This is a genomic window from Pseudomonas sp. 910_21 (genome assembly GCF_052850735.1).
In genome coordinates, this window is record NZ_VXCY01000011.1 from 57,672 (window position 1) to 172,137 (window position 114,466).

At 62.8% G+C, this 114,466-nt stretch carries 101 protein-coding genes and 2 pseudogenes (1 of these 103 running past the window's edge); 48 read left to right on the plus strand and 55 right to left on the minus strand.

All coding sequences use genetic code 11. The annotated features are described in order from the left end of the window. The first annotated feature begins 93 nt into the window (after positions 1-93). Positions 94-753 (plus strand): HAD family hydrolase, encoded by a 660-nt coding sequence (locus FW796_RS28580; RefSeq protein WP_446440464.1) that lies wholly within the window; start codon positions 94-96, stop codon positions 751-753. Here the strand turns inward: FW796_RS28580 and FW796_RS28585 are convergent. Then, a complete protein-coding gene (locus tag FW796_RS28585; RefSeq protein ID WP_446440465.1) occupies positions 748-1,179 on the minus strand; it encodes a hypothetical protein in 432 nt (143 codons plus the stop codon). The genes FW796_RS28580 and FW796_RS28585 overlap by 6 nt on opposite strands. 14 nt (positions 1,180-1,193) lie before the next feature. Beyond that, the gene (locus FW796_RS28590) at positions 1,194-1,646 is read right to left on the minus strand and encodes a DUF6896 domain-containing protein (protein WP_446440466.1); all 453 of its coding nucleotides are present in this window, start codon (positions 1,644-1,646) and stop codon (positions 1,194-1,196) included. Between FW796_RS28590 and FW796_RS28595 the strand changes: the two genes are divergently transcribed. The 4 genes from FW796_RS28595 (at position 1,645) to FW796_RS28610 (ending at position 4,494) form a co-directional block, all read left to right on the plus strand. Further along, positions 1,645-1,776 (plus strand): hypothetical protein, encoded by a 132-nt coding sequence (locus tag FW796_RS28595; RefSeq protein ID WP_446440467.1) that lies wholly within the window; start codon positions 1,645-1,647, stop codon positions 1,774-1,776. The two genes, FW796_RS28590 and FW796_RS28595, sit on opposite strands and share 2 nt — an antisense overlap. A 2-nt stretch (positions 1,777-1,778) precedes the next feature. After that, positions 1,779-2,201 (plus strand): hypothetical protein, encoded by a 423-nt coding sequence (locus FW796_RS28600; RefSeq protein WP_446440468.1) that lies wholly within the window; start codon positions 1,779-1,781, stop codon positions 2,199-2,201. Between the two features lie 77 nt (positions 2,202-2,278). After that, on the plus strand, positions 2,279-2,875 hold the full coding sequence (locus FW796_RS28605; RefSeq protein WP_446440469.1) for a hypothetical protein: 597 nt from the start codon (positions 2,279-2,281) through the stop codon (positions 2,873-2,875). Between the two features lie 317 nt (positions 2,876-3,192). Then, positions 3,193-4,494 carry an amidase gene (locus tag FW796_RS28610; protein WP_346634259.1) on the plus strand — a complete coding sequence of 434 codons (1,302 nt, stop codon included), beginning with the start codon at positions 3,193-3,195 and terminating at the stop codon, positions 4,492-4,494. Between the two features lie 146 nt (positions 4,495-4,640). Here FW796_RS28610 and FW796_RS28615 read toward each other — a convergent pair whose 3' ends face one another. Beyond that, positions 4,641-5,054 carry a hypothetical protein gene (locus FW796_RS28615; RefSeq protein WP_346634260.1) on the minus strand — a complete coding sequence of 138 codons (414 nt, stop codon included), beginning with the start codon at positions 5,052-5,054 and terminating at the stop codon, positions 4,641-4,643. 787 nt (positions 5,055-5,841) lie between these two features. Here FW796_RS28615 and FW796_RS28620 point away from each other — a divergent pair. Both FW796_RS28620 and FW796_RS28625 read left to right on the plus strand, forming a co-directional pair. Beyond that, on the plus strand, positions 5,842-6,405 hold the full coding sequence (locus FW796_RS28620) for a hypothetical protein (protein WP_446440470.1): 564 nt from the start codon (positions 5,842-5,844) through the stop codon (positions 6,403-6,405). Positions 6,406-6,429: 24 nt separating this feature from the next. Continuing rightward, positions 6,430-6,807: a hypothetical protein gene (locus tag FW796_RS28625; protein ID WP_110653312.1), complete on the plus strand. Its 378-nt coding sequence runs from the start codon at positions 6,430-6,432 to the stop codon at positions 6,805-6,807. Positions 6,808-7,220: 413 nt separating this feature from the next. Here FW796_RS28625 and FW796_RS28630 read toward each other — a convergent pair whose 3' ends face one another. The 6 genes from FW796_RS28630 to FW796_RS28655 all read right to left on the minus strand — a co-directional run bounded on the left by FW796_RS28630 (position 7,221) and on the right by FW796_RS28655 (position 12,793). Further along, positions 7,221-7,658, minus strand: a complete 438-nt coding sequence (locus FW796_RS28630; protein ID WP_446440471.1) for a hypothetical protein — start codon at positions 7,656-7,658, stop codon at positions 7,221-7,223. Positions 7,659-7,669: 11 nt separating this feature from the next. Beyond that, positions 7,670-8,503, minus strand: coding sequence for an enoyl-CoA hydratase/isomerase family protein (locus FW796_RS28635; RefSeq protein ID WP_446440472.1), 834 nt, complete (start codon positions 8,501-8,503; stop codon positions 7,670-7,672). Positions 8,504-8,539: 36 nt separating this feature from the next. Next, on the minus strand, positions 8,540-9,274 hold the full coding sequence (locus FW796_RS28640; RefSeq protein ID WP_446440473.1) for a nitroreductase family protein: 735 nt from the start codon (positions 9,272-9,274) through the stop codon (positions 8,540-8,542). Next, entirely contained in the window at positions 9,271-10,194 is a 924-nt protein-coding gene (locus FW796_RS28645) for an alpha/beta hydrolase family protein (RefSeq protein WP_446440474.1), read from the minus strand. Before FW796_RS28645 ends, FW796_RS28640 begins: the two co-directional genes overlap by 4 nt. After that, positions 10,191-11,879, minus strand: a complete 1,689-nt coding sequence (locus FW796_RS28650; RefSeq protein ID WP_446440475.1) for an AMP-binding protein — start codon at positions 11,877-11,879, stop codon at positions 10,191-10,193. Before FW796_RS28650 ends, FW796_RS28645 begins: the two co-directional genes overlap by 4 nt. Before the next feature lie 116 nt (positions 11,880-11,995). Continuing rightward, the gene (locus tag FW796_RS28655; RefSeq protein ID WP_446440476.1) at positions 11,996-12,793 is read right to left on the minus strand and encodes a crotonase/enoyl-CoA hydratase family protein; all 798 of its coding nucleotides are present in this window, start codon (positions 12,791-12,793) and stop codon (positions 11,996-11,998) included. A gap of 172 nt (positions 12,794-12,965) precedes the next feature. On the opposite strand from FW796_RS28655, the gene FW796_RS28660 reads away from it, so the two are divergent. After that, a complete protein-coding gene (locus tag FW796_RS28660) occupies positions 12,966-13,544 on the plus strand; it encodes a TetR/AcrR family transcriptional regulator (RefSeq protein ID WP_446440477.1) in 579 nt (192 codons plus the stop codon). On the opposite strand, the gene FW796_RS28665 is transcribed toward FW796_RS28660, so the two are convergent. Further along, the gene (locus FW796_RS28665; protein ID WP_446440478.1) at positions 13,541-14,152 is read right to left on the minus strand and encodes a TetR/AcrR family transcriptional regulator; all 612 of its coding nucleotides are present in this window, start codon (positions 14,150-14,152) and stop codon (positions 13,541-13,543) included. The genes FW796_RS28660 and FW796_RS28665 overlap by 4 nt on opposite strands. Before the next feature lie 100 nt (positions 14,153-14,252). Between FW796_RS28665 and FW796_RS28670 the strand changes: the two genes are divergently transcribed. The 3 genes from FW796_RS28670 (at position 14,253) to FW796_RS28680 (ending at position 16,708) form a co-directional block, all read left to right on the plus strand. Next, on the plus strand, positions 14,253-14,648 hold the full coding sequence (locus FW796_RS28670) for a cupin domain-containing protein (RefSeq protein ID WP_446440479.1): 396 nt from the start codon (positions 14,253-14,255) through the stop codon (positions 14,646-14,648). A gap of 189 nt (positions 14,649-14,837) precedes the next feature. Continuing rightward, entirely contained in the window at positions 14,838-15,299 is a 462-nt protein-coding gene (locus FW796_RS28675; RefSeq protein WP_250330869.1) for a GNAT family N-acetyltransferase, read from the plus strand. 17 nt (positions 15,300-15,316) lie between these two features. Continuing rightward, on the plus strand, positions 15,317-16,708 hold the full coding sequence (locus FW796_RS28680; protein WP_446440480.1) for an IS1182 family transposase: 1,392 nt from the start codon (positions 15,317-15,319) through the stop codon (positions 16,706-16,708). 253 nt (positions 16,709-16,961) lie between these two features. On the opposite strand, the gene FW796_RS28685 is transcribed toward FW796_RS28680, so the two are convergent. Further along, a complete protein-coding gene (locus FW796_RS28685) occupies positions 16,962-17,225 on the minus strand; it encodes a short-chain dehydrogenase (RefSeq protein WP_110653309.1) in 264 nt (87 codons plus the stop codon). Between the two features lie 967 nt (positions 17,226-18,192). On the opposite strand from FW796_RS28685, the gene FW796_RS28690 reads away from it, so the two are divergent. From FW796_RS28690 to FW796_RS28740, 11 genes are all read left to right on the plus strand, one after another. Next, a complete protein-coding gene (locus tag FW796_RS28690) occupies positions 18,193-18,795 on the plus strand; it encodes a transposase (RefSeq protein ID WP_041118040.1) in 603 nt (200 codons plus the stop codon). Positions 18,796-18,869: 74 nt separating this feature from the next. Then, positions 18,870-20,504: a ShlB/FhaC/HecB family hemolysin secretion/activation protein gene (locus FW796_RS28695; RefSeq protein ID WP_446440527.1), complete on the plus strand. Its 1,635-nt coding sequence runs from the start codon at positions 18,870-18,872 to the stop codon at positions 20,502-20,504. Positions 20,505-20,524: 20 nt separating this feature from the next. Beyond that, positions 20,525-22,342 carry a DUF2341 domain-containing protein gene (locus tag FW796_RS28700; RefSeq protein WP_446440481.1) on the plus strand — a complete coding sequence of 606 codons (1,818 nt, stop codon included), beginning with the start codon at positions 20,525-20,527 and terminating at the stop codon, positions 22,340-22,342. 11 nt (positions 22,343-22,353) lie between these two features. Beyond that, on the plus strand, positions 22,354-22,779 hold the full coding sequence (locus tag FW796_RS28705) for an ExbD/TolR family protein (protein WP_011061113.1): 426 nt from the start codon (positions 22,354-22,356) through the stop codon (positions 22,777-22,779). 3 nt (positions 22,780-22,782) lie between these two features. Then, entirely contained in the window at positions 22,783-23,499 is a 717-nt protein-coding gene (locus FW796_RS28710) for an energy transducer TonB family protein (protein ID WP_346634266.1), read from the plus strand. A 40-nt stretch (positions 23,500-23,539) separates the two neighbouring features. Further along, complete coding sequence (locus FW796_RS28715; RefSeq protein ID WP_446440482.1) at positions 23,540-25,231, plus strand: putative porin; 1,692 nt, start codon at positions 23,540-23,542, stop codon at positions 25,229-25,231. A 17-nt stretch (positions 25,232-25,248) separates the two neighbouring features. Continuing rightward, on the plus strand, positions 25,249-25,896 hold the full coding sequence (locus FW796_RS28720) for a DNA repair protein (protein WP_346634268.1): 648 nt from the start codon (positions 25,249-25,251) through the stop codon (positions 25,894-25,896). Between the two features lie 20 nt (positions 25,897-25,916). After that, complete coding sequence (locus tag FW796_RS28725) at positions 25,917-26,402, plus strand: YbjN domain-containing protein (RefSeq protein WP_446440483.1); 486 nt, start codon at positions 25,917-25,919, stop codon at positions 26,400-26,402. Beyond that, positions 26,399-27,355 carry a peptidylprolyl isomerase gene (locus tag FW796_RS28730; RefSeq protein WP_346634270.1) on the plus strand — a complete coding sequence of 319 codons (957 nt, stop codon included), beginning with the start codon at positions 26,399-26,401 and terminating at the stop codon, positions 27,353-27,355. The genes FW796_RS28725 and FW796_RS28730 overlap by 4 nt, the downstream gene beginning before the upstream one ends. Positions 27,356-27,533: 178 nt before the next feature. Beyond that, positions 27,534-28,511: a LysR family transcriptional regulator gene (locus tag FW796_RS28735; RefSeq protein ID WP_346634271.1), complete on the plus strand. Its 978-nt coding sequence runs from the start codon at positions 27,534-27,536 to the stop codon at positions 28,509-28,511. 282 nt (positions 28,512-28,793) lie between these two features. Next, positions 28,794-29,312, plus strand: coding sequence for a GNAT family N-acetyltransferase (locus FW796_RS28740; protein WP_346634272.1), 519 nt, complete (start codon positions 28,794-28,796; stop codon positions 29,310-29,312). Between the two features lie 12 nt (positions 29,313-29,324). Here the strand turns inward: FW796_RS28740 and FW796_RS28745 are convergent, their stop codons facing one another. Beyond that, a complete protein-coding gene (locus tag FW796_RS28745; protein WP_446440484.1) occupies positions 29,325-30,026 on the minus strand; it encodes an aspartate/glutamate racemase family protein in 702 nt (233 codons plus the stop codon). Between the two features lie 79 nt (positions 30,027-30,105). Here FW796_RS28745 and FW796_RS28750 point away from each other — a divergent pair, with 79 nt between their 5' ends. Together FW796_RS28750 and FW796_RS28755 are read left to right on the plus strand one after the other, a co-directional pair. Then, the gene (locus tag FW796_RS28750; RefSeq protein ID WP_446440485.1) at positions 30,106-30,885 is read left to right on the plus strand and encodes a helix-turn-helix domain-containing protein; all 780 of its coding nucleotides are present in this window, start codon (positions 30,106-30,108) and stop codon (positions 30,883-30,885) included. An 86-nt stretch (positions 30,886-30,971) separates the two neighbouring features. Continuing rightward, complete coding sequence (locus FW796_RS28755; RefSeq protein ID WP_346634275.1) at positions 30,972-31,463, plus strand: hypothetical protein; 492 nt, start codon at positions 30,972-30,974, stop codon at positions 31,461-31,463. 101 nt (positions 31,464-31,564) lie between these two features. Here the strand turns inward: FW796_RS28755 and FW796_RS28760 are convergent, their stop codons facing one another. Both FW796_RS28760 and ccoN read right to left on the minus strand, forming a co-directional pair. Then, positions 31,565-31,783, minus strand: coding sequence for a hypothetical protein (locus tag FW796_RS28760; protein WP_060843700.1), 219 nt, complete (start codon positions 31,781-31,783; stop codon positions 31,565-31,567). A 62-nt stretch (positions 31,784-31,845) separates the two neighbouring features. Beyond that, complete coding sequence (gene ccoN, locus FW796_RS28765) at positions 31,846-33,273, minus strand: cytochrome-c oxidase, cbb3-type subunit I (RefSeq protein WP_346634276.1); 1,428 nt, start codon at positions 33,271-33,273, stop codon at positions 31,846-31,848. 273 nt (positions 33,274-33,546) lie between these two features. Here ccoN and FW796_RS28770 point away from each other — a divergent pair, with 273 nt between their 5' ends. The 3 genes from FW796_RS28770 to FW796_RS28780 all read left to right on the plus strand — a co-directional run bounded on the left by FW796_RS28770 (position 33,547) and on the right by FW796_RS28780 (position 36,540). Then, positions 33,547-35,220: a nitrite/sulfite reductase gene (locus FW796_RS28770; RefSeq protein ID WP_346634277.1), complete on the plus strand. Its 1,674-nt coding sequence runs from the start codon at positions 33,547-33,549 to the stop codon at positions 35,218-35,220. Next, positions 35,217-35,711 carry a DUF934 domain-containing protein gene (locus FW796_RS28775; protein WP_346634278.1) on the plus strand — a complete coding sequence of 165 codons (495 nt, stop codon included), beginning with the start codon at positions 35,217-35,219 and terminating at the stop codon, positions 35,709-35,711. Before FW796_RS28770 ends, FW796_RS28775 begins: the two co-directional genes overlap by 4 nt. 157 nt (positions 35,712-35,868) lie before the next feature. Further along, positions 35,869-36,540, plus strand: coding sequence for a DUF3313 domain-containing protein (locus tag FW796_RS28780; protein ID WP_346634279.1), 672 nt, complete (start codon positions 35,869-35,871; stop codon positions 36,538-36,540). A 42-nt stretch (positions 36,541-36,582) separates the two neighbouring features. Here FW796_RS28780 and FW796_RS28785 read toward each other — a convergent pair whose 3' ends face one another. After that, positions 36,583-37,563 carry a DUF3829 domain-containing protein gene (locus FW796_RS28785; RefSeq protein WP_446440486.1) on the minus strand — a complete coding sequence of 327 codons (981 nt, stop codon included), beginning with the start codon at positions 37,561-37,563 and terminating at the stop codon, positions 36,583-36,585. Next, positions 37,560-39,182: a J domain-containing protein gene (locus FW796_RS28790; RefSeq protein WP_404936955.1), complete on the minus strand. Its 1,623-nt coding sequence runs from the start codon at positions 39,180-39,182 to the stop codon at positions 37,560-37,562. Before FW796_RS28790 ends, FW796_RS28785 begins: the two co-directional genes overlap by 4 nt. Before the next feature lie 387 nt (positions 39,183-39,569). On the opposite strand from FW796_RS28790, the gene FW796_RS28795 reads away from it, so the two are divergent. The 7 genes from FW796_RS28795 (at position 39,570) to FW796_RS28825 (ending at position 50,781) form a co-directional block, all read left to right on the plus strand. Next, positions 39,570-40,028: an SRPBCC family protein gene (locus FW796_RS28795; protein WP_346634282.1), complete on the plus strand. Its 459-nt coding sequence runs from the start codon at positions 39,570-39,572 to the stop codon at positions 40,026-40,028. A 30-nt stretch (positions 40,029-40,058) separates the two neighbouring features. Beyond that, positions 40,059-40,736 (plus strand): type 1 glutamine amidotransferase domain-containing protein, encoded by a 678-nt coding sequence (locus FW796_RS28800; protein WP_446440487.1) that lies wholly within the window; start codon positions 40,059-40,061, stop codon positions 40,734-40,736. Positions 40,737-41,054: 318 nt separating this feature from the next. Continuing rightward, the gene (tpx, locus tag FW796_RS28805) at positions 41,055-41,555 is read left to right on the plus strand and encodes a thiol peroxidase (protein ID WP_123725341.1); all 501 of its coding nucleotides are present in this window, start codon (positions 41,055-41,057) and stop codon (positions 41,553-41,555) included. A 176-nt stretch (positions 41,556-41,731) separates the two neighbouring features. After that, positions 41,732-43,051, plus strand: a complete 1,320-nt coding sequence (locus FW796_RS28810; RefSeq protein WP_446440488.1) for an MdtA/MuxA family multidrug efflux RND transporter periplasmic adaptor subunit — start codon at positions 41,732-41,734, stop codon at positions 43,049-43,051. Further along, complete coding sequence (locus FW796_RS28815; protein WP_346634285.1) at positions 43,048-46,146, plus strand: MdtB/MuxB family multidrug efflux RND transporter permease subunit; 3,099 nt, start codon at positions 43,048-43,050, stop codon at positions 46,144-46,146. The genes FW796_RS28810 and FW796_RS28815 overlap by 4 nt, the downstream gene beginning before the upstream one ends. Before the next feature lie 37 nt (positions 46,147-46,183). Continuing rightward, entirely contained in the window at positions 46,184-49,291 is a 3,108-nt protein-coding gene (locus FW796_RS28820) for an efflux RND transporter permease subunit (RefSeq protein ID WP_446440489.1), read from the plus strand. Beyond that, positions 49,288-50,781 carry an efflux transporter outer membrane subunit gene (locus FW796_RS28825; RefSeq protein WP_446440490.1) on the plus strand — a complete coding sequence of 498 codons (1,494 nt, stop codon included), beginning with the start codon at positions 49,288-49,290 and terminating at the stop codon, positions 50,779-50,781. The genes FW796_RS28820 and FW796_RS28825 overlap by 4 nt, the downstream gene beginning before the upstream one ends. Before the next feature lie 89 nt (positions 50,782-50,870). On the opposite strand, the gene FW796_RS28830 is transcribed toward FW796_RS28825, so the two are convergent. The 4 genes from FW796_RS28830 to tssI are packed head-to-tail and all read right to left on the minus strand — an operon-like array spanning position 50,871 to position 56,885. Beyond that, positions 50,871-53,177, minus strand: coding sequence for a lipase family protein (locus tag FW796_RS28830; protein ID WP_446440491.1), 2,307 nt, complete (start codon positions 53,175-53,177; stop codon positions 50,871-50,873). Continuing rightward, a complete protein-coding gene (locus FW796_RS28835; protein ID WP_446440492.1) occupies positions 53,174-53,968 on the minus strand; it encodes a hypothetical protein in 795 nt (264 codons plus the stop codon). The genes FW796_RS28830 and FW796_RS28835 overlap by 4 nt, the downstream gene beginning before the upstream one ends. After that, entirely contained in the window at positions 53,965-54,813 is an 849-nt protein-coding gene (locus FW796_RS28840; protein WP_446440493.1) for a DUF4123 domain-containing protein, read from the minus strand. Before FW796_RS28840 ends, FW796_RS28835 begins: the two co-directional genes overlap by 4 nt. Beyond that, positions 54,810-56,885: a type VI secretion system tip protein TssI/VgrG gene (gene tssI, locus FW796_RS28845; protein ID WP_446440494.1), complete on the minus strand. Its 2,076-nt coding sequence runs from the start codon at positions 56,883-56,885 to the stop codon at positions 54,810-54,812. The genes FW796_RS28840 and tssI overlap by 4 nt, the downstream gene beginning before the upstream one ends. A gap of 364 nt (positions 56,886-57,249) precedes the next feature. Here tssI and FW796_RS28850 point away from each other — a divergent pair, with 364 nt between their 5' ends. Together FW796_RS28850 and FW796_RS28855 are read left to right on the plus strand one after the other, a co-directional pair. Then, on the plus strand, positions 57,250-59,325 hold the full coding sequence (locus FW796_RS28850; RefSeq protein WP_404936947.1) for a putative bifunctional diguanylate cyclase/phosphodiesterase: 2,076 nt from the start codon (positions 57,250-57,252) through the stop codon (positions 59,323-59,325). 139 nt (positions 59,326-59,464) lie between these two features. Beyond that, positions 59,465-60,211, plus strand: a complete 747-nt coding sequence (locus tag FW796_RS28855; RefSeq protein ID WP_346634293.1) for an SDR family oxidoreductase — start codon at positions 59,465-59,467, stop codon at positions 60,209-60,211. 205 nt (positions 60,212-60,416) lie between these two features. Here FW796_RS28855 and FW796_RS28860 read toward each other — a convergent pair whose 3' ends face one another. The 9 genes from FW796_RS28860 to FW796_RS28900 all read right to left on the minus strand — a co-directional run bounded on the left by FW796_RS28860 (position 60,417) and on the right by FW796_RS28900 (position 69,212). Then, positions 60,417-60,971 (minus strand): hypothetical protein, encoded by a 555-nt coding sequence (locus tag FW796_RS28860; RefSeq protein ID WP_446440495.1) that lies wholly within the window; start codon positions 60,969-60,971, stop codon positions 60,417-60,419. Positions 60,972-61,014: 43 nt separating this feature from the next. Continuing rightward, positions 61,015-61,806: a PoNe immunity protein domain-containing protein gene (locus FW796_RS28865; protein WP_346634295.1), complete on the minus strand. Its 792-nt coding sequence runs from the start codon at positions 61,804-61,806 to the stop codon at positions 61,015-61,017. Between the two features lie 14 nt (positions 61,807-61,820). Beyond that, positions 61,821-62,606: a PoNe immunity protein domain-containing protein gene (locus tag FW796_RS28870; protein WP_346634296.1), complete on the minus strand. Its 786-nt coding sequence runs from the start codon at positions 62,604-62,606 to the stop codon at positions 61,821-61,823. 131 nt (positions 62,607-62,737) lie between these two features. Further along, on the minus strand, positions 62,738-63,535 hold the full coding sequence (locus FW796_RS28875) for a PoNe immunity protein domain-containing protein (protein WP_446440496.1): 798 nt from the start codon (positions 63,533-63,535) through the stop codon (positions 62,738-62,740). 13 nt (positions 63,536-63,548) lie between these two features. Continuing rightward, a complete protein-coding gene (locus FW796_RS28880; RefSeq protein ID WP_346634298.1) occupies positions 63,549-64,604 on the minus strand; it encodes a hypothetical protein in 1,056 nt (351 codons plus the stop codon). A gap of 806 nt (positions 64,605-65,410) precedes the next feature. Next, positions 65,411-66,820 (minus strand): GntR family transcriptional regulator MpaR, encoded by a 1,410-nt coding sequence (gene mapR, locus FW796_RS28885; protein WP_053151441.1) that lies wholly within the window; start codon positions 66,818-66,820, stop codon positions 65,411-65,413. 155 nt (positions 66,821-66,975) lie between these two features. Continuing rightward, positions 66,976-68,391 (minus strand): cytochrome c oxidase accessory protein CcoG, encoded by a 1,416-nt coding sequence (gene ccoG, locus FW796_RS28890; RefSeq protein WP_346634299.1) that lies wholly within the window; start codon positions 68,389-68,391, stop codon positions 66,976-66,978. A 208-nt stretch (positions 68,392-68,599) separates the two neighbouring features. After that, on the minus strand, positions 68,600-68,833 hold the full coding sequence (locus FW796_RS28895) for a DUF3203 family protein (protein ID WP_346634300.1): 234 nt from the start codon (positions 68,831-68,833) through the stop codon (positions 68,600-68,602). A gap of 211 nt (positions 68,834-69,044) precedes the next feature. After that, on the minus strand, positions 69,045-69,212 hold the full coding sequence (locus FW796_RS28900) for a hypothetical protein (protein WP_346634301.1): 168 nt from the start codon (positions 69,210-69,212) through the stop codon (positions 69,045-69,047). A gap of 204 nt (positions 69,213-69,416) precedes the next feature. Here FW796_RS28900 and FW796_RS28905 point away from each other — a divergent pair, with 204 nt between their 5' ends. The 3 genes from FW796_RS28905 (at position 69,417) to glgB (ending at position 77,129) form a co-directional block, all read left to right on the plus strand. Beyond that, positions 69,417-71,411 (plus strand): alpha-1,4-glucan--maltose-1-phosphate maltosyltransferase, encoded by a 1,995-nt coding sequence (locus FW796_RS28905; protein ID WP_446440497.1) that lies wholly within the window; start codon positions 69,417-69,419, stop codon positions 71,409-71,411. 136 nt (positions 71,412-71,547) lie between these two features. Further along, positions 71,548-74,898, plus strand: a complete 3,351-nt coding sequence (gene treS, locus FW796_RS28910) for a maltose alpha-D-glucosyltransferase (protein ID WP_346634303.1) — start codon at positions 71,548-71,550, stop codon at positions 74,896-74,898. Further along, entirely contained in the window at positions 74,895-77,129 is a 2,235-nt protein-coding gene (gene glgB, locus FW796_RS28915) for a 1,4-alpha-glucan branching protein GlgB (protein ID WP_346634304.1), read from the plus strand. The genes treS and glgB overlap by 4 nt, the downstream gene beginning before the upstream one ends. 56 nt (positions 77,130-77,185) lie before the next feature. Here glgB and FW796_RS28920 read toward each other — a convergent pair whose 3' ends face one another. The 17 genes and pseudogenes from FW796_RS28920 to FW796_RS29000 all read right to left on the minus strand — a co-directional run bounded on the left by FW796_RS28920 (position 77,186) and on the right by FW796_RS29000 (position 98,048). After that, positions 77,186-78,163 carry an autotransporter outer membrane beta-barrel domain-containing protein gene (locus tag FW796_RS28920; RefSeq protein WP_346634305.1) on the minus strand — a complete coding sequence of 326 codons (978 nt, stop codon included), beginning with the start codon at positions 78,161-78,163 and terminating at the stop codon, positions 77,186-77,188. Positions 78,164-78,519: 356 nt separating this feature from the next. Then, the gene (locus tag FW796_RS28925; protein WP_446440498.1) at positions 78,520-79,209 is read right to left on the minus strand and encodes an alpha/beta hydrolase; all 690 of its coding nucleotides are present in this window, start codon (positions 79,207-79,209) and stop codon (positions 78,520-78,522) included. A 106-nt stretch (positions 79,210-79,315) separates the two neighbouring features. Continuing rightward, the gene (locus FW796_RS28930; RefSeq protein WP_404936940.1) at positions 79,316-80,122 is read right to left on the minus strand and encodes an endonuclease/exonuclease/phosphatase family protein; all 807 of its coding nucleotides are present in this window, start codon (positions 80,120-80,122) and stop codon (positions 79,316-79,318) included. Positions 80,123-80,206: 84 nt separating this feature from the next. Beyond that, entirely contained in the window at positions 80,207-80,965 is a 759-nt protein-coding gene (locus tag FW796_RS28935; protein WP_346634308.1) for a PIG-L deacetylase family protein, read from the minus strand. A gap of 420 nt (positions 80,966-81,385) precedes the next feature. Beyond that, positions 81,386-83,545: a glycogen debranching protein GlgX gene (gene glgX / locus FW796_RS28940; protein WP_346634309.1), complete on the minus strand. Its 2,160-nt coding sequence runs from the start codon at positions 83,543-83,545 to the stop codon at positions 81,386-81,388. Positions 83,546-83,661: 116 nt separating this feature from the next. Then, complete coding sequence (locus FW796_RS28945; RefSeq protein ID WP_446440499.1) at positions 83,662-83,961, minus strand: DUF2934 domain-containing protein; 300 nt, start codon at positions 83,959-83,961, stop codon at positions 83,662-83,664. 21 nt (positions 83,962-83,982) lie between these two features. Further along, entirely contained in the window at positions 83,983-86,769 is a 2,787-nt protein-coding gene (locus tag FW796_RS28950; RefSeq protein WP_446440500.1) for a malto-oligosyltrehalose synthase, read from the minus strand. Continuing rightward, complete coding sequence (gene malQ / locus FW796_RS28955; protein ID WP_446440501.1) at positions 86,766-88,847, minus strand: 4-alpha-glucanotransferase; 2,082 nt, start codon at positions 88,845-88,847, stop codon at positions 86,766-86,768. Before malQ ends, FW796_RS28950 begins: the two co-directional genes overlap by 4 nt. After that, on the minus strand, positions 88,844-90,640 hold the full coding sequence (gene treZ / locus FW796_RS28960) for a malto-oligosyltrehalose trehalohydrolase (RefSeq protein WP_446440502.1): 1,797 nt from the start codon (positions 90,638-90,640) through the stop codon (positions 88,844-88,846). The genes malQ and treZ overlap by 4 nt, the downstream gene beginning before the upstream one ends. 14 nt (positions 90,641-90,654) lie before the next feature. Further along, a complete protein-coding gene (gene glgA / locus FW796_RS28965) occupies positions 90,655-92,223 on the minus strand; it encodes a glycogen synthase GlgA (protein ID WP_404936934.1) in 1,569 nt (522 codons plus the stop codon). 483 nt (positions 92,224-92,706) lie between these two features. Continuing rightward, positions 92,707-93,660, minus strand: coding sequence for a D-2-hydroxyacid dehydrogenase family protein (locus FW796_RS28970; RefSeq protein WP_346634315.1), 954 nt, complete (start codon positions 93,658-93,660; stop codon positions 92,707-92,709). 220 nt (positions 93,661-93,880) lie between these two features. Next, a complete protein-coding gene (locus FW796_RS28975; protein ID WP_346634316.1) occupies positions 93,881-94,318 on the minus strand; it encodes a YqaA family protein in 438 nt (145 codons plus the stop codon). Next, on the minus strand, positions 94,315-94,764 hold the full coding sequence (locus FW796_RS28980; protein WP_346634317.1) for a DUF411 domain-containing protein: 450 nt from the start codon (positions 94,762-94,764) through the stop codon (positions 94,315-94,317). Before FW796_RS28980 ends, FW796_RS28975 begins: the two co-directional genes overlap by 4 nt. A 396-nt stretch (positions 94,765-95,160) precedes the next feature. Further along, complete coding sequence (locus tag FW796_RS28985; RefSeq protein ID WP_346634318.1) at positions 95,161-95,616, minus strand: SRPBCC family protein; 456 nt, start codon at positions 95,614-95,616, stop codon at positions 95,161-95,163. A gap of 80 nt (positions 95,617-95,696) precedes the next feature. After that, a pseudogene (locus FW796_RS28990) lies at positions 95,697-96,218 on the minus strand (methyl-accepting chemotaxis protein); the annotation flags it as partial. Positions 96,219-96,557: 339 nt separating this feature from the next. Next, positions 96,558-97,691: pseudogene (locus tag FW796_RS28995) on the minus strand (cache domain-containing protein); the annotation flags it as partial. Positions 97,692-97,742: 51 nt separating this feature from the next. After that, complete coding sequence (locus FW796_RS29000; protein ID WP_346634320.1) at positions 97,743-98,048, minus strand: hypothetical protein; 306 nt, start codon at positions 98,046-98,048, stop codon at positions 97,743-97,745. 99 nt (positions 98,049-98,147) lie between these two features. Here FW796_RS29000 and FW796_RS29005 point away from each other — a divergent pair, with 99 nt between their 5' ends. Beyond that, a complete protein-coding gene (locus tag FW796_RS29005) occupies positions 98,148-98,684 on the plus strand; it encodes a hypothetical protein (protein WP_346634321.1) in 537 nt (178 codons plus the stop codon). A gap of 50 nt (positions 98,685-98,734) precedes the next feature. Here FW796_RS29005 and FW796_RS29010 read toward each other — a convergent pair whose 3' ends face one another. After that, positions 98,735-99,730 (minus strand): aldo/keto reductase, encoded by a 996-nt coding sequence (locus FW796_RS29010; RefSeq protein WP_346634322.1) that lies wholly within the window; start codon positions 99,728-99,730, stop codon positions 98,735-98,737. A 118-nt stretch (positions 99,731-99,848) separates the two neighbouring features. Between FW796_RS29010 and FW796_RS29015 the strand changes: the two genes are divergently transcribed. Beyond that, positions 99,849-100,763 (plus strand): LysR family transcriptional regulator, encoded by a 915-nt coding sequence (locus FW796_RS29015; RefSeq protein WP_346634323.1) that lies wholly within the window; start codon positions 99,849-99,851, stop codon positions 100,761-100,763. 93 nt (positions 100,764-100,856) lie between these two features. Here FW796_RS29015 and FW796_RS29020 read toward each other — a convergent pair whose 3' ends face one another. Then, positions 100,857-100,985: a hypothetical protein gene (locus FW796_RS29020; protein WP_256596732.1), complete on the minus strand. Its 129-nt coding sequence runs from the start codon at positions 100,983-100,985 to the stop codon at positions 100,857-100,859. Between the two features lie 171 nt (positions 100,986-101,156). On the opposite strand from FW796_RS29020, the gene FW796_RS29025 reads away from it, so the two are divergent. After that, the gene (locus tag FW796_RS29025) at positions 101,157-101,345 is read left to right on the plus strand and encodes a hypothetical protein (RefSeq protein WP_042941707.1); all 189 of its coding nucleotides are present in this window, start codon (positions 101,157-101,159) and stop codon (positions 101,343-101,345) included. Positions 101,346-101,362: 17 nt separating this feature from the next. Here the strand turns inward: FW796_RS29025 and FW796_RS29030 are convergent, their stop codons facing one another. Further along, complete coding sequence (locus FW796_RS29030) at positions 101,363-101,743, minus strand: fe2+ zn2+ uptake regulation protein (protein ID WP_346634324.1); 381 nt, start codon at positions 101,741-101,743, stop codon at positions 101,363-101,365. 300 nt (positions 101,744-102,043) lie between these two features. Between FW796_RS29030 and pvdQ the strand changes: the two genes are divergently transcribed. After that, the gene (pvdQ, locus tag FW796_RS29035; RefSeq protein ID WP_446440503.1) at positions 102,044-104,377 is read left to right on the plus strand and encodes a bifunctional acylase PvdQ; all 2,334 of its coding nucleotides are present in this window, start codon (positions 102,044-102,046) and stop codon (positions 104,375-104,377) included. Between the two features lie 52 nt (positions 104,378-104,429). On the opposite strand, the gene FW796_RS29040 is transcribed toward pvdQ, so the two are convergent. After that, positions 104,430-105,431, minus strand: coding sequence for a FecR family protein (locus FW796_RS29040; RefSeq protein WP_404936930.1), 1,002 nt, complete (start codon positions 105,429-105,431; stop codon positions 104,430-104,432). Between the two features lie 290 nt (positions 105,432-105,721). On the opposite strand from FW796_RS29040, the gene FW796_RS29045 reads away from it, so the two are divergent. After that, positions 105,722-106,759: an Ldh family oxidoreductase gene (locus FW796_RS29045; RefSeq protein ID WP_346634327.1), complete on the plus strand. Its 1,038-nt coding sequence runs from the start codon at positions 105,722-105,724 to the stop codon at positions 106,757-106,759. A gap of 55 nt (positions 106,760-106,814) precedes the next feature. Here the strand turns inward: FW796_RS29045 and FW796_RS29050 are convergent, their stop codons facing one another. Continuing rightward, a complete protein-coding gene (locus FW796_RS29050) occupies positions 106,815-107,135 on the minus strand; it encodes a DUF883 family protein (RefSeq protein ID WP_123725292.1) in 321 nt (106 codons plus the stop codon). Between the two features lie 222 nt (positions 107,136-107,357). Between FW796_RS29050 and FW796_RS29055 the strand changes: the two genes are divergently transcribed. After that, positions 107,358-107,612: a hypothetical protein gene (locus FW796_RS29055; protein ID WP_011061196.1), complete on the plus strand. Its 255-nt coding sequence runs from the start codon at positions 107,358-107,360 to the stop codon at positions 107,610-107,612. Here FW796_RS29055 and FW796_RS29060 read toward each other — a convergent pair. Further along, complete coding sequence (locus tag FW796_RS29060) at positions 107,584-108,519, minus strand: LysR family transcriptional regulator (RefSeq protein ID WP_123725290.1); 936 nt, start codon at positions 108,517-108,519, stop codon at positions 107,584-107,586. The two genes, FW796_RS29055 and FW796_RS29060, sit on opposite strands and share 29 nt — an antisense overlap. A gap of 84 nt (positions 108,520-108,603) precedes the next feature. On the opposite strand from FW796_RS29060, the gene FW796_RS29065 reads away from it, so the two are divergent. Beyond that, positions 108,604-109,524 carry a carbon-nitrogen hydrolase family protein gene (locus tag FW796_RS29065; protein ID WP_446440504.1) on the plus strand — a complete coding sequence of 307 codons (921 nt, stop codon included), beginning with the start codon at positions 108,604-108,606 and terminating at the stop codon, positions 109,522-109,524. Between the two features lie 14 nt (positions 109,525-109,538). On the opposite strand, the gene FW796_RS29070 is transcribed toward FW796_RS29065, so the two are convergent. Continuing rightward, positions 109,539-110,087 carry a GNAT family N-acetyltransferase gene (locus tag FW796_RS29070; protein WP_430962729.1) on the minus strand — a complete coding sequence of 183 codons (549 nt, stop codon included), beginning with the start codon at positions 110,085-110,087 and terminating at the stop codon, positions 109,539-109,541. After that, a complete protein-coding gene (locus FW796_RS29075) occupies positions 110,084-110,998 on the minus strand; it encodes a LysR family transcriptional regulator (RefSeq protein WP_446440505.1) in 915 nt (304 codons plus the stop codon). Before FW796_RS29075 ends, FW796_RS29070 begins: the two co-directional genes overlap by 4 nt. 127 nt (positions 110,999-111,125) lie before the next feature. On the opposite strand from FW796_RS29075, the gene FW796_RS29080 reads away from it, so the two are divergent. Next, on the plus strand, positions 111,126-112,664 hold the full coding sequence (locus tag FW796_RS29080; protein WP_404936919.1) for an MFS transporter: 1,539 nt from the start codon (positions 111,126-111,128) through the stop codon (positions 112,662-112,664). Here the strand turns inward: FW796_RS29080 and FW796_RS29085 are convergent, their stop codons facing one another. Further along, positions 112,665-113,918 carry a ferredoxin reductase family protein gene (locus tag FW796_RS29085; protein ID WP_446440506.1) on the minus strand — a complete coding sequence of 418 codons (1,254 nt, stop codon included), beginning with the start codon at positions 113,916-113,918 and terminating at the stop codon, positions 112,665-112,667. Positions 113,919-114,423: 505 nt separating this feature from the next. Here FW796_RS29085 and glsB point away from each other — a divergent pair. Next, positions 114,424-114,466, plus strand: partial view of a glutaminase B gene (gene glsB, locus FW796_RS29090; RefSeq protein WP_268561460.1) — the start only. The gene runs 866 nt beyond the window's last position; only the first 43 of its 909 coding nucleotides appear in the window; its start codon is at positions 114,424-114,426; its stop codon lies off the right edge, out of view.

Here is a 114,466-nt window from a genome sequence, read left to right on the forward strand (position 1 = left end):
CTTGTTCAGACTCTATCTTCAGGGCCATCGCTGTCGATAGAGTTGGGTGTTGTTCTGCAACACCACAACCCTGTTTGAAAGGAGTCACAACCCTTGACCTGGAAGCTTGCCTGCTTTGATCTGGATGGGACCTTGGCCCGGAGCAGTACCGGCCTGCATCTGGCGCAAAAAATCGGCCATGGCGATGTCATGCGCACGCTGGAGGACGGCTACCAGGCGGGCGAGGTCAGTAATATCGAAGTGGCCCGGGTCGATGGCTTGTATTACCGGGGCCTTGGCCAGGCCGACATCGCCCGCATGCTCAATGATATTCCAGTCATACGCGATATCAGGAAAACCACCGATTGGCTTGCAGCCCATGGCATCCCCTCGGTGATCTGCACCCTGGCCTGGCAGTGTGTGGGTGACTATTTTGCCCAGCGCTACGGGTTTATCGGCTCTAGCGGGCCGGTACTGAAAACCGACCCCATGGGCGTTTTCACCGGAGAGGTTGAAGCGCATTTCACCGAGTACGACAAGCCGGTATTCGTGGGTTCAATGTGCCAGTCGCTAGGGGTGGACCTGTCGCAGGTTTTTCACATTGGTGACTCGGTGTCGGATATTCCACTGTTTGAGGCGGTGGGCTATTCCATTGCCCTGAACGCGCATCAAGCCGCCAGAGAGAAGGCCCGGATCACACTCGATAGTGATTCGTTGTTTGACATCATTGGCTTGATTCCCTGGCTCGATCCTGACGCCAGGGCATTTTCATGAGTTTCTGGCTGCGTAGGTCTCGCCCGTCAGCAGGATGACGCCTTCTTTGGAGCAGACGCGGGTGAGGCTGTTGATAACGACTTTAAGGCCGCTGGAATGCGGGAACAGCGAAAAGAACAACTCGAAGTACAGGTAGTCCTGGACCAGGCGCGCCGCCAGATCGGGATGCTCCTTCAACAGCGTCCTGAAGCTTGGGTAGCCCAGCTCTGCAAGTTCCGGGATGTCGACAAAACCCTGGTCGATGTCGTCGGTTTTGCATTCGGCGGCAAAGGTGTCCGCGCATTCAAGAAAGCGTTGCGGCAGATCGCCGTGGTGGATGCGCAGTTCATAGAGTGTTACCGGGATCGTGGGTGTCTCGCCGAAGCCCAGGCTGCGATAGCCAACGGTTCGTGGGTCGATGATTTGGCCGGCTGAGGTGAACTTCATGATGGGCTTCCGGGTTATTCGGGTGGTGAAAGACTGTCGTTATCTTCGAGCGTGCGCGCTTGGGGTTTAACGGTTGCGACGTAGAAGAGGATATAGCCCGAATACACCAGCGAGCCTGCTGCCACTTCATGGTCGAAGCACTGCTTTAGTTCATCCTCATCCGTAAAACCGTATTCCACGAGCCTGTTCTCGGCAAAGCCGGCCAGCCTCGATAGGGTTACGCCGTCGATTTCGCCCTGCTCACCAAAGTCAAAGCTCACCGTTGCCGTTGGCAGGTGAACGGCGCAGCCATAGCCGTGCTTGAAGTAACGGATGCCGCCTGCCAGCTCTCCTTGTTGCGGGATATCGGTTCCCACCCAATCGGCGTTGCTGACAGGGAGGGGAATGGCGGATTGCTGCATCAGTTCGACAGCCGTGCGGATGCTGGTTTGGTAGTCGGAAACAAGATGGGCGAGGTGCGGGTTCATGGGGATTGGCATCGTGATCAAGGGGGCAGAAGATTTCAGAGATTGCGGCGCGATACAAGGTGCGAGTGCGCTTGATGCGCGCAAAGACTTTGATGCCGGTATATTCGCCTGGATGAATGTTGGAGCTTGAACATGGGTTTTTCCACCACTGTCTGGGAGTGGTACGGGCAGGATGAGTACAAGCGGGTGCTGGCGGTGGGCGAGGCGATCGATGCCCTAGGCTTCCTGGCATTGGATGCCGGCGCTCAGCAGGCCAGCATTCCCGATTGCGCCGCCTGTGAGGCTTGGTCCATGGCGATGTTGCCGTTGCAGGCGCTGCTGGCAACCTGCGCGAGTGCCTTACCGGCTGACGTCCGGGCTGGAGTGCAAAACCTCTGGGAGCAATGCAATGGCTTGTTCGAGGCGGCCCTTCATTGTGGCGACCGGGGGATCTTCGAACACGGGCAGTGGCAGTCGCTGCGGGAGGCTGCCGGGCAAGTGTTGGGGTTGATGGAGGAGGAGCAGTTGCGGCCCTTTCTGGAAGAACTGATGGTGGATTGTGGACGTGCGATGTAGGGGTGAAGTCTTGACCCAAGTATTGGCCAGAGACTGTTCACGAACGCTGCAACCCATGACTGATTGGAAAGATACGGATGTTTGACGAGCTGATATTTACCGGTGAAGCGCCAGCAAAAGATGATGCATATGCTGGTGGCGGGGCCTGCCTGCCCACGGATCTGGCCTGGCCCTGTTCGCCTGATGGAGTGCCGCTGACACATCTGATGGCCTTTCCTGGACGTTGGTTTTCAGAGGCCTTGCTCGATAGGAATTATTGGGTTTCGGTTTTTGTGCCGTACTTGCCGGGCGAGGTCGGCCACTATCGAAAGTTGCGTGCCGTCCAGGGACGCTCGGAAGCGGTTGTCATGGGCTATGTGCGCGCCGGTTCCGAGCGGGATGAGGCTGTTCAGCCGATTTCAGATCGCGGGACGGTGCGGCTGGAGGTGAACTGCGACGCCGATGATGATGAGAACCTGGCCTCGAAGTTGGATGGCGTGGACGCTTGGCTGCAGTCGCCTGTTTTAGCGGGGGCAGGGCGTAGAAGGGTTTCTATATATGGGGGCGATCTGGATGTAGCGCTGCCTGAGCACAAAGGCGTGCTTTCGGATGGCATGGGGTATCTGTTTCTGGATGAGGACTTTTCAGAGAGGACAGGCGCGGGGATTGGTCGGTTCTTTTTGCAGTTGGGGTAGGGCGATATGGCGCTATCGAAAGCTGAGGCCAGGCCAGCGATCTTCGCTGAAAGGGCGTTTGGCTGCGTAAACGGGCGTTGCTCGACCAATGCCAGTTGAGAGGCTTCTAGATAGACGGAGAGAGCCAATACTCTATCCCTGGTCGGAGCCTTACCTAAGTGTCTGTGGCCCTGGCAGTTACCCGTCTGGATTCAGCTGTGTCGGTGCTTTGTCGTTTGGGGGCTAATCGCTTTCGGCCAGGAGCGGTCATTGGCGGACTTTGCCCCCCCCTCGCCCGAAATTACGCGCTGCCATGATGCTATAGGCATGTAAATTTATTGGAGCAAACACAATTGCCTTTACCGTATTCATTACTACGTCATTCAGCTTCTGAACTTGCCAGATTGATTCAACGGCGCGAGCTCTCTTCCACATCCATTGTGTCCACCTACCTAGCACGTATCGAAGCGCTTAACCCATCACTCAACGCCTTGGTGCAGGTATGTGGCGAGGCTGCGTTGGCACGCGCCTGGGAGGCCGATCGTGCAGTTGCCCAAGGTGAGTATTGGGGAGCGCTGCATGGCGTCCCCTTCACCGTTAAAGATGTTATGGATACTCGCGGTGTGGTGTCAGCAGTCGGCTTGGTCGATCGGGCTCGATACGTACCCGAGCAGGACGCTGTAGTGGTTAGGCGAATGAAAGCTGCCGGCGCGATCTTGCTTGGCAAAAGCAATTGCCCACCCGGGGGCGGCGGGGGCGTCACTGATAACCCCGTATATGGTGCTACGCGTAATCCGCATTCTCTATCCCACAGCCCAGGAGGCAGCAGCGGTGGCGAAGCTGCGGCGATCGCCGCCGGCCTTTCACCATTGGGATTAGGCAGTGATTCCGGCGGTAGCTTGCGTGTGCCTGCGCATTTTTGCGGTATTAGTACGTTGAAACCCACCAGTGGCCGTGTACCCAACACCGGTGTATTCGATCATCTTGGCGGGCTCAGCGACTACCGCAGCCAGATTGGCCCAATGGCCCGACATGTCGAGGATCTGGCTTTGGTGCTGCAATTGATCGCCGGTGAGGACGGTCGGGACGCCGGCGTGATACCGATGCCGCTCTGCGCCATGAGTACTGTCGAACTACGCGGATTGCGAGTGGCTTGGTACGGCGAGGGCGGCATTGCACCTGTTGACGACATCACGCAGACGACTCTGCAGTCGGTGGCCGAGATATTGAAGGAGGCAGGTGCCGTGCTCTCTTCGGCGTTCCCGGAGGCATTGGCCAATTCCAGAGCCATTACCGAACGCTATTGGGCCATGAGCAAAGGCTCCGGGGCGGAGTTAGTACAGTTGTTGGCAGACTGGGATCAATTTCGCAGTGCAATGCTGGGGTTCATGGAGGGCTACGACATCATTCTCTGTCCTGTCGACGCCGCACCGGCGCCGTGCGTGGGAGAGGCACGGCCTACCCTGTTCAGTCACACGTTGCCCTACAGTTTGGCAGGTTGGCCCAGCGTGGTAATTCGTGCCGGTACTAGCGATACGGGTTTGCCGGTGGGGGTGCAGATCGTCGCGCGACCTTGGCACGAGCATGTTGCTTTGGCTGCAGCAGTAGCAGTTGAGAAAGAGCTCCCATTCACGCTTTGAATCGCCACCGGTCATTGGCAAAAACCTGAGCCGAAAATGCACGCAGGTTTATTTTTAATACATGAGCCGCTTCATATCACGGCCAAAAGCACCTGAAAAAGATCCATTTGGTTGGCTGCTATCGCTCCACAAAAGCAGCCCATCAGCTAGAAAAATAAGGCGCACTGCGCCTCTTGCGCCCGCAAACGCAGGATCAGGCCCGAGGTGAATTCAATCACCAGATGATGATCCGCAGGAAAGTGGTCCGTGAGGTAGAAGGTCTCGGTGGCGGCGCCGGCTTCCACCACGCCTATGGCATGCACGCAGCCCAGGTCGCTCTCGAAGGCGTTCATCTCCCTGGCATCGGCGCAGAAGTAGCTCAGTTGACTGAAGCTGAGAATGATCTGGCGTGCCTCTTCGACGGGCACCCAGTCTTGCTGCAGACGGTTGAAGGTCAGTGTCAGCGAGCCTTTCAGGACGTCGTGTCGGATAGCCTCGGCGTTGTAGAAGTTATGCAGATCGTAGGCGCGTCCCTGCACTTCGACTTCGATATGGCCCAGGAGGAAGTTGTGACAGTGCATAGGGTGGCTTGATCTCTTGATGGAGGGCGGGTGAACGGGCCGGGATGAGATGGCAGTGTTGTTGGCACGGCGACGCGGTTAGCCGAGTCGGAGGGCGGTTTTTGTGTTGTACTTGCCGGGCGAAGTTGAGCCTTTGACAACGGGTTCAAGTTGTTCACTTCGCTCACCGAGATGGGTTAAAGCCCGTCCCTTAACCAAACGTCAAATGGCAAATTGAAGTCGGTAGCATGGCCGAAAATAAATGAAATTCAATGACGGTGACAGGGTAAAAGTTAAGCCCCACGTGTGGTGGCCGAATGGCGGGGTTGGAGTGGTTTCGTTACCCCCAGAATATGTGAAGGAAGCCTTGGGTGGTGAAGTGGAGCTCTCTAGCACTCAACGAACTATGGCTGGAAAAGACAGGATTATTACCTGTGTATGGATTGATTTTGACGAGCCGGCAATGGATTGCAGTGATGACGGCCCTTACATCGGCGGAGAGGTTCTCTTGGAGTACCTGGAACATGTATAGGGTGGAATTTAAAAAGTAAGACGGTCTGGCAGATTGTACTTCGCTTGTTTTTGTCCGCGAAAATGCTCGCGGCCACTTGCGGACGTTCCTCGGCCACCATGGCCAACGCAATGGCCCACCTGGCGGCGCAGCGAGGGTTCCGCTGGCTTGCTCCATGGGGGGCTTGCGACCGCTGTTCTCGTCAAAGACATAGGACGGATGTGCTAGATAGCCCTTTGCTACATGTTCAGGGTGCCAAGCTATTGCCTTCAAAAATAACGGCAAAGGACCGGCCCCATGATCGCTTTTACAAGGCATCTCTTGCCTGCCGCATTACTGTGTAGTGCCCTCGCTGCCCAGGCGAGCGAAGTGCTGAAGGGCGACTTCTGGGTCGTTCACTATCAGGGTGCCTTGGGCAAGAATCAGGTGTTCATCGCAGACGGCGACCCCACTCACATCATCAATCGTCCAGGTGGCGCGAAATCATTGGGTGTCTATCAACTTTACGAAGAGCCCGGTAAACCCAACTTCACCTCTTACGATGTCGAAATCGATTGTGCGAAGAACCGCGTGCGCATCATGGATGCGGCGGATTTCCACAGCGTGTTCAATGAATTTCGCAATGCGAAGTATTCCAGCCAATGGCAGAGCAAACCTGACGCCTGGCTGGTGCAAAGCCGTGACTTTGTCTGTAAGCCGACTGAACGCCAGGCCAAGAAGATGGAGCACTTGGGTGTGATGTCCGCGTCGCAAATGAGCAAGGCTGGGCCGCAGTTCTTCGAGATATTGAATCGCGAGGCGGCCAAGGCGGCCGTCATGCAGAAGATAGATGAAGGGTTCGCGCAGATGTCTGCCAAGTAACCTGGCCTTCAGGGAGAAGACCTTATGAACCGATTGTTTATGTTGGCCCTGCTCGCCACCTTGCTCAGTGGCTGCGCATCATTGTCGGCCAGCAGTGCCTGGAAAGATCGCCCGGTGGGCGAACTGATCGACTTCTTCGGCGTGCCAAGGCAGATCATGGTGGCGCCGGAGGAAGATATGGTCGTGCTCAGATATGTACGTGACAGTAGCTATGTTTCACGTGAAGCCGCGGGTACTTACACGGGGCCGCAGAACGGGCAACTTGTGCACGCAGAATACTGGGAAGACGTGCAGCACTCAGGCAGTTGCGAAATCAATGTGTTCGTCAACAGAGCGCGACTGGTGGAGAAGGTGCGAACTAAAGGGCGTTGTGTAGCGGTCGAGATGGGGCCGGCAGGGTAGGAATGGGCCACTGGCGAGGACAGATTCCACGAACAGGCGCATCAAGACAGTGGTCGTCGACCTGCGCTACGGGCGCGTGCATGGCCCACTTTGGGGTTCGAAGAGATCGGCAACCCTGTACCAGGTCTCATCCGAGAACTCGTAACGCTTTGCAATTGCAGAGTTCCTTCTTGTAGAGGAGTAGGGGCTCTACAAAAACTGAGCCAACGAGGGTGCATGATTGGAGTTCTGGGTTGTCGTATAGAGTCTCCCAAAGCTGCGCTTCACGAAGGGCAGGAAGCGGCCAAAAGCAGACATAGCCTTTAGGAAAGAATCGGCAAAAAAGAGCCGCCTAAGCGGCGGCTAAAAAGAGGTATGAGGGCACGCTCATACCAGGGTGAACAGCCCAGCGCTGGCGGGGAGCTGGGGAAAACTTAGCGTTGTAGCGCTAGATAAACCCCGCAACCAAGTGCAAGCAGGCCCGCAGGGATGGCTGTCACCGAAATGATGTCGATCAGTCTGGATTGGCGGATTACATCGGATAGATCGTCCTTGTCTGCCGCCGCACTGCGCCTAAGAACGGGTACAAGGCACATGAAGTTGCCAAGCACGGCCAAGCAGCCCGCCACCACCTTCAACGCGTAAATACCGTCGAAGCGGGAAGGCTCGATAAGCAGAAGGCCGGTTACTAGGGCCACGCTGAACGCGGGTGTCTCGAAAAACAGATCGATCTGGCGGTGCAACTTGGCAACAGTGAAGCCTTGGCTGCGGCTCTGTGCGCGGCTTTGTTCAAGCAGGAACTCAACGGAAACCACGCCCAGCCAGAAGGCTACGGCGTAAAGATGCAGTTGCAGCAAAAGGTCAAAGCGCATGGTGGTTCTCCTCAGTCTCTGATCAGGCCAGGTGTTTTGGCGAGCGTGTCGGCAGAGCGATCGGGGTGATCACGTTCGAGAAAGCGGCGCAGGCCTTCGCGGGTTTCCGGCTGATGAATGGAGCGGTTGAAACACTCCGCTTCGATGCGCAAACCTTCGGCCAGCGGTTGACCGTAACCGCGTACGGCAGCTTCCTTGTCGGAGCGCATGGCCGGTTGGGGGAGGGTGCAGAGAAACTGGGCCAGCTCCATGGCACGTGCCAGCGAGCGGCCCTTGGGTACCACTTCATTTGCCAGGCCGATGGCGAGTGCCTCGGACGCCGAGATGACTTTGCCGGTAAGGATCAGCTCCATGGCCCGCGCCATACCGACAATGCGTGGCAGACGCTGACTGCCACCATCGGCCAAACCGATGTTCCAGCGCCGACAGGTGACGCCGAACGAAGCGTGCTCTTCGGCAATACGCATGTCCGCAAAGCAGGCCCATTCCAGCCCTCCGGCATACGCGGCACCGTTGACCGCTGCGATCACCGGTTTGTAGATGTCGGTCCAGCGGCTCGGGCCGAGAATGCCAGGGTGTTCGCCACGATTGTGGGCTGCGATTTCCTCGGCAGTGGAGGGCACCAGATCAAAGCCTGCTTCCAGGTCACCGCCAGCACAGAAGGCTTTGTCACCTGCCCCGGTAATAATCGCAACGAGTGCATCAGGGTCATCGCGAAACCGAGTCCAGGCTTCAATCAGTTCGAGGTGCGTGGTTGGCCCAATGCAGTTGCGCTTGTCCGGTCGGTTGAAGCGAATGACCCTTATCGGGCCCTGTATTTCGTAGTCGATTTGAGTGAACGGCATGACGGTGACCCTCTTGTTATTGTTATTTGCAGCGGTTTAGTGCCACGACACACTGTGTTCCAGGGGAAAGCGTAAACGCGGGTTGTAGACGGCGCGCTCAGCCGGCAGGCCAACCGCCAGGAGCATGATCGGAATTGCATCGTTGGGAATGGGCAGCACGCGTTTTAGCCGCTGCTCGTCAAAACCCTCCATGGGGCACGTGCTGTAGCCATGGCTTTGGAAAGCCAGCATCAGATTCTGCGCCGCCAATGCCGTCGACTTCACCGCCCACAGGCGCATCTGTTGAGGACTGCTTGGAGCACGCATGACGGCGCGCCGAAGCCCTATTAGCCAGAGCAGTGGGCGCTTTAGTAGTCCTCGCCACCCCAGCCAACCCTGGTTGTATTGGAACAGGGCGGGGCCTGTGTAAAAGCGTTCGACGGCCGGCGGCACAGCGGGCTCCGGCCAAAACTGCAGCACGTCGGCGCAGGCCTGTTTCCACGTGCCGGTTCGAGCCAGTACAACTACGATCAGCGGCGCCTTGGCGGCGCTCTGGCCTAAGCAGACGGGGTGCAATTTCTGCAGCAAGGCCGGGTCGCGCACCACCTGAAATGACCAGGGCTGCAGATTGCAGGAGCTAGGTGCCAATACGGCAAGCTCCAGGCACGCCCGAATGACGTCCTCGGGCACCTCGTCGGCAGTGAAACGGCGTACGGCTCGGCGACTTTCCACCAGCGTGCGAAACAGCTCGCTGGTCTCGGCCATCGGTAGGGCAATAGAGCCAACGCTCATTGTCCGCCCTCGGTCCCTGAACGACGATTTGTTGCGGCGGCATTGCGATGGCTGACCAGCCAGTTCAATGCCCCATCCCACATGGCGGTGGCCGAAGCGCGGAAGTAGCCCATGTGGCCGATGGGGTGTTTTTGCGACGCTGGCGCAAGGTCGAGGGTCTGTAGCTGCGCAGCGCTATAACCCTTGATAAAGGCGTCTCGCGATATCGGCGGCGCCCAGCTGTCATCCACTGCGTTGGCGAATACGCAAGGCACGCGTACCTGCGCGTAACGCCCGGCAATGGCCGTCATGGTTGGGTCATCAAAAAAATAGTGGGGGTGTGCGCACCAACGTTTCCAATCTTTGTAGACGCCCAGGGGCAGGTCATCGCCCATGCCCAACACACTCCAGGCCATGTAGCCTTTCCACCTGACGATCAGGGGCAGGATGCACGTCCACAAGAGGCGCACCTTGAAGGCCTCGAGTCTGGGCATCCAGCCAGCCCAACCAGCGCCAGTGCCGAAGCAGTAAGCGGCAGTGATTTTGTGGTGGTTGGGCAGCAGGCCCAGCGCATGGCCGCCAAAGGAGTGCCCCATCCAGTAGATCGGAGTCGTGCCGTCGTCGATAAAGTCGACCGCTGCGGCGAGGTCTCGCAGGCCCCAGTCCAGGTAAGACATCTCAAAACCTTTGAGCGTCTTCGGCGCGGACTCACCGACACCCCGATAATCCAGCGTCAATACATTGAAGCCCTGGGTGGCTGCGTAAAGGGCAAAACGCCGGTAGAAGCGCTGCTGCACACCGGTGGCGCCGGCCATGACCAGGTTGCCCTGCAACGTGCCTTGCGCGGCGTAAAGGGTGGCGGCCAAACGGAAACCGTCGTCGGCCTGCAGTAAAAAGGGGGCGATCTTTGAAAGGTTCATGGCGGACTTACGTGTGTTCATACAGAGGGTTCCAGCTGTGCAGTGGCTATCAGCTCTTTGCGAAGAATTTTGCCTACGTTGCTTTTGGGTAACGCGGCACGAAAGATCACCCGGCGCGGGCGTTTATAGCTGACTAGGTGCGCCGCGCAGTGAGCGAGTACGTGTGCTTCATCGAGATGGGCGTGGCGTGCGACGACATAGGCAATAGGTACTTCGCCCGCCTTGTCGTCAGGGGCTGGGACCACTGCTGATTCCAGCACCCCAGGGTGAGCGTTGAGGATTCGCTCGATCTCCGAAGGGAACACCTTGAACCCCGAGGAAATGATCATTTCTTTCTTGCGATCGACCAGGCGCAAATAGCCATCGTGGTCAAACAGACCGATATCACCGGTACGGAAAAAACCGTCTTCTGTAAACGCGCTGAGGTTGTCTTCCGGCCGCCGCCAATAGCCAGCCATGATGGCCGGACTGCGTACGCAGATCTCTCCGTCGCCAATGGTGACCGGACGGCCATCGTCATCGCGCAACGAGATTTCAATTCCGGCGACAGGAATACCCACCGAGCCAGGCCGGGACTCGCCCACCAAGTTGCAGCTGATCAAACCGGTTTCTGTCATTCCGTAGGCTTCGGTGAGATGACAGCCCGTGGTCTGATGCCAGCGTTCAGCGGTCGTCTGGCTTACAGGCATGCCGGCGCCTAAGCAGACAACCAGTTTGCGGAAGTCCAGATCACGGAACGCGGGGCTGTCGAGTAGGGTGTTGTACAGCGTATTGACGGCAGGGAAGCTGCTCACTTGATGCCTGGACCATTCCTTGACGAAGGCCACGGTATCGCGTGGGTTCATCACCAGAATAGCCTTGCCTCCCCGGCTCAACGTGAACAGCAAATTGCCAAGCCCGAGGATGTGATAAAGGGGCACGGCAAGCAGCAATTGGTAGTCTGGCTCGGGCACCTTACTAAGGTGCGAGCGCAGCGCCACCTGTTGTTGGGCAATGTTGTACAGCATTGCCCTGTGGCTGATCGGGACACCCTTCGGTTGCCCGGTCGTACCGCCGCTATAGATCATCAAGGCAGTCTGCTCAGGCGTGATCGCAGGACGTTTTGCAAAGTCTATAGCGGGCGTGTTCACCAGGTTTTTCCAGGCAACCGCGCCTTCGACCTGCGACGTCACAACACCAGTACGGCGGCGAGCTATCCAGTTAACCAACAGGCGGCGCCAGCCGAGTTGATCGCCCGGTTGTACGCACACAGCAAGGCTGATACCAGCCTCGCGCATGGCGTGCTGCACGCTCTCGCTCATGGGGGCAAATAGGAAGACCGCTTTGATCTCGCTGTCTCTAAAGACTTGAGACAGCTCTTGCGCGGTATACAGCGGATTGACACAAACGGCCGTAAGCCCAGCGCGAATGATCCCCAGGCAGGCAATGGGGTGCGCGAGCATATTTGGCAACGCCACCGCGACACGTGCTCCCGGTTGCAGCCCTTGGTTGATCAACCAGGTTGCTACTGCCGCGCTTAGGTCCTGAAGCTTTGCGTAGCTGATGTTCTGACCGAGAGCGGAAAGTGCTGTGGCATTCGGCACTCTGGCGGCGCTGTGGTGCAGCAGTTCGTCGAGGGTGCTTACTCCGAGATTGGGGAGCTTTGTACCATCCTGAGAGGAACTGACCAGCTTCAGCTGGACGCTCTCGGTATTCGAGCCATTCATCCCTGTTCCCTCTACAGCGTATTGAAGATGGATGCAGCTTCGTTGCCTGCAACAGTTATCGAGAGGCAGCAGCGGGGCTGGGTACTCGCAATATCCCCGGGGCTGCCTCGCCGATATCAACGGCCTTTAAAAGCAGGTTCGCGTTTTTGCATCATCGCCATCACACCTTCACGAACGTCTTCAGTCTTGATGAGTGAGAACAGCAGTTCGTTAAGTTGCGAGAGGGCAGCGTCGTCGCCTTCGTCGCGTGCTTGGAAAGCAGATTGCAGCGTGGCCTTGATAGCGAGCGGCGCTGCTTTCGCGATGCGCTCCGCGTACTGGATGGCACGAGCCAGTTCCTGGCCGGGCTCGACAACCTCCGTTAGCAAGCGCATAGCCAAGGCTTCTTCCGCGCCAAACTCTTCACCGGTCAGCATGTAACGCATGGCGTTGGTCCAGCCCGCCGCCTGAGTGAAGCGAACAGTGGAACCACCGGACGGCGGAATGCCGCGCAGCACTTCCAGGTGGGCGAAGCGAGTGTTGCAGGCAGCAATCGCAATGTCGGCGTTGAGTACCAACTCGATACCGGCGGTCCAGCAAGTTCCTTGCACGGCAAGGACTACTGGCTTGGTGCGTCGGGGCTTGGATACGCCCCAGGGGTCGATGCCTTCTTCTGGGTACTTGAAACCACCTGAGGCCAGTTTTGGACTCAGCTCCATCAAATCCAAGCCAGCGGTGAAGTGATCACCATGGGCAAATACGACCGCGCAGCGCGCCTCATCGTTACGTTCAAACTCGCCGACAGCCAATGCAAAGTCGGTGAGCATGGCGCTGTCGAAGGCATTACGTTTTCCGGCACGATCAAGGCCGATCAGAAACAGGTGACCACGCTGCTCACGGGTGACACGACCTGGACCGCTGTTGGCTTCGCTCATAGTGAAATTCTCTTGGCGTTGTTAGGACTGCGCCTGGAATACCAGGTGGGTCGCAGTTACTTACCGTTCGTTCGGTTTGGTGAAACTAAACAAACATTCGGTAACCGTCAAATTGAGATGCCATGGCTTATGACATAGAATCAATGCGCATGATTGAGCTCAGGAGTAGTCCGTGCGTCCACTGAAAATCCCGCGCGACGAGTTACTGCAACGTTGCGCTAACACCTTCAAGCGTCTCGGCTACCACGGCACTACGATGGATGCGTTGTCGTCTGCGTGTGGGCTTACCAAGGCGTCGTTCTACCATCACTACCCGAACAAGGAATCGCTCCTGAGGGATGTGTTGGCGTGGACACACGAGCGTCTTCAGCAGGCACTGTTTTCCATTGCCTTTGACGAAAGCCTGGAGGTGCATGAGCGGCTGAGCAGTATGGGGCGCAAGGCCAAGAAGCTTTTTCAGGACGACTCGATTGGGTGCCTGATGGGGGTTGTGGCGATCGACGCGACCTACGGCAAAGTGGAGCTGATGGAGCCGATTCGCAAATTCCTGGATGACTGGGTCAAAGCCTTTACGGTGCTATACAGCGCAACGTATGACCAGGAAAACGCGCAGCGTATGGCCAGACAACTGGTGGCCGATTTCGAAGGCTCGATCTTGCTCGCGCGCATCTACAACGACCCCAGTTACATCGATGCGGTAATTGAGCGGGGAGTGCAGCAACTGCAGCCTGCGAGGGCTGTTGTTGCTTAGAGCAACGCCTGCTCAAAACTGTGTTTGAGCTCTGTCCAGATTAGGTCAAGCGGCTCTGCACTGCGGGCTGCACGGCACAGCGCAACGGAGCCCTCGATCGAGGCAATCGCCAGCAACGCTAGGCTACGTGAGCGTGCTGATGGTAAGCCTGCATCCCGAAGTGAGTGAGCAACGATCTCCTGCCATTCGATAAAGATGCCATTGGCCTGGTCCAACAGCTGAGACTGGATTTGCGCCTCCAGTTCGCCTTCAGACTCACTTCGCTGGTCGGACGCGTAGTGCTCGACAGCCACCGCCAGCACCGCGCAGCCAGCCTCGAAATTTGTTTCTTCCAGCGTCGCCCTCCATAATCCTACGAAGTGCTGCATGCCTTTGACTGGGCCATGTTTTGCCAGTAACAGCGCCAACGGCTCACTAACCTCTCGGCCTGCATGTTCTATCGCGGCTTCAAGTAGCTGCCGCTTACCACCAGGAAAGTGGTGCGCAATGGAGCCGCGAGGCGTATTCGAGTGGCGCACCACTTCTCGCATGCTTGTGGCGGTCATGCCCTTGCGTCTTAAAAGATCTGCGGCACCGACAATCATTCGGTCACGTGTAGAAGTGCTCATGAAAAACTATGCCACCTGTCATATTTTGATGTAGCCTCAGGAACGACTATGCCACTTGACATAGTCGCGTATCCACCTAAAAAGCCCCGAGGTTACAAAGATGACTGCACGTCCCCAACTGCCGAACCCGATTGATTCTGTCTCGTTGGCATCGCTGAATGCGCCTGAGGGATGGCTTGCCTACCCGCTAGGCGATGACCTGATTGAGGGTAACCCCGATACGCAGATGAAGTTGTTGAGAACCGTAGGCGTAAAGACCCCATACAAAGCTGTGGCGTTCTTTACCTCGCAACCAGGGAAGTTTCACTGGCGCTTCGACAATGACGAAGCTTTCGTACTGATTGAGGGCCACATCGCCATCACTATGGATACCGGCGAGCGTTTTGAAATGAAGGCAGGGGACGGCGTTTCGATACCGGCAGGACACACCGCCATCTGTGAGGTTTTGGCCTTCAGCCGCAAATTCACCGTGGTGACGAGTGGGGCTGTTGAGTGACGACTGCGTTAAGCGATGTCCGATAATGTTTACTACCGGATAGGGTAAGAGTTTGGTTTCCGAACTTAAGACGTCCGCTTCTGGCCCAGAGTGTGTAAAAACGCTTCCGAGAGTTAATCTTGAAGATCGCAGTGTTGTCCGCGCAGATGAGTCAGGCAGGGTGCCAAAGCAAACACGGGGGGATATCTAGTGGTTACATCAACGGGCGAGCTGGCGATACGTCAGATTTCAGCGCTTCCTCCGGAAATCCTAGTACTAGAAGCGGAGGCAGTTACAGATGGTTTTAGGTTTCTCACGCGCTTGGTTGCAGATTGGAAAAACGGGTCTAATCGATTCGATCAACCAGGTGAATGTCTTTTTGGAGCCTTCCGCAACGGGCAACTGATCGCCATCGGTGGTCTTTCATATGATCCATATGCTGGGCCGGACATCGGGAGACTACGGAGGGTTTACGTCGCGCGTGCATCAAGGGGCCAGAATGTGGGTAAAGCTCTGGTGCAGCAGCTTCTGGAATATGCGGCTCAGCGATTCATTGTCGTGCGCCTATCCACGGATACACCAGAGGGAGCCGCATTTTACATTCGCTGCGGGTTCCAACAGATACAAGATGATTTTGCTACTCATGTGAAGTCATTAGTAGATGTCACGTAATCAGGGCGAAATCACTTATGAAGCGCTTCATCCAAGGTGAACATCGCGGCCAGAGCACCTTGCTTCCCGAAAGCCTCGATGTCTTCGTCGACGAACTCGACCTGGTTACCTTGGGTTTTGACGGTGTTATTCCAGCTGACACAGGCCGGCCTGCTTACCACCCTGCGATCCTGCTGAAAATTTACATCTACGGCTATCTCAACCGCATTCAGTCGAGCCGGCGTCTTGAGCGAGAAGCCCAGCGCAATGTCGAGTTGATGTGGCTGACTGGTCGCTTGATGCCCGATTTCAAGACCATTGCCAACTTCCGAAAAGACAACAGTAAGGCCATCCGGGGCGTCTGCCGCCAGTTCGTTGTGCTGTGTCAGCAGTTGGGATTATTTGGAGAGAGTCTGGTCGCCATCGACGGCAGCAAGTTCAAGGCGGTCAACAACCGCGACCGCAACTTCACCAGCGCCAAACTGAAGCGGCGAATGGAAGAAATTGAATCGGGCATCAACCGTTACCTGACGGCGCTCGATACTGCCGATCGGCAAGAACCCACATCCTCTGAGCCAAAAGCCGTGCGGCTGGAAGAGAAAATCGCCAAGCTGAAAACGCAAATGAAAGAGCTTCAAGCGATTGAAGTCCAGCTCAACGAATCGCCGGATAAACAGGTTTCACTGACCGATCCAGACGCCCGTTCCATGATGACGCGCGGCACCGGTATCGTCGGTTACAGCGTCCAGACAGCGGTCGATACGCAGCACCATTTGATCGTTGCGCATGAGGTGACCAACGTCGGTTCCGATCGTGATCAACTCAGCTCGATGGCCAAGCAGGCCCGCGAAGCGATGGCGTCAGAAACGCTGTCGGTAGTGGCTGACCGAGGTTACTTCAAAAGCGAAGAAATCCTGGCTTGTCACGAGGCCAACATCACCGCCTATGTGCCCAAGCCGATGACCTCTGGAGCCAAGGCTGACGGGCGTTTCAATAACGATGCCTTCATCTATGACACAGCGAAAAACGAATACATTTGCCCGGCTGGAGAAGCGCTCATTTGGCGCTACACCAATGTTGAAAAAGGCCTGAAGCTGCACCGTTATTGGAGTTCGAAATGCCGGGGCTGTGCAATGAAACCGCAGTGCACACCGAGCACTGAGCGGCGGGTTCGACGCTGGGAGCATGAAGCAGTACTGGAGGAAATGCAGAACCGGTTGCGCAACGCGCCGGAAATGATGCGGATCCGAAAACGGACAGTTGAGCATCCCTTCGGGACGCTCAAGCAATGGATGGGCGCGACACACTTCCTGACCCGAAAGTTTAACGGGGTGAGTGCAGAGATGAGCCTGAATGTGCTCGCCTACAATCTGAAACGGGTCATGAAAATCATCGGCACCACTGGCTTGATGAGCGCGTTAACGGCGTAAAAACCTGTATTTTTTATCCCTTCCAAAGGACTTAGGGGTTGCTGAGCCGTTTAACTGTTCCAGGAAACGTCATGGCCATGATCAGTAAGTGAAACGTGAGCAGGGCCTCTTAGCGTCGACAGAGAAAACCCAATTCGGCGTTTTTACACACTCTGGGCCGATTGCAGCCACTTTTAAAAGACTTTTCCCCCTGAAAAATCCAAGACCCCATTTGAAACACTCCGCACTGCTCAGCAGCGCGGAGCGCCACGCATCATGCTTGCAGACGCCAGCCCATCACTCCCAACAGGTCGCAACTGTCACGCAGCAGAATCGCCGCTGCGTTGGAGATATGTTGCAGATCGGTGTCGTCAGCACTCTTCAGCTCTGCGCGGGAGAGGCTTTCCAGCAGTTGAGTGACCGCCAGTAAACGTGCGGTGCCGTTGGCATGCAGCACGTCCAATGGTGCGGTCTTGTCGATAAAGAGGCAGGGGATCAGGCAGTCGATGCCGGTGATGGGGATGTATTGCTGAGTCATGGGAACCTCCGCTTGTGGGTAAGGGAGCTGTCCTGTCGTCGCCAGTCGAATAGGTGGCAGCTATACGCGGGTTGGCGAGCCGACTCATCCCACAATAATCGGCAGATCCGAGGATCTCCCGCGTACAGCCGCCATGAAAGATCGCCGTGAACATAAAGGGTCCTCGGCAAAGCTTGCAAGCGGAAGTGCCTGTGGGTGAGTTGCCAGGTCGCCAAACCCGGTCGCCATTAGGGCGAGTGGGGACTATGGATGTTGGGTCTTGGGGGGACAAGTCAGACGCGTCTGCAAGTTTTGTAGGATTGCGGAGGGGGACTTGGCGGCCTGCGAGCCGGCCAGTTTTTCTGGGGGGGGTGGGTACATATCCGTTGCTGCGGGTGCGGCGGCTGGCGGTTTCGCCCTTACGGCGAGTCCCTTTTGTCAAACGCCACAAAAGGAACCAAAAGGGCTTGCCCCTCCATGGGCCCCTCGCTAAGGCTCGGGGTTCCCTCTCTCCGGCGTTGCGTAGGGGGCAGCTCGGCATCCTTGCCGAGCTGCCCCCTACGCAACGCCTACGCTCGGCCGGCTGGGAAGGGGCTTGAAGATCAAAAGCCAGAGCCAGAGCCAGAGCCAAAGCCAAAGCCACGGCTAACGGCGCGCCCGTCCGGGTGGCGCATTTTTAATGCCTTCTCCAGCACAACAATTCCCTCTCGTAGGAGCCGGCTTGCCGGCGAAGAGGGCAGTCTGGTCGTGCGCGGAATAAAGACAGTTCAGCGTTGCACTGGCGGCGGTTTTCGCCGGCAAGCCAGCTCCTACGAGGTTCCTGTATGTCGTTGTTCCACCTTTCGCTGGCCTTTGTGAATGAAGCTTTTATGACAAAAGTTCGGTAGCACATGGCCACGCACGTCTTGGGTATGTAACGCGCTTGAGGGGGCCGCAAGGCCACTTTTTTAAGCCGAGGCGGGACGCCGGGAGTGAGGCTATGGGGACTATGGAACGCTACTCGAAAGTGGGCATGCAGGAGCTGGATCAACGGCTGTCGAAGATTGTCGAGGCGGCGCGCAAGAAGCCGGTGTCGGTCTATCGCTATGGCGCGCCGTGGGTCTGGATCGTGTCCCAGGATGATTGGCAGGGCGCCTTGAAGGAGGTGTCCAGCTATATCCCGCCGGGGCATTCGCTGGTGCTGCTGCGTCCGCAGATCGATGAGTTGCTGGATCAGCACCGCGATCTGCTCCAGGGCCTCAATGCCGAGCCCGGCATGCTGATCGCGCCGCGTACGGTGATGCACATTCTGTTGCTGCAGTTGCTGTATTCGGTGCCCAGTGAACAGCAGCTGTATGAACAGCTCAGTTACAACCTGTTGTTCCGTTGGTTCGTCGGTCTCGATCTGAACCAGAAGGTCTGGAGCTTCAGTGTCCTCAGTCGCGACATCGCCACGCTGTTGAACAACCCGCGGGCGGTGCAGTTGATCCAGAAAATCATCGGTGAGGTGTTCTGCGGTGCCTTGCTGCAAATGCCCGAGTTCTCGCTGAACTTCGCGCTGCTGCACACCTGGCTGGCGCGCCACGAAAACACCTCGATCACCAGCAATTGAATCGGCCAAACGCTGTGCAGACGGCGACGGCATTGCGCGTGCGCGCGCCAATTTTCAGACTTCTAGGGGGCGGTGTGGAGCATCTGGGCAAATCAGGGCGACCCGGCAGTGGCGGGCGCTGGTGGCCGTTGTGCGGCTGGTTGACGCTGGCGGCACTGGCGCCGGCGGTGCAGGCCGAGGAGGGCGAGGCGGTCCCGGTCGAGGCCACGGCTGCGGCGCGGTTGGTGGACGTCAATGAATACTTCGTGCGCGGCAATACCGTGCTCGATGCCCGGGCCATCGAGGAGGCGGTGTACCCGTTCCTCGGGCCGCAGAAGGCCCTGGCCGATATCGAAGGCGCTCGGGATGCGCTGCAGAAGGTCTATCAGGAACGCGGCTACCAGTCGGTGTTCGTCGAGCTGCCGGAGCAGAAGGTCGAGGACGGCATCGTCTACCTGCAGGTCAGTGAAACCAAGGTCGGTCGGGTGCGGGTGGTGGGCGCCAAGCATTACTCGCCGGTGGAGATCCGCGATCAGGTGCCGGCGCTGAAAGAAGGCCAGGTGCCTGACTTTGCCACGGTGCAGACCCAGCTAGCCGGGCTCAACCGCGGCGCCGGGCGCCAGGTCATGCCGTTGGTGCGTGAAGGCCAGCGCCCGGGGACCATGGACGTGGACCTGCAAGTGGAAGACCAGAACCCCTGGCACGCCAGTGTCGGCCTGAACAACGACTACAGCGCCGACACCGAAAAACTGCGCAGTGTGGTCAATGTCGGCTACGACAACCTCTGGCAGCTGGGCCACAGCATTTCCCTGACCTATTTCACCGCGCCCCAGGACACCGACAACGCCAAGGTCTGGTCCGGTTCCTACAGCGCGCCTTTGAGCGAGCGCTGGGCCTTGCAGTTCTCCGGTTACCAGTCCGACAGCAACATCGCCACCATCGGTGGCAGCAACGTGCTGGGCAAGGGCCACTCCTACGGGGTGTCGGCGATCTACACCTTGCCCGCCGCGGGTAGCTGGGCCAACTCGCTGTCGGTGGGGGTGGACTTCAAGGACTTCGAGGAAGAGATGCGCTTTGGCCGCAGCAGCGACCAGATTCCGCTGAAGTACGCCCCCATGACCTTTGGCTACAACGGCTATCGCTACAGCGAAAAATCCCAGCTGGGCCTGGGCCTGAACCTGATCATCGGCACCCGGCGCTTCTTCGGCTACGGCAGCGACGCCCAGGAGTTCCACTACAAGCGCGACGAAGCCAGCGCCAGTTTCTCGGTGCTCAAGGGCGACCTGAATTTCACCTACACCTTCGCCAACGATTGGCAGTCGGCGTCCAAGACCGCCTTCCAGCTGGCCTCGGGGCCCCTGGTGTCCAACGAGCAGTATTCGGCCGGCGGCGCCACCTCGGTGCGCGGCTATCTGGCCGCCGAGCGCACCGGGGATGAGGGCTATCTGTTCTCCCAGGAGCTGCGCACGCCATCCCTGGCCAAGTTCCTCGGCAGCTACGTGCAGGAGTGGCGTTTCTACGCCTTTGCCGAAGGCGCGCACCTGTCCCTGCACGAGCCGCTGCCCGAGCAGGAGGACCAGTACAGCCTGGCCAGCGTCGGCCTGGGCACCCGCGCCAGTTTGAGCAAATGGCTGTCCGGCAGCCTGGACTGGGGCTACCCGCTCAAAGACGGCCCCAACACCCAGAAATACGACCCGCGCCTGCACTTCAGTGTGCAAGCGACGTTCTGACTTTTACGGAGACCCTTCACATGCAACGCTTATTTCTGAGCCTGTTGATCTGCCTGGGCTTCGTGCTCCCGGCCACGGCCCATGCCTGGTGGCAGGACGACTGGCATTACCGCAAACAGATCAGCGTGGACACCACCCCGCAGGGCGCCGCCATCAATGAAGCCCTGGGCCGCACCGCGCTGCTGGTGCGCCTGCACACCGGCAACTTCACCTTCGACGGGGTCAAGGAAGACGGCGCCGACCTGCGCTTTGTCGCCGCCGATGACAAGACCCTGCTCAACCACCAGATCGAAAGCTTCGACCCGCTGATGGGCATGGCGCTGATCTGGGTCGATGTGCCCAAGGTCGAAGGCGGCCAGCGTCAGGACATCTGGATGTACTACGGCAACCAGAAGGCCCCGAGCACCGCCAATGGCCAGCTGACCTTCGACCCCAGCTACACCGCGATCTATCACTTTGACGGCAGCAACGGCACCCCGGCCAAGGACACCACCGCCTACGGCAACACCGCGCAGAACGCCACCGGCGCCAGCATTGACGGGGTCATCGGCCGCGCCTTGCAGTTCAGCGGCCAGCCGCTGCTGCTGCCGGCCAGCCCGTCGTTGCAGCACAACGCCGGCGACGCTTTTACCTTCAGCGCCTGGGTACGCCTGGACCAGGCCAGTGGCGAACAGCTGCTGCTGGCCCGTCGCGAAGGCGCCGGCAGCCTGCTGGTTGGCATCAACCAGGGCATGCCCTTCGTGGAAGTGGACGGCCAGCGCGCCGCCTCCACCCAGCCGCTGAACCCGGGGCAATGGCAGCATCTGGCCCTGAGCGGCGAGGGCAGCCGACTCGCGCTGTACGTCAATGGCCGCGAAACCGCGAGCCTGGCCCAGGCCATTCCCACCTTCAATTCGCCGTTGGCCATCGGTGCCGACTTGCCCGCAGCCGCTGGGGCCGAGGCCAGCCACTTCCTGCCGTTCACTGGGGCCCTGGACGAACTGCGCCTGTCCAAGGTGGCGCGTTCGGCGGCGCTGATCCTGGCCGATGCCAGCGCCCAGGGCGCCGAGTCGAAGCTGGTGGCCTATGGCGTGGATGAAGAGCAGTCGGGCTTCGGTTTCGGCAGCCTGGGTTTCCTGCTCAAGGCGGTGCCGGTGGATGCCTGGGTGATCATCCTGGTGCTGGTGGGAATGATGATCCAGTCCTGGGTGATCATGCTGCGCAAGAACCGCATGGTCAGCCGGGTCAGCGCTGCCAATGCGCTGTTCCGCGAGCAGTTCGCCAAGGTCGGCACCCGCCTGGAAATGTTCGCCGACGACCAGGTCCTGGCCAGTCGCCTGGAGCACTCTTCGTTGTGGCGCCTGTACCTGGTGGCGGTAAAGGAGATCCGCACCCGCCGCGAGCAGGGCGCTGATACCTCGTCGGTGTCGGCGGCCACCATCGAGGCCATCCGCTGCTCCATGGACGGCGTGCGCACCCGGGAAAACCAGCAGCTGAGCGCCAAGCTCTCGACCCTGTCCAACGCCATCGCCGGCGGCCCCTACATCGGTCTGTTGGGCACGGTGCTGGGGATCATGGTGGTGTTCCTCGGCACCGCCATGGCCGGTGACGTCAACATCAACGCCATCGCCCCGGGCATGGCCGCGGCCTTGCTGGCCACCGCCATGGGCCTGTTCGTCGCGATCCCGGCGCTGTTTGGCTACAACCGCCTGATCACCCGCAACAAGGAAGTCGGCGCCGACATGCGGGTGTTCGTCGACGAATTCATCACCCGGCTGGCGGAGCTGCACGGCGAGAGCCAGCACAGCGAGAACGCCCACTGGCGGGTCAGTCACAGCAACGCGTCGGTTCCGGCCTGAGGAGAACTGCCATGGCTTCCGTGAACGCCTCCCATGACGACGAAGACGATGCCGCCGTCGACAGCATCAACATCACGCCCCTGGTGGACGTGCTGATGGTGGTGCTGGTGATGTTCATCCTCACCGCCACCGCCCAGGTCTCGGGCATCCAGATCCACCTGCCCAAGGCCAGCGCCTCGGTGTCGCTGTCCGAGGCCAAGACCAAGGCCATTTCGGTGAACGATGGCGGCCAGGTGTTCCTCGACGCCTACCCGGTGACCCTGGGCGAGCTGGAAGAGCGCCTGCGCATCGAGAAGGCGCAGAACCCGGACTTCCCGATCATCGTCCGTGGCGATGCCACGGTGCAGTACCAGAAGGTCATCGAAGTCCTCGACCTGCTGCGCCGCCTGGAGTTGTCCCAGGTCGGCCTGGTCACCGGCAAACCGAGCCAGGGCTGAGACATGACCGCACAACAACCTATCCAGCTGCCCCCGGTGCAGAACAAGCCGCGAGCCGTGCAACTGCTGAAGTGGGGCGTCGGCCTGCTGCTGGGGGCCGTGGCCGCCTGGTTCTTGTGGCAGTGGGCCAATGACATGGCCGGGGTACGCCGGGAGGCGCCCAAAGTGCCAACCATCATCCCGCTGCCGCCGCCTCCGGAAACGCCGCCACCGCCGCCGGAGAAACCCAAGGAGCCGGAGCCGGTGGAAGAAAAGATCCCGGAACCCGAACCCACGCCCACCCCCGAGGAGGTCAAGCCGGAGGAGGAGGCTCCGCCATCGCCGGCGGATGATCTGGCCAATCCGATGCAGATGGACGGCGAGGCCCAGTCCGGCAACGACGGTTTCAACGTCGGTGCCGGCAAGGGCGGCGGCATGGCCGGCGCCGGTGGCGGCGGGCTGGGCACCGGCACCTACAAGCAGTACCTGGCGGCAACCTTCCAGCGCGCGCTGCGCGAGGACCCGGAGCTGCGCAAGAAGGCTTATGCGCTGCAGGTGGACCTGTGGCTGGGCGCCGACGGGCAAGTGACCCGCGCTGAACTGGCCGGCTCCAGCGGCAATCCCGAGACCGACCAGCAGGTGCTGGCGGCGCTGCGGGCCACGCCGCGCCTGAAAGAGCGCATGCCGGCCTCCCTGACCTTGCCGGTACGCCTGTCCCTCAAGGGTCGGCGTCCGGAATGAGCGAACCCCTATTTGCAGTTTCTACAGGAGTTGTGTGCAGATGATTTCCACCGTGAATCGATTGACCCTGGCGCTCTGCATGGTCGCCCTGACCCTGGCCGGACAGGCCGCGGCTGCCGCCGCGCCTTCGGAGAACGCCACGATCAACCTGATCCGTCTGTTGGTGCAGCAGGGGGTATTGAAGCAGGAGCAGGCCGACGGGCTGATCGCCCAGGCCGAGAAAGAGGCCCAGCAGGCCCGTGCCGCCACAGCGGTGGCCGCTACTGGTCCCGCTGCGGCGCCCGGTGATGTACGGGTGCAATATGTGCCGGCCATCGTCCGCGAGCAGATCCGCGATCAGGTCAAGGCCGAGGTCATGGCCACCGCCAAGCAGGAAAACTGGGCCCAGCCCAACACCTTCCCGGACTGGATCTCGCGCATCAGCTTCGACGGCGACATCCGCCTGCGGGACGAGTCGCGGTTCTTCGCCGACAACAACAGCAACGAGATCGTCGACTACGCCAAGCTCAACGACAGCGGTCCCTACGACGTCAACAAAGACACCAACAGCAAGCTGCCGCCGCTGCTCAACAGCCGTGAAGACCGCGACAATCTGTTTCGCCTGCGGGCGCGCCTGGGGATGAAGGCGGTGATCTCGCCGGAATGGACCGCCGGCATCCGCATCGGCACCGGCTCGGACAACAACCCGGTGTCCACCACCCAGACCCTGGGCGGCGGTTTTGGCAAGAAGGACATCTGGCTCGACCAGGGCTACCTGACCTGGAAGGCCACCCAGGACCTGACCCTGACCGGCGGGCGGATTGCCAACCCGTTCTATTCCACCGACATGCTGTATTCCAACGACCTCAACTTCGACGGCGTGGCGGCGATCTTCAACCACAAGCTGGGCAGCGACTGGGGCCTGTTCGGCACCCTCGGCGCCTTCCCGGTGGAGTACACCAACGACACCGCCACCAGCAACGGCTTCGACAAGAACGAGAGCGACACCAAGTGGCTGTTCGGCGGGCAGATCGGCGCCAACTGGAAGATCAACCGCAGCAACAGTCTGAAGGGCGCGTTGGCCTACTACCGCTTCGACGACATCGAAGGCCAGCGCTCCAGCCCTTGCGCGCCCTGGGCCGGGGCCCCGGGCTGCGACACCGACGGCTCGCGCGTGGCCTTCATGCAGAAGGGCAACAGCGTGTTCCTGCTGCGCGACATCACCCCCAACCCGGCCACGCCGGGCCTGACCCCGCAGCCGCAGTTCGTCGGCCTGGCCTCGAAGTTCGACGTGCTCGACCTGAACCTGGCCTGGGACACCGAGCTGCCAGACGACCTGCGCCTGCGCAGCCAGACCAACTTCATCCGCAACCTAGCCTACGACAAGGGCGAGATGCTCAAGCGCAGCGAGGGCGAGATCGTCAACAACATCAATCGCAACGGCCAGTTCGAAAGTGGCGGCAATGCGCTGATGGTGCAGTTCACCCTGGGCAACGCCCTGGAGATGAAGAAGTCCGGCGACTGGAACTTGCTGGCTGGCTACAAGTACATCCAGCCCGATGCCTTGCCCGACGGCTTCAACGATTCCTCGTTCCACCTGGGGGGCACCAACGCCAAGGGTTATTTCGTCGGCGGCAACTACGGCATCGACAAGAACATCTACGCCACGGCCCGCTACATGAGCGCCTCGGAAGTCTACGGGCCGCGCTATGAAGTCGACGTCATGCAGCTTGAACTCAACACGCGCTTCTAAGCGTCAGGAGGAAGGTTATGAACAGCCGAGCGAGGGCAGGGGCGGTCAGCCTGTTAGTGGCCTGGGGCGTGTTGGCCAGCGCCAGCGCTAGCGCCGAAGGCATGGAGGAGCGCCTGCGCACCCAGTTGCGCAGCACTACCCAGCAGTTGCAGGCGCTGCAAAGCGAGCAGGCCCAGGCTGCGGCGGCGCGGATTGCCGCCGAGAACGCAGCCAGGGAAGCCCAGGCCCAGGTCAAGCAACTGAGCGCCGAGCTGGCCAAGACCCGCGGCGTGGCCGAGCAACTGGTCGGCCAGCAGCAGAACCTGCAAAGCCAGGCACAAGCTCAGGCGGCGGCTAGCAGCGAGCAGTTGGGCAAGTTCAAGAAAGCCTACGAGGACTTACTGGTGCTGGCCCGGGGCAAGGAAGCCGAGCGGGCGAAATTGCAGGCGCAATTGAGCGAACGTGACACACAAGTGCAGCAATGTGCGGTCAAGAATCAGCAGATGTACGGCATCGCCAAACAGATCCTGGCGGCCTACGAAAAAATCGATGTGGCTGAGCTGGTGAAAATCCGCCAGCCCTTCGCCGGCAGCGCCCGGGTCAAGTTCGAAGAGCTGGCCCAGGGCTTTGGCGACGAGCTTTACCAAACCCAGTTCGATGCCCCCCGGGCGGCGAGCACCCACTGATCACCAGGGAAGAGATGACCATGACTTTGATTACCAGCGTCACCACCGAAAGCCTCACCGACCTGCTGCAAGGCGCTGGCTACCGGGTCAACCAGACCGAACAGAACGGCATCGTGCAACTGCTCAGCGCCAGCCAGGGCATCGGCTACGCCGTGCGTTTCGGCAACCCGGGCAGCGAAGCCGGGCACTACGTGGACTTCACCTACAGCTGCGCCTTGCGGGTGCAGGGCGAACTGCCGGCGGGGCTGGCGGAACTGTGGAACGCCTCGCGGCGCTTTGCCCGGCTGTCGCTGCAGGGCGAGTTCCTGGTGATGGAGATGGACGTGGTGGTGGCCGGGGTCGGCGAGCCCCATCTGCGCAGCCAGCTGGAACTGTGGGATCGCTTGCTGCAGGAGTTCATCGTCTACCTGCGCGAATACAGCCAGCAGGCGGCGCAGTTGCAGGCCCAGGCCGAGCACGCGCCAAGCCCTGAAAGCCAACCCCTGGAAGAGGCGGCCAGCCTGTGAAGAAGCCGACCCTGGTGGTCGGTGCCGGAGCGCTGACCCTGCTCGGTCTGGCGCTCGGCCTGGCCTTGCGCCCGGGCAACGACCCGGTGGCGGCGCAGCAGCCGGCACCCACCGTACTGGCACAGCAACTGGCGACAACCCCGACCGTGGCGCGCCTGGGCAACCAGCTTGTGGCGGCGCAGGAGCTCAAGGCGCTGTTCGCCAGCCTGCCCGAGGAGTCCCGGGGGCAACTGCGGGCCAATCGCCCGGCCCTGGAGGCCTGGATCCGCTCGCGCCTGGCGGAAAAGGCGGTGCTGGAGCAGGCCGACGCCCAGGGCTGGCGCCAGCGCCCGGACGTGGAACAGCAGACCCGCGCCGCCACCGAGCAGATCGTGTTTCGCGACTATTTGCAGTCGGTCAGCCAGGTGCCGGCGGACTACCCCAGTGCCGCCGAACTGCAGCAGGCCTATGACAGCGGCAAGTCGGCCTGGATGACCCCGGCGTTGTACCGGGTCAGCCAGATCTTCCTGGGCGTGAGCGACCCCCAGGCGCTGGAGCAGGTGCGTCGACAGGCCCTGGAACTGAGCCGCAAGGCCCAGGCCGCGCCGGGGGAGTTTGCCGCCTTGGCGGCGCAGTATTCCCAGGACCGCGACAGCGCCCAGCGCGGTGGCGACTCCGGCCTGCAGCCCTTGCAGCAACTGCTGCCGGAGGTGCGCAGCGCCGTGGCCCGGCTCAAGGTCGGTGGTGTCTCTGAGGTGGTGCAGAGCGCAGCGGGTTTTCACGTGCTCAAGCTCACCGAACAGCAACCGGCGCGCACTGCCAGCCTGGACGAACTGCGTGATCGCCTGACCCAGGCCCTGCGCGCCCAGCGCCAGGAACAGATCGCCAAGGCCTACCTGGAAGGCATGCTCAACACCGCGACCCTGAGCATCGACGGCGCCGTACTGAATCAGGTCCTGGAGGACAAGCTGTAGGCGCTGGCTTGCCAGCGAAGGCGATCTTGCGGGCCTATTCACCGGCAAGCCGGCTCCTACGGGGGGGCAACACGCAGCATCGGCAACTGTAGGAGCTGGCTTGCCAGCGAAGGCGGTCTTGCGGACTCCGCCGCCCGCTAGCCAAGGAAGCAACACTCAACAAGACAGGGAGTCACCAATGTCATTTCTCGAACCCGCTCCACTCCAGGGTGTCGCACCCTACGTTGCGCCCCAGGAACCCCGGGAAGCCTGGCTGGCCCTGGCCGCCGGGATCGATCCGGAGGTCGCCCAGTATTTCCTGGTCAGTGCCCGCTGCGGTTGCTTCATGCAGGCAGCCCGCAGTCTGAACATCAAGGCCACGCTGTTACGCAAGCAACTGGCCCTGCTGGAAGAGCACCTGCGCCGCTCACTGTTCTGTTATCAGGGGAGTGCCTTGAGCCTGAGTCGCGAGGGCCTGCAACTGCAGGCGCAACTGATTGCCCTGGCCCACCAGCGGCGGCTGCCGGTGATCGAGCAGCCGTTGATCCGTGTTGCCGTGGCGGAAACCATCCTCCACGACATTCTCGGTCGCGACCTGATCGCCTTGCTGCGGCGCAATGCCAGCGCACGCCTGGAGATCATCTCCATCGACAGCGACCTGTCCCTGCAGGCCCTGAGTGCCGATCTGGTGCTGTGGCTGGCGGCCGAAGACTCGCCGTTGCCGGGCCCCAGCTTCGCCACCCGCGAGCCGCTGCCCCTGGCGCGTATCGACTACCTACCGCATATCGCCAAGCGCTACTCCCGGGTCGCGGCGCGTCCCGACAGCCTCGACGACCTGGCCGACTACATGCTGGTGCAGTGGCAGCACGACCGTCAGGTAGAGCCGTTCCGGCCCTGGAACAGCCTGGTGGAGCAACGCCTGGCGGGGGTGGTGCACGTACATGCCTATGAACTGATGCTGGAGATGATCCGTTGCAGCGCCTGCATCGGCCTGTTGCCGCAATACATCAGCCGCTTCGACCGTGGCTTGACCGCCTTGCCGGGGTTGTTCACCGAGCCCATGCAACGCCGCGCCTGGTTGGCGGTGAATGCCCAGGTGGCCCATGAAGCCGAAGTGCAGCAGCTAGTGGACCTGATCCTGCACACCTTCAGCGAGCGAGAGGACTGGTTCGCCTGATCCACCCGTGATCCGCCTTTGCGTAGGGACCGGCTCGCCGGCGAAAGGGCACGCGGCTGGTGCTGCCGACGCCTTCGCCGGCAGGCCAGCCCCCACAACTGCCGATACTGCGCGTTTCCCCCGTAGGAGCCGGCTTGCCGGCGAAGAGGCCCGCAAGCCTGGCGTCGCTCTGCGATACGCCTTCGCTGGCAAGCCAGCTCCAACGGGCGAGGATCCCCTCGTCATGCAGAGGCTCATGCCCTTACACTCGATGGCCATTTCCACTTCAAGGAAGACCTGGCCATGCCTAACGCTAATCCCACTATCGTTATCGAGCGTTGCAACGAAGCCCATATCGAGGGTCTGACGGCGCTGTACAGCGAACCCAGCGTGGCGGCCCAGACCCTGCAACTGCCTTACCAATCCCGTGAACTGTGGCGCAAGCGCGTCGGGTTGGGCCAGGACAACGAAGGGCTGGTGGCCCTGGTGGCCCTGCACCAGGGCGCGGTGATCGGCAGTTGCAGCCTGCTGCAGGTGGCGCGGGTGCGCCGGGCCCATTGCGCTGACATCGGCATGGGCGTGTCCCCGGCCTGGCAACGCCAGGGTATCGGCAGCCGCCTGCTGGCAGCGGTGCTGGAGGTGGCGGACAACTGGATGAACCTGCGTCGGGTTGAACTCACGGTCTATGCCGATAACCAGGCGGCCATCGGCCTGTACCACAAGTTCGGTTTTGAAACCGAAGGCCAACTGCGGGACTACGCCATCCGTGGCGGGCAGTACGTCGACGTGCTGAGCATGGCGCGCCTGCGCCGTCCCGCTTGATCTGTGACCCCGTCAGGCCGGCTCGTCCGCCAGGGCAAAGGCCACCGCCGCCCTGGCATGCAGTTCGGTGGTGTCGAGCAGGGGCAGGGGGCTGTGCTCGGGCTTGAGCAGCAGGCCGATCTCCGTGCAGCCCAGGATCACCGCCTGGGCACCACGGGCCTTGAGTGATTCGATCACCTGTTGGTATACCCGGCGCGACGCGTCGCTGATGACCCCCACGCACAACTCCTCATAGATGATCCGGTGCACCGCCTGGCGCTCCTGCGCATCGGGCACCAGTACCTTCAGCCCTTGCTGGCTCAGGCGGCTCTTGAGGAACTCCTGCTCCATGGTGAAGGCGGTGCCCAGCAGCCCGACGTTCAGGGTGCCGGCCGCCAGCGCGGCCTGGGCCGTGGGGTCGGCGATGTGCAGGAAGGGCACTGCAGTGGCCGCCTGAATCTGCTGCGCCACCTTGTGCATGGTGTTGGTACAGAGCACCAGGCACTCGGCGCCACCATCCTGTAAACGCTGGGCGGCGTCTATCAGAATCCGCGCCGCTTCATCCCAGCGCCCGGCGTGCTGGGCCCGTTCGACAGGCCCGAAGTCGACGCTGTACATTAGCAACCGCGCCGAGCGCAGCGGCCCCAATTGATCGCGAACCTGCTGATTGATCAGGCGATAGTATTCGGCGCTGGATTCCCAGCTCATGCCGCCGATCAGGCCGATGGTGCGCATGTGCAGCTCCTTGAGTCATGGTGTAGAAGGGCCTTCAGTCTCCCGTGGCCCGTGGTATCGATCTATCAGGAAATTTCATATGCCCGAGGTTCTCAGCCGCAGCCTGCTGGACGGTCGGCTCTGCCTGCAACTGTTGCCCGCAGTCGCCTACAGCGCTCGCGATCCGGCGCAGTGGCAGACCCTGGGCGTGACCCTGGAACGCCAGCGTGGGGTGCATGCCATCGACTCCGACCGGCGCGAGGATTTCGACACCTGGCCCGGCACTCTGGCCTTGACGCCCAAGGGTGTTGAAGTGTTCTCCGAATCTGCCTGTGGCGGTGAATACCTGCTGGCGCGCTGGCAGGAGCAGACGCCGCTGATCCCCGGCGAGCGCCGCCTGCAGAGTCCGGGGCATGCTGGCGCTCTGGCCCTGGGCCGTGAAGCCCGGCGTCTGTTGCTGGCGCCTGCAATCGATGAGTTGGCCCTGGAGCACTGTGCCCTGGCCTTTGTCGGTCTGTCCCAGTCCCGCCACATTCCTACGGCGCCGTTACCACGACTGGGCCAGGTGCTGGAGCAGATGGCCGACCAGTACGCCCAGCCCTTGTCCCTGGCGCAATTGGCGCTCACTTACGGCCACAACGAACTGCGCCTGCTGCGCGACTTTCGCCGCGCCGTCGGCATGACGCCCCATGCCTGGATCACCGAGGTGCGGCTGCAAGCGGCCCGGCGCCTGCTGCAACACACGGACCTGCCCCTGGCGGCGATTGCCCAGGACAGCGGTTTTGCCCACCAATCGCACCTGGGCAGTGCCTTGCGCAAAAGCCTCGGCCTGACCCCGCGCCAGTACCGGCTGCGCTTTCACCCGCGCGCCCTTGGGTAAACACCCCAACGTCCGGCACCGGCATCTGCCATGATCAAGTCCGGCGACCTGCTGTTCCCAAGGGTCGATGCCAGGGACACACCGCAATGGACGATATCCAGCAACTGGGCGAGATGCTCCGGCACTACGCCGCCAGCGAAGCCCACAAAAAGCAGCTGTTCGACAGCCAGTCGGTGGTCTGGGCCCAGCGTATTCATGAGTTGTTCGGGCAGATTGAAGAGTGGTTGGCGCCAGTGCTGCTGCCGGACCTGCTGGAGCTGCACCGCGAGCCTTATGTGGCCTTCAGCCCGGCATTGCCGGTGGAGAGTTCCACTTTCAAGAGCGAGAAACTGACCATCGCCATCGCGGGCAAGCCGGTGGAGTTCGTCCCGGATGTGATGGGGCCCAATGGGCAGATATCCCTGGCGGTGATCGGCCTGACCGCGGCGCGCCTGGGCAGTGTTTCCCTGGTGGGCGAGCCCTCCGGCAGTTGGCAATGGCGCAAGACCAATGGCCTCAAGGACCCCGATATCTTCGTTTTCGACGGCAACTTCCTGGCGGCCCAATTGCAGAGCCTGATCCCCCGCGAGCGCGCCTGATAGCGCGTCTGATGTAGGAACTGGCTCGCCAGCGAAAGCGACCGCCAAGCACGTGCACGTCTTGCGGGCCTCTTCGCCGGCAAGCCGGCTCCTACGGGGCGTTACATGTCCAGGTTGATCCATCCCGGCTTGGGCTCTTCCGGCGCGACGGCATTGATCTTCTTGCCCGTGGCCAACTCCACCCGGCGGGCTACGTCGGGGTCGTCGGCAAAAGGAATCAGGCTGGCGTCATCCAGGCTCTTGGCGCTCTGGTGGCGCAGGCAGTACTCGATGCAGAGGTAGAGAAACGCCACCCCCAGCAGGTTGAACAGAATATCCATCGGTCATCCGGCTCCCTTAAAAAAAAAACGCCGGTCACTGGGACCGGCGGGCATTGGTTGGGTCAGGCGATCTGCGCGTCGCTCAGGGCCAGTTTTTCATCGGCCACGCGTACGGTGCGCCAGGTGTTGTAGGCCATCAGCAGCATGCCGCTGAGGAAGAACACGCCACCGGCAAAACGCACCACGAACCCCGGATGGCTGGCCACCAGGGCCTCAACGAAGGAGTAGGTGAGGGTGCCGTCTTCGTTGACTGCACGCCACATCAGGCCCTGGGTGATGCCGTTGACCCACATCGAGGCGATGTAGAGCACGGTGCCGATGGTGGCCAGCCAGAAGTGGGTGTTGATCAGGCCGATGCTGTACATCTGCTCGCGGCCAAACACTTTGGGCACCATGTGGTAGATAGCGCCGAAGGTGATCATCGCTACCCAGCCCAGGGCCCCGGCGTGAACGTGGCCGATGGTCCAGTCGGTGTAGTGGGAGAGGGCGTTGACGGTCTTGATCGCCATCATCGGGCCTTCAAAGGTCGACATGCCGTAGAACGCCAGGGACAACACCAGGAACCGCAGGATTGGGTCGGTGCGCAACTTATGCCAGGCCCCGGAGAGGGTCATCATGCCGTTGATCATCCCGCCCCAGCTGGGGGCCAGGAGAATCAGCGACATGGCCATGCCCAGGGACTGCGCCCAGTCCGGCAGCGCGGTGTAGTGCAAGTGGTGCGGGCCGGCCCAGATGTACAGGGTGATCAGCGCCCAGAAGTGCACGATGGACAGGCGATAGGAGTAGACCGGGCGTCCCACTTGCTTGGGCACGAAGTAGTACATCATCCCGAGAAAGCCGGTGGTGAGGAAGAAGCCTACGGCGTTGTGCCCGTACCACCACTGGACCATGGCGTCGGTGGCCCCGGAATACACCGGGTAGGACTTGAACCAGTCCACCGGGATCGACAGGTGGTTGACCACGTGGAGCATGGCGATCACCAGGATGAAGGCGCCGAAGAACCAGTTGCCGACATAGATGTGCCGGCACTTGCGCCGCACCACTGTGGTGAAGAACACGATGGCATACGCCACCCAGACCACGGCCATCCACACCGCGCCGGCGAATTCGATCTCGGCGTATTCCTTGGTGGTGGTGTAGCCCAGGGGCAGGGTGATCAGCATGATCACGATCACCGACTGCCAGCCCCAGAATGTGAAGGCGGCCAGGGTGTCGGAGTACAGCCGTACCTGGCAGGTGCGCTGTACGGCGTAGTAGCTGGCGGCAAACTGGGCGCTGCCGGCGAAGCCGAAGATCACCAGGCTGGTGTGCAGCGGCCGCAGGCGGCCGAACGTGCTCCAGGGCAGATCGAGGTTCATCTCCGGCCACACCAGTTGCGAGGCAATCCACACCCCCATGGCCATGCCGATCACGCCCCATACCACGGTTGCGACGACGAATTGGCGAACCACCTTGTAGTTGTAAGCCTGTCCGATTGTTGCTGAGTTCATGGTCAATGCTTCCACGGTTGCAAAGTCTTGCCAGGCCACCCGGTCTGGCACGGGGTGCACTGTAGGAATCAGCGGGGAAACAAAACAGACTCAGAAAAACAGCATTAATACGGATCAGATTTATCTCATGTCCACGGTGCTTCGGTAGTGGCTGATATGGTTTTTTAGTTTTTACCTGAATCTGTAACGTTCTGCGCCGCACGCGCATAGTCGCCCCCTCACAACACGCGCCGTTTAGAGCACGACCAGCACCGATGAGGACGAGGTAGGCACATGTATCAGTACGACGACTATGACCGGGCCCTGGTCTTTGAGCGGGTGGCGCAGTTTCGCGATCAGGTCGAGCGCTTCATGGGCGGCCAGCTGAGCGAAGAGGAATTCCTGCCCCTGCGCCTGCAGAACGGCCTGTATATGCAGAAGCACGCCTACATGCTGCGGGTGGCGATTCCCTACGGCACCCTGAGCGCCCGGCAGATGCGCACCCTGGCCAGCATCGCCCGGGACTTCGATCGCGGCTACGGCCACTTCACCACCCGGCAGAACCTGCAGTTCAACTGGATCGAGCTGGCCCAGGTGCCCGACATCCTGCAGCGCCTGGCCGAGGTGGAGATGCACGCCATCCAGACCTCCGGCAACTGTGTGCGCAACATCACCACCGAGGCTTTTGCCGGGGTTGCCGCCGATGAGTACCTGGACCCGCGCCCCCTGGCGGAGATCCTGCGCCAGTGGTCCACCATCAACCCTGAATTCCTGTTCCTGCCACGCAAGTTCAAGATCGCCATCTGCTCGGCCAAGCAGGACCGCGCGGCCATCATGATGCATGACATCGGTCTGTACCTTTACCGCGCCCGCAGCGGCGAAATGCTCCTGCGCGTGATTGTGGGCGGGGGCCTGGGGCGCACGCCGATCCTTGGCCTGCAGATTCGCGACGGGCTGCCCTGGCAGCACCTGCTGTCCTATGTCGAGGCGGTGCTGCGGGTCTACAACCGCTACGGCCGGCGTGACAACAAGTACAAGGCGCGGATCAAGATCCTGGTCAAGGCCCTGGGCATCGAGGCCTTCGCCAAGGAAGTGGAGGAGGAGTGGCAGCACCTCAAGGACGGCCCGGCGCAGCTCACTGACGCTGAGTACCAGCGGGTCGCCAGCGCCTTTGTGCCGCCGATCTACGAGCGCCTGGCGGACACCGATCTGGATTACGGCAGCCACCTGGCCGAGTCCCCAGCCTTCGCGCGCTGGGTGGCGCGCAATGTGCACCCGCACAAGGTGCCGGGTTACACCTGCGTGGTGCTGTCCACCAAACCGGGGCCAAGCTCGCCGCCGGGGGACGTCACCGGTCAGCAGATGGAGGCGGTGGCCGACTGGTCCGAGCGCTTCGGCTTCGGCGAAATCCGTATTGCCCATGAACAGAACATCGTCCTGCCGGATGTGCCCAAGTCGCAGCTGTTCGAGCTTTGGCAGTGTGCCAGCGAGCACGGCCTGGGCACCGCCAATGCCGGCTTGCTGACCGACATCATCGCCTGCCCGGGCGGCGACTTCTGCGCCCTGGCCAACGCCAGGTCACTGCCGATTACCCTGGCCATCCAGCAGCGCTTCGAGGACCTGGACTACCTCCACGACCTGGGGGATATCAGCCTGAACATTTCCGGCTGCATGAACGCCTGCGGCCACCACCACATCGGCAATATCGGCATCCTCGGGGTCGACAAGAACGGCAGCGAGTGGTTTCAGGTCACCCTGGGCGGCGCCAAGGGCCGTGACAGTGCTCTGGGCAAGGTGATCGGGCCGTCCTTCAGCGCCGAGGAAATCCCCGAAGTGATCGAGCGCATCATTGCCACCTTCGTGCGCTACCGCGAAAGCGACGAACCCTTCGTCGAAACCCTGCAGCGCATCGGCCTGGAGCCGTTCAAGGAGCGGGTCTATCCCAAGGCTGTGGAGGCGCTGGCATGAACAACCTGCTGCGTCTGCATGAGGGCGAAGCCCAATTGGTGGAGGACGATGCCTGGAGCCTGGTGCGCGGGGTCGACGATACGCTGCCCGACGGGCCGCTGATCCTGCCCCTGGCCCTGTGGCTGATGCGGCGCATCGAGCATCACCCGGCCCGGGACGGCGTATGGATCGGCCCGGATGACGAAGTGGAAAGCCTCAAGCCCTGGCTCAAGCTGATCCCGCTGATTGCCGTGGATTTTCCGAGTTTTCGTGATGGTCGGGGCTACAGCCAGGCCTACCTGTTGCGTACCCGCCTGGGCTGGATGGGCGAGTTGCGGGCCATTGGCGACGTGCTGCGCGATCAACTGAGCCATATGCGTCAGTGCGGCTTCGACAGCTTTGCCGTGCGTGAAGACAAGTGCGCCCAGGACGCCCTCAAGGGACTGGTGGGCATGAGCGTGCTCTATGGTCGCTCAGTGATCGAACCCCGCCCCCTGTTCCGCCGCCGCTAGGCGCCGGCTTGCCGGTAAAGGGCCCCGAAGATGGCGTTCTTCGGGTGCCCCCGGCGTCTTGCCATCTTTAAAAAACACCCGGCTCAGCAACAATCCTTTGGCTATACCTGTAATTCCCCTGGCCAGTTCCTGGCTGTTTCACCTACAGGAGTTACCCATGAAACTTGCATTGATGATCGGCACCGCGTGCCTTGCCTCTTTGGCAATGGTCGGCTGCTCCAGCAAAGTGACCCAGCCCGACGAGTATTCCGGGTTTCTCCAGGACTACAGCCGGCTCAAGGAGGCCAAGTCGCCCTCCGGGGTGGAGGTGATGCGTTGGATCGATCCCAAACTGGATGTAGGCCGGTACCGGGCGATCTATATCGAGCCCACCCAGTTCTACCCGCAGCCACAAGCCACAGCGAAGATTCCCCAGAGCACCCTCAACGGTATCAATCAGTATTACGACCAGGCCCTCAGGCGTGAGGCGGCCCGCAGCTTGCCCCTCGCCGAGGGCCCTGGTCCGGGCGTGGTGGTCGTACGGGCGGCGATCACTGCTGTCAGCAGTAAAACCGAAGGCCTGAAGCCGTATGAGATCATTCCCGTGGCCCTGGTGGCAGCGGCGGTCAGCACCGCCACCGGAATTCGCGACCAGGAAACCACGCTGGGCACCGAGGCGGTGTTTCTCGATGGCAGCAGTGGCAAAGTGATTGCTCAGGTGGTGCGCAAGGGCACCGGCAAGCCCCTGAAAAACGACACGCAAGTGATGAAGGCCGATGACGTGAAGAACGTCATCGACGGTTGGGCGGCGGACTTCCACCAGTCTTTTGCCAAGCTCAAGGCGCGTTAGGGCCTGATTGTCCGGCGGCGGCCAACAGGGGCTGCTGCCGCTTCAATAGTCCATCTGGGCCTGCTTGTTGTAGTAGCTGAGCAGCGAGTCGTAGGCCCGCATGACGGCGTGATAGTCCTCGCTCAGACGCTGTGGTGCAGCCTGTTTCTGCCAGTCCTGATGCAAGGCGAGCAAGGCTTGCTGGTAGCGCTGCGCTGGCCGCGTGATCTGGCTCCATAGGTAATAGGCCGGTTGGGTGCGGCTGCTCTGTGGTCGGTTGCGCAAGGGCTGGCCGGCATCCCAGGCCCGTTGCAGATCCTGGCTGGCTTGTGCCAGTTGTTCCGGGGTCAGGGTTTTCTCGCGCACGCCCTGGCTGATCTGCTCCACCGTGAGCCGCGCCTGGATCATGTAGTCCAGCAGGTGCCAGTGGATGTCCTGTCCAAGACGTTGCTCAAGCAGCCGCTGTTGCTCGCGTCGGGCGCCGATGTCTGCGCTCGCCAGGGCGTCACGCAGGTCGGCGGAGGCTTGCAGGTAGTGGTCGAACTTGGGTTGGAGCAGGGCAACAGTGGCTGTGTCTTCCTCGGCCGGCATGTAAGCGCCGGGTACGGCGCTGGAATGAGCGCGACGGGCAAGGTTGGCCTGGTGCAGCGCGTCGATGTAGCGCTCGGCAAGGCCGATCAGCGGGGCGTCGGGTTGCAGGTGGCGCAGTCGATAGAGCATGCGCGGTTCACAGTCGCGGGCGGGCAGGGTGTCCATGTCGGTCTTCGCGCCGTCTGCGAAGTCCTTGGCATTGTTCAGCAGATCGGCGAACGCCATGCGCCAGGCCGGTTGAGTGCCGTAGGTGTAATAGCCCAGGCGCCATGGCACATCGTATTGGTTGACGCAGTCGATCAGCGGCGCCCTGGCCGCAGCCTGGGCACTGGCGGCACTGTCCAGGCCGGCCAGCCACAGTTCGAAGCGGGCGATCGGGGCTCCGGCACCCAGGAGTGCAAACAAGCCAAAAATCAGCGCGCAACCGAAAATCAGCAATGGGCGTTGGCTCATGGCCGGTTCTCCTTGGGGTACCACTGTGCCTCGGTGGCCGGTGCTGCGCACTCGGGGACATTGGCCGGCATGCGCGCGCACAGGCGCTCGGTCCAGGGCTGCAGGCCCTGGTAACGCCCGGTGGTGTGGCGCTCGTCGAACCACTTGAGGGTGGCAATTGCCGCCACCAGCAGCACCAGTCCCGTGCCCAGCAGCAGGCGGCGCGGCCAGGGATTGATGCGTTGCCAGGCGTTCAGCGGGTCGATCTGGCGCTGACGGGCCAGGGCCACCAGCAGCAGGACCCCAAGATAAGTGATCGTGGCCACCGGGTGGACCGCCACGCCCAGCAGTCCGCCCAGCAGCGCTGCGGGCAACAGGTCGCGAATCAGTTGCACGCCGTGATAGGGCGTCCGGTGCCGAGGCAGGCGTTGGCTGAGGCGCTCGTCCCACTGGAACAGACGTTGGCTCAGGGGCCGCCAAAGTCGCTGCAGCCCTTCGCCTGCGGCGCACAAGCACAGAGCCCAGACCAGCGTCACTCCGACAATCTCCCAGGGACTGCTGTCTTGCCCGGCGTAATCGGCCATTGCGCCGGTGAGGCTGGCCAGAACCACGCCCAGGAGCATCGGCCAGCTGTTGATCGCGTGTTCCCAGTCCCGCCAGAAGTAGGGGTTGCTGGCGGGCATGCCGGCGGCGACTTCCGGGTAGTCTGCGGCCAGGCTTGCGGCCAGCGTGTGGCAGGCTTGCCAGTCCAGGCTGCCCAGCTGCCGGGCCCAGGCGCGGCGCTGACGGAAGCTCAGGGGCGCGAGCAACAAGCGTGCAGCACGGTGCTCCGGGGTGCTCGGCGGTTCGCTCGCCAGTTGTTGCTGGTGGGCCAGGTACAGCGGTGCCTGATGGCGTTTCAACAGGCGCGGCCAGAGCACTTCCGGGCAGTTGTCACCGGTATTGGTGTGCCAGCCTTGGCCGGCACAGACCGCCTGGAACACCGCCACCGACCAATAGGGGCTATTGGCCAGTGTCTGTGCCAGCCACTGGTTGAACCATTGTCGATGTTGCAGGTGGAGCAGCCAGGAATGGGCTGAACGCTGGGCGTAGGCCTGCAGGAACGCCGCTTCATCCTTGGCCTCCAGGGCTGCGGCCAGCGGCTCTTGCACTCGCTGATAGAGCTGTTGCTGCAACTCCAGCACCAGATATTCCGGCAGATCCAGGCGTTGCCAGGCACTCATCCAGCGCAGATGCTCGAAACCCCAGTGCAACACCGCGTCGGCCTGTGCCGGGTGTTCGACGCAATAGCGCAGCAGGGCCAGTTCGAACTCATAGGCGCATGCCTGCTCCTGGGCCTGCTCAAAGCGCTGGTCGAGCTGATCGACATGCAGCTCCTTGAGCAGGATAGCCACTCGCTGCACGGGTGAGAGCGCCAAGGTGACCGGCTCGTTGTCTGCCCAGGTCTCGACCGTCTCCAGGGTCTCGTTCTGTTGCTCCCAATCCTTATGGGCCAGTGCCTCTTCATAGGCGTCGCGCAAGCGCTGGAAACCTTGCGGATCTTCATCCGGGCGGGTCTGCTTCAGCAGCCTGGCGTAGTGGCGCTTGATGGTTCGGATGTCAGCGGTGGCCGGCAGGCCGAGTAGGGTCCAGCAGCTCATTGGGCGGTAAGACTCCGTGCAACCCGCAGCAGCATCCAGTGATGGATGGATGAAATTGCGCACCCTACCGGTTTCTCGGATAAAAGTCCCCGACTCGAATCCGTCTATTGAAAAGTGGGAAGGCCAGGGCGGTTCAGCGTTGGCCGTGTGGTGCGGTAAGGATCTCGTCTGCGCTGATTTGCTACGCCCGGAAGGTACGCTCCGAGTGGTATGGGACTGCTCGAAGGGAGTGAGCAACCTCAAGTGGATTGTTACTATAACCTTGTTCTTTGAGTGGTTTAGTTAATGTTGTTTATAGATTAAAAAAATCAATAAAAACAACTATTTATAGATTTATTCTAATCCTGTGTGTGATGTGTCTTTTAGTTGAGGAAGGAGCTTTCAGGTATGCCCGTAGTTGAACGCACGACTTTTCTGGCAGGTTGCAGTCCGGCTCAGGTGCTGGATTTCTGTCTTGAGGGGGTCAACTTTCCGAAGATCTTTCCCGAGCCCGTCACGCCCTTGGGGGGCATCGATCTCAACGATCTGCGCATCAGCGCCGGGCGCCAGTTCAGCTTCAGGCACTGGATGTGGGGTGTCATTCCGGCGAACTGGACGGTGGTCATCCGTGAGGTGAGCGACCGGCATTTTGTCGATGAAATGCTCAAGGGGCCGTTGCGAGCCTTTCGCCATGAGCATCGGGTGGAGGCTGCCGAAGGGGGAGCCCTGTACACCGACCGGGTGACCTATCGGGCCATTGGCGGTGCACCTTTGGAGCGGCTGGTGGTCAATCGCTACATGGCGCGTATTTTCGATGCCCGGCAGCGCAACATGGTGCGCTTGCTGAGCGTTGCGCCGTCTTCGTGATTCTCTGTGTGGATATCCAAGGAGCATGCCGTGAGCAAGAAAATTCTGGTGGTCCTGACCAGCGTGGCCAAATACCCGACCTTGAACCGTGCCACTGGCCTGTGGCTGGGGGAGGCGGTGCACTTTGTGAAAAAGGTCGAGGCGGCAGGGTTCGAGGTGGACTACGTCAGCCCCAAGGGCGGCTACGTGCCCATCGATCCCCATAGCCTGGCCATGGCTGACGACACCGACTGGCAGTGGTACCAGGACAGCGCTTTCATGAGCCGCCTGGGCGCGACCCTGAAGCCGGAGCAGGTCCGCTCAGAGGATTATGTGGCGATCTACTACACCGGCGGGCATGGCGTGGTCTGGGACTTTCCCGACAATGCTCGGTTGCAGGTCTTGAGCCGTGAAATCCATGAGCAGGGCGGTTATGTCAGTTCGGTCTGCCATGGCGCGGTGGGCTTGCTGAACATCAAGCTCAGCGATGGCTCGCTGCTGATTGCCGGCAAGCAGGTCACCGGGTTCTCCAATGAAGAGGAGAAGCTGGTCGAGCTGGACCAGTACGTGCCCTTCCTGACGGAAACCGAGCTGGTCAAGCGGGGTGCCCTGTACCAGAAGGCCGCCGCGCCCTGGGCACCGTTTGCCGTGCAAGACCAGCGAGTGATCACCGGGCAGAACCCGGCGTCCGGCGGCCCGGTAGCGGAGCTGCTGCTGGCGCACCTGTAGGAGCCGGCTTGCCGGCGAAGGGGCCCTTGAGCGTTGCGGTGCTCTTGCGGACGCCTTCGCTGGCAAGCCAGCTCCTACGATTACCGATTACCGATTACCGATTACCGATTACCGATTACCGATTACCGATCCACGATCCACGATCGGCGATCGGCGATCGGTAATCATTGCGCGGTCCGCCTGGGCGCTGTTGCAGCGGTTTGTTGGACAATTTATCCGCCCGACAATAGGTGCCCGCGCTGTTTCATGCTTAACTTCGGCCTCTCAACAATTTCTCATTGCTGTTCCATCATCACTGTTCAATAAAGGACTCCGTTCATGGCTCAAGTCACTCTCAAAGGCAATCCGGTTCAGGTCAACGGCCAGCTGCCGCAAGTGGGTTCCAAGGCTCCTGCGTTCTCCCTGGTAGGCGCGGGTCTGGCCGATGTTTCCCTGAGCAGCCTCGCCGGCAAGCGTAAAGTGCTGAACATCTTCCCAAGCGTCGACACCCCAACCTGCGCTACCTCGGTACGCAAGTTCAACGCTCAGGCCAACGAGCTGGCTAACACTGTGGTGCTGTGCATCTCTGCCGACCTGCCATTCGCCCAGGCCCGTTTCTGCGGCGCCGAAGGCCTGGAAAACGTGCAGAACCTGTCGACCCTGCGCGGTCGTGAGTTCATCGAGAACTACGGTGTCGCCATTGCCGACGGCCCACTGGCCGGCCTGACGGCCCGCGCCGTGGTGGTGCTGGACGAAAACGACAAAGTGCTGCACAGCGAACTGGTCAAGGAAATCGCTGAAGAGCCGAACTACGACGCGGCCTTGGCCGTACTCAAGTAACAGCCTTTACAATTATTCACGGCCTGGCCCTGTCCAGGCCGTTTTTATTTGTGCTTCAGTGGCTTAGCGCCGCACCTTAAAACGTCAGTCAAAGGTAAATTGCCGGTAAAGGCGCTTTGCTAAAACAGCTCTAGTGCTTATCTTTCAGCCTTCTCAAGAAGACTCCCACGCGCCCAATGGTTGATCACTCCATGCAATCCTCTGCTCCCCGCAACTCCCGTCGCTGGCTGTTCGGCCTGTTCGTCCTGCTGTTGGTCGTGGGCTTGTGCTGGAAATTCTGGCCGGCCAGTACCCATCAGGAGGCTGCCGGGCAGAAAGCCGCGACCGGGCATAACGGGCGCAGTGGCAGCGTGCGTCCCGGTTTCGGCGGCGCCAGCGGACCGATTCCGGTGCGCGTATCGCCGGTGACTCAGGGCGACTTCCCGCTGTACTACAAGGCCCTGGGCACGGTGACGGCACTCAACACCATCAATGTGCGCAGCCGGGTCGCGGGGGAGCTGGTCAAGATCAACTTCGAGGAAGGGCAGATGGTCAAGGCCGGCGACCTGCTGGCACAGATCGATCCGCGGCCCTATCAGAATGCCTTGCTCCAGGCCGAGGGCACCTTGCTGCAGAATCAGGCCCAGCTGAAGAACGCCCAGGTCGACCTTGAGCGTTATCGCGGCCTGTACGCCCAGGACAGTATCGCCAAACAGACCCTGGACACCGCTGCGGCGCTGGTGGGCCAGTACCAGGGCACGGTCAAGACCAATCAGGCGGCGGTCAACGACGCCAAGCTCAACCTTGAATTCACCAACATCCGTGCGCCCATCGCCGGTCGCCTGGGCCTGCGCCAACTGGACGTCGGCAACCTGGTGGCCGCCAACGACACCACGGCGCTGGTGATCATCACCCAGACCCAGCCGATCAGCGTGGCCTTCACCCTGCCGGAAAACAGCCTGGAAACCGTGCTCAAGCGTTACCACAGCGGCGCCAAACTGGCGGTGGAAGCCTGGGACCGTGGCGACGTGAAACTGCAAGCCAGCGGCGTGCTGCAAAGCCTGGACAACCAGATCGACACCACCACCGGCACCCTGAAGTTCAAGGGGCGCTTCGATAACCGTGACCAGGGCCTGTTCCCCAATCAGTTCGTCAATGTGCGGCTGCTGGCCGACACCCTGAAGAACGTGGTGCTGGCACCTTCGGCAGCGATCCAGTTCGGCACCAACGGTACCTTCGTCTACGCCATGGACGGTGATAACAAGGTGAAGATCCGTCAGTTGCAGGTGGGTGACAGCAACGGCGACCTGACGGTGATCAAGGACGGTCTCAAGGCCGGTGACCGGGTGGTGATGGAAGGCACCGACCGCCTCAAGGATGGCAGCGAGGTGGAAGTGGTCAACGACAGCAGCGAAGTGCCCACCACCCCCACCGAACACCTGCAGGGCAAGCCCGCCGGTGCGCCGGCAGCGGATGGCAAGCCGGTTGATGGCAAGGCGCAAAAGGTCGGCGCATGAATTTCTCGCGGCTGTTCATCCTTCGTCCGGTAGCCACCACCCTGAGCATGCTGGCCATTGTCCTGGCCGGCCTGATCGCCTATCGCCTGTTGCCGGTCTCGGCCTTGCCCCAGGTGGATTACCCGACCATCCGGGTCATGACCCTGTACCCCGGGGCCAGCCCGGACGTGATGACCAGCGCGGTCACCGCGCCCCTGGAGCGTCAGTTCGGGCAGATGCCCGGCCTGACCCAGATGGCCTCCACCAGTTCCGGCGGCGCCTCGGTGCTGACCCTGCGGTTCAGCCTCGACATCAATATGGACGTGGCCGAGCAACAGGTGCAGGCGGCCATCAACGCGGCCACCAACCTGCTGCCCAAGGATCTGCCGGCCCCGCCGGTGTACAACAAGGTCAACCCGGCGGACACCCCGGTGCTGACCCTGGCCATCACCTCCAAGACCATGCTGTTGCCCAAGCTCAATGACTTGGTGGACACCCGCATGGCACAGAAGATTGCCCAGATCAGCGGCGTCGGCATGGTCAGTATCGCCGGTGGCCAGCGCCAGGCAGTGCGGATCAAGGTCAACCCTGAAGCCCTGGCGGCCAACGGCCTGAACCTGGCGGATGTGCGCACCTTGATTGCCGCGTCCAACGTCAACCAGCCCAAGGGCAACTTCGACGGCCCGACCCGGGTCTCGATGCTCGATGCCAACGACCAGCTGACCTCGCCCAAGGATTACGCCGAGCTGATCCTGGCCTATAAGAACGGCGCACCGCTGCGCCTGAAGGATGTGGCCGAGATCGTCGACGGCGCCGAGAACGAGCGCCTCGCGGCCTGGGCCAACGAGAACCAGGCGGTGCTGCTCAATATCCAGCGCCAGCCCGGGGCCAACGTGATCGAGGTGGTGGACCGGATCAAGGCGCTGCTGCCGAGCATCACCGACAACCTGCCGGCGGGCCTGGACGTCACGGTGCTCACCGACCGCACCCAGACCATCCGCGCCTCGGTCACCGATGTGCAGCACGAACTGTTTATCGCCATTGCCCTGGTGGTGATGGTGACCTTCCTCTTTCTGCGTCGGGCCAGCGCCACCCTCATTCCATCGATTGCCGTGCCGCTGTCGCTGATCGGCACCTTCGGCGTGATGTACCTGGCCGGTTTTTCGGTGAACAACCTGACCCTGATGGCCCTGACCATCGCCACCGGTTTTGTGGTGGACGATGCCATCGTCATGCTGGAGAACATCTCGCGCTTCATCGAGGAGGGCGACAGCCCGATGCAGGCGGCGCTCAAGGGTGCCAAGCAGATCGGCTTTACCCTGATCTCCCTGACCCTGTCGCTGATCGCGGTGCTGATCCCGCTGCTGTTCATGGCCGACGTGGTGGGCCGGCTGTTCCGTGAATTTGCCATCACTCTGGCCGTGGCGATCCTGATTTCCCTGGTGGTGTCCCTGACCCTGACCCCGATGATGTGCGCGCGGCTGCTCAAGCGTGAGCCCAAGCCTGAAGAGCAGGGGCGCTTCTATCGCGCCAGCGGGGCCTGGATCGACTGGTTGATCGAAAGCTACGGGCGCAAGTTGCAGTGGGTGCTCAAGCACCAGTTCCTGACCCTGATGGTGGCCGTCGGCACCCTGGGCTTGACTGTGTTGCTCTATCTGGTGGTGCCCAAGGGCTTCTTCCCGGTGCAGGACACTGGGGTCATCCAGGGGATTTCCGAGGCGCCGCAGTCGGTGTCCTTCGCCGCCATGAGCCAACGCCAGCAAGACTTGGCGAAGATCATCCTGCAGGACCCGGCGGTGCAAAGCCTGTCGTCCTACATCGGCGTCGACGGCGACAACGCCACCCTCAACAGTGGGCGCTTGCTGATCAACCTCAAGCCTCACAGCCAGCGTGATCTGAGCGCGACCCAGGTGATCGCGCGGATCCAGCCCGAGGTGGACAAGCTGCTGGGCATCCGCCTGTTCATGCAGCCGGTGCAGGATTTGACCATCGAAGACCGGGTCAGTCGTACCCAGTACCAGTTCAGCCTGTCGTCGCCGGACGCCGAGCTGCTGAGCCTGTGGAGCAATCGTCTGGTGGAAGCCCTGGCGCAACGTCCGCAGCTCACCGACGTGGCCAGCGACCTGCAGGACAAGGGCTTGCAGGTGTATCTGGTGATCGACCGCGATGCGGCGTCCCGGGTCGGGGTTTCGGTGTCGAACATCACCGACGCCCTGTACGACGCCTTCGGCCAGCGCCAGATTTCCACCATCTACACCCAGGCCAGCCAGTACCGGGTGGTGCTCCAGGCCCAGGCCGGGGAGCGCATCGGACCCCAGGCCCTGGAGCAGATCCACGTCAAGACCACCGACGGCGGGCAAGTGCGGCTGTCGAGCCTGGCCCATGTCGAGGAGCGCCAGGCGCAACTGGCCATCGCCCATATCGGCCAGTTCCCGGCGGTGATGATGTCCTTCAACCTGGCGCCCGGTGTAGCCCTGGGGGAGGCGGTGAATGTCATCGAGCAGGTGCAGCAGGAGATCGGCATGCCGGTAGGGGTGCAGACCCGCTTCCAGGGCGCGGCGGAGGCTTTCCAGGCCTCGCTGTCGAGCACTTTGCTGCTGATCCTGGCGGCGGTGGTGACCATGTACATCGTCCTCGGGGTGCTCTATGAGAGCTACATCCACCCGATCACCATCCTCTCCACCTTGCCCTCGGCGGCGGTGGGGGCCTTGCTGGCGCTGATTCTCAGCGGCAACGACCTGGGCATGATCGCCATCATCGGCATCATCCTGCTGATCGGCATCGTCAAGAAGAACGCGATCATGATGATCGACTTCGCCCTCGACGCCGAACGCCACCAGGGCATGGCCCCGGAACAGGCCATCTATCAGGCGGCGCTGCTGCGCTTCCGACCGATCCTGATGACCACCCTGGCCGCGCTGTTTGGTGCGGTGCCGCTGATGCTGGCCACCGGTTCCGGTGCCGAACTGCGCCAGCCCCTGGGCCTGGTGATGGTGGGCGGCCTGTTGGTGAGTCAGGTGCTGACCCTGTTCACCACGCCGGTGATCTACCTGTACTTCGACCGCCTGGGTCGGCGCTTCGGCAAGCGTGAAGACGCCCAAGAGGTGGAGGCATGACGGGCCGCAGTAAGCCTCAAGCCTGGGGCGTTCAGCCATGAACCTGTCCGGACCGTTCATCAAGCGCCCGGTGGCGACCATGCTCCTGAGTCTGGCGATCATGTTGCTGGGCGGCGTGAGCTTCGGCCTGCTGCCGGTGGCGCCGCTGCCGCAGATGGACTTCCCGGTGATCGTGGTCCAGGCCAGCCTGCCCGGGGCCAGTCCCGAGGTCATGGCGTCCACCGTGGCCACGCCCCTGGAGCGCTCCTTCGGCGCCATCGCCGGGGTCAACACCATGAGCAGCCGTTCCAGCCAGGGTTCGACCCGGGTGATCCTGCAGTTCGACCTGGACCGCGACATCAACGGTGCCGCCAGGGAAGTGCAGGCGGCCATCAACGCTTCGCGCAACCTGTTGCCCAGCGGCATGCGCAGCATGCCCACCTACAAGAAGGTCAACCCGTCCCAGGCGCCGATCATGGTGCTGTCCCTGACCTCCGATGTGCTGGAGAAGGGCCAGCTCTACGACCTGGCCTCGACCATCCTGTCCCAGAGCCTGTCCCAGGTGCAGGGCGTGGGCGAGGTGCAGGTGGGCGGTAGCTCCTTGCCGGCGGTGCGCGTCGAGTTGGAGCCGCAGTTGCTCAACCAGTACGGCGTGGCCCTGGACGATGTGCGCAACGCCATTGCCAACGCCAATCAGCGCCGGCCCAAGGGTTCGGTGGAAGATGACCAGCGGCTGTGGCAGATCCAGGCCAACGACCAGTTGGAAAAGGCCCGCGACTACGAGCCGCTGATCATCCACTACAACAATGGCGCGGCCCTGCGGCTCAAAGACGTGGCCAAGGTCACCGACGGCGTGGAAGACCGCTACAACAGCGGTTTCTTCAACGACGATGCGGCGGTGCTGCTGGTGATCAACCGCCAGGCCGGGGCCAACATCATCGAGACGGTGAACGAGATCAAGGCCCAGTTGCCGGCGTTGCAGGCGGTGCTGCCGGCCAGCGTCAAGCTCAACCTGGCCATGGATCGCTCGCCGGTGATCAAGGCCACCCTGCACGAGGCGGAGATGACCCTGTTGATCGCCGTGGCGCTGGTGATCCTGGTGGTGTTCCTGTTCCTCGGCAACTTCCGCGCTTCGGTGATCCCGACCCTGGCGGTGCCGGTGTCCCTGGTGGGCACTTTCGCCATCATGTACCTGTACGGTTTCTCCCTGAACAACCTGTCGCTGATGGCGCTGATCCTCGCCACCGGGCTGGTGGTGGACGATGCCATCGTGGTCCTGGAGAACATTTCCCGGCATATCGACGAAGGTATCGCGCCGATGAAAGCGGCGTACCTGGGGGCCAAGGAGGTGGGCTTCACCCTGCTGTCGATGAACGTGTCGCTGGTGGCGGTGTTTCTCTCGATCCTGTTCATGGGCGGGATCATCGAGAGCCTGTTTCGTGAGTTCTCCATCACCCTGGCGGCGGCCATCGTCGTCTCCCTGGTGGTGTCCCTGACCCTGACCCCGATGCTCTGCGCCCGCTGGCTCAAGCCCCACACCCCGGGTCAGGAAAACGCCCTGCAACGCTGGAGCCGGCGCAGCAACGAGTGGATGGTGGGCAAGTACGCCACCAGCCTGGACTGGGTGCTGCGGCACAGGCGCCTGACCCTGCTCAGCCTGTTGCTGACCATCGGCGTCAACGTGGCCCTGTACGTGGTGGTGCCCAAGACTTTCATGCCCCAGCAGGACACCGGCCAGTTGATCGGCTTTGTCCGTGGCGACGATGGCCTGTCCTTCAGCGTGATGCAGCCGAAGATGGAGATCTTCCGTCGTGCGGTGCTCAAGGACTCGGCAGTGGAAAGCGTGGCCGGCTTCATCGGTGGCAGCAACGGCACCAACAACGCGTTCATGCTGGTGCGCCTCAAACCGATCAAGGAACGCAATATCTCGGCGCAGAAGGTCATCGAACGGCTGCGCAAGGAAATGCCCAAGGTGGCCGGCGCCCAGTTGATGCTGATGGCCGACCAGGACCTGCAGTTCGGCGGCGGCCGCGAGCAGACCACCTCGCAGTATTCCTACATTCTGCAAAGCGGCGACCTGGGCGAGCTGCGCCAGTGGTACCCGAAAGTGGTCACTGCGCTGCGGGCCCTGCCGGAGCTCACGGCGATCGATGCCCGGGAAGGCCACGGTGCCCAGCAAGTGACCCTGATGGTGGACCGCGACCAGGCCAAGCGCCTGGGGGTGGACATGGACATGGTTACCGCCGTGCTCAACAACGCCTACAGCCAGCGGCAGATCTCCACCATCTACGACAGCCTCAACCAGTATCAGGTGGTGATGGAGGTCAACCCGAAATATGCCCAGGACCCGATTACCCTGAATCAGGTGCAGGTGATCACCGCCGATGGGGCGCGGATTCCGCTGTCGGCCATCGCTCACTATGAAAACAGCCTGGAAGACGACCGGGTCAGCCACGAAGGGCAGTTCGCTTCGGAAAGCATTTCCTTCGACATGGCCGAAGGCGTGACGGTGGAGCAGGGCACCGCCGCCATCGAACGGGCGATCGCCAAGCTGGGCATGCCCGAGGACGTGATCGTCAAGATGGCCGGCACCGCCGATGCCTTCGCCGCCACCCAGAAGAGCCAGCCGTTCATGATCCTCGGCGCGCTGCTGGCGGTGTATCTGGTGCTTGGGGTGCTCTATGAAAGCTACATCCACCCGCTGACCATCCTCTCCACCTTGCCTTCGGCCGGGGTCGGCGCCTTGCTTTCGATCTACGTGCTGGGCGGCGAGTTCAGCCTGATCTCGTTGTTGGGGCTGTTCCTGCTGATCGGGGTGGTGAAGAAGAACGCGATCCTGATGATCGACCTGGCGCTGCAACTGGAGCGCCACCACGGGATGGACCCGCTGCAATCGATCCGCAGTGCCTGCCTGCAGCGCCTGCGGCCAATCCTGATGACCACCCTGGCGGCGATTCTCGGTGCCTTGCCCCTGTTGCTGGGCAACGCCGAAGGCTCGGAAATGCGCCAGCCCCTGGGCCTGACCATCATTGGCGGCCTGGTCTTCAGTCAGATCCTGACCCTTTACACCACCCCGGTGGTCTACCTCTATCTCGATCGCCTGCGCCACAAGTTCAACCACTGGCGTGGGGTCCGTACCGATGCTGCTCTGGAAACGCCGCTATGACCGACCATTCGTCCCGTCCTGTTTCTCCGCTGTCCGCCCAGCGCCTGGCCATGGCCCGGGGGTCGCGGGCCTTGAGCCTGGGCCTGTGCGTGCTGCTGCTCAGCGCCTGCGCCATCGGTCCCGACTACCAACGGCCCCAGGTGGCCGAACCGGTGCAATACAAGGAGGCCCAGGGCTGGCGTCAGGCCAACCCCAGCGATGCCCTGGCCCGTGGCGCCTGGTGGGAGCTGTACGGTGACACGCAGCTCAACGGCTTGATCGAGAAGCTCAACAGCTCCAACCAGAGCGTCGCCCAGTCGGAAGCGCAATACCGTCAGGCCCAGGCCCTGGTCCGCAGTTCCCGTGGGGCGTTCTTTCCCAGTGTCGACCTGAGCGCCGGCAAGACCCGGGCCAGCCAGGGTACTGGCAGCAGCAGTTCGGCCCTCAGCAGCTCCAGCAGCGGTATTCGCGACACCTACAACACCCAGTTGGGGGTGAGTTGGGAGGCGGACGTCTGGGGCAAGCTGCGCCGCGGCCTGGAAGCCAACGAAGCCAGCGCCGAGGCGAGCTTTGCCGATCTGGCGGCCATGCGCCTGAGCCAGCAGTCGGAGCTGGTGCAGAACTACCTGCAGCTGCGAGTGATCGATCAGCAGAAGCGCTTGCTGGAAGCCACGGTGGCGGCCTACCAGCGGTCCCTGACCATGACCCAGAATCAGTATCAGGCCGGGGTGTCCGGCAAGGATGCAGTCGCCCAGGCCCAGACCCAGCTGAAAAGCACCCAGGCCGACCTGATCGACCTGATCTGGCAGCGGGCGCAGTTCGAGAACGCCATCGCGGTGCTGATCGGTGTGCCGCCGGCCGAGTTCAACCTGGCAGAAAACACCCGTATTCCCGGCTTGCCCCAGGTACCCCTGGCGGTGCCCTCGCAACTGCTGGAGCGGCGTCCGGACATTGCCTCGGCTGAGCGTTCGGTGATCGCCGCCAACGCCAATATCGGTGTGGCCAAGGCCGCCTACTACCCCGACTTGACCCTGAGCCTGGCCGGTGGCTACAGCAGCAGTACCTACGCCGACTGGATCAGCCTGCCGAACCGGTTCTGGTCGGTGGGGCCCAAGCTCGCCATGACCCTGTTCGACGGTGGCCAGCGCTCGGCGGAAGTGGATCGCACTGAAGCGGCCTACGACCAGACCGTGGCCAAGTACCGACAGACCGTGCTCGACGGTTTCCGCGAGGTGGAGAACTACATGGTCCAGCTCAAGGTCCTGGAAGACGAGGCCCAGGTGCGTCAGCAGGCCCTGGATTCGGCACGGGAGGCCCTGCGCCTGACCGAGAACCAGTACAAGGCCGGATTGATCGCCTACCTGGACGTGGTCACCAGCCAGACCACCGCCTTGAGCAACGAGCGCAGCGTCCTCAGTCTGCTGCAGAGCCGGTTGATTGCCAGTGTGCAATTGATCGCCGCCATGGGCGGTGGCTGGGATGGTCAGTTGCAGGCCGACGAGCGGAAATAGGCCCGGGGGAAGCTAGCGAACCCGGTTTCCTGCCACCCTTGCAAGGCAAGGCCCTGCGACGAGCGCTGCCTTGCCTGCTGCAATGGGCTTCAAATGAGTGAGTCGATATCCAGATGGTAGGGCGCTCCCGCTACATGGCCGCCCAGCAACTCGGCTATCGCTTGTTCAGAGTCGTCGACTGGCGGCGCCATCATCGCCAATTGCTCCTGCACGGTGTTTTCCGGGTGATCCAGCCAACGCGGCAGGCCTTCGGCCAGCAATTGCGTTTGACCGGCGAAAGCACCGTACACATCGCTTTCGTCGATCCTGGTAACGCTCAATTCACGCAGACGTTGACGAGTCATGTCCAACGCATTGATTTCATTGCGCAGCCTGTCGACTGCGAGCACGCTCTGTTGAGAGCGCAGGTAGGCATCGGGCCGCCCCCACAGGCTGCGGTCCAGATCACGCAATTGCTGGGTGATACTGCCCAATGCCCCATCGATCCGACTGAACTCCCGCTCGGTCACCAAGGGGCGTTTGAACGCCTGTGACTCCTGCCAACGGCGCAGGGTGGCCCAGCAGTGAGGGATATAGCTGACGACCATCTTGTGATCGGCGTTATCCAGCAGTTGCCGCAGGAGCGAGCCACGCACCGGCAGGCCGTCGACTTCTTGCAAGACTCTGGCACAGCCCTGATCGAGAATGGTGCTACAACCTGGCGCCCAGAGAATCGCCGATGTGCGCCCTGAGCCAAAATCCACCGGCAGAAAGTGGCGCAACGTGCCGTGGTGGGCGTAGGGCTCGCCGGTAAAATTGATCAACCCGGTAATGAACAACGCCAAGCCCACCGGAGCATTGAACACCGTCACCGCCCCACGCGCCGCCAGCACCTTGGGCTTGGAAGTGCTCATCCAGGTGGCGGGGACACTCGGTACCGGATCGTTATGATTGACAAAGCGGTGGTGCACCAGGGCTTCGGCACCGCTGACAAAACGGGTATCGCCGACCCTTGGGCTGCCATAGGTGTAGAGCAGAATATTCGCTTCGTAGCGCTTACTCCGCCGCAGCATCTCGGAGAGTATCAGCGCCACGGCCCCGCCCAGGCTGTGCCCGGTGATCACGAGCTTTTGCCCGTTGTAGAATTTGTCCAGATAGCGGGCAACAAACCCGTAGGCCACTTTGGCCGCGCCATAAAAACCGTTATGCACCTTGCCTTCGCCCTCCTCGAAGGGCACTTGCTCGGCGTCCATATCACGCAACGCATCGGCCTTTTCCGCAGTGCCGCGCACGGCAATCAGAATCAGCTCTTCGTGATGGGTGATATAGGCCTGGGTGTCCGTGCCGTCCTTATCCTGGCCGTCATCAAAGAAATGAATGTTGGCCGGGTTTTCCTGGGCTTCCCCCAGGCTCGGGTGATTGACCTCGGGGTACAACTGCGGGTCGAACGGGACAATTTCCAGGCGCCTGGAGTAAGGCACCTCTTCATACAGCGGGTAATAGGCTTTGCCGCCGGCCTGGTCGGCATCGACCTGCCACAACTCGGCAAAGGTCGGCAGCACGGCGCCAAACCAGTTACCGCTGCTGGGTTGCCCCGGAAAACTCACTCGCGGGCTATCCACCGGGTGAAAGCGCGGCTCTTGACCAAACCCGCTGTAACTCAAGGTCGCCAGCAGCGCCAGTTGGTAGAGGTTGAGCGCGCAAAACTGCGCGCCGGTCGACAGCATCGGCCGCAAGGCCCGCAGCGGTCGGACCTCCAGCACATGGTGGCGGTTGGGCAGCAAGGCAATGCCCTGCACCTTGGGCGACGGCGGGGCAAACCCCAGGTCAGCCATTGCACTGTCGGTCGACCTGTCGCCCTGCGCTGCCCCGCCATCGAGGAAACCCGTGGCCTGGGGCGGCTGTCGAAACAGCGAGTACACATGCCGATTGGGGGGAAAGTATCGCTCGACCATGGACGGCAAGTGGGCGTCATGCTCCACCAGCTCACGCACTTCGACCTGATAAAAACTGCCAGCCTCGGCTTGCGCCGGGTTGCTGCGAGTACGAGCCCCATCCTTGTTGAAAAACCGGGTGCTCTCGGCACGGACTTGTAGCTCGGTGATGGGGAGTGGGTAGTGCTTTCTCTCTTTCAAACGTACATATGTCTTGTCTTGCCCTTCGTAGGGCCGACTCAGTTTGAGCAGCACAGGTCCACAGTAGTGGTCCTCTACGCGACCCACGCCGTTGGCATCCAATCTGCCGGTATAGGTGACGTCTTCGTAATCAGTCGCTTCATAGGCCAGCCCCGCATAAGGCTTACCGTCACCGAACTCATCCACCAACTGAAAACTGGTCGCCTGGCCGCGCAATGGGCAGGTGTACATACGCCCCTCCATGGAGGGACCATCACCGGGCGGTAAAGACTTGAAGCTCATGGGCTCACTTCCTTGTTTTCACTACAGCCAGGGTAAATGCTGCAAATACGGCCATCGGGCATTCTGAAGGTGCTGAAATCGGTGTAGTTGCCGAAGCAAAAAGCATCTTGATCTTCAAAGTTATCGCCCATGCAACGCTTCCAACCACCCGGCACCTTGATCCACGTGTCTCCCATATAGGGTTCTTCCTCATCCGCCAACTTGATTTTCAAACGCACGGTTTTACCCGGCAGTTGGTCCAGGGTGTAAGCCGCAAAGGGTTGTCCTCGGGTCACCTTGCCCTGGGCATCGGTGCTTTTGCAGGTGAGGATTTTCGTGATGTAGCGCTTAGGGCCAATCGTCCGAAACAACCACTGACACTGACCTAGAATTTCACTTTCACCGGCAGCGTTGAAGGTGCCTCTATCAGCACTGTTCAAGTATTCACGCACCAGAATTTTTCCAAAGTCGCGGGTAAAGTCCCACCGGTCCTTGCCATAAGTCCCATTGATATAGAACTCAACGTACTGCAACACCAATGGGCAGCCGCTCACGGTTCTGCGCAGCACTATTTCGGAGTCGCGGGTATAGCTTTCCTGCCACTTTCTATTGATGCCGATTCGGGTGTTTTTACCACCCGGCACGCTGCATGTTTCGCCTGGAGCCGGAACGTAAGCAGCTGTGGCTTCGTAAGCGAAGTCCACGGGCAAGTCGGCGCTCAAGGTAAAGCTGTCTGACTGGCCTATGGCCGAGCAGCCCATTGCCGAACCCAGGCAGCCAGTGAGGAACAAGCGTTGAACAAGCGTTTTCATACCGGCTCCTCACCCTGCCAATACAGGGCTTCCTGATAGAGGCGCGCAAAGTGTTGCGCCGGGGTTTCGTTGGGCTTGGGTTGCCAGGATGCAGGCGGGGCGTAACCCGGCGCTCGCAGGCTTTGGGTCAGCAGGAAATAGATTGCGTCGGGCTCCTGCCACTCCCACGTTCGGGCCAGATCGAGCTGGGTTCGCAGCCAGACATCGATGTTCTGCTGCTCGGCAAGCCCCGCCAGTGGCTCCGTGTGTTGGCGCATGAGATAACGACGGGTATTGTCAAACTGCACCGCGGCGTAGGTGGCTTGTGGAGTGGGTATGTTCAGCCACGCTGGCTCAGCTGGCAGCGGATGAGTCCCGGGAGCGGGGTTATCGGTGACCTTCCATTGCTCGGTTTGCCAGTAGCACACACTGGCCATGGGCCCCAGGTAGCCGGAATAGTCTTCGGGCTGTAGAACAGCCAGGGCACGTCCCAGCACACGATTGTCGTGAAAACGGTACAGGGCTTGATTTGGGGGCTCGCCCGTTACCAATCGGTCTCGCCAATGTTGAGTCAGGGTATCCAGGTCGCTGTCCGAACCGCTGGCCAGCCAGCCCCAATCAGGCTCAAGCACCTTGATCAGGGCAAGCACCACTGGATGGTTCACCTGATCGATCTGAAACAGGTAAGGCCCAGCGCTTGCCAATGAGTGCGCCGGGGTTCCGAGATAAACCTCACGAAAGCGTTCGTTGCCCAGTTCCGCCACCAGAGCATCGCGTTCTTGCCGTTTACCATCGGAGTCCAGCAGCAGATAGATGCACCGCCCCATTCGGGATTGTTCATACCGCCATTGTTCGGGCGTATTCATGCAAGCTCTCCTGTATCGCACAGTCCCCGGCGACAGGCTTCGCACAATGGGCAGAGATCCAGGGACTGTTGCTTGCTCGCGTGCATGATGGAAAGTGGGTTGTCGATGATTGCCTGTGGCGTATCCGTCAAGGCCTTCAGGGCTTGCAGCGCTGCGAAACCCGCCAACGGCGCCCCCCCAACCACAATCGGCACGCTGCTGAAGATCCCGCCCGAGCTGATGACAATATGCTGCCCACCCGCCTGAAGGGTCAGGCTCGTACCGGCATCGATCACCACGTTGGCGGCGTTGACCCGGGCCTGGGCGCCGGCCTGGATCACCAAAGTCCCCGCCGCGGTGGTGCTGGCGCTGCCGCTGATGGAAAGCAGCTCATCACCGACAATCACGGTGTTGCGCGCGCCTTGGGTGGTGTGGGTTTCATCGCCCTGGATCAGGCTTGAGCTGTTGCCATCGACCTGCTCGGAACGGTCGTTGCCGATCAGGCTATGGCTGTCCTGGGTGATTTGCTCACGGCGCGAATGGCCAATGCGGGTGTCGCTGTCGTTGAGGATCAGTTGTTCGAGATCCCGTTGCGCCCGCAGGAAGATCTTCTCCTGCCCGGCCCGGTCCTCGATCATCAGTTCGTTGTAGCCGCCACTGTTGGGGGTGCTGTGGCTACGCAGCACGGTCCGGCTTTGGTTCGCCGGCAAGGGATAGGGCACCGGAGTCGCCTTGTTGACCACACAACCGGTGATCAAGGGCTGGTCGGGGTCGCCTTCAAGGTAGGTTACCACCACCTCCATGCCGATCCGGGGAATGGTCACTGCACCAAAGCTCTCCCCAGCCCAACTGGATGAAACCCGCAACCAGCAACTGCTTTTGTCGCTATTGAGTTCTGCTCGGTCCCAGGGCAACTCGACGCGGACCCTGCCATGAGCATCACAGAAAATCTCATGGTCCACAGGCCCGGTGACCCGTGCGGTCTGGCTCACCAGCAACGGTCTGCGCTTGGGCAGTGGTGGGCGCACAGGTACATCCCAGGGAATGGCCCTGAACTGGTTGCGGTAACCCTGAGTAAAACCTCCGTCAGCCGCAGAGTCGTGAGTGATGGCTTCTTCGAGGGCCTGAGGCTGCTTGCCGGTGTGATGAACGCTGAGCAGCAGCCACAAATCGTTGCAGGCGCGGCGCGGATGCTCGCTCAAGGTAAAGAAATGACCACTGCGCAAGGTCGGCTGGTCACTCTCGCCTTCGGCCAACTGGTAGTCGGCGCGATGACTTTCCAGGGCGCGCTGAGTGAGATGCTTGCCACGTGCCTCGGCCGGCATCGACAGCGGATAGCGATAGTCCTCGAGCAGCGGACCCTGTTGACTGGCGTGCCGGCTTTCCAGCAAACGGCTTGGCCGCTCAAGGTCATAGTCACGGCGCGTGACCGCACGGGTGCGGGTGCTGAAGCGCTGGGAAAAACGCCTGATGACTGGGTGATCGGCGACGGTGCCGCTGCCGGGTTGAAAGGGCGTGACGCCGAGCTTGGGGAACCAGGTTTGATCCTCGCTGAACACCAGCAGGTGATCATCGATCGAGTGCTGGTGGTGCCAGGTGATTCCTTCCTCGGCGCACAGGCGCTGGATGAACTCAAAATCGCTTTCAGCGTATTGGGTGCAGTATTCGCGCTGTGGGGCATTGCCGATATGAAAGGTAAACACATCCGGCAAAATGCCATGCTCCTGGAGCACTTGAGCCACGATCTGCGGCACCGTCAGGTGCTGGAAAATCCGCTGGTTGTGACTGAACTGCAGGTAATGCAGCGCTGGCACCAGGGTCAGGTGGTAATGAGTCAGGCGCGTGCCGGACTCACCCACCTTCACCTCCTCGATGCGGCCATGCAGGCCCTCGCCGTTGAGGCTCAAGCGCAGAAAGGCGGGCTGGCAGAGCAGGCTTTGCAGATCGAAATCGGGTTTTTCGCTGACCAGTTCAACGTGGATCGCATACAAGGCGCTGATGGCTTCGAGGCCATCAAAGGCCAGCACTTGGAAATCGTGGCGGACGGAGGGAATAAAAAGCTCGAACTGTGCAGAGTCGGCCGGCGCGAACATGAGCTTGTCCTTAAGCTGGAAGGGGCAAAAAAACGCTTGGGAGAACGCTACCCGCAGATGCTAGAGAGAGGGGAGGCCGCTGACTATGGGATGATTCTTGAGGTCCAGGCGAAAGTGCTCTGGTTCCTGTAGTAAAAAGCGAAGCTGGAGCTAGGCCTGATCCAGACTCTGACCGGAGGTACTGCTCAAAGCGCGCAAAGCCTTTGCCCACAAGGCCTGTAGGGGTATCAAGGGCCTGTGCCAGACGTTCTGTCTGGCTACTGGCTTTTTGCTCACTTTGTAGATGCGTTCTTCTACGCAATCAGTACAATCTGCGCTTTTGCCCGCCGAGCAAACTGTCGGCACAACGGCCCAGAGATGCCCCATGCTCATCGGTAGTTATTCCCCCGCACTGGTCGTGATTTCCATTTTTGTGGCGATCCTCGCCTCTTATACCGCTCTCGATCTCACGGGGCGTATTGCCACCACTACAGGCCGTGCGGCCCATCTGTGGATGTGTGGCGGAGCGCTGGCCATGGGTGTTGGCGTGTGGTCGATGCACTTTATCGGCATGCTTGCGTTCGAGCTGCCCATCGACCTGGGCTACGACACCGTGCTGACCGCCTTGTCGTTGCTGATTTCGATCCTGTCCTGCGGTTTTGCCCTGTGGCTGGTGAGTCAGCCGCGCCTGCCGCTGGGGCAGTTGCTGTTCGGCGCCTTGATCATGGGCGCGGGCATCAGCGGCATGCATTACACCGGTATGGCGGCCTTGCGCATGCAGCCGGGCATCGACTACGACCCGAGCCTGTTCGGTGCCTCGCTGCTGATCGCCTTTGGTGCTTCGCTGGCGGCGCTGTGGATTGCCTTTCGTCTGCGCCAGAACACGCCCCATGTTCGGCTTGCGCGTACCGGCGCGGCGATTGTGATGGGGGTTGCCATCGTCGGCATGCACTACACCGGCATGGCCGCGGCGCGGTTTGCCGATGGCAGTTTCTGTGGGGCGGTGGGCAACGGCCTGAGCGGCAAGGGCCTGGACAATCTGGTGCTGATCACCACCCTGGCGGTGCTGATCATCGCCTTGCTGACCTCGGTGCTGGACGCGCGTCTGGAAGCCCGCACCGCGGTGCTGGCGCAGTCCTTGACCGAGGCCAACAAGGAGCTGACCCAGTTGGCCCTGCACGACACCCTGACCGGTTTGCCCAACCGTATCCTGCTGGCGGACCGCATCGATCAGGCCATGCACCGGGTCACCGCCCATGGTGGCTGCTTTGCGCTGATGTTCATCGATCTGGACGGCTTCAAGCCGGTCAATGACGCCTTCGGCCACCACATGGGTGACCAGTTGCTGCGCGAAGTGGCCCAGCGCCTGCGCGAGGACCTGCGCAGCGAAGACACCCTGGCGCGGATCGGTGGCGACGAGTTCGTGCTGTTGGTGCAGCTCGACGAGCCGGAAGATGCCTTGCGCCTGGCGGCGCGCCAGGTGGGCCTGGTGTCCCGTTCGTTCCGCGTGGCCGACCACGACTTGCAGATTTCCGCCAGCATCGGCATTGCGGTGTACCCCGGCAATGGTCTGACCGCCCAGGAACTGTTGATGAACGCCGACGCGGCCATGTATCACGCCAAGGCCACCGGCAAGAACGGCTACAGTTTTTTCGACGCCTCGATGAACACCAATGCCCGGCGCCAACTGCAGTTGCTTCAGGACCTGCGCAATGCCCTGGAGCATCATCAGTTCCGCCTGTATTACCAGCCCAAGTTCGATGCCAGCAATGGCCGTCCGGTGGGGGCCGAGGCCTTGTTGCGCTGGGAGCACCCGCAGCACGGCATGCTGCTGCCGGACAAGTTCATCGAGCTGGCGGAGAAGAGCGGGCTGATCATCGCCATCGGCGACTGGGTGCTGCAGGAAGCCTGCCGGCAGATGCGCGAGTGGTATGTCCTGGGCTATACCCACTGGCGGATCGCCGTGAACCTCTCGGCCCTGCAGTTCTGTCATGTGGGCCTGGTTAAGAGCGTGCAGGGTGCCCTGCAGCGCTATCAATTGCCGGCCAATAACCTGACCCTGGAAATTACCGAGACAACGGCGATGAACGACGCCGATGTCAGCATGATCGTCCTGCAGCAGTTGGCGGACATGGGCGTGGACCTGTCCATCGACGACTTCGGTACCGGCTATTCGAGCCTGATGTACCTCAAGCGTCTGCCGGCCAACGAATTGAAGATCGACCGTGGTTTTGTCCGCGACCTGGAGCATGACAGCGACGACGCGGCCATCGTCTCGGCGATTGTCGCCCTGGGCCAGGCCCTGGGCCTGCGTATTGTCGCCGAGGGCGTGGAGACCGGGGTGCAGCAGACCTTCCTCACCCAGCTGGGCTGCGACTCGTTGCAAGGCTATTACCTGGGCCACCCGCTGCCGCCCGAAGGCTTCATGCAGGGCATCCAGCTGGCTGAACACAAGTCCTGACTACGGCCCTGAGCGCGTACCTGGGCTGCAGTTGCTGCGACCTTTGGATAGGGGCTGATTGATGTCACTGCGGTTTTCATCGCTGCCGGTGCAGTGTTTAATGACGGGCGTTGAAACGATCAGTCAGGGAGTCGGCAGCATGGACAAAGTCATCGTCATCACCGGTGGCGGGCGGGGAATCGGCGCAGCCACGGCGTTGTTGGCTGCTCAGCAGGGTTTCAAGGTTTGCATCAACTATCAGGCCGACGAACAGTCGGCCCTGCAGGTACTGGAACAGATCCGCGCCCTGGGCGCCCAGGCCATTGCGGTGCGGGCCGATGTCAGCATCGAAGACGAGGTCATTGGCCTGTTTCACCGGGTCGACAACGAACTGGGCCGGGTCACCGCCCTGGTCAACAATGCCGGCACCGTGGGGCACAAGTCCCGTCTCGACGAAATGTCCGAATTTCGTATCCAGAAGATCATGAAGACCAATGTCATGGGGCCGATCCTCTGCGCCAAGCACGCGGTGCTGCGCATGTCGCCGCGCCATGGCGGGCAGGGCGGCAGCATCGTCAACGTGTCGTCGGTGGCGGCGCGCCTGGGTTCTCCCGGCGAGTATGTCGACTACGCCGCGTCCAAGGGCGCGCTGGACACCTTTACCATTGGCCTGTCCAAGGAAGTGGCGGGCGAGGGCATCCGCGTCAATGCGGTGCGCCCGGGCTACATCTACACCGATTTTCACGCCCTGAGCGGCGATGCCGACCGGGTCAGCAAATTGGAAACTGCCATTCCCATGGGCCGTGGCGGCCGCCCGGACGAAGTGGCCGAAGCGATTGTCTGGCTGCTGTCGGACAAAGCCTCCTATGCCACCGGCACCTTCCTCGACCTGGGCGGCGGCCGCTGAGCCCCTCCGATTGACCGCAGGAGCCGGCTTGCCTGCGAAGCGGCCCTTGAGCCTTGCGCCGTGCTTGCGGACGCCTTCGCTGGCAAGCCAGCTCCTACGGTTTCCCTTCGAGCTTCTGGTCTAACCCGTAGGAGCCGGCTTGCCGGCGAAGCGGCCCTTGAGTCTTGCGCCGCGCTTGCGGATGCCTTCGCTGGCAGGCCAGCTCCTACATTCCCTGGCGTCGGCCGGGGCCGATCAGTAAGGCCAGCAACAGCCCCAGCACGCTGATGCCAAAGCTCATCGCCAACGGCATTACGTAACCCAGAGTTTCCTCCGGGCGGGTGCAGCTGTAGCCAAATCCATAGCCTTGTTCATCCGCCCAGACGCCCGGTGTGGCGCTCACGTCCACTGGCGCCGAAGGCTCGGGTTGCTCATTGGAGAACCCCAGGTTCGAATGGCTCACGCTGCGCATCGCCAGCTGTTCGATAGCCTGCAACTGGGCGTCGTTACAGCGGTTCTGCGCCCAGCTGCCGACCACCACCAGGGCAGACAGCAGAAGCAGCAGCGGCACCGGGTAATAACGCCGGGTCCGCAGCAGGGGCGCTACCAGCAGCCCGGCCAGGAAGCCGGCCAGCAGCAGATTGGCCCAGTACCACCCTCCGCCTTCCCAGCTTGGCGGCATCAGGTGCACCAGCAGCGGGGGCAGCACAACGCGAGCGAACAGCAGGCACAGGGTGGCCGCGAGCAGGGTGATCAGCAGGGTCTTGATCCAGGACTTCATGGGCAATGCATAACCTGTGTGGAGGGGAGGTAGACGGGGCGTATCAGTCTTGTGCCACTCGCTGGGGTATCGGCGGCGGGGTAAAGCGCCGGGCGTATTCGAGCAGGTCCCGGGGGAAGACCATGTGCTCTACCGCGCTGTCGTCCAGGCCGTAGAGGTAGGCCACCGCCGCGGCTTCAAAGGCCCAGTAGCCGAAGTAGGATTCACCGTCCAGGTGGGAGTCGTGCCATGGGGCCTGCTCGAACGCTTCATACCACTGGTCGCAGTACTCCACCAGCAGCGCTCGGGACTCGTCCGCTTGATCGCAGTAGATGGCCCTGATCAGCGGCGTGTAGACCGGGTGGTACCACTCATCGATGTCTGCGCGGTCCGGCAGGCAAGGCTTGAGCAGGTCCTCGATCAGGGTGTCCTCGGCGTGGTAGCCGGCGCGGTCCTGCAGCGCCACCATGCGCGGCAGCAGGTCGCGGCGTTGCAGCAGGATGCACAGGCTGATGACCTGCACGTATTCCTCGTACTGGTCGAGGTAGTCCTCGATGTTCAGCGGCGCGATATCCGGCATTTCATTGCACAGGGCCAGGGTGCGCTGATGCTCCTCGTAGCTGGCGATCAGTGCGTCCAACTCCTGGGCCAGCTCAGGCATGGCCTTGCCGCCGGTGTAGCCCAGGATCAGATGGTCCAGGCGTGCTCGCTTGACCTCCCAGGCCTTGAGCGAGGCTTCCTGCCCGGGGTAGTCCTCTTCCATAGAATGTGTCTGCCAATGGGCTTCGGTACCCGCCAGGAACTCCAGGAGGGTGTGGTACTGCTTGTGCTCGAGAAACACTTGCCTGCGTTGCATGTCAGTACCTGGCCTCAGTGGAAGGGCATCGGCGGCGGGGTAAAGCGTCGGGCGTATTCGAGCATCTCCCGGGGGAAGATCATGTGCTTGACCGCGCTGTCGTCCAGACCGTAGAGGTAGGCCACCGCCGCCGCTTCAAAGGCCCAGTAGCCGAAGTAGGAACCCTCGTCGCCGTCCAGGTGGCTGTCGTGCCATGGGGCCTGCTCGAACGCCTCGTACCACTGGTTGCAGTACTCCACCAGCAGTTCCCGGGGTTCATCCGGATCTTCGGTGTAGATGGCCCGGATCAGGGGCGTGGAGACGTCGTGGAACCACTGATCGACGTCTTCACGATCGGGCAGGTAGGCCTTGAGCAGGTCCTCGATCAGAGTGTCCTGGCCGCCAAAGCCGGCGCGGTCCTGCAGCAGCACCAGACGCGGCAGCAGGTCGCTGCGCTGCAGCAGGATGCACAGGCTGATCACCTGGACATATTCCTCGTACTCGTCGGGGTAGTCTTCGATGTTCAGTGGCGCGATATCTGGCTGTTCCTCATAGCACCCCATCTTGCGCTGGTAGTCTTCGTAGCCTTCGATCACCCCGTCCAGTTCCTGGGCCAGTTGCTCCATGGGCGCACCACCGGTGTAGCCCAGGATCAAGTGGTGCAGGCGCGCGCGGCGGACACTGGAGGCCTTGAGGGAGGCTTCCTGCTCGGGGCTGTCGGCCATCATCGAGTGGGTCTGCCAGTGGGCCTCTTCGCCGGCTAGGCTTTCGAGGTAGTCGTGGTACTGCTTGTGGCTGAGAAACACTTGTCTGCGGTTCATGTCGGTGCCTTGGCTCGGTAGACGCGAATCAGGGAAAAGGGCGCCCGCGAGCGGCGAGGCCCGCAGGGCTTGGTCCAGGAACTGGTGGGCCATTCATCGCCGGCAGGGGGCGGCGTCTAGCCAGGCGCGCTTCAGTCCTGCGCCGCCGATTGGGGAATCGGTGGCGGGGTGAAGCGCCGGGCGTAGTCGAGCATGTCCCGGGGGAAGACCATATGCTTCACCGCGCTGTCGTCCAGGCCGTACAGGTAGGCCACCGCCGCCGCTTCAAAGGCCCAGTAGCCGAAGTAGGAGCCCTCGTCGCCGTCCAGGTGGCTGTCGTACCACGAGGCGTGCTCGAAGGACTGGTACCACTGGTTGCAGTACTCCACCAGCAGCTCCCGAGGCTCGTCCGGGTCTTCGCTGTAGATCGCCCAGATCAGGGGCGAGTAGAGGGTGTGGTACCACTCATCGAGGTCGGCGCGATCCGGCAGGTAGGGCTTGAGCAGATCCTCGATCAGGGTGTCCTCGGCATGGTAGCCGGCACGGTCCTGCAACAGCGCCACCCGCGGCAGCAGGTCGCCGCGCTGCAGCAGGATGCACAGGCTGATGACCTGTACATATTCCTCGTAATCGTGGGGGTAGTCGTCGATGTTCAGCGGCGCGATATTCGGCAGTTCTTCACAAAGTCCCAGCTTGCGCTGGTAGTCCTCGTAGCCTTCGATCACCCCGTCCAGCTCCTGGGCCAAGGCCTCCATGGACGCACCACCGGTGTAGTTCAGGATCAGATGATGCAGGCGTGCGTCCTTGACTTCCGCGGCCTTGAGGGCGGCTTCCTGCTCGGGGCTATCGGCCGTCATCGAGTGCATCTGCCAGCGGGCTTCGGTGCCCGCCAGGCTTTCCAGGTAGCGGTGGTAATGGGCGTGGCTGAGAAACACTTGTCTGCGGTTCATTCGGTGCCTGGCTTCAGTAGACGGGAATCAGGGTGAAGGGCGCCTTGCGCTGCGAGGCTTCCAGCATCAGGGTCGGCAGGTCGACCTCGGCCGGCTCCAGTTCCAGCTCTTCCAGCTCTTCTTCCAGTTGCTGCGGATCGGCCGCCAGGGCCTTGATTGGCAGGCGCAGGTAGGGCCGCGGGTCTTCCCCGTAGTAAATCTTCACCGGGCCTTCAGGGATGCCTTCCAGGCGGGCAAAACCTTCTTCGTCGAGGTTGCCCTCGGCTTGCGAGCCGTCACTGAACACCGCTCGGTAGGCGGCGCCGGGCACCGGTTCCAGGTTGGGGTAGTGCAGGTTCAGCTCCAGCCAGTGGCCTTCACCGGTGAGGTGTTCCAGACCCTGGTTGATGTTCTGGGCGATGCTCGCCGCGTCGTGGGCCCCGGGTTGTGGCGCGGGGGTGAGGGTCGTTGTGCGCGGTTCCAGGGAGGACTGTGGCTTGGGCACCAGAGCCGGGCCGCTGCTGTGGGCGGCGGCCGAGTTGTTGCGCTGCTCGGCGATCCAGGGGGCGATGCGTTCTTGCACCGACACCATGAGGAACTCAGTGTGTTCCTGGGCTTCGTTGAGGTTGTGGATCACCAGACGTTGCTGCTGGGCCGTTAGGTTGTTGAAGATCGAGGAGGCGCGCACGCCGCTGATGATCTCGGGCAGTTCCTCGGCCAGGCGCACTGGGTCCAGGCACTTTTCCAGCAACTGTTCGGGGCTGGTCTTCAGACGGCAGGCCAGCAGGGTGTAGCGGATCAGGTCGAAGAGCTTTTCGGCGTGGCGCTGGGGGGCGCGGTTGATCAGGCGCAGGAGGATCTTCAGGCCTTGCCCGGGGCCGGGAATCCAGCCGATCAGGGCCAGGGCCAGGTCGAAGAAGGCATCTTCCTCGTCCTTGGGGTTGTTGATGGCGTCCAGCTCGAAGATCGCCTGGATGCAGTCGTAGGCGTTGAGTTCCTGGGTCAGCAGTGGCAGGCGGCCGCGCTCGATGGCCTTGATCAGTTCGGTCTTGGCCTCTGGGTAGTCGTCGTAATACAGGTCTTCGACCATGACGTGTTCCTTTCCCTGGAAAATTGGAGCGCGGATGCTGAATGAATTGAGGGGGTGGGGCAAGGTGCTTTGGCGGTTTTTTTATGTTGGGAGGTGTTCATTGTTGTGGTTATGGGGGGCGTTTGGTTTTGTGTGGGTGGTGAGGGGGGCATATCCGTTGCTGCGGGTGGGGCGGGTGGCGGTTTCGCCCTTACGGCGAGTCACTTTGGGGCCCCAAAGTAACCAAAGGGCTTTGCCCCTCCACTCGGTGCCTCGCATAGCGAGGCATGCCCTCACTCCGGCATTGATCCGTGGGCCGCCGCCACCGGCCATCCCTGGCCGGGTGGCGGCTAACCCGGCATCCCTGCCGGGTTACCCACGGATCAATGCCTGCGTTCGGCCATCGTGGTTAACGGGGCGCTCAGATCAAGATCAAAATCAAGAGCGCGACGGCGGCCTTGCGGCCGGCCTGAAGCTGGCGCGGTGTGTAGCGCCCCATGTAGGAGCTGGCTTGCCAGCGAAGGCGTCGGCCCAGGCGCTGCATGTCTCACGGGCCTCTTCGCCGGCAAGCCGGCTCCTACGGGGAGCTACACGGTGTATCTGACTGCTGTAGGAGCTGGCTTGCCAGCGAAGGCGTCGCCCCAGGCGCTGCATGACTTACAGGCCTCTTCGCCGGCAAGCCGGCTCCTACGGAGAACTGCACGGTGTATCTGACTGCTGTAGGAGCTGGCTTGCCAGCGAAGACGTCGGCCCGGGCGGAGCAGGGCTTGCGGGCGCTTTCGCTGGTAAGCCAGCCGCAAATGCGCGGGCTGGTGGGGCGGTTGTGCTCAGAAGGAGCGGATGATGCGGCCCAGGGTTTCCATAGCCTGTTCCGCCGCTTCGTTCCACGGGCTGCCGTAGTTCAGGCGGATGCAGTTGCGAAAGCGCTGGGTCGGGGAAAAGATCGGCCCTGGGGCGATGCTGATGCCTTGGGCCAGGGCCATCTGGAACAATTTCAGTGAGTCCATCTGCGGTGGCAGTTCCAGCCACAGGAAATAGCCGCCCGCCGGCTGGCTGACTCGGGTCTGCGCCGGGAAATAGCGGGCAATCGCTGCCAGCATGGCGCTCTGCTGTTCTTCCAGGGCATAGCGCAGTTTGCGCAGATGGCGGTCGTAGCCGCCGTGCTGCAGGTAGTCGGCAATCGCCGCCTGGGCCGGCATCGAGGCGCACAGCGAGGTCATCAGTTTCAGGCGCTCGATTTTCTGCGCGTAACGCCCGGCGGCGACCCAGCCGATGCGGTAGCCCGGGGCCAGGCTCTTGGCGAACGAGCCGCAGTGCATCACCAGGCCCTCGGTGTCGAAGGCCTTGGCCGGTTTTGGCGCTTGCTGGCCGTAGTACAGCTCGGCGTAGACGTCGTCTTCGATCAGCGGCACTTGATGCTGGCGCAGCAGCTCCACCAGCTCCTGCTTCTTGGCCTCGGGCATGCTCGCGCCCATGGGGTTCTGGAAGTTGGTCATGCACCAGCAGGCCTTGATCGGGTGCCGCTCCAGGGTCTGGGCCAGGACTCCGAGGTCGATGCCGTCCCGCGGGTGCACGGGAATTTCCACCGCCTTGAGCTTGAGCCGTTCCAGCACTTGCAGGCTGGCATAGAAGGCCGGGGCTTCGATGGCCACCAGATCGCCCGGCTCGGTCACGGCCTGCAGGCACAGGTTCAGGGCCTCCAGGGCGCCGTTGGTGATCAGCAGCTCCTCCATGGGCAGCATCAGCCCGGCCACCATGTAGCGCAGGGCGATCTGGCGGCGCAGTTGCGGGTTGCCTGGGGACATGTCGGTGACCACCACCCGCGGGTCCATCTCGCGGCTGGCGCTGGCCAGGGAGCGGGACAGGCGTTGCAGGGGGAACAGGGTCGGGCTGGGGAAAGCCGAGCCGAAGGGCACGGTGCTCGGGTCCTTGATCGAGTCGAGCACCGAGAACACCAGTTCGCTGACATCGACTTCGGTGGATTCGTTGACTTCGCTGCTGATCACCGGCTCTGAGAACGGGCTGGGTGCGTGAGCATTGACGAAGTAGCCGGAGCGCGGGCGGGCACGGATCAGGCCGCGACGCTCCAGCAGGTAGTAGGCCTGAAACACCGTTGACGGGCTGACCCCATAGGTCTGGCTGGCGTAGCGCACCGAAGGCACGCGCTGGCCGGGGCCCAGGACTCCGGAGCGGATCAGTTCGGCGATGTCGTCGGCGAATTTTTCGTAGCGTTTCATCTGCGGTGCAAGATCCAGTCTGGTCATCGGGTCTAGGTGTTCAGATTCGCAAGGGAAGGCTCGACGACCATGGATGGGCCCATGGCGGCGTCGAGTACAGAGTTCCCGTGGCTCAGGGACGGCAGCAGGCTCCCTGGCCACGGCATTCTAGTGGCTCAGCGGTTCATCGGCGCAACAAAACGGCTCTTGGCGATGGCGTAGACGCTTGGCTCATCGCTGTCGGCGACCTTGAAGCTGATGGCCTGGGAGCTGCTTTGGGCACGATCCTGGGTCATGGCCACCGAGACCGGCAGGTCGGTGATTTCTCCCGGGGCCAGGCTCAGTTCGGTCTTGCCCTGCAGTTCGAAGCCATCGCCATCCACCAGGGCCAGGCGGTAGTTCTGGCGTTCCTGGGTCTTGTTGATGATCTTCAGGCTGTAGATGTTCTCGATCTGCCCCAGGGCGTTTTCGCGGAACAGACCACGGTCCTTGCTCACGTCCAGGGACACCATCGGCCGTTGTACCAGGGCCAGCGCCAGGGCGCCGATCATCACCAGCAGCACTGCGCTGTAGCCCACCAGGCGCGGCCGCAGTAGGTGAGTCTTGCCCCCTTGCAGTTGGTGTTCCGAGGTGTAGGCAATCAGGCCCCGGGCATAGCCCATCTTGTCCATGATCGAGTCGCAGGCGTCGATGCAGGCAGCGCAGCCGATGCATTCCATCTGCAGGCCGTCGCGAATGTCGATACCGGTAGGGCACACCTGCACGCACACCTGGCAGTCGATGCAGTCGCCCAGGCCGACGTCGGCAGGCTTCACATCGCGCTTGCGCGGGCCGCGGCTTTCACCGCGTACCGGGTTGTAGGAGATGGTCAGGGTGTCCTTGTCGAACATCACGCTCTGGAAGCGTGCATAGGGGCACATGTGCATGCACACCGCCTCGCGCAGCCAGCCGGCGTTGATGTAGGTGGCCGCGGCGAAGAACAGCACCCAGAACAGGCTAAGGCCACCGATCTGCAGGGTCAGCAGCTCCTGGGCCAGGGGGCGGATTGGGGTGAAGTAGCCGACGAAGGTCAGGCCGGTGAGCAGGCTGATGCCCAGCCACAAGGTGTGCTTCATCGCCCGGCGGACCAGCTTGTTCAGCCCCCAGGGCGCGGCTTGTAGCTTGATTCGCTGGTTGCGCTCACCCTCGGTGACCTTTTCGCACCACATGAACAGCCAGGTCCACGAACTTTGCGGGCAGGTGTAGCCGCACCAGACCCGGCCGGCGAACACCGTGATGGCGAACAGGCCGAAGGCACAGATGATCAGCAGCGCCGAGAGGAGGATGAAGTCCTGGGGCCAGAAGGTCGCGCCAAAGATGTGGAACTTGCTTTGCGCCAGGTCCCAGAGCACCGCCTGACGGCCGCCCCAGTTCAACCAGACGGTGCCGAAGAACAGCAGGAACAGGAAGCCCGCGCCGGTCATGCGCAGGGTGCGGAACAAACCGCTGAAGCTACGGGTGTAAACGTGTTTGTCGGTGGTCTTCGTCTTCATCTGTTTGGGTTGTGAAGGTTCGAAGTTCTCTACTAATCGGACGGGGATTCTTTCGCTCATGGTCGTTCGCTCATCAGCCTCCATCAGGCCCGGCAACTATGACCATGGATCTGTTTGCATAACAGACTCAGCTATTTGATAAAAAACCGTATCAGATGAGCTTTTACGGTGCCCCTGCGACAACTTGCTGCACCCCCTCAAGCGCCACCAGGGAAGGCCGCAGGGGCCTCTGGCACAGGCCTTCGCGGCGAGCCCTGATCCAGATCAGTCAAATCACCGAATCACCGTCGGTGGCCTTCAGATGGCGCCGACCGTCGGTGGCGCCTGCTACGGTCAAAGCATCGGCTTCTGCTTCGGTGATGTAGATGCGTTCTCCCGCCAGGTCCACCGCCGACATGGATTTGGCACCGTCGGTGATGACGGTCAGAGCACTGGCGGGCAGGTGTTGGTGGAGGGTGTCAGTGTCGATGTAGCAGGTCTGGTTTTCGATGCGCAGGCTCATGATGCGTACCTCTTGGCAATGGGCATACAGATTAGGCTGCGGGGCCTGGCCGGGGTTCGGCAGCGGCGATCAACGGTGGCCGTTGCCGGCCTGCTTGCGCAGGAGTCCGCGTGCAGGAGCCGGCTTGCCGGCGAACGGTCGCGGCACGAGGGCGGCGATCTGACAGGCGCTTTCCCCGGCGCACCGGCTCCTACGGTGTTAGCGCAGACGCTTATCTATGCTTGACCACCACGGGCGGCATGGTGCTGGGCGGGTCGCCCTTGGGCGGCGGGGTGGTTTCCGGAGGTTCCTGCTCGGGAACCGGTTGCGGCTCGCTGGGGGGCAGGGTCGGTTGGTCGATGTTCGGATCGGGAGTTTCTGCCGGGATCGGGATGTTCATCGCTGTGGCCTCCTTTGTGCTTGTCGATGCACGGGCTCCTTCGGTGGACCCTGGGAGCGCGGAATTGATTCCCGTCGATTTCGCCGCCAATCGCGGTGAACTTTCGCCGATGCCTGTGGCTCGGAAACTAGGTGCATTGATTCATCGGGGCGCTGACCGCCCTCCAACCAGAGCGTCCATGGCGCGTTAAAGGGGTGATGCTCAATGACTGCAGAAAAACCGACCGAACAGCAATACCAGGCGCAGGTGCCCTTGTCTCAGGCCTTGTTGCTGCCGCGCATTGCCATCGAGAACACCCGCCCGGTGCTCGATGGTGGGCAGTTCGCGGTCAAGGCGGTGGCCGGCCAGGAGATCGAGGTGACGTGCAAGGTGTTCGCCGACGGCCACGACAAGCTGGCCGTGCGGGTACGCTGGCGCGACGAGCAGCAGGAGGCCTGGGACAGCCAGGCCCTTGAGGACCAGGGCAACGATGGCTGGCTGGGGCACTTTCCCGTGCCAACCGTGGGCCGCTATCGCTTTTGTATCGAAGCCTGGATCGATCAATTCGCCAGTTTCTGTTACGAGCTGGAGAAAAAACACCTGGCCGGGGTGCCGGTGAGCCTGGAGCTGCAAGAGGGACGCAACCAGGTGCAGCAAGCCGCCGAGCGCAGCGAAGGGCCGTTGCGCGAGCGGTTGCTGGCGCTGCAGCAACAGCTTGCCGGCTTGCTGGAGACCGAACAGGTCGCCCTGTTTCTCAGGGATTCCAGTGCCCGGCTGATGGCCGAGGCCGATCACCGGCCTTATCTGAGCCTGAGCCCTGAATACCCACTGGATGTGGAGCGGGTGCAGGCGCAGTTCGCCAGCTGGTACGAGCTGTTTCCCCGCTCGATCACCGACCATTCGTCCCGCCATGGCACCTTCAACGACGTCCACTCGCGGCTGTCGATGATCCATGACATGGGCTTCGATGTGCTGTATTTCCCGCCGATCCATCCCATTGGCCGCAGCCACCGCAAGGGGCGCAACAACGCGTTGACGGCGGGCCCGGACGACCTCGGCAGTCCCTATGCGATCGGCAGCGAGGAGGGCGGTCACGAGGCGATCCATCCACAGTTGGGCAGCCTGGATGATTTCCGCCGATTGGTGGCAGCCGCTGCCGACCACGGCCTGGAGATCGCCCTGGATTTCGCCATCCAGTGTTCCCAGGACCATCCCTGGCTCAAGCAGCACCCGGGCTGGTTCAACTGGCGCTCGGACGGCACCATCAAGTACGCCGAGAACCCACCGAAGAAGTACCAGGACATCGTCAACGTCGACTTCTATGCCGCCGATGCCATACCCGGCCTGTGGCTGGAACTGCGGGACATCGTCATCGGCTGGGTCGAGGAGGGGGTCAAGACCTTTCGCGTGGACAACCCCCACACCAAGCCGCTGCCGTTCTGGCAATGGCTGATTGGCGACGTGCGCCGCCAGTACCCGGAGGTGATCTTCCTCGCCGAGGCCTTCACCACCCCGGCGATGATGGCGCGCCTGGGCAAGGTCGGTTACACCCAGAGCTACACCTACTTCACCTGGCGCAACACCAAGAGCGAGCTGGCCAGCTACTTCGCCGAACTCAATCAGCCGCCGTGGCGCGACTGCTTCCGGCCCAACTTCTTCGTCAACACCCCGGACATCAATCCGGCGTTTCTGCATGACTCGGGGCGTCCGGGATTCCTTATCCGCGCGGTGCTGGCCAGCATGGGTTCGGGGCTGTGGGGCATGTACTCCGGGTTTGAACTGTGCGAATCGGCACCGGTGCCGGGCAAGGAGGAGTACCTGGATTCGGAGAAGTACGAGATCCGGCCCCGGGATTTCAACGCAGCCGGCAACATCATTGCCGAGATCGCCCAGCTCAACCGCATCCGCCGGCAGAACCCGGCGCTGCACAGTCACCTGGGGCTCAAGCTGTACAACGCCTGGAACGATCAGATCCTGTACTTCGGCAAACGCAGCGCCGAGGGCGGCAACTTCGTCCTGGTGGCGGTCAGCCTCGATCCTTTCAATGCCCAGGAGGCGCACTTCGAACTGCCGCTGTGGGAGCTGGGGCTGGCTGACGACGCCGCCACCCAGGGAGAGGACCTCATGAACGGCCATCGCTGGACCTGGTACGGCAAGACCCAATTCATGCGCCTGGAACCGGCGCAGCCCTTCGGCATCTGGCGCATCAGTCCCCTGTAGGAGCCGGCTTGCCGGCGAAGAGGCCCATGAGCCTTGCGCCGGGCTGGCTGACGCCTTCGCTGGCAAGCCAGCTCCTACGGTTGTCGTGGCGCATCGGTAGGTGCGTCGGCGCCCATTCATTTTTCAGGAGTCCGACATGGCCAAGAAACCCCGCTCAGCGACCTTTATCAAGGACCCGCTCTGGTACAAGGACGCGGTGATCTATCAGGTGCATGTGAAGTCCTATTTCGATTCCAACAACGACGGAATCGGCGACTTTCCCGGGCTGATCGCCAAGCTCGACTACATCAAGGACCTGGGGGTCAACACCATCTGGCTGTTGCCGTTCTACCCCTCGCCACGGCGTGACGACGGCTACGACATCGCCGAGTACCGCGGAGTCAGCCCCGACTTCGGAACCCTGGCCGACGCCCGGCGCTTTATCGCCGAGGCCCACAAGCGCGAGCTGCGGGTGATCACCGAACTGGTGATCAATCACACCTCGGACCAGCACCCCTGGTTCCAGCGGGCGCGCAAGGCAAGGCCCGGTTCGGCGGCGCGCAACTTCTACGTGTGGTCCGACGACGATCAGAAGTACGCCGGTACGCGGATCATTTTCCTGGATACCGAAACGTCCAACTGGACCTGGGACCCGGTGGCCGGCCAGTACTTCTGGCACCGCTTTTATTCCCACCAGCCGGACCTCAACTTCGACAACCCCCAGGTGATGAAGGCGGTGCTCTCGGTGATGCGCTATTGGCTGGACATGGGCATCGACGGCCTGCGCCTGGACGCCATTCCCTACCTGATCGAGCGCGATGGCACCCACAACGAGAACCTGCCCGAGACCCACGACGTGCTCAAGCAGATTCGCGCCGAGATCGACGCACACTACCCGGACCGCATGCTCCTGGCCGAGGCCAACCAGTGGCCGGAAGACACCCAGCTGTACTTTGGTCAATCAACCAATGGCAACGACGGCGACGAATGCCACATGGCCTTCCACTTCCCGTTGATGCCGCGCATGTACATGGCCCTGGCCCAGGAAGACCGGTTCCCCATCACCGATATCCTGCGCCAGACCCCGGAGATTCCGGCCAACTGCCAATGGGCGATCTTTCTGCGCAACCACGATGAACTGACCCTGGAAATGGTCACCGACAAGGAGCGCGACTACCTGTGGAACTACTACGCCGCCGACCGTCGGGCGCGGATCAATCTGGGGATTCGTCGGCGCCTGGCGCCGCTGATGGAACGAGACCGGCGCCGCATCGAATTGCTCAACAGCCTGCTGCTGTCGATGCCCGGCACCCCGACCCTGTATTACGGCGACGAGATCGGCATGGGCGACAACATCTACCTGGGTGACCGCGACGGTGTGCGCACGCCGATGCAATGGTCCATCGACCGTAACGGCGGCTTTTCCCGCGCGGACCCGGCGAGCCTGGTGCTGCCGCCGATCATGGACCCGCTGTATGGCTATCAGTCGGTCAACGTCGAAACCCAGTCCGGCGATCCCCATTCCCTGCTCAACTGGACCCGGCGCATGCTGGCGGTGCGCAAGCAGTCCAAGGCCTTTGGCCGGGGCACGCTGAAGATGCTGTCGCCGAGCAACCGGCGGATTCTGGCCTATACCCGGGAATACACCGGGCCTGACGGCAAGCAGGAGATCATCCTCTGCGTGGCCAACGTCTCGCGCAGCGCCCAGGCGGCGGAACTGGACCTGTCGGCCTTCGCCGGCATGGTGCCGGTGGAGATGCTCGGCGGAAATGCCTTTCCCCCCATCGGCCAGTTGCATTTCCTCCTGACCCTGGCGCCTTACGGCTTCTACTGGTTTGTCCTGGCGGCGGAAAACCAGATGCCCAGTTGGCATGTGGAACCGGCCCAGAGCCTGCCGGACTTCACCACCCTGGTGCTGAAAAAACGCCTCGAAGAATTGCTCGAAGCGCCCTCGCGCACCACGCTGGAGCACAACGTCTTGCCCCACTGGCTGCCCAAGCGCCGCTGGTTCGCCGGCAAGGACAGCGCCATCGAGCAGGTACAGATTGCCTACGGTGCAGGTTTTGGCGACCCCCAGCATCCCGTGCTGCTCAGCGAGATCGAGGTCACCAGCGACGGGCAGAGCCAGCGCTATCAACTGCCCTTCGGCCTGCTCGCCGAAGAGCAGCTCGGCAGTGCCTTGCCTCAGCAACTGGCCATGGCCCGGGTGCGTCGCGGACGCCAGGTCGGGCTGATCACCGACGCCTTCGCCCTCGACGGTTTCGTGCGCAGCGTGCTGCTGGCCCTGCAGGCGCAGACCCGACTGGACAGCGCTGCCGGGCAGATCCGCTTCGACGGCACCGAGCCACTGGCCGAGTTGGGGCTGACCGGCGAATCCGAGGTGCGCTACCTCTCGGCGGAACAGTCCAACAGCTCGGTGGTAGTGGGTGGCAGCCTGGTGCTCAAGTTGATTCGCAAGGTGGAAGGAGGCATTCACCCGGAACTGGAAATGGGCGCCTTCCTCACCCAGGCCGGGTTCCGCCATATCTCGCCCTTGCTGGGCTCGGTGGTGCGCCGTGATGACCAGGGCGAGGAGCATCTTTTGATGATCGCCCAGGGCTACCTGAGCAATCAGGGGGATGCCTGGGAGTGGACCCAGAACAACCTGGAACGGGCCATCCGCGATGAGTGGGCGGATGCCATGTCCGAGCAGGAACAGCATTACAACGCCCTGGGGGAACTCGAGGATTTCGCCGGCCTGCTGGGGCAGCGCCTGGGAGAAATGCACCTGTTGCTGGCGGCCCCCGGCAACCCCCCGGACTTTGCCCCGCAAGTGAGCACCCTCAAGGACACCCAGGCCTGGAATCGTCAGGTAGCGGAGCAAGTGGAACGGGGGTTGCAGTTGCTCCAGCAGCGTCAGGGCGAGCTGAGTCCTGGCGATCAGAAGCGGGTGAGCCGATTGTTGCAGCACAAGACGAAAATTCTCGGTCACATCCAGCAACTGGCCAGCCAGTTGCTGGGTGGGCTGCGCATCCGGGTGCATGGCGACCTGCACCTGGGGCAGGTGCTGGTGATCAAGGGCGATGCCTACCTGATCGACTTCGAGGGCGAGCCAGCGCGGCCCCTGGCAGAACGCCGGGGCAAGCACAGCCCGTACAAGGATGTCAGCGGGGTCTTGCGCTCCTTCGACTACGCCGCGGCCATGGCCCTGGAGGCACCGGCGATGGAGGGCGCGCAGATGGCCGTGCAGGCCCGGCAACGGGTGGTCCGTCGTTATCTGCAGGAGGCGCGGCAAGCCTTTGTCCAGGCGTATCGGCTGGCGACGGCTAATCTTGCCCATGAATGGCAGGACCCGGGGGCCGCGGATGCCGCCCTGGCCCTGTTCAGTCTGGAGAAGGCCGCCTATGAGCTGGCCTATGAAGCGGAAAACCGGCCCAGCTGGCTGCCCGTGCCCTTGCACGGCCTGGTCGGGCTGTTGTCTGAACTGGAACCCTTTTCCGATCTTGAGCGTGGTGGAGAGCAGTCATGAGTTTCTCGAACAAGGAACAGGGAAAGCACCAACCGGCATTGCTCCCTTCGGCCAAGACCATCGATGCCCTGGTGCGCGCGGAGCATCGTGATCCGTTCGCTGTGCTCGGGCCCCACGGCGACGGTGCCGACGGGCAGTTCATCCGGGCCTTTCTGCCCGGAGCCCTGAGTGTGCAGGTACTGGACCGGGACCAGCAAAACGTACTCGGCAGCCTTCAGGCCGCCGCAGTGCCCGGGCTGTTTGTCGGGCATTTCAGCGAGAGCCGGGCCTATCTGCTGCGGGTGCAGTGGGCCGGTGGCGAGCAGGTCAGTGAAGACCCCTACAGCTTCGGCCCGCTGCTGGGGGAGATGGATCTGTATCTGTTCGCCGAAGGCAATCATCGTGACCTCGGCTCCTGCCTGGGAGCGCAGGCAATCACCGTGGACGGCGTCCCGGGGGTGCGCTTTGCGGTCTGGGCGCCGAACGCCCGGCGGGTCTCGGTGGTGGGCGACTTCAATATCTGGGACGGGCGTCGCCACCCCATGCGCCTGCGGCACCCCTCCGGAGTCTGGGAGCTGTTCGTTCCGCGCCTGCAGCCTGGAGAAGCCTACAAGTACGAGATTCTCGGGCCACAGGGCATCCTGCCGCTCAAGGCCGACCCCATGGCCCTGGCCACCCAGTTGCCGCCGGACACCGCGTCCAGGGTCGCCGAGCCGCTGAATTTCCACTGGCAGGACCAGTCATGGATGCAGGCCAGGGGTGAACATCAGCGAACCGATGCGCCCCTGTCCATCTACGAGTTGCACGCCGGCTCCTGGCAGTGCGAAGTGGATGACCTGGGGGAGGTGGCCCGCCAGTACAGTTGGGCCGAGCTGGCCGAACGCCTGATCCCCTACGTCAAGGACCTGGGCTTCACCCATATCGAGCTGATGCCGATCATGGAGCACCCCTTCGGCGGTTCCTGGGGTTATCAGCCGCTGTCACAGTTCGCCCCCAGTGCCCGCTATGGCTCGCCCCAGGATTTTGCCGCCTTTGTCGATGCCTGCCACCAGGCGGATATCGGCGTGATCCTCGACTGGGTACCGGCGCATTTCCCCACAGACACCCATGGCCTGGCGCAGTTCGACGGCACCGCGCTGTATGAGTACGGCAACCCCCTGGAGGGCTTTCACCAGGACTGGGACACCCTGATCTACAACCTCGGGCGGACCGAGGTGCATGGCTTCATGCTGGCTTCGGCATTGCACTGGCTCAAGCATTTCCATGTCGACGGCCTGCGGGTGGATGCAGTGGCGTCGATGCTCTATCGCGACTATTCACGCAAGGCCGGTGAATGGGTGCCGAACCGCCACGGCGGTCGCGAGAATCTGGAAGCCATCGACTTCCTGCGCCACCTCAACGAGGTGGTGGCCCTGGAAGCGCCGGGAGCCCTGGTGATCGCCGAGGAATCCACCGCCTGGCCCGGGGTCAGCCAGCGCACCGACCAGGGCGGCTTGGGCTTTGCCTACAAATGGAACATGGGCTGGATGCACGACTCCCTGCATTACATCCAGCAGGACCCGGTGTACCGCGCCCATCACCACAACGAACTGAGCTTCGGCCTGGTGTACGCCTGGTCCGAGCGCTTCATCCTGCCGATCTCCCACGACGAGGTGGTGCACGGCAAGCATTCGCTGATCGACAAGATGCCCGGCGACCGCTGGCAGAAATTCGCCAACCTGCGGGCGTACCTGAGCTTCATGTGGACCCATCCGGGCAAGAAACTGCTGTTCATGGGCTGCGAGTTCGGCCAGTGGCGCGAGTGGAACCACGACCAGCAACTGGACTGGTACCTGCTGCAATACCCCGAGCACCGGGGCGTCCAGCAATTGGTGGGCGATCTCAACCGGCTGTATCGCCAGTACCCGGCGCTGCATGACCAGGACCACGCGCCCCAGGGTTTTCAGTGGCTGATCGGCGACGATGCGATCAACAGCGTCTATGCCTGGTTGCGCTGGAGCAAGGCCGGCGAGCCCTTGCTGGTGGTGGCCAACTTCACCCCGGTACCGCGCCAGGCGTACCGCGTCGGCGTGCCGCTGGCGGGACGCTGGAGCGAGCTGCTCAACAGCGATTCGCAACTCTATGCCGGTTCCAACTATGGCAATGGCGGCGAAGCCTTCAGTGAAGAACAGGGCAGCCATGGCCAGGCCCTGTCCCTGGTGCTCAACCTGCCACCCCTGGCGGTGTTGATCCTGCGCCCCGACAGCCTTTAGTGGCGGGCGACCGGTAATGGCGAACAGGGGCCATTACCGGCACCTTACTCAGTGCATCACCAACGCATGCGCACGCCCAGGCTGCCGATCAGGCCATTGAGGTCGTTGTCATCCACATCGCTGCTGTAGTCGGCACTGACATACAGGCTGACAGCGGGGGTGACTCTGGCCACCAGCCCCAGGCCAACCTCTACGGTGGAGGCGTTGCGGCTGCTGCTGATCTTGTCCACCTGGCCCAGGCTCAGGGTGTCGCCGCTGTAGACGGTGTGCCAGAGGTTGGTGCGCACATAGGGTTCCAGGGGCAGGCCGTTGACGTCATAGCGCCCTTGCAGACGTGCTCCGACCCGGCCGCTCCAGGCGTTGAGGTCGCTGCCGGTGCTGCCACCGTCCAGGCGAATGCGTTGGTTGATCACCTGGGCCTGAGGTTCGATCACCCAGTTGTCACTCAGGCCTATGGCCACGCCGCCCTGTACGGAAAAGGTCAGGGCGTTGCCTTCGGTGGTCAAGGCCCGGCCCTGTTCATTGCGACTGAAACCGCTGACCCGGCCGCCGCTGGCGGACATGTCCAGACGCCAGCCCCGGGCATCTTGCAGGCTCCAGAAGGCGCCCAGGCCTTGCCCCTGGACGCTGAGCCCGGCATTGCGTGGGTCGTTGACGGTGGCAGGGGCGCCGCCTTGGGTGAGCTGGTAGGTGTGGGTGCTGCTCAGCAGGCCGATGCGCTGGGTGGTGCCGTTGTTCTGGATGCTGTAGAGCAGGGGGCCCTTGCGCGGTTCGCTGCCTGCGCCGGGCAGCGCCAGGTAGCCGACTTCAAGGTGCGCCGGCAGTCCGGGCCGGTCCAGGACCGCGAAGTCGCTCGGGCGCGGGTTGTCCAGGGGTAGGGCGCTGATCGGCAGGCTGCTTGAAACTGGGGGATAGCCGGTGTTGTCGGTGTCCTCCCCCGGGGACGCCGCGACCTCCATGGAGCACAACAGCAGGGGTGTGCACAGGCTGCACAAGGTGAGTGGCAGAGGGCTTGAGGTGAGTGAGGTATTCATGGAGGTCTACCTTGCAAATGCATGCTTTATCTCGTTGGGGCGCCTCTCCCACCCCCGTTCGAGAGGCAGCCGGATTCAATCGGGTAAAGTCCGTCGACCCGCTCTGCAGCAGGTGTTTTCGGCCTTTTCCCGGTTACTGTTTCCAGGGGTGGTCATGTGTAGCTAAGGAGAGAGCAGGGGGCTCGTCAAGAAAATGCCTGACAAATGGAAGGGTTATTTCAGGGTGTCCAAATAGCTGAAAATTGGCGCTTATCGGGATGCCTGGGATGTGGGGCGGAGCAGAGTCGTCAGGAGGGGGCAGCCCCCGGGCATACCTGCTGCCAGTGCCCGGGAGCAGGTATTGCCGAGGGGCAGGACTACAGGGACTGCGTGGCTTCGATGATCAGCGCAGCCACGGCAGCAGGCTGGGAAGCGAGGGAGGCATGGCTGGCGTCCAGGCGCAGGACTTTGCGCGGGTTCAGGCGCGCCGCCATGCGCTCCTGGTTCTGCGGGGCGATCATGCGGTCGGCGTTCGATACCTGGTACCAGGAAGGTTTGTCACGCCAGGCCGGGGCCCCGAGGGTGTCGCCGAAGGTACTGGCCAAGGGAGCTTTCTGGGTCAGGCCCATCACCAGGCCCTCCTGGGGGCTCAGGTCCTGGCAGAAACTCTGCTGGAAGCGCTCGGGCCGAACCCACAGGTAACCGTCGCTGTCAGGCTCCAGATTGGCGGCGCCTTCGGGCACAAACTCCTGGGTCAGGCCGCCGGGGCTCTCACCCTGGTCGGGGGCGAAGGCGGCGATGTACACCAGGCCTTGCACATTGGCTTCATGGCCGGCCTCGGTGATCACCGCACCGCCATAGGAATGGCCCACCAGCAGCACCGGTCCGGCTTGTTGGGCCACCAGCTTGCGGGTACGGGCGACGTCCTCGGCCAGGGAGGTCAGGGGCAGTTCCACCGCGCGGATCTTCTCGTAGCCCTGGTTCAGCAGTTCGACTATGACCCGGTTCCAGTGGGCGGCACCGCCCCAGAAGCCGTGAACCAGGACGATCGTGGGTTTATCGCTCATCGTTTGACTCCTTCTGCGCGGACAAGGGCCGCCCCGGGACGGATGCCCCGGGGTTCATGTCCGGGCAAAAGCATGGACGAATCTGCTTTCGGCGGGCTTTCTTTGTTCAGGGATTCTGATGTGCGGCCACGGGCGGCAGTTGCACCTCGACCGCCAGAGGCAGGTGATCGGAGAGATGGGTCCAGGGCTTGTTGCCGAGGATCTGCGGCCGGTGACTGCTGGCATTGCGCAGGTAGACCCGGTCCAGGCGCAGTAAGGGCCAGCGCGCGGGGTAGGTTTTGGCCGGGCGGCCGTAATGGCGTTCGAAGGCTTCGTGCAGGTCGTCGCGTCGGCCCAGGGTGACATTGCCGTGCATCTGCCAGTCGTTGAAGTCGCCGGCAATGATCACCGGTGCCTCCTCGGGCAGGGATTCGAGCAGTTGGCAGAGCAGTGCCAGTTGCAGTTGCCGGTGGCTTTCCAGCAGGCTCAGGTGCACGCAGATGGCGTGGACCTCGGCATATCCGGGTACATCCAGGACGCAGTGCAGCAAGCCGCGGCGCTCAGGGCCGGTGATGGAGACATCCAGATTGCGGTACTGGCGGATCGGATACTTGGACAACAGGGCGTTGCCGTGATGACCGTCGGGGTACACCGCATTGCGGCCGTAGGCGTAATCGCTCCACATGCTGTCGGCGAGAAACTCGTACTGCGATTGCTGCGGCCAGTTGTCCAGCCGCGACGCGTGGCGTTCATGCTCGCCCAGCACTTCCTGGAGAAACACCAGGTCGGCCTGGGTGCTGCGTACCGCTTCTCGCAGTTCCGGGAGAATGAAGCGTCGGTTGAGGGCGGTGAAGCCCTTGTGGGTGTTGACGGTCAGGATCTGCAGACGCTGGATGCTTCCCGGCTGGGGCTGGCGGGTGGACTCGCTGCTCACGCTCGCTCCTGTGATTCAGTGACGGTTACTCATGGGACTGATGGCCGGCACTCACGTTCAGCTTATTTTCCGCCCGGGCCTGGCCTACATCAGGATGATTTCGTAGGGCAGGCGCAGGCGCTCCAGCAGAATCGGCGACAGCGACGGTTCCAGGCCGATCTCCGGTTCGCCCTGCAGCTGGCTGGCGTAGGCGTGGGCCGCGTGGCGCTTGCGGGCCACGGTCCAGGTGTCCAGGCGCAGCTTGCGTGCCCGTTGCCAGGGAATCTGGTGCTCCTCGCGCGAGGACCAATGCCAGGCCCAGATCGGAATCTCGTAAAAGCGTGCGCCCACCTGCCCGGCAGCCTTGGCCGCGGCCCGGCCCACGGCCTCGTGATCGAGGTTGCCGTCGCCGCGCCAGGTGCTGAACACCACATCGCTGTCGCGCAGGTAACGGCTGATGAATGGCACCAATTGCTGTTCGCGCTCGCTCAGGGCGCTGTCGGCAAAGCCGCCACGAATCCACTTCAGGCTGTGCAGGGGCAGGCCCAGGCGACGCAGGGCTTCGGCGCTTTCCTGGGGCCGGAACACGCTGAGGCGGCGCTTGGGCCACAGCTCCGAACCTGGGTGACTGGCGCTGCCGTCGCTGATGGAAATCAGTTGCAGGGGGTGGCCATGGTGGGCGAGCACTTGCAGCAGGCCGCCGCTGGCCACCACTTCATCACCGGGGTGGGGGGCGATGATCACGGCCCGGGAGCCGGGTGGAACCAGATTGCCCAGGTTGATGGGGGGAACGTCGGCCAGATGGCGGGCACCGTTCCAGATCTGGCTGGGCCAGCTGCTGTCTATTGCGGTTATGGCTTTCATGAGGTGTCACATCCCTGTTTTCCGGGTCACGGCAATGGCGCCTGAACATCCGTTCAGTGGCGACCCTGGGTTTGCACGCACGCTGATTCCATGGCATCTGCCTCAGCGTGAAGTACCGGTGCTCCATACCTTTGGGGCACCCTGATCCGAGCGCAATCATACTCAGCCCGTGGCTGCCTACACAGAGGATTGAATTGAATTTGTCGATTGCGACCCGTTTCTCAGGGTAGTCGCATTTTGTTGTCAGGGCCGAGGTCCTGACGAAAGCCTGGAATTTGTCGGTGTTTGGCGTGCCAGCAAAGGCATCGGTGGATTGGCGCAGGGTCTGTTCGCCGGCAAGCCGGCTCCTGCGGGTTGTGGTGGATTGTAGGAGCGGGCTTGCCAGCGAAGGCGGCATCGAGGGCGCTGCAAGCCTTGCGCTCAGTCATCCTCTTCATGCTGAAGTTCGAAGAACAGCAGCGAACGCCCGGTCACCGAATATTCGTGACCAAAGGCGAAGCGCTCCTGGCCGCGCACCGCCGGCTGGTGGGTGTCGAGCATGCAGGTCCAGAACTCTCCGGCGGGCACGTGCGGCAGGCGGAAATTGACGATGTCGTGGTGGGCGTTGACCACTAGCAGCACGGTGGCATCCGCCCCGGGGCGGCGGATGCCGGTTTCCTGGGCGCGGCCGTCCAGCAGCATGCCCAGGCAGCGGCCATGGGTATCCTGCCAGTGCTCGGTGGTCATTTCGTTGCCGTCGGGAGCCAGCCAAGTGACGTCCTTGACGCCAATGTCCTCGTTGTAGTTGCCCACCAGGAAACGCCCGCGGCGCAGGATCGGGTAGCTCAGGCGCAGCTTGATCAGGCGCTTGACGAACTTGAGCAGCGACTTGCCGTCGGCATCCAGCTCCCAGTTGACCCAGCCGATCTCGCTGTCCTGGCAATAGGCGTTGTTGTTGCCGTGCTGGGTGCGGGCGAACTCGTCGCCGGCCACCATCATCGGCGTGCCCTGGGCCAGCAGCAGGGTGGCGAAGAAGTTGCGCATCTGGCGCAGGCGCAGGGCATTGATCTCGGGGTCGTCGCTGGGACCTTCGACGCCATGGTTCCAGGACAGGTTGTTGTTGCTGCCGTCCTGGTTGTTCTCGTCATTGGCCTCGTTGTGCTTGTCGTTGTAGGACACCAGATCGTGCAGGGTGAAACCGTCGTGGGCGGTGACGAAGTTGACTGAAGCATAGGGGCGGCGGCCGCGCTGGTTGAACATCTCGCCAGAGGCGGTCAGGCGTCCGGCAAAGTCCGCCAACTGGCCGTCGTCGCCTTTCCAGAAGGCCCGTACCGTATCGCGGAAACGATCGTTCCACTCCACCCAGCCCGGCGGGAATTTACCCACTTGGTAGCCACCGGGGCCACAGTCCCAGGGTTCAGCGATCATTTTCACCTGGCGCAGCACCGGGTCCTGGCGGCACGCCACGAGAAAGCTGTGGCGCTCGTCGAAACCATCGTGATAGCGACCGAGGATGGTCGCCAGGTCGAAGCGGAAGCCGTCCACGTGCATCTCCGTGGCCCAGTAGCGCAGCGAGTCGGTGACCATCTGCAGCACGCAGGGGTGGCTCAGGTCCAGGGTGTTGCCGGTGCCTGAATCGTTGATGTAGAAGCGCTTGTCGTCGGGCATCAGGCGGTAGTAGGAGGCGTTGTCGATGCCGCGCATGGACAGGGTCGGGCCTTGCTCGTTGCCTTCGGCGGTGTGGTTGTAGACCACGTCCAGAATCACCTCCAGCCCGGCTTCGTGCAGGTGGGCGACCATTTCCTTGAATTCGGCGATCTTGCCGCTGGCCAGGTAGCGCGGGTCCGGGGCGAAGAAGGCGATGCTGTTGTAGCCCCAGTAGTTGGTCATGCCCTTGTGCAGCAGGTGCTGGTCGTTGACGAAGGCGTGGATCGGCAGCAGCTCCACCGACGACACCCCGAGCTTGCGGATGTGCTCCAGCACGTCATCCACCATCAGCCCGGCAAAGGTCCCCCGCAGGTTCTCGGGCACCGAAGGGTGGCGCATGGTGAAGCCGCGCACGTGGGTTTCGTAGAGGATGGTCTTGTCCCAGGGCACGCTGACCCGCTGGTCGTGGCCCCAGGTGTGGGCCGGATCGATGACCTTGCACTTGGGCACGAAGGGCGCGCTGTCGCGCTCATCGAAGCTGAGGTCGGCGTCAGGATGGCCGATGGTGTAGCCGAACAGCGCCTCGGACCATTTCAATTGGCCCACCAGCTGTTTGGCATACGGGTCGATCAACAGCTTGTTGGGGTTGAAACGGTGACCGTTGGCCGGATCATAGGGGCCGTGCACCCGGTAGCCGTAGATCAGCCCGGGGTGAGCGTCGGGCAGGTAGCCGTGGAAGATCTCGTCGGTGTATTCGGGCAGTTCGATACGTTCCAGCTCCACTTCGCCGGCGGCGTCGAACAGGCAGAGTTCGACCTTGGTGGCGTTGGCCGAGAACAGCGCGAAGTTGACGCCCAGGCCATCCCAGGTGGCGCCCAGAGGGAAGGGCAGGCCTTCACGGATGCGCGAGGGTTCGTTTTCGGGAGTCGACGGGGTCTGCTTGGATCTGCTCATGGTTGCTCCTGCAAAAAGGATCGGAGGGCCAGCCGGAGGTTTTCCGGGGCGCAGCCATCCTGGGTGGCGCAGGGGCGCGCCACCGGTTTAGGGCGATAGACGGGGCGGGAGTGTCGTCAGTGGGCTGGCGGCTTGCGCGGGCCCCGGGGTTTCTTCGCCGCAGCAGGCTTCTCGCCCGGCGGCACTACCACCGCGGCGGCCGACTTGGCCCCGGGTTTGCTCGCGCTCTTGCTGGCCGGCTTGGCCGTGGCAGGTTTGGCCTTGGCGGTCTTGGGCGGCTGGCTGGGGGCCAGGGCCTCGGCCTCGGCGAGCTTGCGGGCCATTTCCCAGTGTCGGGCTTCGTGGCCCTCCGGTTTCCCTTCCGACTCCCAGATCTGATAGGCGAATTCACGAATGCGTTTGTCGTCGGTACTCATCGAAATGCTCCTGGACTGAACTCAATGTTGAATCAAAAGGTTGAGCGGAAAGTCTTGCAATACGGCGCTGATCAGCAATTCCTTGTGGGGTGTGACTGCTCCGGTTGAAAAAAGTCCATTCAGGTTGCGGCCCGAAGCGGTGAACGGTAGTTGCACCCGGGTATCGCCCCATCGCTGCGCATCCACCTGGGGGATTGCACTGTCATCCAGCAGGCCGGCCACCCGGATCGGCACTATCACCACGGCCCGTTGCTCCTGGTATTCACGCATGAACGCCAGCACCCGACCGGCTTCCTGACCCAGCACCGGCAATGGCTGGTAGCTGCCGCGCTGGAACAGCTCCGGGTATTGACCGCGCAGGCCCAGGGTGCGGGCAATCAGGCCCTGCTTGATGCGTCCGTCACGCCACTGGACCAGCCACTGCCGAGGATCGCGCGGGCTGTCCAGAGCCCGTTGCCGGGCCGGGTAGTCCGGCAGTCGGCGGTTGTCCGGGTCCACCAGGCTGAAATCCCAGAAGTCGTTGCCCTGATACAGGTCCGGCACCCCCGGTACGGTCATGCGCAGCAAAGTTTGCGCCAGGCTGTTGAGGGCGCCGCCAGGAGCGATGCTGTTGGCGGCCGCCGCGAGCGACTGGCGCAGGGCCAGGCCTTGCGGCGAGCCCAGCACGGCGCTGACAAAAGCCTGCACTCCCTCTTCGTAGTCAGGGTTGGGCGCTGCCCAACTGCTGTGCAGCTTGGCTTCACGCAGGGCCTTGAGTTGCCATTGCCAGATGCGCTGGGCATAGCGCTCCAGGCCCGGCTGATCCTCAGCCTGCAAATCCAGAGGCCAGCTGCCCAGGAGGGTTTGGTAGAGGATCAGTTCATCGCCCGCCGAGGGGGCGTCGGGGTGCTGGCGCAAGGGTGCGGCCAACAGTCGCCAGCTGGCCACCTGACGGGCATACCAGGGAGCCCGCTCACTGAGCAGGGCCAGGCGCGCGCGGCTGTCTTCGCCGCGCTTGTGGTCATGGGTGGCGCTGGTCAGCAGGTTGTCGGGGAAGCTCTCCAGGCGCTGCTGGCAAGCGCTGTGGAAGGCCGAGATCGGCGCGCTGAACTGTTCGCTGTTGAAGCCCACGTCATTGCGCGCCAGGAGCACCGCCGAGCGGTAGAAGGCGGTGTCTTCCACGGCCTTGGCCGCGGCTGGCGAAGTCAGTTGCTGGAAGCGCACGCAGGCGTGGCGCAACAACTTGCGCGCCCGGCCCGGTGGCTGCCGGCGCCAGCCCTGGCCACCGAGCCAGCGTTCCAGGCAGTCCAGCACCGGCCAGTCGGCCTCGCTCAGGCTGCCTCGGGCACCGTCGATGGCCTGCTGGAAAAACAGCTGGTCCTGGGGGCCGCGGCCCTGGGCGCTGATGTAGGTGCGATACACCGCAAAGTGCACGATCAGCTCCTGCAGCGCCCGGCGGATGGCCCCCAGGGTCAGGTCGCGGCTCATCAGGTCCAGCCGTGCCACTTGCAGCAGCACCTGGGCCACGTTTTCAAAGTCGCCGGCCAGGGAACCGTTGAGGATCTGCCGGCGTGCCAGCAGGGCTTCCTCGCCGAATTGCGGCGAACGCTGACTGTGCCGGCTCCAGAGTTCCGCCAGCAGCGGCTGGCCGTCGGGCGCCTGTTGCAACAGCGACAGCTGGTTCATGAATTCGTAGCCGGTGCTGCCGTCCACGCCCCAATCGCGATGCAGGGTCTCGCCAGGGCCGAGGATCTTCTCGACGTAGATCGGCAGGTGCTGCCCCGGGCGCAGGCGGTCGACCCGGCGCCGCAGCTTGCGGCAGTAACCCCGGGGATCGGCCAGGCCGTCGATGTGGTCGATGCGCAGGCCATCCACCAGATTTTCTTCGATCAGCTGGAAGATCTTGGCGTGGGTCGCTTCGAACACGGCCGGGCGTTCGACCCGCAGCCCCCCCAGTTCATTGACGTCGAAGAAGCGTCGCCAATTGATGTCATCGGCCGCGGTGCGCCAGCTGGCCAGGCGGTAGCTCTGTTGTTCCAGCAACTGATGCAGACGGGTGAAACCGTCGGCCTGGCGCGAGTCGTAGCGTTGCAAGTGGGCGTCGATGGCCTGGCGTACTGACGGCTGCTGCAGTTGGTGTGCCAGGGCCTGTTGCAGGGGGCGGGCCTGGGTATGGGCGTCGCTGTTGAAGCGCAGCGCAGCAAAACCGTCGGCCAGGGACTTCAGGGCGGCGCTGGACTCGGCGTCCAGCGGCTCGGGGAGGCGCAGCAGTTGTGCGTAGTCCCAGGGGCAGATGGGAAAGTGGTGTTCATGGTGCTGCACATGAAAGCCACCCAGCTCGTCGTCCAGTTGCAGCTTCAAGCTGCCTTCCTGCAGCGCCACGCCATAGTCGCTGCCAAGGAACGGCAGGAGCAGTTGGCCTTCCATCAGCGGGTCCGCCGAGTGCCACTGGATATCGAAGAATTCGCCATAGGGGCTCAGGCGCCCCCATTGCAGCAGGTCCAGCCACCAGGGGTTGTCGCTGCCGCCCACGGCCATATGGTTGGACACGATGTCGAGGATCAGACCCATTTCATGTTGACGCAGGGCCGCCACCAGACGCCGCAGGGCCGCTTCGCCCCCCAACTCCGGGTTGACCCGGGTCGGGTCAACCACGTCATAGCCGTGCTGGGAGCCGGCTCGGGCCCAGAGCAGGGGGGAGGCATAGAGATGGCTGATGCCCAGGCGAGCGAAGTAGGGCACCAGGGGCACGGCGTCATCGAGGGTGAAGCCTTGATGAAACTGCAGGCGCAGGCTGGCCCGCAGCAAGGGCAGGGACGGCAAGGTCATCGGTCACGCTCAAGGGCTTGTTGCCGGGCGCAGGCCAGCAGTTCCAGGCGCCGGGCGGCATCGCTGTCGTCCAGCAGGCGCCGGCTGGCACTGGCCAGGCGCCGGCGCCAGTTGGGATGGCTGTCGAGGGTGCCGGGCAGGTTGGCCTGCTCGTCGATGCCCAGGGCATCTTCCAGGGGCAGCAGCACCAGGGGCGCGCGGGTATGGCCGAGAAAGCGCACGCTGGCGTCCAGCACTTGATCGGCTTCGTGGGCCTCTTGGTGAAAGTTCTGTGGGTCCCTTGCCAGGGCCTGGCGCAGGCCGTCACGTTCGCGCTGGCGGTGTTCGCGCCATTGCCGCGCCCCTTGTTCATCCACCATGCCCAGGTGCAGGTTCCAGTCGATGTCGCGGCCCTGCCACCAGCCGTTGAGGGTCGGCAGATCGTGGGTGCTGGTGGTGGCCAGGGCGTTGTCCGGCCAGTCCAGGATCGGCTTGAAGTGGCAGCCGTGATCCTGTTCGAACAAAAGCACGCGCATGCCGAGCATGGCCCGGGCGGCGAGTTTTTCCCGCAAGCCGTCGGGCACCGTCCCCAGGTCCTCGCCGAGGACAATGGCCTGGTGCCGATGGGATTCCAGGGTCAGCAGGCGCAGCAGATCGTCCACTGGGTAATACAGGTAGGCGCCGTCGCTGGGAGGCGCCCCCAGAGGAATCACCCAGAGCCGTTGCAGGCCCATCACATGGTCGATGCGCAAGCCGCCGGCATGGGCGAAGTTGGCTCGGAGCATTTCGATGAAGGCGCGAAAACCATGGCGCTGCAAACCTTCGGGAGAGAAGGCCGAGATGCCCCAACCCTGGCCCTGGCGATTGAGACTGTCCGGTGGCGCACCCACGGTCAGGGCTGCCAGCAACTGCTCCTGGCGGCTCCAGGCCTGGCTGCCGCCGCCGTCGGCGCCCACCGCCAGGTCGGCGATCAGGCCGATGCCCATGCCGCTGCTGCGGGCCGCGCTCTGCGCCCGTTCCAGGCTGCGGGCGATCAGCCATTGGCAGAAGGCATGGAAGCCGATTTCATGAGCCTGCTCCTCGGCGAACCGGGCCAGGGCCGGGCTCGCCGGGTTGCGCCAGTGTTGCGGCCAGTGGCGCCAGTCCGGGTCTTCGCCGCGGGCGGCGCGCTCGGCCTGGATGGCTTCGAAGCGGCAGTGGTTTTCCAGGGCTTCGCCGGCGCTGCGCCGATAGCTGGCGAAGTCCTCGTGCAAGGGGTGCTGGCCATGGCAGAAGCCTTCGTACAAGGCGCGCAGCGCTTGCTGTTTGGCCTGGGCCGCCTGGGGCCAATCGATCAGCGGTTGCTGTTCCAGTGCCTGCAACGTCTCGCCAAGGCCACAGGATTCGATGGCGCTGCGCCAGGCGCGGTCGCCGAGAATGGCCCCGGGAGCGGCATACAGGCTGTTGAGAAACAGCCGGCTGGAGGGCGAATAGGGGCTGTAGCGTTGAGGGTCGCTGCTGAACATGGCATGCAGCGGACTGATGGCCAGGGCATCGGCGCCGCGCTCGGCGGCTTGCCGGGCCAGCTCTTCCAGCGCCTGGGTGTCGCCGAATCCGCCGTCACCGGGGCGGCGCAAGGCATACAACTGGACACTCAGGCCCCAGGCACGCGGGGTGGGCTGGGCCACGGCGTCGGCCACGCTGTAGCAGCGTTCGGGGGCCACCGCGAGGATGAAGTGTTCCTCCTCGATGCGCACCGAGTGGTAACCCACCGGGATCTGTCCTGGCAGTACGCTCTGTTCATCGAGCAGCAACGACAAAGGTTCGCCATTTTCCAGTTCGATGGCACAGCGGGTCCCGGGGGCGAAGTACCGAGCCAGGTCCAGGCCCTGGCCGACGTCGGCGGTCAGCAGCGGTGGCAGGTGTCGGCTTTGCTGCAGCTGGTGTAACTGCTGCAGGCTGTCGGCGATTTCCTGGTCGCTGTCGGCGGGGTGGCCAAGGCCTGCCAGCACGGCCCGCAACACCCGAGCCTCAACTTTTTGCGGCCGGCCGTTGGCGTCGGTCCAGTCCACTGCCAGGCCGGCGCGGCTGGCGAGTATTTCCAGTTGCGCATCGCTCATAGGCGTTCTCCATGGGGGGCGGTGGGGCAAGGCCCGCTGTCCAGTTGCACCAGTACGCTGAAGGCCGGTAGCCAGCCCTGCTGCCAGTGCTCAAGGGTGTGCGGTGGGTGTTCGAACCAGAGTTGCGCTGTTGCTTCGGGCTCCAGCTCGACCCGGTGCGGGCTGAGGTTGAGGTCGATGCGCAGCAGGCTGCCGTCTCCCAGGCGCCAGCGTGCGCTCAGGGCACCTTCGGCCAGCACTTGGGTGTCCATGGCCTGGGCACCGGGCAGGCGCGGGATCAACTCGCGGTGGCGGATACGCAGCAGGCTGCGGTACAGCTCACGGGTCGTCTCGGCCTGTTTCGACTGGGGCAGGGGGCGTGACGCCTGGAAGGTCGAGAGGGCGTTGGGATCAGGGATGCGCTGGCGCTGCGCGGCGTCGGCAAAGGCGCTGAAGGCGGCGAACTCGTTGCGCCGGCCTTGGCGCACGGCCTCGGCCAGTTCCCCCTGATGGCTGGTGAAGAACAGGAACGGCTCCTGGGCCGCCACTTCATCCCCCATGAACAGCAACGGAATCATCGGTGACAACAGCAGCAACACCGTGGCCGCCTGCAGGGCCTGGGTCGGCGCCAGTTGGTTGAGGCGCTCGCCGAAGGCCCGGTTGCCGATCTGGTCGTGGTTCTGCAGGAACAGCACAAAGGCGCTGGGGGGCAGGTGGCCGCTGGGTTCGCCCCGGGGTTCGCCGTGGCGGTTGGCATGGCCCTGGAAAGCGAAGCCCTGGCTCAGGCAGCGGGCCAGTTGCGCGGTGGGTTCGTCGGCGAAGTCGGCGTAATAGGCGTCGGTTTCTCCGGTGAGCAGCACGTGCAGAGCGTTGTGCCCGTCGTCGTTCCACTGGGCGTCGAAACCCCGTTGCAGCAGGCTGGCCTGGTTGAACTCGTTTTCCAGGTTGAGCCACACATGGCGCGAAGCCGGCACCGCCTGGCGTACTCGCTGGGCCAGTTCATGGAGGAAGTCCGGGTCGTCGATGGCGTGCACGGCGTCCAGGCGCAGGCCGTCGAAACGGTAGTCCAGCAGCCACATCAGGGCGTTGTCGATGAAAAAGTCGCGCACCTGTCGCCGGCGAAAGTCGATGGCCGCGCCCCAGGGAGTGTGCAGATCCTCCCGGAAGAAACCCTTGGCGTAGCGTTGCAGGTAGTTGCCGTCGGGGCCGAAGTGGTTGTAGACCACGTCGAGGATCACCGCCAGGCCCAGGCCGTGGGCGGCGTCGATCAGGGCCTTGAGGTCGTCGGGAGAACCATAGGAGGCTTCCGGGGCATAGGGCAGGACGCCGTCGTAGCCCCAGTTGCGCTCGCCGGGAAACTCCGCCAGGGGCATCAGCTCGATGGCGGTCACCCCCAGGTCCACCAGCGCCGGCAGGGCCTGCTGCACCGCCTTGTAGCCGCCCATGACGCCGACATGCAGTTCGTAGATCACCGCCTCGTGCCAGGGCCGGCCACGCCACTGTGGCTGCTGCCAGGGGTAGACGTTGTGGTCGACCACCAGGCTGGGGCCATGTACATCGCCGTCCTGGGCCCGGGAGGCCGGGTCCGGCACCTGGATCTGCCGATCGAGGGTGAAGCGGTAGCGGCTGCCCGCCTGGCAACGTGCCTGAATCACGAACCAGCCGTCAGCTTCGGCCAGCATCGGCAGTGACCGGCCGTCCGTCAGTTCCACGCAGACCTCACGGACATCCGGGGCCCACAGGGCGAACCGGGTGTGTTCGCTGTCCAGCATCACTGCGCCATGGGTCCAGCTGTGCCGGGTGCTTGATGGCATCGATCCAGGCCCCCTTACTGTCTGGCAGCCTGCCCCAGGGCCTTGGCCACCAGTTGTTCGTAGAGTTCGGCGTAGGGTTCCACCGCCTTGCACCAGTTGAACGGGGCCGCCATGGCCCGGCAGCGCATGGCGTTGAGCAGCGCCGGATAGGCGAAGACCTTGAACGCCCGGGTCAGGGCTTCCTGGTAGCTGGCGACCGTGGATTCGTCGAAGAGGAAACCGGTGACACCATTCTCGATGGTGTCCGCCAGGCCGCCGGTGTTGCGCGCCACTGGCAGCGAACCAAAGCGCTGGGCGTACATCTGGCTCAGCCCGCAGGGCTCGTAGCGCGACGGCATGAGCAGGAAGTCGCTGCCGGCGAACATGCGCCGGGCATCGGTTTCATTGAAGCCGATATTGACCCCGATGCGCCCGGGAAAGCGCCGGGCCAGGGCCCGCATGGATTGTTCCTCTTCCGGTTCGCCGCGCCCGATGATGGCGATCTGGCCGCCGCTGGCGACGATGAATTCGGCCACGCCCTCGGTGAGGTCCAGACCCTTCTGGTAGACCAGCCGCGAGACCACGGCGAACAGCGGGCCGTTGCTGGCGTCAAGCCCGAACATTTGCCGCACATGGGCGGCGTTGGCCGCCTTGCCGTCCCAGTCGCCCATGCTGAAGGGGCAGAACAGGTGCGCATCGGTGGCCGAGTCCCAGCTTTCGTCGATGCCATTGGGGATGCCACTGAGCAAACCTTGCTGGGTCTTGCTGGCGAGAAAACCGTCGAGTCCGCAACCGAAGGTTGGGGTGGTGATTTCCTGGGCGTAGGTGGCGCTCACGGTGGTGATGTGGCTGGCGTAGGCCATGCCGGCCTTGAGGAACGACAGCTTGCCGTAGAACTCCATGCCTTCTTGTTGCAGGGCGTGTTCGGGAATGCCCAGTTCCGGGCACGAGGCCAGGCTGACCACGCCTTGGTACGCCAGGTTATGGATGGTGAACAGCGTCGGCGTGCGCTGCCCGCGCCAGTGCATGTAGGCCGGGGCCAGGCCGGCGGGCCAGTCGTGGGCGTGCACCAGATCGGGGCACCAGTGGATTTGTGCCAGGTTGGCGGCGATGTCGGCAGCGGCCAGCCCCAGGCGGGCAAAGCGAATGTGGTTGTCGGGCCAGTCGCGGCCATTGTTGGCGCCGTAGGGCGAGCCTTCGCGCTCGTACAGCTCCGGGCAGATCAGCACATAGATCACCAGGCCGTCGGGCATGTCCATGCGCCCGATCTTGCAGGCCGGCAACGCCGCGTGGCCCCCCAGCTCGCCGATGATATGGATGGGGTTCTCGCTGTGCAGCACCTGGGGATAGCCGGGGATCAGCACCCGCACATCGTGCAGGTGGGCCATGGCCCGGGGCAGGGCAGCGGAGACGTCGCCGAGACCGCCGGTCTTCACCAGGTCGGCGATTTCCGAGGTGACGAACAGCACCCGCTTGCGGTTGGGGTTCTGACGAGCCAGCGGCAGTACGGTCTTGCCTCCAGGGATGGAAATCGCCTGGGGGGCACGTTCACCGGCCTGCTGTTGAGGATGCTCTCCCTGAGTGTCCAATGCGGCGCTGATCATAGGTCTCTCCCGTTTTATTGATCTGTTCTGGTGACTCAAGCGCTACTGTCGGGCCATTCCTGTGGCCGGGCGCAATCGCGCCACACATCGATCAGCCTGAGCTGCTCGAGCGCTGCAGCAGAAAGGATGGAGGAGCCGTTGCAAGGAATGCACCAGTGGCAGCGGCCCTACCTTTAACCTGACCTTGGGCCGAAGCGAAAAGTTTCGACTTTTTCAATGCAAAAGTGACCGCTCGGTCACGATGCGAAAAGCAGTCTAGGACAGAACCTAGAGCGGTGCCGGGCGGGGCGGGGTTTTCCCCCGGGGCGGGAGTTGGACAACGGATTTATCCCGACGAAAGGTCGGTCGTGCACCGCCGCAGAGCGGGGGCGAAATGGCCTCGGCGCGAAAACGGTGAGGGCGCGCGAGGGGGTGGTGCAGGCACCTGGCGGCCTTGCCCGAAAATGGGCAAGGCCGCCGCGGGAGAGGCTTGCGGTGTTGCGCTTAGTTGAGCGGACGGATCGGCTGGCCGGCGTGCCAGGCCTGCAGGTTCTCGATCATCTGGGTGAAGAACTGCCGGTAGTTCTGCTGGCTGACATAGCCGATATGGGGTGTGGCCAGGACATTGGGCAGGCGCCGGAACGGATGGTCGGCGGGCAACGGCTCGCGGGCGAACACATCCAGAGCGGCTCCCGCCAGGCGGCCCTGCTCCAGGGCGGCGATCAAGGCCGCCTCATCGACGATCGGGCCCCGGGCGGTGTTGACCAGCAAGGCCTCGGGCTTCATCCAGCCCAGGGCCTGGGCGTCCACCAGACCACGGCTGCGTTCGCTGAGTACCAGGTGCACCGAGAGCATGTCGGCCTGCTCGAACAGCTCCTGTTTGCTGACCAGGGTTGCCCCGGCGATGGCCGCGCGCTCGGCGGTGAGGTTTTCGCTCCAGGCAATGACCCGCATGCCGAACACCTGGCCGAACTGCGCCACCCGCTGGCCGATGCTGCCCAGGCCGAGAATGCCCAGGGTCTTGCCGTGCAAGTCGCCCCCCAGGCCCTGTTGCCAATGGCCGGCGCGCAGGGCATTGGCTTCATTGAGCAGATTGCGGGTCAGGGCCATGAGCAGGGCCCAGGTCAGTTCCGGAGCGGCGTGCTTGTAACTGTCGGTGCCGCAGACCTGGACCCCCAGGGCCGTGGCGGCCTTGAGGTCGATGGCGGCGTTGCGCATGCCGCCGGTCAGCAGCAATTTGAGCCGGGGCAGGCCTTGCAGCAGGGCTGCGTCGAACACTGTGCGCTCGCGCATCAGGCAGATCACCTGGAAGGGCTGCAGACGCTGGATCAGCGTGGCGTGGTCCGCCGGGTAGTCATGCAGGAAGCTGACCTGGCCAATGCCTTGCAGCACCGACCAGTCCACCACGTCGCGGGCCACGTCTTGCCAATCATCGATGACCGCAATCTGTACAGCCATGTTCAGGCTCCTTTCTGGGGGACGGTTCAGGTGGCCTGGCAGGGCCTGTTGACGCAGCCGATCATGTCGCAGATTGGCCTCGGGTTCCATTTACAAAAGCCATGGTTAACGGTGTAGGAGCCGGCTTGCCGGCAAAGAGGTCTGTGAAGTGGGCGTTTGTCGTGAGGGCGCTTTCGCTGGCAAGCCAGCTCCTACGGGGGGGCGTGTGCGTGGGCGTGGTTCAGCCTAGCCAGCCCAGGGTCAGCCACACCAGCACGGCGTAGCGGGCGCCCTTGGCCAGGCTGACGATCAGCAGGAAACGCTTGAGGGGTTCGCCCATGACGCCTGCCACCAGGGTCAGTGGATCGCCGATCACGGGCATCCAGCTCAGCAGCAGCGTCCAGTGGCCGTAGCGCTGGTAGTGCACCCGGGCCCGCTCCAGGTGACGCGGGCTGACGGGAAACCAGCGACGGTCCTTGTAGGTGTCAAGGCGCCGCCCCAGCCACCAGTTGACCAGGGAGCCCAGGACGTTGCCCAGGGTCGCCACCAGCCAGAGCCCGAGTACCGCCAGTTGGCTGTTGTGCAGCAGGCCGACCAGCAGTGCTTCCGACTGCAGGGGCAGCAGGGTGGCGGCGGCGAAGGCGGCGAGAAACAGGCCGAGGTAGGCGCTGGCGATCAACGGGCCGGGTAGTCCGCTACTACGACATCCTGGCCGTCACGGGTCAGGCCGATGACCTGGAAGGCCTCGGCGCCCATGCCGTCCATTTCCATGCCGGGGGAACCCATGGGCATGCCCGGGGCGGCGATGCCCAGCAGGTCGTTGCGCTTGCGCAGGGCCAGGACCTGTTCAGCGGGGACATGGCCTTCGACGAATTTGCCGTCGATCACCGCGGTGTGACAGGACCCCAGGCGCGGGGCGACACCCAAGCGCTGCTTGACCGCGCTCATGTTGCTTTCCACGTGGTCGGTGACGGCAAAACCGTTGTCCTGCAGGTGCTCGATCCACTTTTTGCAGCAGCCGCAGTTGGCGTCGCGGTGCACGTCGATGGGGATCAGTTCGCCAGCCTGAGCCAGGGAGCCGATCAGCAGGGCGGACAGGGCCGCCAGACGCAGTGAAGTTTTCATCGAAAGTCTCGTTGTCGCTGTTGAATAAGGGGCGCTGGCAGGGCCGGGCCCCGCGGGTGCGCGCTCGGGGTGGTGCATTTTGCGGTTTTTTTTGCCAGCTGCCGGGGGCTTTTGTTTCAAGTTGATACCAAGCTCCGGGAGCGGATGAAGGGTTCTAGAATCACATCCGTCACCGCAAAACCAGACAGGCGCCGTTGTCCGGGGCGTCATCGTTGCGGGCGTAGTCAGCGGTCCGCGCCTTGCAGGCCGACCACCAGGGCCTTGACGAGGGTGCGTCGGGACGGGGTGTGCCTTGAGGTAGGGAGCGGCATGGCAGGCTTTCAGTCGGTCAGCGGATTGGAGGGGACTCTAATCAGCGCTGGCTGTCAGGAAACTGAGGCGGGCATTACAGATTTGTCAGTCGCCCGGGTGCTCCAGACGTTGCTTGAGATTGCCCAGGGCCTGGGTCGAAAGCTGCTCCATGCGCGCCCGCAGGCTGCTTAGTTGCAGGTCGGTGCAATAGTCCAGTGTGTGCCGCAACAGCGTGCCGTCGCCTTGCTTGTTCAGTTGGTAATGGACAGTGCCGTCCAGGGCCGCGGAGCTGAAGACGACCTTGAACTCTTTGGGAAATACCGCGATCAGCACGCGATAGCTCATGGGGATCTGTACCCCGAGGAGATTCATGACTTCGCTGAAGCGGTGACCCGTCGGCAGCGAGCCACACAGGCCGGTGTCGGCCCGCAGGCTGGATGGGTGCCACTCCGGCCAGCGCTCCGGTTGGGTGACGTAGTAATAGACAGTGTCGATTCCGGCCTGGATATACAGTTCATGGCTGATGCGCTCTTGCAGCAGATGTGATTGGCGCTGGCCCATGTTGCCCCCCACTTCCTTGTGACCTGAGGCTGCAAATATAGCCCCGCCGTGGCGCGTCGCCAGCGGCGGGGGCCGACCGTTCAGCGGACTTTGAAGCGGCCCATCAGGTGGCTGACCCGGGCATTGGCCTGCAACAGGCTCTGGGTATTGCTTTCACCGGCCCGGGCACTCTCCACCAGCTCCTCGACCATGTGTCGGATGCTGACCATGCTGCGGTTGATCTCCTCGGTCACCGCGCTCTGCTGTTCGGCAGCGGTGGCGATCTGGGTGCTCAGACTGTTGATCTGATTCACCGAGTCGGCCATTTCATCCAGACCGCTGTTGACCCGGGCCGTGGCGTCCGCCGCGGACTGGCAACTGGCCTGGGTGTTTTCCATGGCGCTGACCGAGGAGCTCACTCCCTGGGTCAGGCGGCTGAGCATTTCGTTGATCTGCGAGGTGCTGTCCTGGGTCCGTGCGGCCAGGGCCCGGACCTCATCGGCGACCACGGCAAAGCCCCGTCCCTGTTCCCCGGCCCGGGCCGCCTCGATGGCGGCGTTGAGGGCCAGCAGGTTGGTCTGCCCGGCAATGGCACCGATCACCCCGAGGATCTCGGTGATGCGTTGAGCGTCGGCTTGCATGGCCTCGACCTTGTGGGTGGCATCAGCCACTTCGTCGATCAGCGCGATGACACTGCCGGAGGCTTCGCCTACGACGACCCGCGAGTGTTCGGCATGCTCGTTGGCGCGCCGGGTGAAGTCCGCGGTCTGGGCGGCGTTGGCCGCGACACTGTCGGCCGTGCTGCTCATCTCGGTGATGGCGGTCACTGTCTGATCGGTTTCCGAGGCGTGCCGCATCAGTATCTGTTGGCTGTGGGCCGAGGTCTGCTGCAACTGCGCCAGGCTGCCGGCCATGGCTTCGGTGGCCTGGGTGACTTCGCCGATCATGTTCTGCAGGTACTGGATGAAGTGGTTGACCGAGTGACCGATGGCCCCCAGTTCGTCCTCGGCGCGGATCACGATGCGTCGGGTCAGGTCGGCGTCACCGGTGGCCAGTGCATCGATATTGCCCTTGAGGATCTTCATCCGCTGCACCAGTTGGCGGATCGCATAGACCTGCAGCAGCACCAGCAGGATCACCATGGGGATCTGCAACAGGCTCAGGGTGCTCAGCACGTCGTCGCGCTGGGCAGTGATCAGGTGGGTGGGCAGGGCGCTGGCGAGGAACCAGGGGGTGCCTTCAATGGCGCGCATGAAGAAGGTGCTGGGCACCCCGGCGTTATCGAACTCGATGCGTTGCGCGTTGTTGTCGCGACGTTCCAGGGCGCTTTGGACCTGGGCCGCGAAGGGCGAGCCGGCAGCCAGTTCGCGGATGTTCTTCAGCACGATCGGGCCGTTGATCCGCGAGCTGTTGCTGATGATCTTGCCGTCGGCTTCGACGATCAGCATCTCGGCGTCGAGCTCCTTCTCCTGACGGGCCACCAGATCGTTGAAGAAACCCAGGGTGACGTCGATGGTGGCCACGCCCCAGGGCTGGCCGTCGCGACGGATGGCCATGGCGCAGTTGGTGCGCGGCTCGGCGCTGGCGTCGTCCTTGTAGGCCGCGGCCCAGGCGCACTGGCCGGGAGCGGTCTGCATGCCGCCCTTGTACCAGGACTGGTCGTAGTAGTTGGGCGCCGGGTCGCTGTTCCAGAAGGTGTTGACCACCAGCTTGCCGGACGCATCACGGTGCCAGAAGGTGCTGTGCTTGTTGCGCTCCGGGGTGCGCTGGCCGGGCAGGGGCCAGATCCCGCCGCCGAAGACCTTTTGCTCGCCGTACTGGTCCACCAGGCCCGGCAGGACCTTGTCGATGCTGTCGCTGTCGAGCAGGGGGATGGTCTGGGTGATGCTGCGTTGCTGGGCCTGGACCTTGTTCAACTCGCCCTGAATGCGCTGCGCCACTTCGGCGATGCGATTGAGGGCCACTTGCTCCTCGGTATGGCGCAGCTTGGGCGCCACCAGTTGGCTGATTCCCATGACCGTGAGCACCAGCATCAGGACAATGAACAGGACCAGAAAGAGCGTGTAGCGGGCTTGAATCGTGCGCAAAGCGGGCATGGGACCTGTCCTTACCGAGCGTTTTTTATTATTTGGAGAGGGTGAGCCTTGTCAGGGCATCCACAGGATGTCGGCGCGGTTTTTGTGCTCTTTAGTACGTTCGTCCAAAAAAGTTGGGTGGTGTTTAAAAAAGCTGTCGCAGGTGACACGCAGGAGGGGCCGACAGCGGCTGAACGGTTCAATCGTGAGCATGAAAAGATGACGATTTGAAGGTTGCGCAAACAGCCGGCGCCGCTTAAATCGGGCCTTTGGGCTAATTGTGTCGAGTTTGTACAAAAATTGTAAATTGCGGAAATAAAGCGTTGTTGGGAAGTCGTCCTGGCGTTGATACTTGCGCCCATTCAGATGATTCAACACGGTTTGCGCCCAGTTTCAGACGCTAGACAAGACTTTTCCGGTCTTCTCTGAGCCAGGCTGAACAGGGGGATTGGCAAGCCGGACTACAGGAGTGTCAGCATGGCAATCGGATACGTTGGAGGCTGGACCAGCAAGGCGGGTCTGTTGGTTCAGGACGGCGGTGGCAGCGGTTCTTCCAAGCCGGTCTCGCAAAGTGCCAAGGTACGGCAGATGTTGAGCCTGGTGGGAAGCAACCCCACCGTGCTGGATATCCGCAAGATGGACCAGTTGAAGCTTCACAAGCAGATCAAGGGTTTCGACCCGACCAACGTGACCACCAAGTCCCTGGGTGGCATGAGCACCTTTCTCAAGAACAATGGCCTGATTTCTGACATCACCGCGCTGAACCTGATCAACGCCGGCGACAAGTTCGACCGTTTCGGCATTCCGAAGAACCCGGATGAGCCGTTCAATGCTCTTGAGTACTTTGCGATGAAGCTCGATGACATCCAGAGCAACAACATCAAGGGCAACAAGTACGCCAACTACCTCGTTCCCGAGTACAAGAAGGCGATCTACGTTCTGCAGAGCCTGCAGAGCTATGGCAAGGGCAACGGCACCACGGTGACCGACAAGAACGTTTCCGCCAAAGCCTGACCCACCAACGGCGCGCGCTCCCTGGTCGAGCCCGCGCCGCGTTCCCTGCGTCAGCGATCCAGCAGCGCCATCACCTCCTCGGTGTACCGGGGGCCGGCGGTGGTCTGCGGGCTGAAGATTGCCTCCAGCGAAGTCAGTTCCCCGGCACTCAGGCGGATCTGCAGCGCTGCCACGTTTTCCTCCAGATAGCGCCGTTGCTTGGTTCCGGGAATCGGAATCAGGTAGTCGCCCTGAGCCAGTACCCAGGCCAGGGCCAGTTGCCCGGCACTGACCTGTTTGTCCGCCGCCAGTTGCTGCACCTGCGCCACCAGTTGCAGGTTGCGCTGGAAATTCTCGCCTTGGAAACGTGGGTTGGAGCGCCGGAAGTCATCGGCGGCAAAGTCGTCAGGGCTTTTCAGGGCGCCCGTCAGAAAGCCTCGACCCAGAGGGCTGTAGGGGACAAAGGCGATCCCCAGGCGCTGACAGGCGGCCAGGCAGCCGTTGTCTTCCTGGTCCCGGCTCCATAGCGAGTATTCACTTTGCAGGGCGCTGATGGGGTGTACCTTGTGGGCGCGCTCCAGGGTGCTTGCCGACGCTTCACTCAAGCCCAGGTAGCGCACCTTGCCGGCCTTGACCAGTTCCGCCATGGCGCCGACGGTCTCTTCGATGGCCACGTCCGGGTCGACCCGATGCAGGTAATACAGGTCCAGGGTGTCCACGCCCAGGCGCCGCAGGCTGCCGTCGATGGAAGCACGCACGTATTCGGGACGGCCGTTGACGCCGCGGGCATCCGCGTCGCCCGGATCGCGGACGATGCCGAACTTGCTGGCCAGGAACACTTGCTGACGCTTGCCGCGAATCGCCTGGCCGATCAATTCCTCGTTGCTGTGGGGACCGTACATATCGGCGGTGTCCAGCAGGTTGATCCCCAGTTCCAGGGCTCGGTGCAAGGTGGCGATGGCCTCCTTGGGGTCGTTGCCGGTGGTATAGAAATCGCTCATGCCCATGCAGCCCAGGCCAATGGCGGAAACCTGTGGACCCTGATGGCCAAGTTGTCGAGTGTGCATTGCCGATTACTCCGATGAGTGGGGAAGAGCGCTCAGTTTGCTACTCGACAAAAGACCTATAAACCAGCTAAAAGCGCTATCACTATTATCATTATCTAAATAATCGCGAGCCTGTTTCATGGACCGTTTCAACGCCATGCGCGTCTTCACCCGGATTGTCGAGCTGGGCGGTTTCGCCAGGGCCGCCGAGGATCTGCACATGCCGGCAGCCTCGGTCACCATCCTGATCAAGCAACTGGAAGCTCACCTGGGTGTGCAGCTTTTGCACCGCACCACCCGCCAGGTCCGCCCCACCCTGGACGGCGCCGCCTATTACCAGCGCTGCGTGCGCCTGCTGGCGGACCTGGAGGAGGCCGAAGCGGCCTTCTCGGTCACCCGGCACAACCCGCGGGGGCTCTTGCGCATCGATATGCCGGTGGGAATCGGTCGGCTGATCGTGATTCCCGCGTTGCCGGAGTTCTCTGCCCGCTACCCGCTGATCGAACTGGAGATCGGCCTCAATGACCGCCCCGTGGATCTGATCCGTGAGGGGGTGGATTGCGCCTTGCGGGGCGGCCCGGCCCTGGACGACAGCCTGGTGGCCCGACCGCTGGTGCAATTGCAACAAGTGACGTGCGCCAGCCCCGGCTACTTGCAGCAGCGGGGAACGCCCCAGTCGCCGGCAGACCTGGAAGGGCATCGGATGGTGGAGTATTTCTCCAGCGTCAGCGGCAAACGTTATGGTCTGGAGTTCTACATCGATGGCCAGTTGCGCCCGATGGAGTTGCCCAAGCAGGTGGCGGTCAACAGTGCCGACGGCTACCTGGCGGCCTGCGAAGCCGGTTACGGACTGGTGCAGACGCCGTATTACAACGTTGCCCGACAGTTGCGGGCCGGAGTCTTGCGAGAGGTCCTGGAGGATTTTCCGGTGCCGTCGCTGCCGCTGACCGCCATGTATCCGCCCCAGCGTCATCTGTCCACCCGGGTGCGGGTGTTCGTCGACTGGCTGCTGGAGTTGTTCGCCCGCCCTGGCAATGGCACCTCGCGACCCTGAAGGCTTGCCGCAAAGAGCAGAACGCCCGCGGCGGGGCGGGCGTTGGCTGGGGGAGTGGCAGATTCAGCGGGGCCGATGAACTGGCCGGATGACTCAGCGGTGGTAGTAGCCCGGGCCGCCGTCGTAGTAACGGTGATGCCCGCCATCGCGGGGCATGATGATGCAGCCTGACAGGGTCAGGATTGCCAGCAGGGGAATCAGCAGTGTGATTCGACGGAACATTTCTCAATCCTCAAAGGGCACGGGGAACTCGACAGGACGATGAAGGAGAAAAATCTCCTTCGCGCCTGTACCATGTGACCCCGATTTCCCCGGCGCATCCCCGAATCCGGGTATGTGCTTGGCATCGTTCTTGATACACAGCGGATACATTTTCAGCTTCAGGACCCCGCAATGACCCAGTCACAACGCTTGAAATACTCGATCCTGATTTCCCTGGTGGTACTGGGGATCATGCTTGGCCTTTCCTACCTGCAGAACCACGGCGTCATCAGCGAAAAACTGTTCCAGTACATCGCCATTGGTGTGGCGGTGGTCGTGGTGGTGATCAATGGCGTGATGCGCCGCAAGGTCAAGCCCTGAACCGTGGCTCGACCGTCTCAGGAGAGACCGTCGAGCACCGCTGCGGCCTGCTGGTGCAGGCTGTAGCTCTTGTCGGCATTGAGGGTCAGGACGCCCTCGGTGCACAGGCGCTTCAAGACTTCTCGGACGCTTAGAAACGACAGCGGAATATCCAGTTCCAGCAGTTGACTGTGAACCCCCCGCACACCCAGGGAGCGCTCGCTCTGGGCTGCTGTGAGCAGGGCGTCGATGACTTTCAGGCGAATCAGACTGGTGCGCAGGCCAAAGCTTTTCAGCAGGTGCTTGATTCGTTCATTACTGTTGCGCTCGGCGTTCTTGCCGAAGACACCGGCGCCGGCATTCAGGGAAGGCGTGTTGTTCACGGTGATGCCGTCCATTGGCAGTTGCGGGTTGTACATGCAAAAACTCCTTATCAGAGCCTTATCAGGAAAAGAATGATGGGTGCTCTAGTAACTAGACGTACGAGCACGGCAAATCATGAAGCCCAGGATGTAGAAAATTTGTCGGTATCAAGTTGCTGACATGTCATTGGCCGGTCCGTGCCGACCTCTTGGGGGTAATTTTTTCTGCGCTGATTCGTCCATAGGGTCAGGCAGGCGTCGGTTGATCCGTGCGCGGCTGGATTCCCAGACTGGCGGCGTTGCCAAACCCTTCCTGCACACCAGTCCTGGTTCTGTATTTTTGCATCAGGAGTCGGCGTGATCATTTCCAGGCAGTTACCGCATTTTTGCCTTGCAGCCCTGTTTCTAAGTTTCAGTTGCGGTGCCTACGCACTGGCGCAGCCTGAACAGACCCGTGCCGAGATTCGCCGCACTAGCTTTGGTGTCCCGCATATCCGTGCCAGCGACGAGCGCGGCCTGGGCTACGGCATCGGTTACGCCTACGCCCAGGACAATCTGTGCCTGATGGCCAATGAAGTGCTGACGGTGAACGCCGAGCGGGCCAAGTACTTCGGTGCCGAAGGCCAGACTCTGGAGCAACGGGACAACCTGAGCAGCGATGTGTTTTTCAGTTGGCTGAACACGCCCCAGGCGGTAGCCGGCTTCTGGCAGGCACAGACCCCGGCGGTGCGTGAGCGCATGCAGGGTTATGTTGAGGGCTACAACCGCCAGTTGGCGGAGCGCCGGGTCCAGGGGCTGCCCGAGCAGTGCCAGGGCGACTGGGTACGGCCGCTGGCTACCTCGGACCTGGTAAAGCTGACTCGGCGCTTGCTGGTGGAAGGCGGCGCCGGTCAGTTCGCCGAGGCCCTGGCGGGAGCCACGCCGCCGGGCGTCACCGCCCAGGCGGCACTGAGCGAGCGTCGCTGGCAACTGGCAACAGTCCGCCAGCAAGGTTTTGCCCTGGACCGTGGCAGCAATGCCGTGGCCATCGGCAGCGAGCGTTCGTTCAACGGTCGCGGCCTGCTGCTGGCCAACCCGCATTTCCCCTGGATCGGCGCCATGCGTTTCTATCAGATGCACCTGACCATTCCCGGTCAGTTGGATGTGATGGGGGCGGCCTTGCCGGGCCTGCCGCTGATCAATATAGGTTTCAACCAGCACCTGGCCTGGACCCACACGGTGGATGCGTCCAAGCATTTCACCCTGTACCGCCTGCAATTGGACCCCAAGGACCCGACCCGCTATCTGCTGGACGGTCGCTCCCGGCCCCTGGAGCGCCAGACGGTCACGGTGCAGGTCAAAGGCCAGGATGGCCAGTTGCACAGCCAGTCACGGACGCTCTACAGCTCGGTCTTCGGCCCGGTGGTGCAGTGGCCTGGGGAACTGGACTGGGACCGCGAACATGCCTACAGCCTGCGTGATGCCAACCTCGACAACACCCGGGTGCTGGCCCAGTGGTATGCGATGAACCAGGCCAACAGCGTGACCGGCTTGCAAGACAGCGTGCATCAGTTGCAGGGCATTCCCTGGGTCAACACCCTGGCGGTGGACGACCAGGGCCGTGCGCTTTACATGAACCAGTCGGTGGTGCCCAACGTCACCCAGGCCAAGCTGGCCCAGTGCAGCGATCCACGGATCGGCACTCAGGTCATCGTCCTCGACGGCTCCCGCAGCACCTGTGCCTGGGATATCGACCCGGCGGCGGCCCAGCCGGGTATTTTCGCCGCCGGCCAATTGCCGCAACTGGCCCGCAACGACTACTTGCAGCACTCCAATGACTCGGCCTGGATGGTCAACCCGGCGGCGCCGCTGCAGGGCTTCTCGCCGGTGATCAGCCAGCAGGATGTGCCCCTGAAGATGCGCGCGCGTTTCGCCCTGGATCGCTTGAGCCGGATGCCCAAGGCCCAGGTCAGCGATCTGCAGCATATGGTCACCGATGATCAGGTGTACCTGGCCGGTCAGGTGATGCCGGACCTGCTGCAATTCTGCGCGCAGGACCTGGGCCCCGACGCCCGGCGACTGGCCACGCTGTGCGCCAGCCTCAAGTCCTGGGATCGCAGTGCCGGGCTGCAGACGGGCCTGGGGTTCGTGCACTTCCAGGGCATCATGCAGCCGTTGCTGCAGAGTCCCGACATCTGGCGTGTGGCCTTCGACCCCAAGGACCCGCAGCACACGCCACGGGGGTTGGCCATCAGTCGTCCGTCAGTGGCCCAGGCCCTGCGTGAGGCGATGCTGGCCTCGGCGCAGCAAGTGGAGCAGGCCGGGCTGGGCGCCGATGTGCGCTGGGGCGATATCCAGCAGGTGAGCCAGGGTGGGCGGCCGACCCCGGTGCCTGGCGGCCCGGAAAGCCTGGGGGTGTACAACGCTATCCAGAGCGTGCCGGGTGCCGACGGCAAGCGCGAGGTGGTGAGCGGCACCAGCTACCTGAATGTGGTCAGTTTCGACGAGCAGGGGCCGCGAGCCCTCGGGCTGCTGGCGTTTTCCCTGTCCAGCGATCCGGCGTCGCCGCACTTTCGCGACCAGACCGAGGCCTTTGCCCGGAATCAGTGGAGTGTGCTGCCCTTTACCGAAGCGCAGATCCGCGCCGATGGCCAGTATCAGTCGCAACTGATCCAGGAGCCGCGGCGGGATTGGCAGCCATTGCACAAGTAGTGGATGTCAGCGGTTGAAGTGAATCGAGGCCGCCCCCGCAACGGGGCGGCCTTCAGCTTTTTGGCGGCGACTGAGGCAACGAGTTGATCACCGGGTTGCCTTCGCGATTGCGCGTCAGGTAGACCGGCAGCACCTTGGGCAGCGAAGTCAGCAGGCTCTTGATCTCCCGGGTGTTGTAGATGCCGCCGACGCGGATCTTGCCGGTCGAGTTGTCAGCCAGTTGCACCGGGGTGTCCAGGTAGCGATTGATCAGCGGCAGGGCATCGCTGAGGGCCAGGTTGTCCAGCACCAGCTTGCCGTTGCGCCAGGCCAGAGAACTGTCGTTGCTGTAGGTCTGGCTGATCTGCGGCGCGTAGTCGCCATCCTTGTAGCGGGCCTGCATGCCCGGCTCCAGGCGGAAGCCTTCGCCGGGCAGGGCAGTATTGCTGGTGACCAGCACCGAGCCCTGGAGCAGGGTGACCCGTACCTGATCTTCATACATCCACACGTTGAACTGGGTGCCGGTGACCTTGACCTGGCCATGGGCGGCCTTGACCACGAACGGATGGCTGCTGTCGTGGCTGACCCTGAAGAACGCCTCACCCTTTTTCAGAGTGACCCGGCGCTGATCCTTGTAGTTGCTGTAGGTCAGGCTGCTGCCCAGGTTCAGTTCCACCTGGCTGCCGTCGGCCAGGGTCACATTGCGCAGACTGTCGCCGGCTTCGAAGCGTTCGTAGGACGACGGCAGCCAGCCCAGCTCCCAGCCGCTGTAGGCGGCCAGGGGCAGGGCGCACAGGGCGACGGCAGCGGCCACGCCGTAATGCTGCCAGGTGCGTCGAGGGGCAAGCTTGACCGGAGTCGGTGCCAGTGTGGAGGGAGGCAGTTGATCGGCCACTTCCCATATCTCCCGCATCGCCTCGTATTCGAAAGCGTGCAGGGGGTCGGCATCATGCCATTGCTGAAAGGCCAGACGCTCCGCATCGCTGCAGTCGGCTTCATGCAGGCGCATGCACCATTGCGCCGCAGCTTGGGTAATGGCGTCGTATTCGGCTTCTGAGAGGATCTGTTCGCTCATTGACTCTTCCTGATTTCCCGCATTCTACCCTCCGCCGTAAGGCTTGTAGAACAGGCGTCATGGCTAATGCGCATCAAAGTGAACTTATTTTCATCTGCCACGCCTTGAAAACATGCTGTGTATCGAAAGTGTCTACAAATCGGCAAGCCTGACGACAGTGTCTGTGTGTCAGCAACACTGGCACCTTCCCTGCAACCCATGGGATCGGGTTGACAGGGCCAACAGTCGCCGTTGTTTAATCGACGGGTCACATGCTGTCGCCCCCTCCAATAATTACTCTGGAGCTTCAGATGTCTGCATCATCCCCGGTTGTTGAAACGCCCTGCCAATACCTCTCTCTACCCGCTCTGGTGCAGTTGCTGGAGACGATTTTCCTGCGCCATGGCTGCCGCGCCGAAGTGGCCCGCTGCCTGGCCGAGAACTGCGCCGCTGCCGAGCGCGACGGTGCCCAGAGTCATGGTGTGTTCCGTATTCCCGGTTATGTCTCGACCCTGGCCAGTGGCTGGGTCGATGGTCGGGCGGTGCCTGTGGTGGAGGACGTTGCGGCAGCCTTTGTCCGGGTCGACGCCGGCAACGGCTTTGCCCAGCCGGCCCTGGCGGCCGCTCGCGAGCTGCTGGTGAACAAGGCCCGCAACGCCGGGATCGCGGTGCTGGCGATCCGTAACTCGCACCATTTCGCTGCACTCTGGCCAGATGTCGAGCCCTTTGCCGAAGAGGGGCTGGTGGCCCTGAGCGTGGTTAACAGCATGACCTGTGTCGTCCCCCACGGCGCCGACCGGCCGTTGTTCGGCACCAATCCGATTGCCTTCGCCGCCCCCCAGGCCCAGGGCCAGCCGATCGTCTTCGACCTCGCCACCAGTGCCATCGCCCACGGCGATGTGCAGATCGCCGCGCGCAAGGGCGAGCGCTTGCCCCTTGGCATCGGCGTCGACAGCCTGGGACAGCCGACCCAGGACCCCAAGGCGATTCTCGAAGGGGGCGCCTTGCTGCCGTTTGGCGGCCACAAAGGTTCGGCCCTCTCGATGATGGTGGAGTTGCTGGCCGCGGCCCTGACCGGAGGTCACTTTTCCTTCGAGTTCGACTGGTCCAATCACCCCGGGGCGAAGACGCCCTGGACCGGGCAATTGCTGATCGTCATCGACCCGAGCAAGGCTGCCGGACAGAACTTCGCCGAGCGCAGTCAGGAACTGGTGCGGCAGATGCATGCGGTGGGACTCAAGCGTTTACCGGGGGATCGTCGGCATCAGCAGCGCGAGCGCTCGCTGCAAAAGGGAATCGCCATGGGCGTGGAGCAACTGCAGCAGCTGCGGGCGCTGGCGCAGGACTGAAACGAAAAAAGGGCCAGGCCGCCACTGGCGCGCCTGGCCCTGGAGCGGGGGGCGGTTACGAACGCCGGCCCAGCAACAGGCCGACCACCAGGCCAAAGCCGGCGGAGATGGCCACGGTCTGCCACGGGTGGCCACCGATGTATTGCTCGGTGGCATCCACCACCGGTTTGCTGCGCTCGCGCACGTTGCTGACCGATTCCAGCGCCTGCTTGAGCTTGAGGCTCACTTGCTGGCGCAAGCTTTCACCTTCTTCGCCCACCAGGCTGGCGCTGCCCTTGAGCAGCTTTTCTGATTCTTCGATCAGCGCCTGCAGTTCGCTGAAGGCCTGGTCCTTGATTTGATCGCTTTCCGCTTGCGCGGCAGATTTACGAGCCATGAAGTTTTTCCTTGGAAATATCGCCGCTGGTGCAACGCCAGCCTCTGTTGCTGGGCCGATTGCTGCCTTTGCCAGCGGCTACAGGTGAATGGGTGGCAAGCAATGGAGTTCGGCGCGGGGGCAAAAGTTGCAGCCATTTTGCGCCTTGCTCGCCACCCTTGAGTAAAACCCTCAGCCCCTACAGTGTAAGATGGCGCCTATTTTACGCAGCAGGAATTTCCCATGAGTTTCAATCTGGCTAACAAGACCCTGGCCGAACGCGCCGCCATCGAGGACGAGAAGTCCCGTCTGTTCGACTTGTGGCAGAGCAACCTGGGCAAGGCCAAGGGCGAGGCGGCACGGCTGTTCGGCGAGCGCGGCAAGCGCAAGGGCAAATGGGCCGAGTGGGTTCGTGCAGAACTGGACGGCATGTCGCCGCCGGAGTACTCCAACATGGTGCGCAGTGAAGTCAATCGGCTGATGGCGGCGAACAAGTAATCGCGAAACTCTCGACAATCGCTTCACGCACCTTCACCAGCAGCGGGTCGATCTGCGGGCTGGTGCGCCAGCCCAGTTCGATCGGATAGCGCGGCAGCGCCAGAGGGCAGGGCAGCAGTTGCAGGCCGGTGAACTCGGCGATGCGCCGCGCGGCATGGGCGGGAATGGTCGCCACCGCCTGGCTGCCCTTGAGCAGAAAGGGCAGCGCGGCAAAATGCGTGGTCGAGGCGCAGACCTGACGACTGAGTCCCAGATTCGCCAATCCTTCATCGGTGATGCCGATAAACCCTTGTGACGACACCAGCAGGTGTTCGCGCCGAACGAATTCTTCGAGGTCGATCTGCCGTTGCCCGGGGGCCAGGCTGGCCGGGTCCGCCAAACACAGGTAGTCGCCTTCCCCCAGCACCTGCCGACTGAGCAGGCGCTCGGCAAAGCCACCGGCGCTGATGGCCAGGTCGACGCTGCGCTGCAACAGCGCCTCGGCGACGATCTGGCTGTGGGTCTGGCGGAAGATCAGTCGCAACTTGGGTGCGCGGCGGGCCACGGCTTCGATCAGGCGCCGGCCGTAGGCAATCTCGAAATCATCCGACAGGCCGACCGTCACCGAGCGTCCCTGATAGTCGGCGCTGTCCGGGGCAACCATGGCCAGGCTCTGGCGGCATTTGTTCAGGGCCTCAGTGACCACCGGCTTCAATTGATTGGCCTTGAGAGTCGGCGCCAGGCCGCGGCCGGTGCGAACGAACAATTGATCGCCATACAACTCGCGCAGGCGGCGCAAGGCCGCACTCATGGCCGATTGGGTCACTCCCAGGCGCAGGGCCGCGCGGCTGGCGCTGGACTCGTCATGTAGGGCTTCGAAAGCCTTGAGCAGGTTGAGGTCGACGCTGGCGATATTCATCTGGTTCATATCATTAAGCACTGAGTTGGGGTTTATCGATGATCAGCGGCCGCAGGACAATGCGCAACACCTGATCGTACGAGGAGTCATGTCATGCCCAAGTCCATAGTCGCTGCCCTGCAAATCGGTGCCCTGCCAGAAGGCAAGGCCGCCACCCTGGAGCAGATCCTCTCCTATGAGGGCGCCATCATCGACGCGGGTGCGCAGTTGGTGGTGATGCCCGAAGCGCTGTTGGGGGGCTATCCCAAGGGCGAAGGCTTCGGCACCCAACTGGGTTACCGCTTGCCCGAGGGGCGTGAAGCCTTTGCCCGTTACTTTGCCAATGCCATTGATGTACCCGGGGTCGAGACCGAAGCTCTGGCCGGTTTGTCGGCCCGAACCGGGGCCAATCTGGTGCTGGGGGTGATCGAGCGCAGTGGCAGCACCCTGTATTGCACGGCGCTGTATTTCGATCCGCAGCAGGGGCTCGTGGGCAAGCATCGCAAACTGATGCCCACCGGCACCGAGCGCCTGATCTGGGGCCAGGGCGACGGCTCGACTCTGCCAGTGCTGGACACCCAGGTGGGCCGGGTCGGCGCGGTGATCTGCTGGGAAAACATGATGCCGTTGCTGCGCACCGCGATGTACGCCCAGGGCATCGAAGTCTGGTGCGCGCCCACGGTGGACGAGCGCGAGATGTGGCAGGTGAGCATGCGTCACATCGCCCATGAAGGTCGTTGTTTCGTGGTCAGCGCCTGTCAGGTCCAGGCCTCGCCCCAGGAACTGGGGCTGGAGATTGCCAACTGGCCGGCAGAGCGCCCGCTGATCGCCGGTGGCAGCGTCATCGTGGGGCCCATGGGCGACGTATTGGCCGGGCCGCTGGTGGGGAGCAGCGGGCTGATCAGCGCCGAGATCGACACGGCTGACCTGGTGAAGGCCCGCTATGACTACGACGTGGTCGGCCACTATGCGCGTCCGGATGTGTTTGAACTGAGCGTGGACCAACGCCCCCGATCCGGGGTGCGCTTTATCTGACTCGCCGGCGTTGTTCAGCGTCGGCGGCGCCACTGTTCGCGGGTGATTTCCCAGATGTCCAGGGGGAAATGCCCGCCGACAAAGTCGCCGCTCTCGGAGCGGACCAGGCGCATGCCGCCGCGCTCGGAGATTCGCCGCGAGCCCTGGTTCGGCGCAGCCTTGGGCACCCGCATCAGCGGTTGTTGCAGCACTTCGAACCAGAATTCGTCGACCACGGTGCAGGCTTCGCTCATGTAACCCTGGCCTTGCCACGGCGGGGCCAGCCAGAAGCCGCGGTTGTTGTCGGCTTCGTTCATCAGGCTGATGCTGCCGATCATTTGCTCCGGTTCGCTGCGCAGACGGATTGTCCAGTGCCATTCTGTGCCCCGGGCCATTGCCGGCAGGGCCATGTCCCGCAGGTAGCTCAGGGCGCCGTCGGCCGGGTAGGGCCAGGGCACCACGGCATTGAGGTAGCGCACCACTTCCCACTGCGGGAACAGCTGCTGGATGGCCTCGGCGTCCGCCAGTTCCAGGGGGCGCAGCAGCAGGCGTTCGGTGTGCAGGGTGGGAACAGGGTCGATCATGAGCGGGACTCCTTGTGGGGGTTGCCTAGCCTCAGTCGCTGGCTGAGAAAGTCGACGAAGACCCGCAATTTTGGCAGCAAGTGCCGGCTGCTGGGCCAGAGAATGGAGAACTTGCCGCGCTCTTGCTGATAGTCGTCCAGCACCGAGATCAGGCTGCCGTCGGCCAGGGCGCCACAGACCACGAATTCGGGCACGTAGGCGATGCCCAGGCCCTGGCTTGCGGCGTGGATCAACGACTCAAGGTTGTTGCTGGTCAGGGCGCTGCCCAGTACCAGCGGTGGCGCGCCGTCGGGCAGGCGCAGACTCCATGGCTGCAGCACGCTGCCGCCGGGGAACTTGTAGCGCAGACAGGCGTGCTGCTCCAGGTCCCGGGGGGAGTGAGGGATGCCGCGCTGGGCAAAGTAGCCGGGGGCGCCGATCAGCACGAAGCCGAAGGGGCCGAGGCTCCTGGACTTGAGTTGGGAGTCTGGCAGCTCGCCGCTGCGGATCACCGCGTCGACGCCTTCGGCGATCACGTCGATCAGCCGGTCGTTGAAGTCCAGGTCCAGCTCGATGTCCGGATAGCGTGCGGCGAATTCCGGCAGGATCGGCAGCAGCATGCGATAGCCGATGGCGGGCAGGCTGACCCGCAGCCGGCCCCGGGGCTTGTCGCTGATCCGCGCCAGCTCGGCCTCGGCCTCCAGCACCTCGTCGACGATACGCTGGCCGCGCTCGTAGAACAGCGTGCCTTCGTCCGTCAGGCTCAGACGCCGGGTGCTGCGATTGAGCAGGCGTACGCCGAGTCGTTGTTCCAGGCGCGCCAGGGCCTTGCCCACCGCTGAGGCGGACAGTCCAAGACGCTCGCCGGCCCCCACCAGGCTGCCGCTCCGGACTACGCAGACAAACACTTGCAGGCCGTTAAGGTTGTCCATCTCTCACCTCGATTGCAGCGTTTTTGTCCGTAAAGAGCGGAAGAATGCCTGGTTTTTTGCCTATTGCGGCACCTCTATCATGGATTTTTCTGCAAATCGCCCGGGTTGTCAGGGCTGAGAGGTGTGCGTGAATCCTGAACTCGAATTGTCCCTGAGGCCGGCGGCCCGCGCCCGCGAACGGGCTTCCTATGGGGTACTGGCCGCGGTCTGTCTGGCGGCCTTGATGTTGCCCCTGACCTTTGTCGGCGTGGCGGTGGCGACGCCGGCCATTGGCCGCGAACTGGGGGGCAGCCCGCTGGCCCTGAGCTGGACCACCAACGCCTTCATGCTGACCTTCGGCAGTGTGCTGATGGCGGCCGGCACCCTGGCCGATGAGTACGGTCGCAAGCGTTTGTTCAGCCTGGGGGTGGCGCTGTTCGGCCTGAGCTCCCTGGCCCTGGTGTTCGTGCCGTCGCTGCTGTGGCTCAACTTGTTGCGCGGGGTCCAGGGCCTGGCAGGCGCCGCCGCCCTGGCCGGTGGCTCGGCCGCCCTGGCCCAGGCCTTCGAAGGACCGGCGCGAACCCGCGCCTTCAGCCTGCTGGGCACCACCTTCGGCGTCGGTCTGGCCTTTGGGCCGATCCTGGCCGGGGTGCTGATCGAGCACAGCGGCTGGCGCGGGATCTTCGTCTCCGGGGCGCTGATCGGCGGCTTGTCCCTGGGCTTTGGTGTGCCGCGCATGGAGGAATCCCGGGACCCCGAGGCCCAAGGCGTGGACTGGCCCGGCACTTTGAGTTTCACCCTGGCCCTGGTGCTGCTCACCTGGGGCATTCTGCAGGCGCCCCAGAGTGGTTGGGACAGCCCCTGGGTCCTGTTGTTGCTGGCGGGAGCGCTGTTGGCGCTGGGGCTGTTCATTGTTGTGGAACGCCGGGCCTTTCGGCCGATGCTTGACCTGTCGCTGTTTCGCTACCCGCGCTTTGTCGGGGTGCAAGTGCTGCCCATCGCCACCTGCTACTGCTACGTGGTGCTGCTGATCCTGCTGCCGATCCGCTTTATCGGCGTCGAAGGCTACAGCGAGATCGACGCCGGAATCCTGATGATGGCCCTGTCGGCGCCGATGCTGGTGGTGCCCTTTGCCGCAGGTTGGCTCAACCGCTGGTTCAGCGCTGGCAACCTGTCGAGCCTGGGTTTGCTGGTGGCTGCCGGCGGGCTGTTCTGGCTCAGTCGGATCGAACCGGGGCAGGCCGCTGTCGAGCGGGCCTGGCCATTGCTGGTGATCGGCCTGGGCAGCGGATTGCCCTGGGGCTTGATGGATGGGCTGTCGGTGAGCGTGGTGCCCAAGGAGCGGGCCGGCATGGCCAGCGGCATCTTCAGTACCACCCGGGTGGCGGGTGAGGGCATAGCCCTGGCCTTAGTGGTGGCGCTGCTGGCGGGGCTGTTGCAACACCGCCTTGCAAGCCTCGCGGCGCCGGGAGAGTCGCTGCTGCTGGCCGCGCGGCAGTTGGCTGGTGGCGATCTGAAGGCCAGCGCCGGGTCCTTGCCGGCGTTGACCCGGGAGGGGGTGCTGCACCTCTACTCCGAGGCGTTCAGCCAGCTGTTGCAGGTGTTGATGGTCATCACCCTGCTGTCTGCCCTGGTGGTGAGGGTGGCGTTGCATGAGCCGCGCCACCCGCATCAGGCCGGCGACTGATCAGCGGAATTCGAAGAACTCATAGTGCAGGTTGCCTTCGGGAATCCTGTACTCGTTCATCAGTTCCCGCACCTGGGCCAGCAGGCCCTTGGGTCCGCAGAAGCTGATCTGGATCTGCTGCGGGTCGGTTTCCGTGGCAGTGCGCTTGAGGGTCTGGGCCAGGGATTGAGTGCCGCCGCTGTTGGCGACGAAGTCCACACCACGGGCCTGGGCCATGCCTTGCAGGGTGTCGACGCTGGGAAAGGCCCGAGACGGGTTGTAGCAGTACACCAGGGTCGCCTTGTCGAACCGCCCGGCGGCCGAATCCTGCAGCCAGGAAATGAACGGCGAGATGCCTACGCCGCCGCCAATCCAGATTTCCCGAGCCGCTTCCCGAGGCCGCTTGAAGCGGCCATAGGGCGCGTAGAGGTCAGCGCGCATGCCGGGTTGCACCTGCTTGCGCAGCCGTTGGGTGTAGTCGCCGAGGGCGCGGATCACGAATTCGATGCGCCCGTCTTCGGTCTGGGCGCTGGCGATGGTGAAGGGGTGCGGCTCGCGCAGGCCCTTTTCCTGCATCGACAAAAAGGCGAACTGGCCGGCCTTGAACGGAAAGCCCCGACCCAGGGGCTGCAGTTCCAGGTGCAGGGAGTTCTTTTCCACCTTGACCGCGCTCACTTGGTACTCGCCGACCTTGGCCACGAAAGGGTAGAGCAGCAGCTTGTATAGGGCCCCGAGCACCCCGAGGATGCACAGCGCGCCGAGCCAGAGACCCGAGGGCGAGTCCAGGGTGATGGGCGACTTGAAGCTCAGCCAGTGCAGGATGACGATCAAAAACAGCGGGCCGGACAGCTTGTGCCACCAGCGCCACTGGCTGTAGGGAATGTTGCGGTTCAGCGCCAGGAGCACAATCAGGCCCAGGGCCACGTAGCTCAGCTGGCGCACCAGGCGGGTCCAGTACTTCGACAGTTCGAGGATCGGCACGCTGTTCCATTCTTCCAGGTTGGCCTTGAACACCAGGTGATAGCTGGCGAACGCCAGGGCCCAGATGCCCAGCCATTTATGCGCCTCGTAGACCCGGTCGAGGCCGCCGAACAGGCGCTCGACAAAACCCCAGCGGGCAGCCAGCAGGCAGGACAGGGCCATGTAGGCCAGGGCGGCGCTGCCCAGGATCATGCTCAGGGTGGCGGAGGTCAGCCAGGTGGCGGAAGGAATCTCCAGCAGGAGGGTGAAGGTGGTGATCAGCAGGACACCAACGATCGTGTGCCAGGTTTTCAAGGGTGCATGACTCCGCTCAGGAAATGCCGTCATGGCGTGAACATCGACTGCCGCAAAGGGCCCCTTTGCAACGGGTGGGTGCTGCCAAAGGGAGCGATGTATGGAGTGGTGTGGCGCTGAGATTAAGCTGGATATGACAGGTTTTTCGCGCGTGACCGGATGCCATCCTAGCGCTTAAACCTTAATTCAAGCTGATGCTGGTCATGGATTCGGTTTTTTATGATTGCTAAAAATGATCGAATATCAATTGCATTTCGATTTCATGTGCAGGGCGTTGGCGCGGCTGGCGGGTAGGAGCCGGCGTGCCGGCGAAGGGGCTCTGGAGACCTGTGCAGGGCCTGGATTGTTTTCGCTGGCAAGCCAGCGACTACGGGATGGCGTAGGCCCGGCTAGCGCCTGCGAAGTGGCGGCGGATTTGCACTCGGGTGTGCTGCGCAGGCCCTGGCGCGCGTCTAGCAGCCATAGCCCCGCAGCCGTATCGGGGCCCGTGATGATGAGCCCGACCATGCAAGCCCTGTTGAACCAGATCCTCGATGAAGTCCGCCCCC

Coding starts and splice junctions, on each gene's coding strand:
- FW796_RS28585 (WP_446440465.1), bottom strand. CDS start 1,179: ATGAAGTTCACCTCAGCCGGCCAAATCATCGACCCACGAACCGTTGGC.
- FW796_RS28595 (WP_446440467.1), top strand. CDS start 1,645: ATGGGGATTGGCATCGTGATCAAGGGGGCAGAAGATTTCAGAGATTGC.
- FW796_RS28590 (WP_446440466.1), bottom strand. CDS start 1,646: ATGAACCCGCACCTCGCCCATCTTGTTTCCGACTACCAAACCAGCATC.
- FW796_RS28600 (WP_446440468.1), top strand. CDS start 1,779: ATGGGTTTTTCCACCACTGTCTGGGAGTGGTACGGGCAGGATGAGTAC.
- FW796_RS28605 (WP_446440469.1), top strand. CDS start 2,279: ATGTTTGACGAGCTGATATTTACCGGTGAAGCGCCAGCAAAAGATGAT.
- FW796_RS28615 (WP_346634260.1), bottom strand. CDS start 5,054: ATGCACTGTCACAACTTCCTCCTGGGCCATATCGAAGTCGAAGTGCAG.
- FW796_RS28620 (WP_446440470.1), top strand. CDS start 5,842: ATGATCGCTTTTACAAGGCATCTCTTGCCTGCCGCATTACTGTGTAGT.
- FW796_RS28625 (WP_110653312.1), top strand. CDS start 6,430: ATGAACCGATTGTTTATGTTGGCCCTGCTCGCCACCTTGCTCAGTGGC.
- FW796_RS28630 (WP_446440471.1), bottom strand. CDS start 7,658: ATGCGCTTTGACCTTTTGCTGCAACTGCATCTTTACGCCGTAGCCTTC.
- FW796_RS28635 (WP_446440472.1), bottom strand. CDS start 8,503: ATGCCGTTCACTCAAATCGACTACGAAATACAGGGCCCGATAAGGGTC.
- FW796_RS28640 (WP_446440473.1), bottom strand. CDS start 9,274: ATGAGCGTTGGCTCTATTGCCCTACCGATGGCCGAGACCAGCGAGCTG.
- FW796_RS28645 (WP_446440474.1), bottom strand. CDS start 10,194: ATGAACACACGTAAGTCCGCCATGAACCTTTCAAAGATCGCCCCCTTT.
- FW796_RS28650 (WP_446440475.1), bottom strand. CDS start 11,879: ATGAATGGCTCGAATACCGAGAGCGTCCAGCTGAAGCTGGTCAGTTCC.
- FW796_RS28655 (WP_446440476.1), bottom strand. CDS start 12,793: ATGAGCGAAGCCAACAGCGGTCCAGGTCGTGTCACCCGTGAGCAGCGT.
- FW796_RS28665 (WP_446440478.1), bottom strand. CDS start 14,152: ATGAGCACTTCTACACGTGACCGAATGATTGTCGGTGCCGCAGATCTT.
- FW796_RS28670 (WP_446440479.1), top strand. CDS start 14,253: ATGACTGCACGTCCCCAACTGCCGAACCCGATTGATTCTGTCTCGTTG.
- FW796_RS28680 (WP_446440480.1), top strand. CDS start 15,317: ATGAAGCGCTTCATCCAAGGTGAACATCGCGGCCAGAGCACCTTGCTT.
- FW796_RS28685 (WP_110653309.1), bottom strand. CDS start 17,225: ATGACTCAGCAATACATCCCCATCACCGGCATCGACTGCCTGATCCCC.
- FW796_RS28690 (WP_041118040.1), top strand. CDS start 18,193: ATGGAACGCTACTCGAAAGTGGGCATGCAGGAGCTGGATCAACGGCTG.
- FW796_RS28700 (WP_446440481.1), top strand. CDS start 20,525: ATGCAACGCTTATTTCTGAGCCTGTTGATCTGCCTGGGCTTCGTGCTC.
- FW796_RS28705 (WP_011061113.1), top strand. CDS start 22,354: ATGGCTTCCGTGAACGCCTCCCATGACGACGAAGACGATGCCGCCGTC.
- FW796_RS28710 (WP_346634266.1), top strand. CDS start 22,783: ATGACCGCACAACAACCTATCCAGCTGCCCCCGGTGCAGAACAAGCCG.
- FW796_RS28715 (WP_446440482.1), top strand. CDS start 23,540: ATGATTTCCACCGTGAATCGATTGACCCTGGCGCTCTGCATGGTCGCC.
- FW796_RS28720 (WP_346634268.1), top strand. CDS start 25,249: ATGAACAGCCGAGCGAGGGCAGGGGCGGTCAGCCTGTTAGTGGCCTGG.
- FW796_RS28725 (WP_446440483.1), top strand. CDS start 25,917: ATGACTTTGATTACCAGCGTCACCACCGAAAGCCTCACCGACCTGCTG.
- FW796_RS28735 (WP_346634271.1), top strand. CDS start 27,534: ATGTCATTTCTCGAACCCGCTCCACTCCAGGGTGTCGCACCCTACGTT.
- FW796_RS28740 (WP_346634272.1), top strand. CDS start 28,794: ATGCCTAACGCTAATCCCACTATCGTTATCGAGCGTTGCAACGAAGCC.
- FW796_RS28745 (WP_446440484.1), bottom strand. CDS start 30,026: ATGCGCACCATCGGCCTGATCGGCGGCATGAGCTGGGAATCCAGCGCC.
- FW796_RS28750 (WP_446440485.1), top strand. CDS start 30,106: ATGCCCGAGGTTCTCAGCCGCAGCCTGCTGGACGGTCGGCTCTGCCTG.
- FW796_RS28755 (WP_346634275.1), top strand. CDS start 30,972: ATGGACGATATCCAGCAACTGGGCGAGATGCTCCGGCACTACGCCGCC.
- FW796_RS28760 (WP_060843700.1), bottom strand. CDS start 31,783: ATGGATATTCTGTTCAACCTGCTGGGGGTGGCGTTTCTCTACCTCTGC.
- ccoN (WP_346634276.1), bottom strand. CDS start 33,273: ATGAACTCAGCAACAATCGGACAGGCTTACAACTACAAGGTGGTTCGC.
- FW796_RS28770 (WP_346634277.1), top strand. CDS start 33,547: ATGTATCAGTACGACGACTATGACCGGGCCCTGGTCTTTGAGCGGGTG.
- FW796_RS28775 (WP_346634278.1), top strand. CDS start 35,217: ATGAACAACCTGCTGCGTCTGCATGAGGGCGAAGCCCAATTGGTGGAG.
- FW796_RS28780 (WP_346634279.1), top strand. CDS start 35,869: ATGAAACTTGCATTGATGATCGGCACCGCGTGCCTTGCCTCTTTGGCA.
- FW796_RS28785 (WP_446440486.1), bottom strand. CDS start 37,563: ATGAGCCAACGCCCATTGCTGATTTTCGGTTGCGCGCTGATTTTTGGC.
- FW796_RS28790 (WP_404936955.1), bottom strand. CDS start 39,182: ATGAGCTGCTGGACCCTACTCGGCCTGCCGGCCACCGCTGACATCCGA.
- FW796_RS28795 (WP_346634282.1), top strand. CDS start 39,570: ATGCCCGTAGTTGAACGCACGACTTTTCTGGCAGGTTGCAGTCCGGCT.
- tpx (WP_123725341.1), top strand. CDS start 41,055: ATGGCTCAAGTCACTCTCAAAGGCAATCCGGTTCAGGTCAACGGCCAG.
- FW796_RS28810 (WP_446440488.1), top strand. CDS start 41,732: ATGGTTGATCACTCCATGCAATCCTCTGCTCCCCGCAACTCCCGTCGC.
- FW796_RS28815 (WP_346634285.1), top strand. CDS start 43,048: ATGAATTTCTCGCGGCTGTTCATCCTTCGTCCGGTAGCCACCACCCTG.
- FW796_RS28820 (WP_446440489.1), top strand. CDS start 46,184: ATGAACCTGTCCGGACCGTTCATCAAGCGCCCGGTGGCGACCATGCTC.
- FW796_RS28825 (WP_446440490.1), top strand. CDS start 49,288: ATGACCGACCATTCGTCCCGTCCTGTTTCTCCGCTGTCCGCCCAGCGC.
- FW796_RS28830 (WP_446440491.1), bottom strand. CDS start 53,177: ATGAGCTTCAAGTCTTTACCGCCCGGTGATGGTCCCTCCATGGAGGGG.
- FW796_RS28835 (WP_446440492.1), bottom strand. CDS start 53,968: ATGAAAACGCTTGTTCAACGCTTGTTCCTCACTGGCTGCCTGGGTTCG.
- FW796_RS28840 (WP_446440493.1), bottom strand. CDS start 54,813: ATGAATACGCCCGAACAATGGCGGTATGAACAATCCCGAATGGGGCGG.
- tssI (WP_446440494.1), bottom strand. CDS start 56,885: ATGTTCGCGCCGGCCGACTCTGCACAGTTCGAGCTTTTTATTCCCTCC.
- FW796_RS28850 (WP_404936947.1), top strand. CDS start 57,250: ATGCTCATCGGTAGTTATTCCCCCGCACTGGTCGTGATTTCCATTTTT.
- FW796_RS28855 (WP_346634293.1), top strand. CDS start 59,465: ATGGACAAAGTCATCGTCATCACCGGTGGCGGGCGGGGAATCGGCGCA.
- FW796_RS28860 (WP_446440495.1), bottom strand. CDS start 60,971: ATGAAGTCCTGGATCAAGACCCTGCTGATCACCCTGCTCGCGGCCACC.
- FW796_RS28865 (WP_346634295.1), bottom strand. CDS start 61,806: ATGCAACGCAGGCAAGTGTTTCTCGAGCACAAGCAGTACCACACCCTC.
- FW796_RS28870 (WP_346634296.1), bottom strand. CDS start 62,606: ATGAACCGCAGACAAGTGTTTCTCAGCCACAAGCAGTACCACGACTAC.
- FW796_RS28875 (WP_446440496.1), bottom strand. CDS start 63,535: ATGAACCGCAGACAAGTGTTTCTCAGCCACGCCCATTACCACCGCTAC.
- FW796_RS28880 (WP_346634298.1), bottom strand. CDS start 64,604: ATGGTCGAAGACCTGTATTACGACGACTACCCAGAGGCCAAGACCGAA.
- mapR (WP_053151441.1), bottom strand. CDS start 66,820: ATGAAACGCTACGAAAAATTCGCCGACGACATCGCCGAACTGATCCGC.
- ccoG (WP_346634299.1), bottom strand. CDS start 68,391: ATGAGCGAAAGAATCCCCGTCCGATTAGTAGAGAACTTCGAACCTTCA.
- FW796_RS28895 (WP_346634300.1), bottom strand. CDS start 68,833: ATGAGCCTGCGCATCGAAAACCAGACCTGCTACATCGACACTGACACC.
- FW796_RS28900 (WP_346634301.1), bottom strand. CDS start 69,212: ATGAACATCCCGATCCCGGCAGAAACTCCCGATCCGAACATCGACCAA.
- FW796_RS28905 (WP_446440497.1), top strand. CDS start 69,417: ATGACTGCAGAAAAACCGACCGAACAGCAATACCAGGCGCAGGTGCCC.
- treS (WP_346634303.1), top strand. CDS start 71,548: ATGGCCAAGAAACCCCGCTCAGCGACCTTTATCAAGGACCCGCTCTGG.
- glgB (WP_346634304.1), top strand. CDS start 74,895: ATGAGTTTCTCGAACAAGGAACAGGGAAAGCACCAACCGGCATTGCTC.
- FW796_RS28920 (WP_346634305.1), bottom strand. CDS start 78,163: ATGAATACCTCACTCACCTCAAGCCCTCTGCCACTCACCTTGTGCAGC.
- FW796_RS28925 (WP_446440498.1), bottom strand. CDS start 79,209: ATGAGCGATAAACCCACGATCGTCCTGGTTCACGGCTTCTGGGGCGGT.
- FW796_RS28935 (WP_346634308.1), bottom strand. CDS start 80,965: ATGAAAGCCATAACCGCAATAGACAGCAGCTGGCCCAGCCAGATCTGG.
- glgX (WP_346634309.1), bottom strand. CDS start 83,545: ATGAGCAGATCCAAGCAGACCCCGTCGACTCCCGAAAACGAACCCTCG.
- FW796_RS28945 (WP_446440499.1), bottom strand. CDS start 83,961: ATGAGTACCGACGACAAACGCATTCGTGAATTCGCCTATCAGATCTGG.
- FW796_RS28950 (WP_446440500.1), bottom strand. CDS start 86,769: ATGACCTTGCCGTCCCTGCCCTTGCTGCGGGCCAGCCTGCGCCTGCAG.
- malQ (WP_446440501.1), bottom strand. CDS start 88,847: ATGAGCGATGCGCAACTGGAAATACTCGCCAGCCGCGCCGGCCTGGCA.
- treZ (WP_446440502.1), bottom strand. CDS start 90,640: ATGCCATCAAGCACCCGGCACAGCTGGACCCATGGCGCAGTGATGCTG.
- glgA (WP_404936934.1), bottom strand. CDS start 92,223: ATGATCAGCGCCGCATTGGACACTCAGGGAGAGCATCCTCAACAGCAG.
- FW796_RS28970 (WP_346634315.1), bottom strand. CDS start 93,660: ATGGCTGTACAGATTGCGGTCATCGATGATTGGCAAGACGTGGCCCGC.
- FW796_RS28980 (WP_346634317.1), bottom strand. CDS start 94,764: ATGAAAACTTCACTGCGTCTGGCGGCCCTGTCCGCCCTGCTGATCGGC.
- FW796_RS28985 (WP_346634318.1), bottom strand. CDS start 95,616: ATGGGCCAGCGCCAATCACATCTGCTGCAAGAGCGCATCAGCCATGAA.
- FW796_RS29005 (WP_346634321.1), top strand. CDS start 98,148: ATGGCAATCGGATACGTTGGAGGCTGGACCAGCAAGGCGGGTCTGTTG.
- FW796_RS29010 (WP_346634322.1), bottom strand. CDS start 99,730: ATGCACACTCGACAACTTGGCCATCAGGGTCCACAGGTTTCCGCCATT.
- FW796_RS29015 (WP_346634323.1), top strand. CDS start 99,849: ATGGACCGTTTCAACGCCATGCGCGTCTTCACCCGGATTGTCGAGCTG.
- FW796_RS29020 (WP_256596732.1), bottom strand. CDS start 100,985: ATGTTCCGTCGAATCACACTGCTGATTCCCCTGCTGGCAATCCTGACC.
- FW796_RS29025 (WP_042941707.1), top strand. CDS start 101,157: ATGACCCAGTCACAACGCTTGAAATACTCGATCCTGATTTCCCTGGTG.
- FW796_RS29030 (WP_346634324.1), bottom strand. CDS start 101,743: ATGTACAACCCGCAACTGCCAATGGACGGCATCACCGTGAACAACACG.
- FW796_RS29040 (WP_404936930.1), bottom strand. CDS start 105,431: ATGAGCGAACAGATCCTCTCAGAAGCCGAATACGACGCCATTACCCAA.
- FW796_RS29045 (WP_346634327.1), top strand. CDS start 105,722: ATGTCTGCATCATCCCCGGTTGTTGAAACGCCCTGCCAATACCTCTCT.
- FW796_RS29050 (WP_123725292.1), bottom strand. CDS start 107,135: ATGGCTCGTAAATCTGCCGCGCAAGCGGAAAGCGATCAAATCAAGGAC.
- FW796_RS29055 (WP_011061196.1), top strand. CDS start 107,358: ATGAGTTTCAATCTGGCTAACAAGACCCTGGCCGAACGCGCCGCCATC.
- FW796_RS29060 (WP_123725290.1), bottom strand. CDS start 108,519: ATGAACCAGATGAATATCGCCAGCGTCGACCTCAACCTGCTCAAGGCT.
- FW796_RS29065 (WP_446440504.1), top strand. CDS start 108,604: ATGCCCAAGTCCATAGTCGCTGCCCTGCAAATCGGTGCCCTGCCAGAA.
- FW796_RS29070 (WP_430962729.1), bottom strand. CDS start 110,087: ATGATCGACCCTGTTCCCACCCTGCACACCGAACGCCTGCTGCTGCGC.
- FW796_RS29075 (WP_446440505.1), bottom strand. CDS start 110,998: ATGGACAACCTTAACGGCCTGCAAGTGTTTGTCTGCGTAGTCCGGAGC.